The following is a 115,343-nucleotide window of genomic DNA, read 5'->3' as shown; positions in this document are numbered from 1 at the left end:
TTATGATAAACAATATCATTACCATCAATAAAAGCATTGATGATAGGATATTTCTTTAAAGATTCTACAACAGCTTTAATAAACAAAGAAATTAATCCTAATTTAACATTATATTTTTTTTCAAAACTTTCTTTATATTTATTTCTTAAATTAACAATTGCATTTAAATTGATTTCATTAAAAGTTGTTAACATAGCAAAATTATTTTTAACATAAAGTAATCTCTCAGAAATCTTAGACCGAATACTATTCATTGGAACTCTTATTTCTTCATTTTTGTTTAATAAAAATGAATTTATACCAATATCATTATTAGTGTAACCTTTTTTATCTTTCTTTAAAATCCTATCTATATCTCTATCAGAACAAACATCATTTTTTTTAGAAGAACTTTGATTATCTAAATGAAAAACATCATTTGAATACAAACCTTTAATTTTCATTAACCTCCTTCGGGAAGGAGACATAATATTTTTGTTCATTCTATTTAAACTCTTATTAATTATGACATCACAATCTTTATTAATATCTTCTGTTAATCCTTTTTTTGTATTATCCAAAGATAATTTATGATTAGTATCATTAATCTCAATATATGCCAATAAATCATTAGACAAAACCTTATCACCTATAGAAAAAAAAATTTCTTTCAATATTCCATTTACAGATGATGGAACTTCTAAAACAATTTTATCTGTTTCTAAATCAACAATATTTTCACTACAAACTACTTTATCACCTATTTTTTTATGAAAAGCTATTACTGTTGCTTCTAAAACTGATTCTGGCAATAAAGGAACTTTAACTTCAAATAACATTTTTAAAAACCTTTATATTCAAAAATATAATTTATTACTAATATACATAGTACATTATTTCTATGTATAAAATATTTATTGTTTAAAAAAAATCAAAAAAATAATACAAATTTTAAATATATTTTATATTAAAACTATAAATTAATAGCATCTTCAATAATTTTTTTTTGTTCAACAATATGACGTTGAAAATTTCCTACAGCAGTTGAAGCCAAACAATCCCTTCCAATATATACAAAATGTTTATCTCTGATTCTTAAATATTCTTCAAGGTTTATTTTAATATAACTCCAAGCTCCCTGATTTTTAGGCTCTTCTTGGCACCAAACTACTGTATTTACCGAAGAAAATTTATCTATTTCATCTAAAATCTCTTTTTTAGGAAAAGGATAAAGTTGTTCCAACCTAATTAAATGAATATTAATTATACTCCTTTCTTTTATCCTATTAAAAATCTCATAATAAATTTTACCACAACATAATATAATTTTATTAATTTTTTTTTCTTCAATTCTATTTATTTTAGAATAAATTGCGTAAAATTTCCCAAAAACAAAATCATCTATAGATGAAACTGATAATTTATTTCTCAGTAAACTTTTAGGCATCATAACTATTAAAGGTTTTTGTATAGGACCTATAACTTGTCTACGTAATATATGAAAAACTTGAGCAGGCTCCGTTGGTACACAAACTTGTATATTATCCTGTGCTGATAATTGTAAAAATCTCTCTATTCTAGCTGAAGAATGTTCAGGTCCTTGTCCCTCATAACCATGAGGCAAAAATAAAACTAATCCAGAAGAAATTCCCCATTTACTTTCCCCAGAAACAAGAAATTGATCAATAACAACCTGAGCAACATTTGCAAAATCTCCAAATTGTGCCTCCCAAATAACCAAACAACGAGTATTAAAAATAGAATAACCATATTCAAAAGCTAATACAGATTCCTCCGAAAGTGGAGAATTAATTATTGTAAAATTTCTTCCGTAATTACTTGCCATAACATGTAATGGTCCATAAGAATTATTAGTTTCCATATCATAATATATTGCATGCCTATGACAAAATGTTCCACGAATACTATCCTGTCCTGATATTCTAATATCATAACCATCATGCAATAAACTAGCATAAGTAAGCATTTCTGAATATCCCCAATTTATCGGAATATTTCCAATAGACATTTTTTGTCGTTCTATTAAAATTCTTTTAACAACAGGATGAAAAATAAAATTATCTGGAACAGAATTTATATCTTTAGAAATTTTTATAAAAATTTTTTTAGATATTCCTGTATTAATAGTATTAACATCATGTATATCATGAAATGATAATAAAGAATCTCTATTAAGATTACTCTTTTTAAAAATTTCATTTCGTAAATTATCTATTAAAATCTTATCTTTTTCTAATAAAGAAAAATACTTTTTAACAAAATAAATTACTTTCTCCTTATTTATAATTTTTTCTTTCATAAGTTTTTTAATATATAGATCTAAAACTGTAGGAATTCTTTCAATTTTTTTATACATATTTGGTTGAGTAATAAATGGATCGTCAATTTCATTATGTCCATGACGCCTATAACAAATTATATCAACAATAACATCCCTTTTAAAACGCTTTCTAAATTCAAAAGCAATCTTAATAACGAACAATACAGATTCAGGATTATTCCCATTAACATGAAAAACTGGTATCTCTAACATTTTTGCTATATCTGTACAATAAAAAGTAGATCTTAAATCACATATATTACTAGTTGTAAAACCAATTTGGTTATTTAATACAATATGTATTGTTCCACCAGTCGTATAATTATCAATACGTGATAAATTAAACGTTTCCATAACAACACCCTGCCCAGAAAATGCAGCATCTCCATGAATAATTATAGGAAGAACAGTATTTTTCTTTTTCAAATCATTATTTTTATTTAATAGAGCACGTGAAATTCCTTGAATCACAGGATTCACAATTTCTAAATGTGATGGATTAAAAGATAAATAAACATGAACAATATTTCCATTAAGACTAAACAAATTAGAAGAACATCCCAAATGATATTTAACATCCCCAGTATAATATCTACTAAATTGAATTCCTTTATCATATTCACCAAACAAATCACTAACTTTTTTCCCCATAATATTAGATAATATATTTAAACGACCTCTATGTGCCATACCGATAACAATATTTTTAACTTTATTTTCCCCTGACATATTAATTATTTCTCGAACAACCGGAATTAATACATCGCCTCCTTCTAAAGAAAATCTTTTTTGACCAACATACCTAACACTTAAAAACTTTTCAAATTCATTAGAAGCTATCAAACTTTTTAATATAAAATATTTTTTTTCTATAGAAAAATTTTGCTTATTTTTAACTGATTCCAAATATTGCTGAATCCAATCGACTATTAATTCATCCTGGATATGCAAATATTCAACACCAATATTTTTACAATAAACTTCTTTTAAATCACTTAAAGTCTTATTTAAATCCATCTGAAATGTATTAATACAATCATGAAAAGACTGATTTATATCAAAATTATTAAACTTATATGTATTTATATCTAATTTTTGTTTTATAAAATTATTTTTATTTATTTTTTCTGAAAAAAATAATGGATTCAATGAAGCTAAATAATGTCCAAAACTTCTATAAGAATTTATTAAATCTTTTATTTTACTATTTTTAATAAATTGTTTGATTCTTTCATCACTACTAAAATTTACAGTTTCAATATAATTTTCTTTCTTATTTATAACCGTTTTCTTCATTAATATTCTATTATCTAATTCTTTAATCTTATTAAAAACATCTTTCCAAATATCAAAATTTAATAATGAACTATTTACAAAATCTTCATATAAATTACAAATATAAAACATATTATCTATAGACAAATCAAAAATTAAATTGATCTTAGTTAAATTTTTATTAATATCTTTCATTTCTTCATTTACAAAATACTTTTATTTAAATTTTTATAAATCAAAAAAACATCTTTAATAATTTTAAACGAATTTTTGAAATAATCTCTGTTATATTAATATTTTTTGGACATACAGTGGTACAATTCATAATAGATCTACAACGAAACACACTAAATGGATCTCGTAATTTATAAAGTCTATCCAATTTTTCTGTATCACGACTATCAACTATAAATCTATATGCTTGAACAAGAGCAGCTGGACCAATAAACTTATCAGGATTCCACCAATAAGATGGGCAAGAACTAGAACAACAAGCACACAAAATACATTCATATGAACCATTCAATTTTTTTCTATCATCTTGAGATTGTCGATATTCAGAATGAAACATTTTTTTCTGCTTATTCAATAAATAAGGTCTAATACGTTCATATTGTTTATAAAAAATACTTAAATCCACTACTAAATCACGTATTACAGGAAACCCTGGCAACGGTCTTAATATTAACTTTTTACTTTTTATAGAAAATACTTTTGTAACACAACTTAATACATTTTTTCCATTAATATTTATAGCATCAGAACCACATACCCCTTCTCTGCATGAACGTCTAAAAGCGAGTGTAGAATCTTGTTCTAATTTTATCTTTTCTAAAACAGAAAGCAACATGATATCCTTATCGTAAGGGACATTAACTATATAATTTTTCATATGCGGTTTATTATCTTTATCAGGATAATAACGATAAATTGATAAATATATTTTTTTAAAATTACTCAAAATTTTTCCTTCTTATTCAGTTAAAATACTAACTAATAAATACGTTCCTTTGGATTAAAAGATTTAATAAATTTTGTATCAACATTAACAGAACGAAAAGAAACAGTTTCATTCTTTTTAAAAAACAAAGTATGTTTCATCCAATTAATATCATCTCGTTTAGGAAAATCTTCTCGAAAATGAGCACCTCTACTTTCTGTTCTAATTAATGCTGATTTTGCAGTAGCAAATGCGACTTCCATTAAATTATCTAATTCTAATACAAAAATTCTTTCAGTATTAAAAATTTTACTTTTATCAAATAAAATAGAATTATCTAAACGCTCTTTCAATAATTTTAATTTATTTATACCCAATTGCATCAATTTCCCAGTTCTAAAAACTCCAAAATTATCTTGCATAATTCTTTTCATTTCCTTATATATTAGATAAGGATTTTCTCCATTTTTATCTTTTTTATTTTCCCATTTTAAATATCGAGATAAAGAACAAATAATATCATCATTACTGATGAATTTATTAAGACTAGGAATCGTTTTCAATCTCCACATATTTTCTATATGTAATCCAACAGCTTTTCCAAAAACTATTAAATCTAATAAAGAATTACCTCCCAATCTGTTCGCACCATGAACAGAAACACATGCGCATTCTCCAACAGCATAAAGACCCTCTACGATATTATCCATGTTATCTTTTTGAGTTAAAACTTGTCCATAAATATTAGTAGGTATACCACCCATACTATAATGACATGTTGGTACTACTGGTATTGCATCATAAACTGGATCTATCGAAGCAAATTTCATAGACAATTCACGAATACCAGGTAATCTAGACTGAATCAAATCCAACCCTAAATGATCTATTTTTAATTTTACATAACCAATACCTTCACTATTACTATTATCTATAAAGCCTCTTCCACAATCTATTTCCTTTGCTATAGACCTAGATACAACATCTCTAGATGCCAAATCTTTAACCATTGGAGCATAATTTTCCATAAAACGCTCACCATATTTATTAATTAAATATCCACCTTCACCTCGACACCCTTCAGTAATTAAAACACCTGAACCTAAAATTCCAGTAGGATGAAACTGCCACATTTCCATATCTTGCAATGGAAAACCTGCCCGTAACACCATTCCTAATCCATCACCAGTATTAATATAAGCATTTGTAGTAAATTGATAAATATGACCAGCACCTCCAGTTGCAATGACACAAACACGAGATTGTATAAAATAAATCTCTCCTGTTTCAATACAAATAGCAGTTACTCCTACTATACAATCTGACATATCTTTTACTAAATCAATAACATACCATTCACTAAAAATACAAGTTTTTTCTTTTAAATTTTGTTGATACAAAACATGCAATAAAGCATGCCCAGTTCTATCCTCTGCAGCACAAGTACGTGTAGCCTGTTCATATCCAAAATTTTTAGTTTGCCCCCCAAATGGACGTTGATAAATCTTTCCATCTTTTGTTCTTGAAAATGGTAAACCCATATGTTCTAACTCATACACAGCATCAGGTGCGTTTCTACATAAATATTCGATACAATTTTGATCTCCAATATAATCTGAACCTTTAACAGTGTCATACATATGCCATTCCCAAGAATCATTATCTACATTTCCTAATGCAGCAGTAATTCCTCCTTGAGCTGAAACAGTATGAGAACGAGTGGGAAAAACCTTTGAAAATAAAGCAACTTTAATCTTAGATTTAGATAATTGCAACGCAGTTCGCATTCCAGCGCCACCAGCTCCAATAATTATAACATCAAATTTTTTATAAGCATTAACCAACATTTTTAAATTACCTAAAAATAACTATAACTCCATATATAAATTGAATCATTAAATAAATATATACTACTATATATAGTAATAAACGATAAAATATTTTTTTTACATAATCAGTTATTATTGTCCATAAACCAATCCAAACATGTAAATTTAAAAAAAATAATGTAAGTACACTTGATACTTTAAATACATTAGAATTAAATAATTTAACCCAATTATCATAAGTCAATCTATGACAAAAAAGCCAATATATCGAAAACCATAAAAAATAAAAGAGTAAATACATTGAAGTAACACGTTGTATAATCCAATCTTTTATTCCACTGCCAGTTAAACTACCCATATATCTTTGTTTTATCATATTAATGACACCCCAACAACACATAATAATAAACATTCAATAATAATCATAAAATAAATAGTTACTTTCCCAATTCCAATTGTATTAACGAAAACAAAATCCATCAACAAATGACGTATTCCAAATAATAAATGATGAATAAAAAACATACTAAAAATCCAAACTAATATTTTAAAATATGTATAAAAAAATAATATCTGTGTAACATAAAGAAAAAAGACTTTGTCTTTAGCCAATAAATGAAAATAATAAAATATAAATGGAAAAAATAAAAATAAAATAAATCCAGAAATTCTATGTAAAATAGAAACAATCATCATTAAATTAAAATCAGTAAAATTCAAATATAAATTTACAGGTCTATTTTTTTTAGTAATTTTAAAATTTCTCGAGTTATTGACCATATTTTATATATTCCTATAAATTTTAAAAATAACGATTCATATCCTACTTTGATATTAAATTTTATTTTTTTAAATATATTTTCCCAAGTATTCTAGGAATTATTAATTTAATATATCATCCATTATTAAAATAATAAATTTTTATATTTCAATTATAAAATTAAAAAAAATATATTTTATATGTTGTTATATAAAAACAATAAATTAAAAAACTAATTATATTATTTTTTTATTAACACAGCTTAAAATTAATTATTATTTTTTGAAATAAATTCTTTTATATATTTTACTAAACATAAAATTAAAGAATATTAAACTATACCCCATAAGGTACAGTTAGTTCCCCACATAAATTACTAACCATCATTTTTTTTATAACTTTAATTGATAAATTTTTATTTAACAAATAAAGTAATTTACAATAAGCTGCTTCTAATGTTAAATCCCATCCATTAATTAATCCTAATTTTTTTAACCAATATCCAGTTAAATACTGATTCATATTAACACATCCTTGAATACATTGACTACAATTAACAATTAGTATTCCATTTTTACAAGCTCTCTTTAAAATTTTCAAAAATTGAAAATTATTATTTTGAGCATTTCCAGAACCATATGTTTCTAATATTAATCCATGTAATGGATATTGCAATAATCTTCCTAAAATATCAATAGATATTCCAGGAAACAAACGAAAACTAATAATTAGCTTAGCATTTAATTTCTGTAATTTAAATCTTTTTTTTGGCTGAGGAAGTAATAATTCTTTATAAAATTTCACAGACATCCCAACAAATGCCAAACAAGAAAAATTAGGAGATCTAAAAGCATTAAGACAATAAGTGCTCATCTTTTTAGTTCTATTGCCTCTTAATAAATAACGATTAAAATAAATACAAACTTCATAAATAAATTGAATAGAACTAAAAAAAAGAGAAGTAATAATATTATTTATTGCATCACTTTTAAATTCTAATAAAGGAATTTGTGATCCAGTAATTATCACAGGTTTCCCTAAATTTTCTAACATAAAAGATAGGATTGAAGCAGTATATGACATAGTATCTGTTCCATGTAAAATAACAAATCCATCATAATATTGATACTCATTTTTAATATCAGTACCAATTTTATTCCAAGACTCAATAGAAATATTAGAAGAATCTAATAAAGGATCATATTCTTTAATTACATAATCAGGCATATTATTATTTTTTAAACAAGGAATTTTTTCCAAAGCTGATTTTACATAACCTGTTATTGGAGTATATCCATTACTTGTTTTAATGCTACTGATTGTACCTCCTGTATTTATAATAAGAGTGCGTTTTCTCATAAAATCTGAAAAATAATAATAAAATTTGTTATTATTTTTAATAATATTTCTTTAAAGCAGAAGTACTAACAATAAAATTTTTTATATTAAATCTTTTGCAAAAAATTAATAAACATTATTTTACAATGAAAATAGAAAAAATTTTTATTTTTTTTAAAAACCATTATTTATGGATAAAAAAACAAAAAATTTTTTAATTACAAATTACCAATATTTAAATAGTATAAAACTCTAGTAATAAATCATTAATTTATATCTTAACAACATAAACTTTAATATTGATTAAAAATCAAAATTTATATTAATAATAAATTTAAAACAATACCGATCATATTTATATGAAATTAATATAACAATGTTATATATCAATTATTTCAATAAAATAAATTATTTTAAATCTAAAACTATACTTTATAATATAATTTTTTATTTAAGTAATTTATATTTTTATAATTAATTATTTCAATTAAAAATTAATTATTTAATATCTTAAAAGATTATCTAACAATTATAGATATAAAAAGTAAACATATGAAAATTTATATAAAATTCTTAAAAAAAATTTTAAAATACGGAATAAAAAAAAATAACAGAACTAACATACCAACTATTTCTATATTTGGCTATCAAATGCATTTTGAATTAACAAATGGATTTCCATTAATTACTACAAAAAAAATTCATATACGTAGTTTTATTTATGAACTGTTATGGTTTTTACGAGGAGAAACCAATGTTAAATATCTAAAAAAAAATGGAGTAAATATATGGAATGCATGGGCCGATTCCAAAGGAAATCTAGGACCTATATATGGTCATCAATGGAGATCATGGAAGACAACAAAAGGAAATAGTATAGATCAAATAAAAAATATAATAAAAGAAATTAAAAAAAATCCAAATTCTAGAAGATTACTAGTTAATTCATGGAATGTTGAAGATATACATAAAATGTCTATAGCACCCTGTCATGTTTTATTCCAATTTTTTATTTATAACAACACTATTTCTTGCCAAATTTATCAACGTTCTGCTGATGCATTTTTAGGAGTACCATTCAATATAGCTTCATATTCACTTTTAACTCACATGATCGCTCAACAATGTAATCTTAATGTAAAAAAACTTGTTTGGACAGGTGGAGATTGTCATATCTATACTAACCATATAGATCAAGTAAATTTGCAAATATCACGAAAACCATTTCCTTTACCTATTTTAAAAATAAAAAGAAAACCTAAATCTATTTTTTCTTATAAATATTCTGATTTTGAATTCATGAATTACAAATCTCATTTAAAAATAACAGCACCTATAGCTATATAAAAAAATATTTTTTGGTATTTATATTTTGTAAATAATTAAAAATATGTCTTAAAACAAATCAAGACAAAAATAAGCTATTTTTTTTATTATTTATTTCAAATCCAATTAAAGGAATATCTAAATTTTTATTTAAAGCTAAAACTTTAAATAATTCTCCCATTTCATGAGGTTGTAATAAACTTTTAGCAATTTGTGTAATAAAGAAATTATTATTCATATTTTCTTTTAATAAATCTAAAAATCCACTAGAAATTAAAAAAGAAGATTGATTTGTATATCCTGATACCTTGAAACCTGTTAATTTTGCAGATTCAGCAACTTGTGTGAAATTAACATGAGAAGTTATATCTTGTCTACCTAAATGTATTAAAGGATTAGTATGAGATCTATGACGATAATGACACATTATGGTTCCCATATATCGATCAGGATGATAATACTCATGCAAAGGAAATCCATAATCAATAATTAATACTACTCCTCGATAGAGAATTTTATAACATTTTTTTATCCAAAAATCAATTAATAAATTAACTTCTGAATAATAATCATATAAATTTTTAGGAAAAAATTTTTTTAAATATTGAATTAAAGTATAATTTCTACAAGATTTAAATACTTCTTTTAATTGATGATCTGAATCATATTTAATATAACTTTCTAATATTTTATCTTTAGTTTTGAAAAATCTATGTACTGGAAAAGCATCTAAAAATTCATTGGCAATAATTAGTCCATTAATTTTCTTTCTTGGCCATTTTTTAAACCATTTAATACGATTAAATAAATGAGGAATTTTTTTTTTATTAAAAAAAATTGATGATTACGTAATGTTTCACTAATTTCTAATATATAATAAAATTTTGGTAATGAACCATACTTTTCTAAATAAAGTAAAATATCTATACACAACTTTCCACTACCAGCACCACATTCTATAATAATTGGATCAACCAACTGACATAATATTTGGTTGCTTTGAATTGCAATAACAGATCCATATAAAGAAGTTAATTCTGGAGAAGTAATAAAATCTTTTTTAATTCCAAATTTTTTAAAATTCGAATTATTATAATATCCTATCAATGGAGAATACAAAATTATTCTCATAAAATTTAAAAAAGAAATACTTTTATTTTTTTTAAAATAATTCTTATATAATATTGAATATATATTTTTACTTAACATAAACAAAAAATTTTAAAAATTAAAAACTAATTTAAAAAATATAATTATATTATAAATAAACATACTCTCTCTAATTTAATTTTTTTTAATTGAAACTTCAATTAAAAAAAATATTTTTATTATCAAGAATTTTTCATTAAATCTATAGGAATTTCAAATCCTGTAGTTAATTTATTCATTTTTTCCTTAGATATTTTTTCTATCTTTCTTTTAGCATCATTTATTGCTGCAGCTACTAAATCCTCTAACATACTAATGTTATCAATCAAAGTAGGATCAATCTTTACCCATCCATTTCTCACTTCATGATTACCATCCATTTTTATTATTACTAATCCCCCCCCTGATTTTCCTTCTACTATTACATTGGATAACTGTTGTTGAGTATCTTGCACTTTTTCCTGAATTTTTTTTGCTTCTTCTATTAATTTACTAAAGTTTTGATTAATATTCATCTAAAACTCCTAAATTTTTTAAAATTTAATTACTAAATAATTTTTAATATTTAACAATATTATTTCTAAATCAAATCATTTTCAATTAAAACTAAATAAATATTTTTTCTAGAAAATATATTAAATTACAAATATTTTTCTAAAAAACTGTACAAATTTAATTATTTTAAAAAAATTATTAAAAAATCAATTATTTTTAATAAACTTTTGTTGAATATTTAACATACGAAATATAATCATTTCAAATCCTATACTAGGAATAGGAGCAAAGTCTATATCTTTATAATGTTTTAAACAAATGCGATATAACAACTGAACATATTGCGATGGAATTTTATTGGCTATTAATTGTATTGATTTATTAAAAGATAAATGAAAATTTTGAATACATTTCCATTTCGGAAAAAACTGTAAAATTGTTATTTTATGTAAATAAATTAATATTTTTTCTAAAATATAAGAATAACAACTGTTATTTTTAACAGCATCTTCCATAATCAAAATTAAAGATTTAATTTCATTATTGGCTAAACATTCTAAAATTTTCAATGCATAGTTTTTTTTACCAATTTTAATAAAATATTTGATATTATCCAAACTTAAATAATTATTTTTACAAATATTAATACTTTTATCTAATAAATTCAAAGCATCTCTCATACTTCCTTTAGATAATTTAGCTAAAAAGCATAATGCTTTTTCTTCATAAAAAAATTTTTCATTTTCCATTACAAATTTTAAATGTTCTTTAATCAGTTCTATAGAAAAAGGCTGAAGCTCAAAATGTAAACATCTAGATAAAACTGTACATGGTATTTTTTGTAAATTTGTAGTAGCTAATAAAAATTTTACATGAGAAGGAGGTTCTTCTAATATTTTTAATAAAGCATTAAAGCTATGCTGGGATAACATATGTACTTCATCAATTAAATAGATTCTAAATCTTCCTTGACAAGGTAAGCAATAAACATTATCCAAAATATCTTTTATATCTTCAACTTTTGTTTTAGAAGCACCATCTATTTCAATAAGATCTATAAAACATCCATTATCAATATTTTTACAAATATCACATTTCTGACACGGATCAATTGTAATTCCTTTTACACAATTTAAAGATTTTGAAAAAATTCTAGCTATACTTGTTTTTCCAATTCCTCTTTCACCACTAAAAATATAAGAATGATGTATTCTATTATTTAATATAGAATTACATAAAATATGTACTGTAGATTCTTGACCTTTTAGTTCTGAAAAACTACGAGGTCTCCATTTTATAGCTAATGTAATATAATTCATGTATAAAAAATATTGTATTAAAATAATAATAATTAATAATTTTTTTACTTTCGGTAATTTTATAAAATATATTCTATTCGTACACCCGAATTAATTACTACCGATGCTTCCTTCCAGACCTGTCGGAATTTATAATATCACTCGCCGTAGATTTATTTATATTTATAAAATTACCGTTTTTCATTAATTGAAAAATGTAAAAAAAATATTAAATATCAATGTTTTTTACTTCCAAAGCGTTATCAATAATAAACTTTTTTCTTGGTTCTACTTGATCTCCCATTAATGTTGAAAATATTTTATCAGCTATAAATGCATCTTTTATTGTTACTTTTAACATTCTTCTTATATCAGGATTCATTGTAGTATCCCATAATTGTTCTGGATTCATTTCTCCTAAACCTTTATATCTTTGTATAACTTGACCACATTTTTCTTCAGTTATCAACCAATGCAATACTTGATCAAAAGATATTATTTTTAATACTTTATTATTTTTTATTATTTTAAATCCATTTTTTACATATTTTTTAATTTCTTCTCCTAAATTCATTATCTTAATATAATCTTTGGATAAAAAGAAGCTCTTGTTAATAATAAAAGATTTACTTAATCCATATTTAATCACAGTTATAGAAGGAAGATAAGAAAATATTTCTTCTTTGTATATTAAAGATACATCATAATAAATGTTTTTGTTAAAATACAAATTTTGTAGACTATCACATAATTTTTTACACCAAACATTAATTAATTTTTGAGAACTAAAATCTTTTTCTTTTAAAAAAGGTAAATAAAAAAGTCTATTTAAAACATCTAAATCATATTCATTAGAATAATTGGCAATAACTTTTTTTATAGATTGATATTTTAATAGCAAATTTTTGAAATCTAAAATAGAAATCTTTTCATGATCATTAGAAGAACAAATTTTAATATTCTGTAAAGAATTTTCAATAAAATATTTTAAAAGAGATTCTTCATCTTTTATATATTTTTCTTTTTTCCCTTTTTTAACTCTAAACAATGGTGGTTGTGCTATATATATAAAACCTTTTTTTATTAAATCAGGAATGTATCGATAAAAAAAAGTTAATAATAAAGTTCTTATATGTGCTCCATCTATATCAGCATCTGTCATAATAATAATTCTGTTATAGCGAATTTTATTTAAACAAAATTCATTTTTTCCTATATTACAACCAATGGCTGTTATTAAAGTTATTATTTCTTGTGAAGATATCATCTTGTCAAAATGAGCTTTTTCTATATTAAGAATTTTACCTTTTAAAGGTAATACAGCTTGAAATTTTCTATCTCTTGCTTGTTTAGCAGAACCACCAGCTGAATCTCCCTCTACTATATATAATTCACACTTTTCAGGATCCTTTTCTTGACAATCAGAAAGTTTTCCTGGAAGCCCAATAGTATCCATTAACATACTTTTTTTACGTGTAATTTCTCTTGCTTTTTTAGCTGCTTCTCTAGATTTAGCAGCTTCAATGATTTTATTAATAACTATTTTAGATGAAGAAGGATTTTCTAGTAAAAAATTATAAACTTCTTCAGAAACTACAGATTCTATTATAGATTTTACTTCAGAAGATATTAATTTATCTTTGGTTTGAGAGGAAAATTTCGGATCTGGTATTTTTATAGATAAAACTGCTGATAATCCTTCTCTTATATCATTACCAATTAATGGTATCTTTAATTTTTTAATATACCCTTCTTTTTCAATATAAGAATTTAGTGTTCTGGTTAATCCAGACTTAAATCCCATTAAATGAGTTCCGCCATCTTTTTGAGGAATGTTGTTAGTAAAACAAAGTATGTTTTCTTGAAAAGATTCATTCCATTGCATAGCTAATTCTACTTGAATATTGGATTTTTTTTTATAAATATATAAAATACTAGGTATAATAGGTTTTTTATTGAAATTTAGATATTTAACAAATTCAGATATACCTCCTTTATAAGAAAAATTATCACTTCTATGTGTTCTCTCATCGATTAGTTGAATACATACTTCTGAATTCAGAAAAGATAATTCTTTTAATCGTTTAAATAAAATCTCATAACGGAAGTTAATGTTTGAAAAGATATTTTTACTAGGTTTAAACCAAATCTTTGTTCCAGTTTTACAGGATGTTCCAATAATTTTTATAGAATTATTTGGAATTCCATTTCTATAGGACTGTTTATAAATATTTCCGTTACGGTAAATAAACAATTGCAATTTCTCAGAAAGTGCATTGACAACAGATACACCTACTCCATGTAAACCACCGGAAATTTTATACGAATTATCATCAAATTTTCCGCCAGCATGTAATGTTGTCATAATAATTTCTGCAGCTGACTTTCCTTCTTCTTCATGAATATCTACAGGTATTCCTCTTCCATCATCTTCTACAGTAACAGATTCGTTATTATGTATTGTTACATAAATTTTTTTAGAGAATCCTGCTAAAACTTCGTCTATGGAATTATCTACAATCTCAAATACCATATGATGAAGTCCTGATCCATCATCTGTATCACCTATATACATTCCTGGTCTTTTTTTTACAGCATCAAGTCCTTTTAATATTTTAATATTTTTAGAATCATAACTCATCATTTTAAGATTAAATTCGTTTTTTTTAAAAGATTCTTATTTTAAATTTTATATAATAAACTAATTAAATAAAAAATTCATTATTACATGATAACAGAATTTAATAAGAATATAGAAAATAATATTCCTATATTTTCATAGGCATTACTATGTATTTATAGTTATTATTATTATTTATTTGTATTAAAATACTACTATCTGAAGATTGCATTGATAATTTAACTAATCCTTTTGGTAATATGTTTAAAATTTCTAATAAATAATCTACATTTACACCTATTTTGATTTCTTTTCCTTTTGTATCCGCGTTTAATAATTCTATAGCATTTTCTTGTTCTTTATTAGTACTTGTTAAAATTAATACAGAGGGTTTTATATGCAATAAAATAGCTTTTGATTTTTCATTAGTTAGTATTGAAATTCTTTTTAATGCTCGTTTAAATTTATCTCGATCTATAAGAATAATCTTATCTTGATGTGTAGGAATGATTTTTTGATATGAAGGAAATTTTGCTTTTATTAGTTTTAATTCGATACTATATAATTTTGTGGAAAATTGCAAATAATTTTCATTCCCAGAGATAATAAGATCTGTATTTTCTGTATTAGACAATAGTTTAAGTATTTCTTGTACACCTTTTTTAGGCAATAAAAATTGGGAACTAAAATTAATTTTTTCATAAAAGAATTTCTTTATAGCCATTCTGTAACCATCAGTAGAAACTGATGTTATTTGTCCTTTTGTAAAATCTAATAATAATCCATTTAAGTATATTCTTGAATCACTTTTTGGTATGATAAAATAAGTAAATTGAAATAAATTAACAATATCATAAGATTTTATCATTATTTTAATAGTTGGATTTTTAAATTCACTAATTGGATAGTTTTTATAAGATAAAGTATTGAGTAAGAATTTACTATTATTGGTTTTAATTAATGCAGAATTTTTAATTGCAATAATTGATGGAATATCGTTTAAATCCAATAATTTTAATATATGGAACAATTTTTTTCCTGGAATAGTAATTGTTCCAGGAATTTTAATTTGATTTTCCATATTTTTGTTACATACAATATATGTTGTAATTTTAATTTCTAAATTTGTAGCAGATAAGACTATTTTATCTTTTTTAGAATCAATTAAAACATTATCTAATATTGTTAATGTATTATTTTTTTTATCTATGGCTCCTAAAACTATTGATAAAGCATTTAAAAAAGTTTTTTTAGATATTTTTATATAAAAAATTATATTTTTCTTTTTCATTAAATTGTTAATTATATTTTGAAAATATTATTTCAAGTATTTTTTTGTAATCTCTTAAAAGATTATTATTTAATTGTATTAATTTCCTCATTTTTTTGTAAGAATACAATGCTGTTGTATGATTTTTTTTATTAAAAATTGTACTAATATTATTGAAACTTAGATTTGTTAGTTTTCTAATTAATAGTATTGCCATTTGCCTAGATCTTACTAAATGAGCGTATCGTTTTTGAGATAAAAATTCTTTTGTTTGTATATTATAGTATTTCATTACTGCTTTTTTAATACTGTCAGTATCTACAGATTTCTTTCTTATGGTAATAAGATTTCTTAAACTATTTTTAGTTAATTTTATATCTATTTTTTTTTTAGTAAAAATAGAATTTTCAGCAATATTTTTCAGTGCTTCTTCTAATTCTAATACATTAGAATTAATGTGATTTGCTATAAAGTATATTACTTTTTTAGGTAAATTTATATTTAATTGTTTTGCTTTTTCAATCAATATTAAGATACGTGTATTAAAATTTGGTGGTTCAATTTTTACGGTTAAACCGTAATTTAATTTTGATTTTAATTGTTCTGTTAACCCAGTAATTATTTTGGGAGAAAGATTAGAAGTTAAAACTACTTGTTGTTGTTGTTCTAATAAAGTGTTAAAAGTGTGAAAGAATTCATTTTGAGAATATTTTTTGTTTGCAAAAAATTGAATATCTTCTAAGAATAATCCATTTAAAGATCTATAAAAGTTTTTAAATTCAATAATGCTTTTTTCTTTTATTGATTTAATCATATTAAATACAAAATTTTCTGAATGTAAATATAATATTTTATATTCAGGATTATTTTTTAGTATTTTGTTACCTATGGAATGAATTAAATGAGTTTTACCTAATCCTGTTTTTCCGTAGATTAACAATGGATTATATTTTTTGCCTGGTAACATAGATACTTTCATAGCTATCGATTTTGCTAGAAAATTGGAACTTCCTTCAATAAAGTTAGTAAAAGTAAATTTTTTATTAAAATTATTAAGATAACTAAAGGAATTAAATATTTTTTTTTTATATTTAAATAATTTTTTTTTTTTTATAGAATCGTTAATTTTTTTAGTTCCTATTTTTAAATAGATAACGTTAATTTTGTTATTGCTCAAGTATTTTATTGTTTTTTTTATTTCTGAGAAAAAATTTTCTTTGATTTCATTTTTTACAAATTGATTGGGTACCAATAAATTAATATGATTTTTTTTATCTTCTATTTGTATTGGTTTAATCCATGTGTTAAATTGTTTTGGGTAATTTTTTCTTAAAGAAAGTAGACATTTTTTCCATATTATTAATAGATTTTTTTGGTTTTTATTGTTCAACATTTTTTTAAAGCATATGAATAATTTTTTCAATATAAATTTTTTACTGTAAACATCTAATTTTTTAGGATTTTTGGTATTTATAAAATTTTATTTAATAAAAATTCTAAATTTTAATTTAATGGATTTTATATATTTTTTGTTTATTTTATATCTTAATAAGATTTTATTATTGAATAATATTAGTTAATTAAAATATTTTATTTCTAATAAAATTTTACAAAAAAATTTAAAATTTATTATTTTGCCAAATACTTTTAAAGTATAAATATATTTGTTTTTATTCTTTTTTCATATTTTTGTATGAATAAATATTTTTCTTATTTTTTAATAAAAATTAAGCAATTTTTTATGAAATTAGATGTTTAATTCTAAGTTTCTTTTATTTTATTACATATTTTTGGTTTTTTATTACTTTTATTTAGAGTCAATTATCTTAGTATTTTTAGAAATTGTCAATATTTTCTTTTTTGAAGCAATACATAAATAATAATATATATATATATGTTACATAAAAAAAAGAATATTAATTCTTTCATAGAATAAAGATCTTAATATATTTAAGTAAATTCTTTAATAAAAGATAGAATTATATTTCTTAATATTAGTATATAAAAAATTTTTTTTTACTTTTGTATAGTCTCTACGATTTTTTTAAAATTTTAAAAGTGATAATATTTTTTATATTATGTGTATAACTATGAACAAAAATATATTTTTATATATGTGTATTTATAAATACACATATATAATATTTTATATTTATTGTTGTGAATAATTTTTGATATTGTGAATAAGTTGTGCATAACTTGTATATATTTAATCTTTATTAAAAAAATTTATGTTAAATTTTGTTGACTAATTAATAAAAATTACATATATTGTTTAATACTTTGATTTTTATTTATTTTTGTATATTTTATTGGAAAATATTTATGAAAAGAACTTTTCAGCCTAGTAATTTAAAAAGAAAAAGGTGTCACGGTTTTAGATGTAGAATGTCTACAAAAAATGGTCGATTAGTATTAAGTAGGCGGAGAATGAAAGGGCGAAAAAGGTTGTCGGTTTAATAATAAATTTAATATAAGGTAGTTTATTCTTATAGAGGAATAATTATTATGTATTTTTTTGGTAAGAGTAGAAGAATATTTAAGACCAAAGATTTTGAATTGGTTTTTAGGAATTCAGAAAGAATGGTAGTTTTTTGTTTTATTTTATTGTTTTGGAAGAATTTATTAGGGGATACCAGTAGACTTGGAATAGTTTTATCTAAAAGAATAATAAAAAAGTCTTGTAATAGAAATAATATTAAAAGACTTATAAAAGAAACTTTTAGGTTAATTACTTTTATTAATAATTTAGATATAGTTATTTTAGTAAATGCAAAGATAGTTGGCTTAAGTAATCAGTGTGTCATTTATATATTAAATGATGTTTGGAAAAAAATTCAGAAAATTAATATTTGAAAAAAAAGTGGAAGAAAAGAATCTTTTTTATTGAAAAGAACTATTTCTTTATAGTATAGTAAATTTTTTAAAAAAATTGCATTAAGTAGTAGGAAAATCTAAATTATTAATTAGTTTATTTGTATTTATTAGTGAAATAGATAGGAAATCATTTTTATGGTCAATTTGCGAATCTTATTGTATATGGTTTTTTTTCTAGTTGTATATTTTTTGTGGATGGCATGGGAAAAAGATCGTTTATTTTTTACAAATTCATCATATAATAAAAGCACTTTTATTGGTACGGATCAAAAAAATGAAGATTTTTCTTCTTTTATTCAAGAAAAAAAAATATTTTTTCTAAAAAAATTGAGGTATTCAAGCAAATATAGTTCTGTTTATTTGAATTTTTTGAAAAAATATTCTTTAGTACATATTAAAACTAGTGTATTAAACTTATATATTAGTTTAAAGAATGGAAATATAATATTAGCGGAATTGGTAAAATATCCTGTAAGAATAAATAGTAGAGATTCAGTAAAGATTTTGGATTGTAAAAAAAATAATTTCTTTGCTGCAAATAATTTTTTATATTTATTACGTAATAAAAAGTTAGAAATGTTAAAATTAAATTTTAGTTCAAATAGAGTTGATTATAATTTAGAAAATAAAAAAAATAACATGTTTAATGTAGTTCTGTATTCAAAAATAGATCATTTTTTGGAAGTAAAAAAGATTTTTTCTTTTGTTAAGAACAGTTATTTGATTTCTGTAAGGTATTTGATTAAAAATATTGGTGAATATCCTTTAAAATTATATGTTAATTCCCAGTTGTTAAATATTTTACCTGAAAAAGAGTATTCAAATCTTTTTCATGTAGGATCTTATATTGGAGCTTCTTATTCTAATATTGGACATCATTTTTATAAAAAAATTAGTTTTAAAAGTATGGAAAAAAATAATTTGGTAGAAAAGTTTTTTAATGGATGGATTGCTATGCAACAACATTATTTTTTAAATGCTTGGATATTTCATAGTAAATCATTATCTAAAAATTTAACAAATAGGAGTAGTGATAGTTTTATTTATACTAAGGTAATTAATAGAAGTAATATTCATGTTATTGGAATTATTTCAAAAAATTTAATTGTTATTCCTAAAAGGAATAAGATAATTTCTTTTAAATTATATATAGGACCTAAAATAGCAAGTGTGTTAAAAAATATTTCTCCTGCATTGAATTTAACAATCGATTATGGTTGGTTCTGGTTTTTATCTTCTTTACTATTTAGTTTAATGAAATTAATAAATACTATTACAGGTAATTGGGGATGGTCTATTGTTTTAACAACAATTTTAATAAAATTATTGTTTTATCGTTTATCTATGACAAGTTATAAATCTATGTCTTCTATGAAGAAATTACAACCAAAACTTAAATCTTTACGTGATTTTTATGGTGATGATAAGAATAAAATAAATAAATTAACTATAGATTTGTATCGTCAAGAAAAAATAAATCCTTTTAGTAGTTGTTTACCCATTTTAATACAAGTTCCAGTGTTTATTGCTCTTTATTGGGTTTTATTAGAGAGTATAGAGTTTAGACAAGCTAATTTTATTTTTTGGATAAAGGATTTAAGTGTTGCAGATCCTTATCATATACTATCTATAATTATGGGTTTAACAATGTTATTTCAACAAAAATTGAATTCTTCTTCCCAAGAAGATTTTATGCAAAATATGATGATTATTTTTTTTCCAATTTTGTTTACTGTTTTATTTTGGAATTTTCCATCAGGTTTATTATTGTATTGGAGTGTTAATAACATGATTTCTATAGTTCAACAATGGATTTTTTTAAAAAGATATGGATAAGACTATTTTTATAGTTATTTTAAATTTTAAATTTTGGTAAATACAGTTTTTTTTTAAATGATTTTAGATACTATAGTTTCTGTAATTACTCCAATAGGGAGAGGCGCGGTAGGTATTGTTCGTTTGTCAGGTAGTTCTTCATATTCTATTGCGTTGAAAATTAGCAATGCTGAGTTCTTGATTCCAAGAAAATGCCATTTTTGTTTATTTACTGGTAGAGATAAGAAAATTTTAGATAAAGGATTAATTACTTATTTCAAGGCTCCAAAGTCTTTCACAGGGGAGGATGTGATTGAGTTTCATTTGCATGGTTCTCCAATTATATTAGATATTTTATTAGAGGAATGTATTTATTATGGTGCTAGATTGGCTTTTCCTGGGGAATTTTCTAAAAGAGCTTTTATTAATGGAAAAATTGATTTAACTCAAGCAGAAGCAATTTCTGATATTATTCAATCTACATCTAAAATAAGTTTAAATATGTCTATGCGTTTATTATGTGGTAATTTTGGTAAGATGATTAAATTTCTTAATAAGAAAATTGTTAATCTTCGTATTTCTATTGAGGCATTTATTGATTTTGCTGAAGAAGTGTTTAATTTAAATCAAAAGAAAATATTAAATAAAATAAACGATATTTTGTTTTTGTTTGAAAAAATTAAAAAAAATACTGTACAAGGAAAAAAATATGTTGAAGGTTTAAAAATTGTTATTTTAGGAAATACTAATGTTGGAAAATCCACTTTAATTAATACTTTGTCTAATAAACAAATTTCTATGGTAACTAGTATACCTGGTACTACTAGAGATCTTATTAGAACAGATATTTTTTTAGATAATTTTCTTTTGCATTTAGTAGATACTGCTGGTTTAAGAAAGAAATCAGGAATTATTGAAAAAGAAGGAATTAGATTGGCAAAAAGAGAAGCTTCTTATGCTGACTGTATTTTTTTTGTTATTGATTCTATAGAATCTTTACAAAAAATTAAATCGAATAAAATACTTAATAAATTTTCATTAAAAAATATACCTATTCTTATTATTTTTAATAAAATTGATATTTTAAATATTACACCGAAAAGGTGCTCGAATATTGTTTATATCTCTGCTAAAAAAAAAATGGGAATAGATCTTATTCAAGATTTTATAAGAGAATTATTTTTTAATAATATTCAGCAGTCAATAGATGAAAAAATTTTAATTAAAAAAAGACATAAAAATGCCTTAGATAAGGCATATAGTTTTTTGTTATTTAGTAAGAAGAAGATAATTTCTTGTCAGTTAGATGAATTATTAGCTGAAGATTTAAAATTAGCTCATCAATATTTAGGAGAAATTACTGGGGAATTTTCTTCGAATGATTTATTAGAAGAAATTTTTTCTAATTTTTGTATAGGAAAGTAAAATGTACATTTATTGAAAATAATTTATTATTTTATTTACTTCTTTATACATATTCTTTTATAACGAAATATTTTTTATATAATTTTATGTTATTAATTTTTTATTGTATATTTTGGTAAAATGATTATAAATTCTCCTTTTTTATTATATTGATTTAATAAAATCCAGGATTTTATTTTATCTCCAGTTTCAAATATGAAAGTTTCAAAAGATTTGGTTATTTCTTTGAAAATAGCATATTTATATTGTATTCCATATATTTCGTTTATATTATTTATTGATTCTATGATTTTGTATTTAGTTTCATATATGATAGTTGTTTCTTTTTTATATTTTATATATTCAATTTGTTTTTTTCTGTTATTAGAATTAGAAGATAAAAATCCAGTAAAGAAAAATGTATTACATGGTATTCCAGAAGAACATATTGCTGCAATTAAGGCACATGCTCCAGGAATTGGTATGACAGGAATTTTTTCTTTTCGTGCTTTTTTTACTAAAGGAAATCCTGGATCATTGATTAATGGCGTTCCAGCATTACTGATTAATGCAAATGATTTTCCATTTTTTAATTTATTTATAATATGATCACTAATTTTGTTTTCGTTAAAAATGTGAAATGAAATTAATGGTTTTATTATATTAAATGATTTAAGGAAATAATAAGAATATTTAGTGTTTTCTGATAAGATATAATTAACTTTTTTAAGAATTTTTATAGCTCGTAAACTGATATCATCACGGTTTCCTATTGGTGTTGCAACTATATAGAGCTTTCCGATTTCATTAGGCATTGATATTTAATGTTTTTAACTAATTTAAGTTTTAATATATTATACTATTAAATAATAGAACGTAATTATTTTTTATTTTTACTGAAGAATATTAAGTTTGATGAATAAAAATATTTATATTTTATTTAGTGTTTATATGAATAAATTATTATTTAAATTTAATTTAAAAAAGATAAATTTAGATTTAAAAAATGTTAATTATATGTTTTTATATAATTTTTATATTTTTAAATATTTTAATTTTATTTATAGATAAATATTTTAATTTTGATGAATTAGATTTAGTTTGTTATTATCATCACATATATTTATAAAAATAAAAATTAAAATTTTTATTTTTATAAAATTTAATTTTTTTTTAAATATTGATATATATATTAAATATGGATCGATCAAAAAATTATTATTTAATTTGGTGTGTTATTATATTTCAAATTATTAGTACAATAATATTTTCTATTATTTTTAAATATATTTTTACAGTAAATGAAATGATAACTGTTTTGTTGAGTGGATTAAGTACGATTTTCCCTTTTTTATTTTTTGTGTTTTATTGTTTAAATAATTTCAATAAGTTTACCTTAGAAAAATTTTATTTTGGAGAGGTGTTAAAGATTTTATTTAGTGTTGTTATATTTACTTTAATTTTTTGTTTAGTAAAAATTAATTTTTTAGTTTTTTTTTTATGTATATTGTTAATCTTATGGGTTATTGGATTGTTTTTATACTTTAATAGTATATATATATAAATATATATGTAACAATTTTATAAAGGTATTGGTAATAATGTGTTATTTTAATTCGAAAAGTAAATTTTAGATTAGGGGAATTAGATGGATTTAAATACAAAATATATCAAACATCATTTGAATCATTTGGTATTTAATTTAAATTGTGTAAATTTTGGTTGTAAAAAATTTTGGACTATTAATTTGGATACTATATTTTTTTCAATTTTTTTAGGATTAGTTATAGTAATATTTTTTTATTCTGTAACGCGCAAGTTAGATTTATTTGCCCCTGGAATTTTTCAAAGTTTATCTGAAATTGTTTTAGAGTTGGTTAACAGTCAGATTAGAGATTGTTTTGGTAAAGATAAAAAATATTCTTTTATTGGATCTTTGGCTTTGACAATATTTACATGGATTTTATTAATGAATTTAATGGATGTTGTTCCTTTGGATTTTTTTTCATTTTTTTTGCATTTTATAGGAATTAATTATATCAAAATAGTTCCAACAAATGATTTGAATATGACATTTTCTTTATCATTTTCAGTTTTTATGTTATTTATTTTTTTTAAGATCAAAAAGAAAAATTTTTTTGGTTTTTTAAAGGAAATGTGTTTACATCCTTTTCATAATATTTTTTTAATTCCGTTCAATGTAATATTAAGTTTTTTAGATTTAATTGGAAAACCCATTTCTTTATCTTTACGTTTATTTGGAAATTTATATGCTGGTGAACTTATTTTTATTTTATTTTCTACATTAACTGTAGGAAAAAGTTTAACTTTATTAAGTTCTAAATTAGTTATAGTATTTTTTCAATGTATATTAATGTTTTTATGGTCTATTTTTCATATATTTATAGCAATTTTGCAGGCATTTATTTTTATGGTTTTAACTATAGTATATTTATCTATTGCATATGAAAAATGATAAAATAATTTGTTAAATTTGTGTAATGAAGATATGATATTATATTTTAATAATATTATTAAATATGTTGGAGGATAATTATTTATGCAAACATTGCATTTTGTAGCCCAGATTCAAAGTATGACTATTATTGCTGTTTCTATTTTAATAGGATTTGGTGCTTTAGGTACTGCTATTGGTTTTGGAATATTGGGAGGTAAATTTCTTGAAGGATCTTCTAGGCAACCAGAAATGATTCCAGTTCTTCAGATAAAGATGTTTATTGTAGCTGGACTTATTGATGCTGTAGCTATGATAGGTGTTGGCTTAGCTCTTTATTTTATTTTTGCTAATCCATTTTTAAGTGTTTTGACTGGAATTTATTCCAATGGATAAAAAATAAATATAATGTGAGTATTAATAGTTTATTATTTATTTTTTATAAAATTAACGAAATAATTTTAATGTTTTATAAGAAAGTTCATTAATGTTATATATAGAACAAGAGGAATGAAATTGGATATTAATTTAACTTTTTTTATTCAGATTGTTGTTTTTGCTGTATTTATTTGGTTTATGACGAAGTTTATTTGGCCTCCATTAGAAAAGATTATTGAAGAAAGAAAAAATAAGATAATTAAAGATTTTTCTGAAGCTGAAAGTAATAAGAAAGAGTGGAGTTTAATGAAGGACCAAATTACCTTAGAATTAGAAAAAGCAAAAGAAATGTCTAATATTATTATAAGTAAGGCTAATGAAAGAGCTTTTTATTTAATTGAAAAGGCAAAAAAAGATGCTAGAAACGAAGCAGATCAATATATAAAAGGTATAAAGGAATATTTAGATAAAGAAGTTATAAATGTTAAAAATGAATTAAGAAAAAATTTTGGTTGTTTTGTTATTTTAGCTGTGGAAAAAATTATATCCAGAGAAGTTAATAAAAAAGATCATGAAGATCTGTTAAATTTTTTAATTAAGGAAATTTAAAATGATTACTTTTAATAAAAATTTGAAAAAAATTTATGTAGAAATAATTCTTGCTTATTCTATGAAGAATAGAACTATGGTTGATTGGTTAAATATTTTAAAATTTTTTACAAAAATTGTATTGAATACAGAAATAGTTAGTTTGATTAGAAGATATAATTTAACTGTTAGTCAGCAAAAAAATCTTTTAATGTTAGATATGTTTGATGATTTTAAAGATAGAAATATTTTAGAAAAATTTTTAGATGTTGTAATTAGTAATGGACATTTTTTATTTTTGTCTGAAATTTATCGAGAATTTAGTTTTTTGTATTATGAAATGAAAAACATAACTATGGTTTATGTAATTACTTTTTTGAAATTGTCAATTTCATATCAGAAAAAATTGATTAATATTCTTAATAAGAAATTAGATTCTGAGATTAAATTGGAGATATTAATAGATAAATCAATTTTAGGAGGTGTAATTTTAATTATTGGTGATTTTGTTATTGATAATTCAATAAAAAGAAAATTGGAAAAGTTAAAAGTAAATTTAACTGAATAATAAAAGGTAAAATTTATGTTAAAAAACATTAATTTGAGTGAAATAGAAATAAGTGATGTTTTAAGAAAAAGAATAGAAGAGTTAGATATTTCTTGTGAAATGAGAAATGAGGGTACTATCATTAGTTTAAAGGATGGTATAGTTGAAATTAGTGGTCTTTCTGATGTATTTTTAGGAGAGATGATTTATTTTTATCAAAATAATATTTTTGGTTTGGTTTTAGGTTTTAATGATATTTATGTTAATGCTATTGTTTTAGGTGAATATTTACATTTATCTGAAGGGCAAAAAGTTCGTTGTACAGGTAATTATTTGGAAATTCCAGTTGGTTATAATTTTCTTGGACGTGTCGTTAATCCATTAGGAAAACCTATTGATGGAAAAGGAAAAATTCATTTTGATAAAATGCTTCCTGTAGAAAGAGATGCTCCTCAATTAATTTCTAGAAAGTCTATTTCTCAACCTGTACATACTGGTTTGAAATCTATAGATATTATGACTCCAGTTGGAAAAGGACAAAGAGAATTGATAATTGGTGATAGACAAACAGGAAAAACAACTATTGCAATGGATATTATTATTAATCAAAAAAATACTGGAATAAAATGTATTTATGTAGCCATTGGTCAAAAACTTTCTTCAGTTATATCAAATATAAAAATTTTAGAAAAAAATGATTCCATGAAGCATACAATATTTGTTGTAGCTTCTGCTTCAGATTCAGCATCTTTACAATTTATTTCTCCATATTCTGCTTGTTCAATGGGTGAATTTTTTATGGAAAATGGTGAGGATGCCATAATTATATATGATGATTTAACAAGACAAGCATGGGCTTATAGACAAATTTCATTATTGTTAAGAAGACCTCCTGGTAGAGAAGCTTATCCTGGTGATATTTTTTATCTTCATTCTAGGTTATTAGAGCGTTCTGCAAGAATTAGAGAAGAAGAAGTAGAAAAATTGACAAAGGGAAAGATAAAGGGAAAAACTGGATCATTAACAGCTTTTCCTATAATTGAAACTCAGTCTGGTGATGTTTCTTCGTTTGTTCCAACAAATGTAATATCTATAACAGATGGTCAAATATTTCTTGATTCAGATTTATTTAATTCTGGAGTAAGACCAGCAGTAAATTCTGGTCTTTCTGTTTCTCGTGTTGGAAGTTCTGCTCAAACTGATATAATTAAAAAATTAAGCGGAAGAGTAAGATTATCTTTAGCTCAATATCATGAATTGGAAGCTTTTTCTCAATTTTCTTCTGATCTGGATAAAATAACTTTAATGCAATTAGATAGAGGAAAAAGAGTGATGGAATTATTAAAACAAAAGAAATATTCTCCTGTTTCTGTTTTTGAAATTGCTATATCTATTATTGCATTAGACAAAGGATATCTTGATGATATTCCTATAGATAAAATTAATATTTTTGAAAAAAGTTTGCATAGTTATTCGAAAATAAATTATGAACAGTTTATAGAAGAAGTAAATAAAGAAACTTTATATTCGGATAATGTATTATCAAAAATGATAGATATTATTTTAAAATTTAAAAAAGAATATTTAACAAATTTAAATTAAATATTTGTTTTTTTATAATGAGGATTTATAAATGTTTATTGTTAAAATAAAAATGGGTTATATGAAATTATTAACATGGTTAAGATAGAGTTTTATGGATAAAATAAAAGATATTAAAGATAAAATTTCTAGTATTAAGAGAATACAAAAAATAACAAAAACAATGGAAATGGTATCTATTAGTAAAATGAAAAAAACAAAAGAAAGAATGGTTAATTTTAAACAATATTTTAATACTATTAATAGTATTATTATAAATACTCTTAGTACATATTTAGATTATGATAGTTTGTTCTTAAAGAAAGAAGAAGAATATTTAGAAAATAGTGTAGGCTTTATTATATTGACAACAAGTAAGGGTTTATGTGGTGGTTTAAATAATAGTTTATTAAGAAGTGCTATTGATAGAATCAGACTATGGACTAATAGTAATAAAGATGTTTTTATTTTTATAGTTGGGAAAAAAGGTTATAGTTTTTTTAGTCAATTAGGTTATAAGGTGATAACTGCATTTGATTATTTAGATGAGTATTTAAAAATTGAGGATATGTTTGGTTTTATTAATATTGTAGTTAATACTTTTTGTGATAAGAAGGTTGATTCAATCTATATGTTATATAATAGATATGTTAATAATGTGTCATCTAAAGTTTGTTTAAAGAGAATTTTACCATTATTGAATTTAAATAAAAATAAGAAATTATATAACAATGAATTATGGACCTATTTATATGAACCTAATTCAAGAGTTGTATTAGATACTTTATTAGAAAACTATATATATTTTCAAATATATCAAGGTTTGATTGAGAATATTGCTTGCGAACAGGTTTTTAGAAGATTATCTATGAAAAGTGCTACAGATAATACTTTTAATATTCTTAAGGATATTCAATTAATATTTAATAAGATTAGGCAATCTTCAATTACACAGGAGTTAACAGAGATTATGTGTGGGGTAAATTAATTTTTTATAAAGAGGTAGATATGGTTTTTGGGAAAATAATTGCTGTAATTGGTTCAATAGTAGATATTAGATTTTCTAAGGATTGTGTTCCAAAAATATATGAAGCATTGAGTTTAGATGGTGGACATTTAATTTTTGAAGTTCAACAGCAATTGGGAAATGGTGTTGTTAGAACAATACCTATGGGTAAAACGGATGGATTAAAACGAGGAATGTCTGTTTATTCTCTTGGTAAATCAATTCATGTATCTGTTGGAAATAAAACATTAGGGAGAATTATAAATGTTTTAGGGGAACCGATAGATGGTTTAGGTGATATTGATGCGGAAATGAAATATCCAATTCATAAATCTCCACCAGGTTATGTTGATCAAATAGGAAATTATGAAATATTAGAAACAGGAATTAAGGCTATTGATTTATTATGTCCGTTTCCAAAAGGAGGAAAGATTGGTTTATTTGGTGGTGCAGGTGTTGGAAAAACTGTTACAATGATGGAATTTATTCGGAATATAGCTATTAAACATGATGGATATTCTGTTTTTACCGGAGTAGGAGAAAGAATAAGGGAGGGTAGTGATTTTTATGATGAAATGAAATTATCTGGTGTATTAGATAAGGTTTCTCTTGTGTATGGACAAATGAATGAGCCTCCTGGGAATAGGTTGCGAGTTGCATTGACTGGTCTGACCTTAGCAGAAAAATTTCGTAATGATGGAAATGATGTTTTATTGTTTATAGATAATATATATCGTTATACGTTAGCTGGTGTTGAGGTTTCTGCATTATTAGGTCGTATGCCTTCTGCAGTGGGGTATCAGCCTACTTTAGCAGAAGAAATGGGTTTGTTGCAAGAAAGAATTGTTTCAACTCATAAAGGTTCTATCACTTCTGTTCAGGCAATTTATATACCAGCAGATGATTTAACTGATCCTTCTCCTGCTACTACTTTTTCTCATTTAGATGCTACTGTTGTGTTATCTAGACAAATAGCTGAACTTGGTATATACCCCGCTATTGATCCATTGAGTTCAAATTCAAAACAGTTAGATTCATTAATCATTGGTGATATTCATTTTGATGTAGCTAGTCGGGTAAAAAATGTGTTACAACGTTATAAAGAATTAAGAGATATTATTGCTATTTTAGGAATAGATGAACTTTCAGAGGAGGATAAATGTTTAGTTTATAGAGCTAGAAAAATACAGAGATTTCTTTCTCAGCCATTTTATGTTTCTGAATTATTTACTGGTATATCGGGTAAATATGTTTCTTTGATGGAAACTATTAAAGGTTTTAATGATATACTTTCTGGAAAATATGATCATATTCATGAGAAAAATTTTTACATGATAGGTAGTATCGATGAAATAGTTAAAAAAGATAATAATCAGTAATTTTATTATAGTTTTTTTATGAAAAAAAATATCAGATTTAGTTTGATAAGTACTAAAAAAGAGATTTTTTCTGGAATAGTCAAAATGGTTGTTGTTAATAGTGTTCTTGGAGATATAGGAATAATGCCAGGACATCATCCTTTATTGGCTATTCTTAAAAGTAAAAGTACAGTTAAATTGTTTTTTTCAAATGGAAATATAAAAGAATATATATTAGATTCTATAAGAGGATTTATTCAAGTACATCCATATCGTGTTATTATTTTAGTTGATACTATTTTAGATCATTGTTTTGGGTATTTTACACAAGATTTATTAAATGATAGAAGATTTATTAAAAGTTTAGGTTTAAATATGGATATAGTTAATTTTTATAAAATTAATAAGAATGAATATGGAGGGAATGAAAATATGGTTAATTTATTAAATTATTGTTTTAACATTAAAAGACTGTCTGCTTTAAAAATAGGAATAAGTATAATGAATTTTAATAAATCAGATAAATTTATTAAAATTAAATAGCAGTTGATATAGAAAATGATTTATATTTTTCGGACACATAATTATTGTAAGAATTAATTATTTGTTATTCAAAATATAATATTACTCATTAGAGTATAATTTCATGATTTTTTTTATTTGTTGTAATTTTTATGAATTTTTGAAGATTTTTCTTTGATCTTAGCTGATTTCCCTTTTAGGGACCGAAAATAGTATAGTTTTGCTCGTTTTACTAACCCTTGTTTTTTTATTAAAATGTTTTTTATAATTGGACTATATGTTGGTAAAACTCTTTCGATTCCTATGTTATGAGAAATTTTTCTTATAGTAAAAGAAGAGTTTAATCCTCTGTTTTTTTTTGCAATAACTATTCCTTCGAAGTTTTGTAATCTTTTTCTATTATCGTTTTCATTAATTATTATTTGAACTATTATTGTATCTCCAGGATTAAATTTTGGGATTTTTTTGTTTTTTGTTAAATTGAAGTTTATTTGATTAAGAATATTATTCATGTTTTTGCATATTTCCTTTTATAATTTAATATAAATTGTTAATTTATATTATTTTGTTATATTTGATATTTTAAAAAAATTATGTTTTATTTTAGTTTATGTTCTAATAAGTCTGGACGTTTTAGAATGGTGTTTTTTAAGCTTTTTTCTTTTCTCCATTTTTTTATTTTTGAATGATTTCCACTTAATAGTATTGATGGAACATTAAGATTATCTATTTTTATAGGTCTTGTATAATGTGGATGATCTAATAATCCATTAGAAAAGGAATCTTGAGTTATAGAATCTTTATTATTTAAGGTCCCAGGAATAAGTCGCGTAATAGCATCTATAAAAACCATTGCCGCGAATTCACCTCCGCTTATGATAAAGTCTCCTATAGACCATTCTTCGTTAACATGTTTTATTATGATTCGTTCATCAATACCCTTATATCTTCCAGATATGAATATTAATGATTGATTATTGTTTATTACATTTTTTAATAAGTAAGATTGTGTTATTTTTCTTCCATGAGAAGTTAAATATATACTTTTATGTGGTGATGGCATATTTTTTTTTGCTTGTATGATTGCTTGATAAATTGGTTCATACATAATTACCATTCCTGGTCCTCCACCGTATGGTCTATCATCTATTCTACGTTTTGAGTTTTTTGTATAGTTTTTTGGATTCCAAAAATTAATTTTTATTAATTTTTTTTTAATAGATCGACCTATAATTCCATATTTTAAAGAGTCAAACATTTCCGGAATAACAGTAATAACACCTAAATGTAACATTTGAATAAATTATAATTATGTTTATATTAAAAAATATTTTTTATTATTACTATCATTACCGTTAATTATGGCAAATAATAGTATTTTGATATTTAAAAAAATATATATAGTTGTATACTTATGAAGTATTATTTACTCTATGTTTTTCTTTTAGTAGAGAATATACTCGTTTAGATAGTTTTGCTCCAATATTTTTCCAATAATTTAATCGATCAATATTTATATAGAGTCTTTTTTTATCATTATCATTAATTAATGAATTGAAATATCCTATTTTTTCTATATATTTTCCGTTTTGTTTGTTTTTATTTTCTATTACTATTATTTTATAAAGTGATTTCTTTTTAGTTCCAGTTTTTTTTAGACGTATAATAAGCATAATTATTTTTATTTAGAAATATAATTTCATTATAAGTTGTAATATTACTTTATATAAATAAGGTATGTAATATATTATAATCGATTGATTAGTTTAGTCAAAATATTCTTATAAATTTTATTTGTTAATTTTTTTATTTATCTGTTTGGTTGTTAAATTAAATTTTAATTAACAATATTATTTATTAATTATAATATTTTTTTAATATGATTGCGATATTTGATCCTCCAAAAGCAAAGTGATTAGATAATGCTATATGGATATTTTTTTTTCTCATTATGTTAGGTATATAATCTAGATCACATTTTGGATCGGGATTATTTAAATTTATTGTAGGAAGTAGAATATTGTTTTTTAAACTTAAGATGATTGCAATAATTTGCATAACTCCTGATGCACCAATTGTATGTCCAATCATTGATTTTTGTGCAGTGATCGGTATATCATAAGCTTTGTTTCCAAAAATGTTTTTTATTGTTTGTGTTTCGATAATATCATTTAATTTAGTTCCTGTTCCATGCGCATGAATGTATTGTATATCAGATATATTGATTTTTGCATTTTTTATTGCTTTAGATATTGCTTTTTCTTGACCTTTAGAATTTGGTATTGTTATATGGTAAGCGTCGCATGAGCTTCCTATTCCAATGATTTCGGCTATTATTTTTGCTCCTCTTGTTTTTGCATGATTTAGCTCTTCTAATATTAGTATCCCTGCTCCATCTGCTATAACCATACCGTCTCGATTAATATCAAATGGTTTACATGCTTTTTTAGGATTGGTATTTTGGGTAGACATAATTCGGAGTTTACACCATGATGCCATTATGGTTTCCCATAGTAATGATTCAGATCCTCCGCATATAGCAATGTTTAAATTTCCATAAAGTATTTGTTCATAAGCATTTTTTATAGCTTCTGCAGAAGAAATGCAGGCGTTAGATGTTGTAGAGTTGATTCCTTTGATATCAAATAAAATAGCTATATGATTTGCGGTAGAGTTAGGCATTCCTTTTAATATACTTAATGCTGGTATTTTTTTCCAGTTTATTTTATAAAATGTTTGATATGCAGATTCAAGTTCAGGAAGTCCTCCTAAGCTTGTTCCAATAAAAATTCCTGCTTGATTAAGTTCTTTTATAGTTAGATTAGATGTTTTAATAGCTTGTTGTGTACAATAAATAGCGTATTTAGTTACTTTTGGGTAATAATTTTTATTTTTGAATTTTGGAATATCTATTATAGGTAAATCTTGTATTTCTCCAGCAATTTGTGTTGGATATGGAGTTGGATTATAATTTTTAATGCGATTTATTCCACTTTTTCCTTTTATTGCGGATTTCCAAAATGATTCGATTCCAATTCCAATGGAGGAAATTATTTCCATTCCTGTTACAACTACTCTTTTTTTCATTATTATTATATTTTTGATTAGTTTTGAAGTGAAATATTTTATTTTATAAACATATCAGTGATTGATTGTTAATTAATATTTGATTTTATTTTACAATAGATTTTGGTTTTACGTTGTGAGAATAGTTAAGTATATATGATATTAATTTTAATTAAACATAATTAAATTTTATATATGAATGGTAAAATAAATATTTTATATATTTTTTCTACAAAGAATTTTATATTTACATTTATTACAAATAGATGGTGTATGAGGATTTGGTGGATAGTGTCCTTTATTAAAATTATTTAAAAGGTTGACAATTTGATTGTAATATTTTTTTTGATAATAGTGTAAATTATTTTTTATAATTAGATTATTGCAAGAATTTGGTAGATTTTTATTAAAACTAATTCCTTTGTATGAAAAAGAATTAGTTTTTAATTTTTGAAATAATATAATACTAATATTATTTTTTAACAAGGTAAATAATGATAATTGTAAGTTATTTATTATGTTGTTTGTATTTTCATGTAGAAAGTTTTTTGGTAAATTACTTTTATAATCAATAATCCATAATTTTTTGTTTTTATCTTCGTCAATTCTATCAGTTCTGATATAAAAATTAATGTTGTTTATGTGAATAAGATGTTTGTTTTCTAGATATTTTATTTTAAAAGGTTCTCTTTTTTTTTCCCATTTTAGAGATAATTTTATTATTTGTTTTAATCGTGTTATTTCATTTTTTTTTACTAATGGATTTAATAGAAATAAAAATTTTTTTTGTAATAGGTTGATACTATTTTTAATAGATAAATTTATTAGGTATTTTATTGTTTTTTTATTAAATTTTAATAAATTATGTTGGTTTTTTAAGTATTTCCACAGTATTTCCATTGTTTTATGAAGAAGAATTCCTTTTTCTTTATTAATTATTTCTTCTGAGAATTGATAAAATTGTTTTTTTATATTCAAATGATAAAAAGATAGTGCTTTAAATGGACATTGAATAAAATTGTTTAATACGTTAATTCCATCTGTTAATATATTATTTTTTTTAAATGATATTCGATAATTTTCAGAAAAATTTATTAACTTATTATTTTTTTGTTTATTTGTGTTTAAAAATATTGGATAGATATTTTTTAGGTTTTTAATGATTGAATTTACAATTTGTAATTGTCCTGCATTATTGTATTTGGAATAACTAATAATAATATTCGATTTATTTTTTCGTAAACGTATTATATTTTTTTTTATTATATTTAAGGATTTTTTATAATTGTAGAATATTATTTTTTTTTTTAAGTTATTTGGTATAAACGAAGAGAGATTAAAAATTTTGTAATGATATTGTGTATCCATATTTTTAATCCATATCTCTTTCATAAAGGTTCCTGATGTTTTAAGTGGATTTAATATTTTAATATTAGTATATTTGTTTAATAGCAAAGAGTTAAATTCTATTAAATCTTTTAATGCTGTAATTGCTTGATTTTTATTCATATTTGAAATAAGTAATTTATATTGTCTTAATTTATCCAATGTTGCTAGTAAATATTGATAGCATTGATAATTATTCTTGGTGAGAGGATATTCTCCTGGAAATCCTAAATTTTTAAGACGTTTTTTAAAAATTATTATCCATTGTTTTGGAGATGTTTTTTGTGGATATGTTGTAATTGTTTTTAATGCATAACTAAGTTTTGGTGATTTTTTAGAAATTTTTTTACAAAAAAAATTGTAATTATTTTTTTTTTCTTCAAGGAAAAAACTGTTTTGCATTAGTTCTATTCTAGGTAACATTTCACTTTTTGATCCTATTAAGTAGGGGGATTGTAATAATAAATAATATTCTTCGTTGGTCATTTTTTTTTTATCAATATTGATCCATGTTAGTGCATGAGAAATTATTGGATAATTTTCTAATAAGTTTTCTGAAAAAATTTCAAAATTTTTGATGAAATTTTGTTGTAAGTTTCGTTTAATATTTTTTGATTGTTTTTTTAATTCAGGAATGATTATGCCAATATTATTATTTTGTTGTGATTGTTTTTTTGCCCATTGAAGGATTTTTTTATTTTCTTCTTTCTCATTTAAATTTTTACATAAAAAAATGTGTGATTTTGATATTTTAGAAAACGAATCATGTTTAGTAACAACATCAAAATGTTTTATTATATATTGTTGTTTGATCATTGATTTTTGTATTTTTTTTTGTTGATATGTGTAATAGTCAAAGTATAACCATATTATAATTTTTGAATTTAATTTAAATTTCCAGTTTAATATATAGTTAGCTATTTCTGTTTCACTTATAGAATTTAATTTAAATAACTTTTTTTTTAATTGGGAAATCCAATGTTGGAATTCTTTTGTTTTTTTTGTTAATGAAAAATTAGGATGTTTATAATTTATATTCCATGCATTACATTGCTTCCATCCTTTTTCAATAGATAGAAGTATACTTTCGTTAATTTTTTTTTTAGATAAAATTTGTCTCCATAGGAAGCGTATTTGAAAATTTTCTAGTATATTAGGATGGTTATATTGAGGATGCTGATTTATGATATTTTTAAAAGTGTATCTTAAAAACTCAGAATATGAAAAACAATTGGGTTTTTTTATAGCTATTTTTTTTTTCGCTTTTTTATAAAAATATTCTAATAATAATTCTTTTTTGATTATGAAATTTGGAACTATTACTATAGCGGATTTTTTCATTAATTCAAAAAGTATTTTTTTTTTATATAAAAAATTCATTTTATTTATATATAATTTTGTTATAAGATTAATATATTATTATTTTTAATAGATGAGAGCTATGGTAGATTTATTAGATAACTTTATATCTTTATTTTATTTATAAAAAAAAGATTGGTATGGGAAAATTTATAATTTCATTTTATAGAGATTTATTTGTTTATAAAATGTTTATTGGAATTTTTTATTTTAAATAAAAAATTTTATTTTGTAAAGTATAAAGTAGAAATATATTTTTTTATATATTATAAAATAATATATATAGTAATTTATTAAATATTTATATATGAAAGATAAGTTAATTGAAATTAAAATAATCAAAAAAAAAGTATACATTGATGATATAATTCCTAGATATGCTACTTTAGGTTCTTCTGGATTAGATTTAAGAGTATGTATTGATAGTCCTGTTTGTATACATCCTAATAGTACTATTTTATTAGAAACTGGAATTGCTATATATATTAAATATAGAAATATTGCTGGGATCATTTTGCCTAGATCTGGTTTGGGCCATAATAATGGGATAGTATTAGGAAATTTAGTTGGATTAATTGATTCAGATTATCAAGGAGAGATAAAAATTTCTTGTTGGAACAGAGGTGGAAGTAATTATTTAATTAATCCTGGAGAGAGAATTGCTCAGTTAGTATTTATATCAATTAAAAAAGTAAAATTTAATATTGTAAGTTCTTTTAAAAAAAGTAAGAGATCTGATCATGGATTTGGAAGTACTGGTAGATAAGATATTTTTAAATAAATATTGCAAGAATTAGTAAAAAATGAAATGTAAGTTTATGTACGTAGTACATATATTATATTTATTTTTAGTAAGAGAGTTGTTTATTTTAAATTTTATTGTTTATAAAACAATGTATATATATTTTATATAGGAATTAATTTAATTGATGTTGTTGGTGGAGATTGTTTCCATAGACTAATTACATACCCACCAAGTCCTGATCCTGTAGGTTTTGCTGTAATAGCACCTAAATTTAGTAATAAGTTTATGTGTTTTTTAAGATGTATATTAATTAAACCCCATTCTTTAAAGCAGTTATGTGCCTGTTGTATAGATTGAGCTAAATAATAAATAGAATTTTTTGGGTCTTTTTTTTCTAAAGAAAAAATAGCTTTTGTTACGCTATTTTTCATTTCTATATCAATTCTTTTAGCTTTTTTTTTATTTTTTTTCCATAAATTATTAACTTTATTAATGCAAAAAGAGGTTTTACTTGTTTTTCCACAGGAAGATAAAAACCATTTTGGTTTCCAAGTTTGATTAATTATTTTATTTGTTCCATTTTTAAAATAAGTACCTATTTTTGATGAGACTCCAATGATATCAATTCCACTACTTTTTTTATGAAAACGCATCTCTATTTTTTTTGCAAAAGGATAAATTAATTCTGGTTGTAAATTATATACTCTAGTAAGTAATTTTGCTATTACAAATGAAATAGCAGCAGATGAGCCCATTCCCATTCCCATTGGAATATTGTTATATATATTTATATAGCCATTAAAGTTATTTGTTTTTTTTTCTATTAATTTTAGTCCATATTTAAGTGTTTTTCGAAAGATTTTAGATATATTTGTTTTTATATTGTTATTATTACAGGATATATGTAATGTGTTAGAATTGATATTTTTATATTTTAAATAAAGTATTTTACTTTTTATAGGATAAACTATAGCTCCATATCCTCTTAATACTGAATGTTCTCCAGTTAATATCCATTTTCCATGAGCAATAATTTTAATATCATTAAAGTATGTCATAATTTTGTTTTATACAGTAATTTTTAAAATTTAAAGCTAATTTTGTTTGGTCATTTCTATATAATAGGTGTATATTTGGACCTGCATCCATCGTTATGATAGGTCCGTCTTTTTTTACTTTCCATAATTCTTTTAACATTAAAAGTGCATTTTCTGTTTTTTGATTTATATAGGAAAAAGATGGTTTACTAGTTATAAATAATCTATGTAGATCAAAAAATTCTTCCCAACATATTTTATAAATATTTTTCCAATGTTTATATTTGATGGCTTTAAATAATTTTTTTAGGTTATTATTTGCTCTTTTGTGTCGTGTTTTAAAATAGGTACTAGTTTCTATTAAATTATGTGCTTGGGTTGATGATATGTATTTTTTTTTTTTATCAATGAGAATAATTTGATGTTTTAGATTATTATAATTTATTTTTGGTGATAAAACCAAATTATTTTTTTTCCATAGTGTCCATGGAGAAAAAAATGATCTGCAAGATGATCCTGATGCCATTCTGCTTATGTTAGCTTGTTTTGTAATTGATGGGATAGGACACTGCTTAATTGTACTGATTGCTAATATTGCACATTTAGTTAATGCTGCAAAACTTGATGCAGAACTTGATATGCCAGCACTTATCGGAAAATTATTGTTTGATTGAACAATAAATGATCCTTTATAGTTAAAATATGATTTTATCCTAGATAAATGTTTTAAAAAACGTTTTTGTTCTGATATAGATAGTAAAAAAATATTTTTTGTATGGTTAGTTTTTGTTATTGATAGCGGTTTCCATAAATCTTGTTTTATTTTTTTATTATATTCTAATAAAACTGTACTTTTAAAACGGTTTAAAGTATAAGATAATGATGAATTTATAGGTAAGTTATTGATTTTATTTTTTTTCCCCATATATTTAATCAGTGCAATATTAGATGGTGCTTGTGCGATCCATTTCATAATATGAATTTAATGTAAAAGTGTTTTTTATATATGTAATATACATTATGTAGATGATTAATAATATTTTATGTATTGTAAAATATTTTTTTATTATGGAAAATATTTTTATTTATTATTATATAGATAATGGTTTAAGGTCTTTTAGATTTTTTCCTATGTTAATTGTTATTTTTAATGGAATGTTTATGCTAGTAACAACATTTTCCATAATGAGCTTTATTTTGTGAGTTGCTTCAATTAAGTGAGAGTCACAAACTTCGAAAATTAATTCGTCGTGTATTTGCATAATTATCCATATAGGAAATTTTTGTGATTTACACCAGTTATAAGTTAAGATCATTGCTTTTTTCATAATATCTGATGCTGTTCCTTGTATAGGAGCATTAATTGCTGTTCGTTCTAAAGATGTGTTTTTAATAAGTTTTTTTTTGTTGTTTATCAAGTATATACGTCTTCCAAATAATGTTTTTACATATTTTTTTTTTATAGCTTTTTTTTGTGTACTTTTTAAGTATTTTTTTAATTTAGGATATGTTTTATAATAGGATTCAATATATTGTTGTGCTTTTTTTTGGTCTGTATTTAATTGTTTTGATAAGCCAAATGCTGATATTCCATAAAGTAAACTAAAATTAATTTTTTTTGCATATTGACGTTGATCATAGGTAATTTCTTTTATTTTTGTAGAGAATATTTCGCTGGCTGTTAATGTATGAATATCTATTCCTTTGTTGAAGTTTTGAATAAGTTTTTTTTCTTTAGATAAAAATGCAGCAATACGTAATTCTATTTGTGAATAATCTGCAGATATAAGAGTGAATTTTTTATGAGAGATAAATGCTTGTCTAATCATTTTGGCTTGTTCTTTTTTAATTGGAATATTTTGTAAATTAGGTTTGTTTGAAGATAATCTTCCGGTAATAGTTGTTGTTTGATTGTAATTAGTATGAATTTTCTTTTTGATTGGATGTATATGTTGTAGTAATGATTGTATATATGTTGTAATAGTATTATATAAGGTTCTATATTCTAGTATTAAATTTGATATTTTATATTTATGAGATATTTTTTTTAATACAGATTCTGATGTAGATGGTTTGCCTTTTGATGTCCTTTCTAGTACAGGGATTTTTAAGTTTTTAAATAAAATTTCTTGTAATTGTTTAGTAGAATTTAAATTGAATGGTTTATTTGTTAAAGAAAAAATTTTTTTTTTAACTATAGATATACGTTTTTCTAAGAGATCTTTATGATTTAATAGTATTTTTTTATTTATTAAGATTCCTTTGTTTTCTATTGATGAAAGTATTTTTATGATTGGAATTTCAGTGTCCAGTAATATTTTTTTTTCTTTAATATTTAACATTTTAAATAATTTTTTATGAATCATATTGATGATGATAGTTTGTTTTATTAAATCAAATTCGATGTTAAAAGTAGGTTTTGAAATGCATTTAATTTTATATTCATTTTTTGATAAATCATATTTTAAATATCTATTTGAAAGATCGTGTAAATTATTGGAATTAATGGAATTATTTATGATAAAAGATTCAATTGTTATATCAAAAAGATTTCCATTTAAATTGATATTGAATTGTTTTAGAATTTTATATTCATTTTTTATATTAAATCCAATTTTATTTATTTTTGGATTTTCTAATATTATTTTTAATATATCTAAAATTTTATATTGGTTTAATTTTGTTTCGTGGTTGTTTTTATTCATGTTTATTGGTATATAGTAAATATTATTTTTTATAATGATTAGAATTGTTATAGTTGTTTTGTTTGTGTTGTGTAAGTTTTGATGGTTTTTAATTTTAATTAAGCACTCTTTAGAGGAGTTTAAATGATTGATGAAATTTTTAAAAGTTTTGTAGTGATCTATAGGTATTATTAAGTATTCTTTATTGTTTTTTTGTTTGATTTTGTACATAAATTTTTTGTTGAATAAAAAATTAAATTTATATATTTATTTTAAATTCCATTTTTTTACTTAATTGATTTAATAATTGTTTATTTGGTTTTTTTATATTTAAATTTTTAATATTATGGGGTAAATTAATATTTTTTTGTATAGTAATTAGTTTTTTATATATAGGGAGATATTTTATAGATTTTTGTAGGTAATATCCGATTTTCCCTTTAATAGAATGAGAGTTTTTAATTATATTTTCTAATGTGTTATAAGTTTTAATCCATTTTACAGCTGTTTTTGGACCACATTGAAATATTCCAGGTATATTATCTGATTGATCTCCGATTAAAGATAAATAATCTATAAATTGAGTTGGTCTAATACTGAATTTTTTTAAAATTTTATTTTCATCAATAATTTCATTATTTTTTGTGTTAATGATCGTGGTTGTTTTATTAACTAGTTGTAGCATATCTTTGTCTGTTGTTGAAATAATTACTGGAATATTATTTTTTTCATATTGGTTTGCAATTGTTCCTATTATATCGTCTGCTTCTATTCCTTTAATAAATAAAGTATGAATGCCCATGGCATTTAATATTTTTATTAGAGGTATGAATTGACAGATTAATTGGCTTGGGGTTTTATTTCTATTTTTTTTATATTGAGGATAAAGTTTATGCCTGAAAGTTTTTTCTTTACAATCAAATATAATAGCCATTTTTTCTGGAGAGAAAACTTTTAATATTTGTTTGATCATTTTTATCACTCCATATATAGCATTAGTTGGGAAATTTGTAGAAGTTTTTAATATTGGTATAGCATGGAATGCACGAAAAAGATAAGAAGATCCATCTATTAGTATTAAAGGTTTCATTATTTCTATTTTTGAATTTAAATATTTTTAAAAATATTAAGTTTATTTTTTAATATTTTAGCGTTATAAAACATGTAATTTTATTACACATAATTTTAATAATTATTTAAATACTTTTCTAAAGTTTGTTAGTAATTTATGAAAAATATTTACTGTAAATAAAGTTTAATCGTAAGTTTGTATTTTTAAAATATAAATTATATAACATCTAAAATGTTATCTTAAATAGTTTTATGAATTTTTATTCTGATAAAATTTAAATTAAAAAATATTTTTTTAAAAATTGTAATACTTGAAAAATTTCATTATATGCTATTGTAATAGCTAATTTAATTAAATTAATATTTTTAATTGATTATTTATAGGTTTTATTTTAAATAAAAAATGATTATTATAATAAGTAAAATGTATGTTATTTTTATTTTTTTTAATAGAAAATTTTTTATGTGCAAAATATTTTTTTGATCAGCTTTTTTGGTATTATTTTTTATTTCTTTTTCTTTAATCAGTTGTAAAGTATCATATATTAAATCTGGAATATATGGAACTTTTTTGTTTAATGAGGTTATTTTTTTTTTTATTTTTTTTATGAATGATTTGATTCCTATTTGTTCTTTAATCCATTTTTCTAGTAATGGTTTTAGTGTATTTAAAAAGTTTAGTTCTGGATATAATTGTCTTATTAACCCTTCTATTGAAAATAGGGTTTTTTGTAGCAGAATCAGTTGAGGTAATATTTTTATTTTAAATGCATTAGCTATTTCTAAAATATGTAATAAAATTTCTGAAATTTTAATATCTTTTATGGTTTTTTTAAAAATTGGTTCAAATATGATTCTAATGGAATTTTCTAATTCTTCTTGAGAGGTTTCAATGGGAATCCATCCAGATTCTATGTGTAATCGAACAATTTTTTGATAATCTTTATTTATAAAGGCATGTAAATTTTCAATAAGATATGTTTTATCATGATCATTTATTGTTCCTATGATTCCAAAATCAATGAGAACATATTTTGGTTCATGATTTTTAGAATATAATGTAGAAATAAATATATTTCCAGGATGCATGTCTGCATGAAAAAAACAATCTCTAAAGATTTGAGTAAAGAAAATTTTTAATCCTATTTTAGCTATTTTTTTTAGATCTATTTTATTGTTTATCAATTTATCAATATTTGAAATTGGAATTCCATATATACGTTCCATTACTAAAATATTTTCTTTAGTATAATCCCAAAAAATTTTTGGAATATAAAGATAATTAGAGTTTTTAAAATTTTGTTTTAATTTACTAGCATTTGCTGCTTCATATTTTAAATTAAGTTCATATGAAAAATTTTTTTTAATTGAATCGATAATTTCTTTTAAATTTAACCATTTTATTTTTTTATAAAAAAAATTGAATATCTTTATGGTGTTAAAGATAATATTTATATCTTGTTCTATAATTTTTTTGATGTTTGGTCGTAAAATTTTTACAGCAACTTCTTTTCCATTTTTTAGTTTAGCAATGTGAACTTGTGCTATAGATGCTGATGCGATTGGGTTTATATTAAATTTAGAAAAAATTTTATGTACAGGTTGTTTAAATGAAGTTTCTATTATAGAAAGTGCATGTTCTCCTGGAAATGGAGGTACTTTATCTTGAAGTTTATATAGTTCTGTGATAATGTCTTGAGGAAAAATATCTGATCTCATGGAGAGAATTTGTCCTAATTTAATAAAGACAGGACCCAATGTTTCTAGAGCTTTTCTTATAGATTTTCCTCGATTGATTGGTTTTTTTTTGAACCATATCCATGGATTTAAATAAATAATAAATTTAAAAGAAGAAAAAAAGTTTAGTGATAAAATTATTTGATCTAAGTTGTTTTTTAAAATTATTTTGTATATATATATTATTCTAATAAGTTGCTTTATTTTATTCATATTTATATAATTATATTGTAAATTGTGTATGTTATAAATTTATATATAGAATTTACTGAAATAAATATTGGTAATATACATTCATTGTTAATAATAGTTAATTTTATTATATTTAAATTTTTTATTTATTTTTTAATTTTATTTTCTGATTTATTTTTTTGTAGTTTTTTTTATTTATAAGTATTTAATATTTATAAGCTGTATGTAGAGATACAATACCATAATGTAAATCATAATATGAACAATTTTGAAATCCTGATTTTTCAATCATAAATTTTAATTCTTTTTGCGAAGGATGCATTTGAATGGATTCTACTAAGTATTTATAGCTATTTTCGTCTTTGGCAAATATTTTTCCTAGTTTTGGTATTATATGAATTGAATACCAATTATATAATTTTTTAATTAATATAGGTTTTGGATGTGAAAATTCTAAAATTAATATTTTTCCTCCTGGTTTACAAATGTTAAACATCGATCTCAATGTTTTTTCTTGGTTAGTTATATTTCTTAGTCCGAAACTAATTATGATGCAATCGAAGCTGTTTTTATGAAATGGTAAAGATTGAGCATTTGCTTGGATAAAAAAAGTGTTTTTAATTATGCCTAAATCTAGTAGTTTGTTTCTTGATATTTTAAGCATTTCATAATTTAAATCTACGAGAAAGAACTTTCCTATTCCTTTTATTTTTTTTTTCAATAAAATTGTTATATCTCCTGTACCACTGGCTAAATCTAGTATTATTTGTCCAGGTTTTACTTGGCTATTTTTAACTGTAAATTTTTTCCATTTATAATGTAATCCTAAAGACATAATGTTGTTCATTAAATCATATTTTTTTGATATTCTTGTAAAGATATTCATTATTTTTTTTTCTTTTTCTTTTAGATTTATTAATCTATATCCAAAATGTGTTTTATTGTATATTTTTTTCATTAAAGTATTTTTATTTTATTTTGGGTTGTAGAGTTTTATATTTATTAGATTTTTATTGGAATATGTTTTATATAAAAAATTTTTTTATAAAAATTTAATATATCTTTCTCCATTTGCATCTTTAATAATTTTATTTTTAATTGGAATTATGTTATTTAATATTTTTAATCCTAATGATCGTAATTTAATAATAGATTTTTTTGGATGATATAAAGTGTATTTTAATATTTCTGTTGTACATATAGCTTTCCATACATGTTTTTTTCTTTTGCAATTATATAGTTGTAAAGCTTTTTTTGAGTTTAGATTATTATTAAATTTTTTTAAACAGTTAATCCAAACTAATATATCATATATTCCTATGTTAAATCCCATTCCAGTTATTGGATGAATTGTATGAGCTGCATCTCCTAATAATATCCATTTATTTCCAGAATATTGCTTTGTGTTATGTATTTTTATTGGAAATATGTGTCGTTTACTTTTTAATATTATTTTTCCAAGTTTATTATTTAATATTGTTTGTAGTTTAGAAGTAAATTCTTGTTCTTTAAAACACATCATTTTTTTTGATATATTACAAGGCAAAGACCATATTATAGATGATATTTTTTTGTTTTTTAATGGTAAAATAGCTAATGATTCGTTAATACTAGTTTTTTGATAGGCTATATAATGATGAGGTTTTTCTGTAAGGATAATAGCAGTGATAGCATTTTGTTTGTATGGCCAAGATATTGTAGGAATTTTTAATATTTTTTTTGCAATAGATTTTTTTCCATCTGTAATTAGTAATAATTTTCCAATCCATGTATTTTTTTGATTGCTTACATTGATTCCGGTATTAGTATCTATAATACTGTTTATAGTGTTTATTGAAAAAAAAAAGATATTTTGTAATTGATGGGCTTTTTTTAGTAAGGTAATTCTTATATTATAATCGGAAATTATATATCCTAGTTGAGGTAATTGTATTGTTTTAGAGTCAAATGTAATGGAAGATTTTCCTATGGAATCATATAGATATATTTTTTTAAATGGATTTTTCTTTAATGCGTTCCATATACCGATATGTTTTAAAAATTTTTTTGATGTGGAAGTAATAGTATAAATTTTTGGGGTTTTAATGATGGATTTTTTTGGAATAGCATTTTTTTCGATAATTGCAATAGAAAAATTGTTTTTTGCTAGGGCAATAGCTGATATTAATCCTATTAATCCTCCTCCTATAATAATGATATCGAATTTTTTTTTTATGTATCATTTAAAATGATTAAATACTTTAAGTTTTAATTGTATAAATTGGTATTGTAACCTAATGTATAATGTATTAAAATTTTTTTTAAAAATTTTATATTGTTTATTGCTAAAAAACCTAAACTTCTTAAAAAATTTGTTTTATGAGATTTATTTTTAAAAATTTTTGTTATGATTTTGGTGATATTAATGGTAATTTTATGATCTTTTTCACGATTGTTTTGATATGAAATAAGCATTTTTGGTGTTATTTTATGTTGAATTATGTATTTTATTAGTATATTTATATCACGCAATCCTAAATTAAATCCTTGTGCTCCAATGGGATGTAAAGTATTTGCAGCATTTCCAATAAATATTATTGGCCATAGAGTTACTTTTGGCATAGCAGATTGATATAGTTGATGTAATAAACGTTTTTTGCTTATACATATAAATTTTCCTAACTTGTATCCAAAATGTTTTTGTAAATATTTTAAAAAAAATTTTTTATTTGTATTCAAAAGCCATTGAGCTTTTTTAGTTGGTAATATCCAAATAATAGTTATTTGAGATGGATTAATTGGAAGTACAGCTAAAGATTCAGAATATTTAAAATATTTATATGCTGTGTATGAATAATTTTTTTTTATAGTTATATTTGCTGTAATAGCTTTTTGTTTATGAATTTTTTCTATTTTATTTTCTGATCCAATCATTTTTCTTACAGATGATGTGGTTCCGTCTGATGCAACAATTAATTGAAAGTTAATATATGTTTTTATTTTAGAATCTATATTGTAAATAGTTGCAGTTCTTTTAAGAGTATTTATGTCTTTAAGTATTGAAGAACATAATATAAAATTTTTATCTATTATTTTATATAAAATTTTATTTATTGTATTAGCCTCTATAATATATCCAACGGGTTTATTTGTTTTTCTTTCTATGCAAATTTTTCCGAAATGTTGATATGCTGAAATGTATATTTTATAAATTGGAGTTGATTTTTTTTGTAAAAAATTCCAAATTTTTAGTTTTTTTAGAATATAAATACTATTCAAAGACAAAAAGATGTTTTTTGAATAATAGTTTGTAGAAGATTTTTTATTGCTTATAGAATTTTTTTCTATCAATAATACTTTATAGCCATTGTTTTTTAATGTTAAAGCTAGTATCATCCCTATAATTCCACTTCCAATGATAAGAATATCAGTTTCTATTATCATTTTGATAAAATTGAATAATTATTTTTTAATATATATTTTATATAAGTTTTTTATATTTATTTATTAATTTAGTAAATATATTTTACTTATATTTTTTTATATATTATTTATTTATATTTGTAAATAATTACATTATTTGTTTTTTAAATTTATATAATTTTTGTATTTATTGTTATTTTTATTAAAGTAATATAATGATTGTTTTTATGGAAATATAGGTATTCAATTCAAATTGATTTCAATAAAATAATATTACTATGTATATAGTTTTTTAAATAAATTTTGTTTTTAATGTTAATTAAATTAAAATTATGTTGTATAAATATTTTATTTAAAAGATTTTTATATTTTTGTTTTAGTGTTAGATTTATTAATTCACAAGTTTGAAAAGTTTAAAAATAATGCTAATAGTTTATTGATTATTTAAAATTTAGTTTTAATATTTAGATTTGATCTATATTAGGTTTAGGTAGTGAAACTTTTTTAGTTTAGCAAAAAGAATAGTAGTTTTGATGTTTTGTGTTGTTTTAATGGAATAGAAAAATATTTATAGGATAGAATTTTTAAATTGATTTTTCAATTAGTTTTGTTACATTGTTATATATAAATAAATATTTTAGGTGTATGTTAAATATTATTTATTTTTTTAGTAGACATTAAATGGTTTTGTAATATATATTTTTTAGAGATTTATATATTGATTAAAATATATAACATTGAGAAATTAAGTGTTCATTATCAATATATAAATTGATTATAAATTTTAAGATGTTTGTGATTAAAAATCATATTTTTATATGTATAAAATTTAAATGTATTTTTTTTTATGAATAAAGTTATATGTTTTATAATAATTAAGTATTGAAAAATATATTTTTTTGAGTTTAAAATAAAGGGTTTTATTCCTGTAAAGGTTAATTTTAATTATTACTATATAATAGTATGATATAATATATAATGTAATGTTAAGTATAAAGTATTTGAAGTAAAATAATAATATATTAATAGGTTTATTAATTATAAATTTATAATTTATGGTATTTTTTCCCGGTAGCTCAGTTGGTAGAGCGGATGACTGTTAATCATTAGGTCGCAGGTTCGAAGCCTGCCCGGGGAGCATTAATTATTTTTTTTTAGAGGATTGATGAGAAGATATAGTGGTAGTATATTTATTGTGGAAGTTATTTTTTTATGTAATTTTTTGTTTTTAAAAACTGAATCAATATAGGGATTATACAAATTATTATGATTCCAATTATAAGAATTGATTTATAGTATATTCTTTTAGAAAGATAAATATTTTTAGGTGGTATAAAACTATATATTAATGTAATTAATTCTCCGATGCTCCCTAATAGGACTGTAATTGTTAATCCAGTAATACCTCCTGGAATTTGAAAATGTGAAGATTTTTTTGGTGAGGTATTTATTATACGTAATTTAACTACTGTAATGATCATGAATAAATACATTAGCATGTAAAGTTGTGTTGTTATGGTATTTAGTATCCAATAAGAATTATTTATGTTTGGTATAAATAGAAATAATGTTGATATTAGACTGACAATAATTCCTTGTATAATTAATATTATTACAGGTGATCCATTGGAGTTTATTTTTGTTAAGAAATTTGGAAGGTTTTTATCTTTAGCAGCGAATAGTAATCCTTTAGTAGGTACTATAATCCAATTGTTAACACTTCCAAGACATCCTATAGATAATAATATTCCTATGGTTTGAACAATGAATAGATGATCTAAATGATATTTTTTTAAAAAAATATTAAAAATTTGCATAATACCTTTTATTAAATCGATATTTTTTTTGGGCAAAATTATTGCAATAGACAAAGATCCTAGTATGAAAATAATAAGTAAAATTGATATGGAATAAGATAATACTCGTATAAAGTTATATTGAGGGTTATAAATATTATTTACATATGCTGTTGCTATTTCAATTCCACAAAATGACATTATAACAGATGTTAGTGATGACCACATATTTTGATCGAACCAATTAATATTAATATTTTTTATTTTTAATGAAATTTGTATAGGGTTTTTTAATATAATCCATAAAAATCCTACGGATATTATTAACAATATAGGTGTAAATAATCCTAATATAGTACATATATTGTTAAATAATGATGATACATAAATACCATTAAGGTTGATTATGGTTACTAACCAAAAGGAAATTAAGATTGTTGCCCATATAAAATATGGGTTATTAGCTTTTAAAGGAAATATCGAGTATATTATTGTTCCAGATATAAAAGATAATATTGTTGGATACCAAATGATATTTTCTATCCATTGTATCCAAATTATTAAAAATGCTATTTTTTTTCCTAATGCTTTTTTTATTTGATAATAAATATTATTTTCTTTTTTATTAATTTTCGAAGACAATTCTGCTGTTATTAATGCCATTGGAATTAAGAAAAATATAGTTCCTAATATAAAAAATATTATAATTTTATTGCCAAATAAAGCAGTGATTGATAAATTTCTAATGCTACCTATAGAATTTACAATAATCATTGTAAAACTAAAATTATTAAGTAAATATTGCTTATTTTTCATTGTTTTTAAAAAAAAAATGTTATCTACTTTGTAGATAAAATTTTATAAATAGTTTTTTTTTAAAATTGATTTTTATGAACGAATTTTTATCAAAAGTATAGTATTATTTTATGTTTTTAAAGTTTTTGATTCCATTTAAAATTGTTTGGATGGCCGAATCTTTATTTTTCCAGTTTCCTATTGTTACCCATTTATTTTCTTCCAAATCTTTGTAATGTTGAAAAAAATGTTTTAAAGATGATAATAAGTTTTCTGGAAGATCTTTGTAAGATTTAATGTTTTTATAATATTTAGTAATTTTTGTTATAGGTACTGTTAAGATTTTTATATCTATTCCTTTTTCATCATTCATTTCAAGTAATCCTATTGGCCTGCAGGTGATTACTGAACAACTAACTAATGGTATCGGAGTAATTACTAATGCATCAATTGGATCTCCATCTTCTGATAATGTGTTTGGTATATATCCATAGTTACTTGGATAGCACATAGAGGTAGATAGAAATCTATCTACAAATAAAGTTTCTGTTTTTTTATCTATTTCATATTTTATTGGTTTACTATACATAGGAATTTCAATAATGACATTGATTTCGTTAGGTATTTTATTTCCTATATTTATATTTGTTAAATTCATTTTATTTTTTATTTTATATAATTTTAGTATTCTTATTAATTTATTTTAGATTAGATATTTATTTATAACTTTATAAATAAAATTTTTTTTATATTTTACAATATATATTTATATAAATACTATTATTTTGATAAAAATTTTAATTTTATTTAAAATAAGAATTAATATATTTTAAAATATTTAAATATTTTATAATATTAAATATATTTTAAGAAATTTAATAGAAATTAAGAATTAATAGTTATAAGAGTTTTATCTTTTTATAGGAAAGTAATTGTGCAATTTAGATATTTAAGATATTTTGTTCGTGAATTAGATTTTTTATTAAGAATATTATTTCCATTATATGTTCCAAGATCTATTGTTAGAGATAATCCATCATATAATGTTAATGATTGTTTATTTCTTAATATAAAAGATATTAAATATATTATTGGTTTAATAAGAATAGATCATACTGGTGAAATATGTGCTCAAGCACTTTATAGGAGTCAATTATTTTTTATAAGAAATTTTGGAATAAGAAAGAAATATATAAAGATTGGAATAGAAGAAATAGATCATTTATTTTGGTGCAAACAACGTTTAACAGAGTTAGGAGGAAGTGTTAGTAAGTTGAATTTGTTTTTTTATATATGTTCGTTTATTATAGGTTTATTTATTAGTTTATTTGGTGAAAATATAAGTCTGGGTTTTATTTCTGAATCTGAAAGGCAAGTAGTGAATCATTTAAAAAGTCATTTAAATAAAATACCTATTCAAGATAAAAAAACTAGAATTATTTTGAAAAAAATGATAAAAGATGAATATAGTCATTATAATTTTGCTAAAAATTATGGTGGAATGATATTTCCTTTCTTTTTAAGAAAAGTAATGAAATATTTATCTAAGGTGATGATTTTTTCTAGTTATTATATTTAATTTATAAAACAAAATATGTTTAAAATATATTTATATATTTCAAAATTTATTTGATTTTTTTTATAGATTTTTGTTTATCATTTTGTGATAATTCATATTTTATTATAGAATTTTAAGAAATTATATTTTTTATAGGTAGTATATTTTAGTATATTTATTTTTAAATTTTAATGGAAACAATATACAAAAATATATAAAATTATCCAAATAATATCAACGAAATGCCAATATAATGATGATAGTTTTAAGCTTAAATTTGAATAATTATTTTTTTTAGAAAAAAATTTGTTTGTGTTTATGTTGTATATAAAAATAATAGTTAATATTATTATACCTATAAGTACGTGTATTCCATGAAATCCTGTCAATATATAAAATATTGATCCGTAGATTCCTGAATTTAAAGTTAAATAAATTTTTTTATATGCATGTTCATATTCTATATATTGAAGTATAATAAATATTATTCCAAATAATATAGTTATTAATATGTTTATATTAAAATAAAGTATTTTTTTGGCTTTTAAGTTTTTTTCTGATAGATAAATAGTTATTCCTGACATTGATAAAATGATAGTGTTTATTAGTGCGATACCATGAGGTTTTATATATTGTGTTGGACCATAAAATAAATAGTTATTTGGATTAATGATTAATGGCCATTGTGATTTAAATTTTGGCCATATAAGAATATGTGTTGTTGCTGGATGGATAATTCCTCCTAATATTGGTATAGACCAATTTTTAATAAAAAATAAAGAAAATAGTAATGTACAAAAAAAACAAGTTTCAGAAAAAATAATCCATTTTATACATATTGTATAAGATTTATTAACTTGTGATGTATAAAATTTGTTTTCTTTATTGATGTAAATGATCCATTGTGTTATAGAGATTAGCATAATGATACTTCCAGATAAGCAATAGTATTGCGAATATATTTTTTTATGAAAAAACAAGGCAAAAGATATTAGTATAGTTGTTATTCCGATTGCTATTGATATTGGAAGTAAAGTAGGTTTTGGAATGTAATAACTATTTTTTATAATGTTTTTCATTGTTCGTATTTTATAGGATAAAGTTTATATTTTATAAAAAGTGTAGCTTAGAATTATATTTTTAATATTTTTTGGTATGTTTATGTCAATGTAAAATATTAATGTCATTTCTGTGGTTTGATTTGGATTTAATGTTTGTTTTGTAAAGCAAAAGCATTTTATTTTTTTAAAAAATTGTTTTGAGTTGATTGGTATAATATTTGGTATAGCTCTAATATAAATTATTTTTTTGCTATTATTTTCTGCATAAAAAATTATTTTAGTTTTTTGACCAGAATATATTGTGATTTTTGGTATTTTAGGATAGAACCTCCATGGTAGACTGCTATCATAATTTGTAATAAATTCTATCGTTATTTTCTTTCTGAGAAAGATTTCATTATTTTTTTGATAGAAATTGTTTGATAATAGGTTTTTTTTGTTATTTTTTAAAGCTTTACAAAATTTGTTGTATATTGGGATTAATGTAAATCCGAATCCAAACATTAATATCTCTATAAGTATTAATATAATTAATATTTTTTTATTTTTTGTTCTCATGTTTATATTTGAAAAAAAATATTTTTTCTAATTAATTTTTGGTGGTGTTTTGAAGCTATGATAAGGTGGAGGGGATGATAAAGTCCATTCTAGTCCTTTTGCTCCATCCCATACTATATTATTGACTTTTTTAGATTTATTTTTGTAATTAAAAATAGTCTGTAATATATTTATTAAAAATATTATTTGGGATATTCCAAATATAAATGCTCCTATTGATGAGATCATATTAAAATTAGTGAATTGTATAGAGTAATCTGATACTCTTCTAGGCATCCCAGCTAATCCTAAAAAGTGCATTGGAAAAAAAAGAATGTTTACTGAAATTACTGATAACCAAAAATGCCATTTACCTAATTTTTCATTGTACTTATATCCACTCCATTTTGGAATCCAATAATATATTCCTGAGAATAATGCAAAGATAACTCCTGGTACTAATGTATAATGAAAATGAGCTACAATAAAGTAGGTATCTTGATATTGATAATCGGATGGAACTAAAGAAGACATTATTCCAGTGAATCCTCCAATCATGAATAGTAATATAAAGGATATTGCAAATAACATAGGAGTTTCAAATGTAATAGATCCTTTGTACATTGTACTAATCCAATTAAAAATTTTTATTCCAGTAGGTATGGCTATTAACATTGTTGTGTACATAAAAAATAGTTCGGCGTTTATAGAAATACCTGCTGTGAACATATGATGTGCCCATACAATGAATGATAAAAATGCAATAACAACTATTGCATAAACCATGGATTTGTATCCAAATAATGGTTTTCTACTAAATGTGGGAATAACCTCAGATATTACACCAAAAGCTGGTAATACTAGTACATAGACTTCTGGGTGACCAAAAAACCAAAAAATATGTTGAAAAAGTATTGGATCGCCACCACCTGATGCTTCGAAAAAACTTGTTCCTAAATGACGATCAGCTAACATCATAGTTATTGCAGCTGCTAATACTGGTATAATAGCTAGCAATAAAAAGGATGTAATGAACCAAGTCCAGACAAACATAGGCATTTTCATATATTTCATTCCTGGAGCTCTTAAATTTATAATTGTTGTTACAATATTGATTGCTCCTAATATAGATGATATACCTATAATATGAATAGAGAATATCATATAATCAGTACTTGGAGGTGCATATTTAGTAGATAATGGTGCATACATTGTCCATCCAAAGTTAGGGCCACCTCCTTTTTGAAATATAGTAGATATTAGCATAATAAAGGCAAATGGTAATAACCAAAAACTAAGGTTATTTAATCTTGGAAAAGCCATGTCTGGAGCTCCGATCATCATTGGGATTTGCCAGTTTGCTAAACCTGTGAATGCTGGCATAACGACTCCGAATACCATAATTAGTCCATGCATAGTAGTCATTTGATTAAAGAAGTTTGAATTTATGAATTGTTGCCCTGGTTGAAATAACTCTAATCTAATGATTAAAGCCATGAATCCACCTATAAAGAGATTTATTATGGAGAAGTATAAATATAAGCTTCCTATGTTTTTGTGGTTAGTTGTAGAAGACCATTTTTTTATAAAGTTAAAAATTTTTTTAATAGTTTTTGTTGAAAATAATTTATATTTTTTTATGTCATGATGTTTGTTCATATATATTTTTTAAAAAAAAGTATTATGTTTGATCTATAAGTTTATCAATATTGTGATATGTTTTCTTATAGTAATTTACTAATGTTTGGTATTGTTTTTTATATTTTCTATGTCTTGTTCTTGTATATCTTCATTTGTATTATTACCCCAAGCGTTTCTTTCATATGTAACTATAGCTGCAATATCAGAACTTGTTAATTGGTCTTTAAAGGATTGCATAGCTGTACCTGGTATTCCATATAATATGATATTAATATGTCTAGATATAGGACGTCCTGTTGTTATTGAGCTATTTTTTAATGCTGGATATATAGGTGGTAATCCTTCTCCATTTATTTGATGGCATGGAGAGCATGTTTGTTCATATTTTTCTTTACCTATTTTCATTAATGTTATATGTGTAAGCTTTATAAATTTTTTTAAGTTTTTTTTATGTTCATAGTTTTTATTTTTTTTATTTAGTTTTTTGTTTTTATTAATCCATTTTTGAAAATCTGATTGGTTTATTGCTTTAATTACTATTGGCATATAAGAGTGATTAATCCCGCATAGTTCAGCGCATTGCCCCCTATATACACCAATGTTTCTTATTATTGTCCAAGCTTCGTTTATATATCCTGGTATAGCATCTTGTTTAATTCCTAATTCTGGAATCCACCATGAGTGTATAACATCGTTAGAAGTTATTAAAAATCGTATTTTTTTGTTGATTGGAAGTATAAGTGGTTTATCTACTTCTAATAAGTACCAAATGTTTTTCTTTTTTTCATTGTGAATTTGATTATATGGAGTAGATAGTGAACTGAAAAAATTAATTCCTTTATTGAGATATTCATATTGCCATTTCCATTGATATCCTGTAATTTTAATTGTGATATATGGATTGTCATCGGTGTTTTCCATGTATTGTAATGTCTTTGTGGCAGGTATTGCTAGGCCTATTAAAATAATGAATGGAATAATAATCCATATTATTTCTAACAATGTATTTTTATGAAAATTACTTGCTTTGTGATTTTTATGTTTTCTGTGTTTTATAAGTGTATAAGTTACTATGGTAAATATAAATAATCCTATTATTGTACATATTATTAATGCAATCATATGTAGATTATATATAGCTTTGCTTACAGGAGTTACCCCTTGATGCATATTAATTTGCCAATTATTAGGTTGAATTATAATTTTGTTAATCATAAATATTTTGTAAAATTAATGATTTTAAAATTTTTATTTTTATTATACATATTTATATATAGGGATTATATAGATATATTATCATAAAGAATAATATTATTATTCATGATTTATTTTATAGGTAAATTGTGTTTTTTACAGATTTTTTCTTAGTCTTTAATAATTGTATAATACTTATATTACAAAATGTATTTTGTTGTATTATTAAATACAGTAAATACTGTATTTAATAATAAATTTTTTTTAAAAAGTTTTATTTTATATTTTATATGTTATTTTTAGTAGTTGTTTTCATTGCATATTTGATATGTTTTATTGTTTTTTATAAGAATTTTATATTTTTAGTTAGATTGTTTTATTTTTTATTAATTATATTTCTCCATTGGGAGATATTTAAAGAGTTATTTAATATGTAATTAACTGCATTGATAATATCTGTTTTAGAGCAATTTAAACAATTTCCTTTAATTGGCATGCTATTGTATCCATAAATAGTATGTTTATATAGTGTTTTAAAATTGGAATATTTAATTCGCATAAACCAATTTTCTGCATCAAAAATTGTTGGAGCACCCATTTCTCCGTTATAATGACACATTATACAACTGTTTTTATATATAATCTTTCCTATTGAAGAATTAGATTGTTTTTTATTTTTATGATTAATCCATGTTGGATTAATACTATTTATATTTTTTAAATATGTTGCAATAGATATTTTGTCTTTTTTTGTAAGATAAATAAGGCTGTTATGATTAACTTCTGCCATTGGACCTGTTATTGGGCTGTTTTGACCTAATAATTTATTTTTATTAAAAATATCTATAATATCGTTTATGTGAAAATATGATAGTCCATCTTTTGTAATATTAGGTGCCCAATGTCCATTAATGAATGCACCTGAAAGGAAAAAATTTTTCTTTGGTGCTCCAAATATATTTATTGGAGTATGACACATTCCACAATGTCCGAGACTGTTGACAATATATTCTCCTCTTTTCCAATAAAAATTTTGTTTTTTATTAGGAAAAAAGTTTTCTTCATTTTTTGATTTGTTGAAAAATAGAAAATTCCATCCATGTATTATATATCTAAAACCTGGTAAGTTAAATGGAAATGATAATGGTTTATTTTTTTGTTTTATTGGAGGTATATGCATAAAATATACATATAGTGCATGCAAATCATTATTTGTAATTTTGGAGAAATAAGTATATGGAAATACGGGAAAATAATTTTTTCCATTTGGGCTTTTTCCGTTTTTCATAGCGTTAATGAAATCTTTTTCACTCCAGTTTCCTATTCCAGTTTTTTTATCTGGTGTTATATTAGGAGTATAAAAATTTCCGAATGGAGTTGAAATTTTTAATCCTCCAGAAAAAGGATGATTTTTTGTATTTGTATGACATGAAATACAATCGGCTATTTTAGCTATGTATTCTCCTTTTTGTATAAGTAATTTATCTTTTATATTATATGTATGCAATATAGGATATTGAATTCTATCTTTATCATTGTAGTAGTTTTGGTTAATATGTAATATTTTTTTATTTTTTGTATAATTATTATGAGTGTTGATACTTATTTTTTTTTTTTTATATGAGGTGCATGTGTTCTTACTTTTCATGCAATAAATATTGTTATTATTGTTTGTTTTATTATTATTCGGAATAATTTGTGTTTTAGTAGATGTTGTTATGGTTAACAATATTAGTGATATTAATATCGTGTGCTTTATTATATATAACATTAATATTTAGAGTATATTAAAATAATTTTTTATAAATATTTTTTTAAAATTAAAGATTTTACTTTTTTATTAGACTGTTAATAATTAAATTATATTTATAATAATAGTTTTTTTTAAAGAAAACAATTAATTATCGTTTAGCGATAAAAAAAATTGTTTAATTCATTTGCAATAGTTTTTATTTTAAGTAATGTTGTTTGTTGTATTATTCAATGATAAAAATAAATTATGTAATTTATTTATTATGGTTTAGGTTGTTTTTGTTAGTTGGGTTATAGTTAAGTACTTTATTTATAACATAAATATATTATAAAAATAATTTTTTCAAATTTTTTATTTTAGATTATGGGAAAACTGAATGAAGATATATCTTGTGGGTGGAGCTGTAAGAGATAGATTGCTTGGATATCCAGTTAAAGAACGGGATTGGGTTGTTGTTGGAGCAACTAAAGAATTATTAAAGCAAAAAGGTTACAGATGTATTGGAAAGAGTTTTCCTGTGTTTTTACATCCAATAACTAGTGAAGAATATGCTTTAGCGAGAACAGAATATAAGTATGCTCCTGGTTATTATGGTTTTAAATGTGATTTTAATCCTAATATTACTTTAGAAGAAGATTTAAAACGTCGAGATCTTACTATTAATGCTATGGCTATAGATTCACACGGTGTATTGATTGATCCGTATAATGGAATAAGTGATTTAAGAAAAAAAATTTTAAGACATGTGTCTTCTGCATTTATAGAAGATCCGATACGTGTTTTGCGTATTGCTAGATTTAAAGCTCGTTATCATCATTTAGGATTTAAAATTGCTAATGAAACAGAAAGTTTGATGTATAAAATAGTGAAACTTGGTGAGTTGAAATATATAACTATTGAGCGTATTTGGCAAGAATGGAATAGAAGTTTATCTGAAAAAAATCCAGAAATTTTTATTGAAGTTTTAAGATCTTGTGGAGCATTAGAAATTATTTTTCCTGAAATTAATAGATTATTTGGAGTTCCTAATGTTAGCAAATTTCATCCAGAAATAGATAGTGGAGTTCATGCTTTGATGGCTTTACGCAATTCTGTAAATTTGACTTATGATCCTATAGTACGTTTTGCAGTATTTTTATGTCATTTAGAAAAATCTATAATCAATATGAAATATTGGCCTATTCATTTTTTTTATAATCAGGATAGGTCTAATGTTATTTATAATTTTTGTAATAGATTAAAAGTTCCTTTAATTTATCGAAAATTAGCTATTATGAGTGCTCGTTTTTTTCAAAGTATTTATATGGCATGGAATTTAAATCCAGAAACTTTGATTAAAATTTTAGAGATAAATAATGCTTTTCGTAATCCAGATTTATTTATTAAATGTTTGTTAGTATGTAAAATAGATTTTTGTAGTTGTAATACTTATATAGGTAATTATTATATACAGTATAGTTTTTGGAAGATTTTATTGGAAAAGTGTGCTAGTATTAATTCTAAGTTTTTTATAGAAATGGGATACAAAAAAAAAGATATTAGAGAAGAAATGCATAAAAAACGTGTGAAATATGCAAAGTATATTTGTGTTTATTGGAAAAAAAAAGTATTTTATGAAAAATAATAATAATTTAATTTGGATAGATTTAGAAATGACAGGACTTATACCTGATAGAGATAAAATAATTGAAATTGCTACAATTATTACAGATGTTAATTTAAATATTATATCGGAAGGTCCTGATTTAGTTATTTATCAGGAGAAATTTATTTTGGATAATATGGATATTTGGAATACCAATCAGCATAAGAGTTCTGGTTTGTTTTCTAGGGTTTTAGATTCTAAAATTTCTGAAAATGAGGCGGAGTTACAAACTATAAATTTTTTAAAAAATTATATAGATAAAGGAAAATCTCCTATGTGCGGGAATACGGTGTGTCAAGATAGAAGATTTTTATATAAATATATGCCAAATCTTTTTTCTTATTTTCATTATAGAAATCTTGATGTTAGTACATTAAGAGAATTAGTGAAACGTTGGAATCCAAAATTATTAAATGGATTTGTAAAAGAATCTAGACATTTAGCTTTAAATGATATTAGAGATTCGATTTTGGAACTTATTTATTATCGTGAAACTTTTATTAAAGTAGATTTGTTATCATAAATTAATTATACTATGTATAGTAAAATTATTGTAATTAGTTTGAATTAGATTTTTCATTTACTTATAATAAAAAATTGAAAATTTACTTTTTTAAAATTTTTTATTATGTATTTTAATAACAAATATGATGTTATTGTAATTGGTGGTGGACATGCTGGAATAGAAGCTGCTTCTGCTTCTGCTAGGATTGGATCATGTACATTGTTGATTACACAAAGTATTGATAGTTTAGGCCAATTATCTTGCAATCCAGCAATTGGTGGAATAGGGAAGAGTCAATTAGTAAAAGAAATTGATGCGTTAGGTGGTTTAATGGCTTTAGCATCTGATTATTCTGGTATTCATTTTCATATTCTTAATTCTTCAAAAGGTCCAGCTGTTCGTTCTACAAGAATACAAGTTGATAGAATTTTATATAAACAATCTATTTATAAGTTATTGCAAAAACAAGATAATTTGAGTTTTTTGCAGGAGGAAGTAATAGAATTAATAATAGATAAGGATTATGTTGTTGGAGTGATTACTAGTTTGGGATTAAGTATTTATGCTAGATCAATTGTTTTAACAGTTGGTACTTTTTTAAGAGGGAAAATTCATATAGGAATTAGTCAATATTTTTCTGGAAGATTTGGAGATCATTCATCAGTAATGTTGGCTGATTATTTACGAAAATTATCTTTTCCTGTTGGCAGGTTAAAAACTGGAACACCTCCAAGAATTGATGGACGGTCTATTGATTATAGTAAGATGAAAAAACAATTGGGACAAGATCCTGTTATTCCTTTTTCTTATTTGGGACATTTAGTAGATAGGCCAAGTCAAATTCCTTGTTATATTACTTATACAACTACACAAACACATGATATTATTAGAGAAAATTTACATTTGTCTTCAGTATATTCTGGAAATATTAAGGGAAAAGGGCCTCGTTATTGTCCGTCTATTGAGGATAAAATTGTAAGATTTTCTAGTAAGTCGTCTCATCAAATTTTTGTAGAGCCAGAAGGATTATATACAGATGAGATATATCCCAATGGTATATCAACGAGTTTGCCTTTTGTTACTCAATTAAAGTTTATTCGTACTATTGTAGGATTTGAAAAAGCTTTTATTACTAGACCTGGTTATGCTGTAGAGTATGATTACTTTGATCCTAGAGGATTAACTAATTTTTTACAGACAAAAATTATTAATAATTTATTTTTTGCTGGTCAGATTAATGGAACAACTGGATATGAAGAGGCTGCTGCTCAAGGATTAATTGCTGGTATGAATGCTTCTTTATTAGCTAAAGAAAAGGAATTATGGTGTCCGGGAAGAAACGAATCTTATATTGGTGTTTTAATTGATGACTTAATAAATTGTGGAGTGGATGAACCTTATCGTATGTTTACTTCTAGAGCGGAATATAGATTGATATTGAGAGAAGATAATGCTGATTTGAGATTAATGGATAAAGGTAGGAAATTAGGTTTGGTTGATGATATACGTTGGAGAAATTTTTGTAAGAAAAGAGATTCTATTAATGAAGTTAAGTTATTATTAAAATCAACATTAGTGAATGTTGACCGTTACAAATCTTTATTTAAAAAAGTAAATTTTTTAAAGAAAAAAAAATATTTTGCAATTGAGTTATTAAAATATTCTGGAGTTACGTATGGCTTTTTGCAGAGTGTGTTGCATGATTTAAATTTTCCTAAATTGTCAGATTCAGTAGAAGAGCAGATTAATATTGATGGAAAATATTTTGGATATATTGAACGCCAATTATTGGATATTGAACGACTTTATGTATATGAGAATATAAAATTACCTGTTGATTTAGATTATGCAAAAATATCTGGATTATCAACAGAGGCAATTCAGAGATTAAGTGAGATTAGACCAGTAACTTTAGGTCAGGCTAAAAGAATCTTTGGTGTTACTTCATCATCTTTATTTATATTATTAATTTATTTAAAAAAAATAGGTATTTATAAGTAGTTTTATAATTTTGTTATAAATAAAAGAAAAAATTAGTTTAATAGTTATTTTTGAATAAAAGTAATTAATATTTTAAGTATTAGGTTTTTTAGAAAAAGATTATATTATTTTGATTTTTTATGATTGTATTATTTTATGTTTAGTAGTTAATTTGATATAAGTTGGGAAATTTAGTTTTATTTTAAAAATAGATATAAATTAAGAATAAAAATATATAAATATTGTTTAAAAAAAAGTGTATAAAATACTTCGTATATAGTTATGTTATGATTAATCTTTAAAAATATTGAGTGAACAAAAGTAATAGTTAAATACTAAATATAGTATTATGGTAAATATTTAATTTTTAGATAAATTATGTAACATAAAGGATTAGTGTTTATTAAAAAGTATGAAGTTTATTAAAATTTTTTATAGAATATAAAAAATGTTAGTAAGTATTTTTTATTCTTTAATTACATAAAGGATATGTTTTATAGGTATTATTAAGAGTAGTATATATTTTTATGTATAAATAATTTATAGATAAAATTTAAGGTTAATTTAATGAATTAAATAGTTTTTAATATGAAATTTTATTGTATAACATAATTTTAAAAAGAGAAAACTTTTAAATATATATAGAGTATATATGTTTTATATTTAATAAAAGTAATTATTTGAAGTATTTTGTTTTGGTCCTTATTAAGATTAAAAAAAAAATGATAATTTTATTAAAAGAGGTTTTTTAGTAATTTTATATATGAATAGAAAAGATAGTGGTCGTCAAATTTTGGTTACAACTGCATTACCATATGCAAATGGCTTATTACACTTAGGGCATTTACTTGAACATATTAAATCTGATATTTGGGTTCGTGCAAATAAAATGATTGGTAATAAGTGTATTTTTATATGTGGAGATGATGCTCATGGTACTCCAATTATGTTATATGCAAAAAAATTAGGTATTCTTTCTGAAGAATTGATTATTGATATCAAGAAGTCTCATGAGGAGGATTTTAAAGATTTTTATATAAATTATGACTATTATCATACTACTCATTCTATTGAAAATGAAAAGTTAGTTAATTTTATATATTCTCGTTTGCTAAATAATGGAGATATTGTTAAGAAATTTATTTATCAGTTTTATGATCCTATTGAAAAAATGTTTTTACCAGATCGCTATATTATAGGGATTTGTCCTAAATGTAATTCTAAGAATCAACATGGAGATAGTTGTGTGATTTGCGGAAGTGTTCATAATATTAATGATATTATTAATCCTGTATCTTCTATTTCTGGTGTTTGTCCAATAAAAAAAGGGTCAGAACATTATTTTTTTTCTTTATCTAAATATAGTTTAATCTTGCAAAAATGGATTAAGAATAGGAAATTTTTGCAAAAAGAGATTTTAAATAAATTGAATGAGTGGTTTTTTTTAGGATTAAAAGATTGGAATATATCTCGTGATAGTCCTTATTTTGGGTTCAAAATTCCCAATGATAGTAGTGAAAAATATTTTTATGTTTGGTTTGATGCTTCTATAAGTTATATGTCTATTTTTAAAAAATATTGTATAAATAGTAATAATTTATTTTGGTTCAATAAATATTGGAATATTGATTCTGAAACAGAGTTATATCATTTTATAGGGAAGGATGTTATTTATTTTCATTATTTATTTTGGCCGGCTTTATTGATTGCAAGTGGTTATAGGTTACCAACATCTATTTTTGTTCATGGTTTTCTTACTATTAATGGAAAAAAAATGTCTAAATCTAGTGGTACTTTTATTAAAGCTTCAATTTATAAAAAATATTTAAATCCAGAATATTTACGTTATTATTTTGCTTCTAAATTAAATGATACTATTGAGGATATTGATTTAAATTTTGATGATTTTTTAGTAAAAGTGAATTCTGATTTAGTTGGAAAAGTAATTAATATAGCAAGTCGTTGTTCTAGTTTTATAAAAAAGTATTATAGCAATAAATTATCTAGTGTATTAGATAGTTTAAAGTTGTATGAAGATTTATTAGAAAATAAATCTATAATTATACAATCCTTTTTAGATCATAAATATTCAATAGCTATTTCATATATTATGAAGTGTGCTGATAAAAGTAATTGGTATATTAATGAGAAAAAACCTTGGATTATGATTAAGAATTCGTCTTTATTATTTGAGGTGCATAAAGTTTGTACAATGGGATTAAATTTATATCGTTTGTTAATTGGATATTTGAAGCCTGTACTTCCAAATTTGGCTGAAATGAGTGAGAAATTTTTAAATTGTGGTTCATTGAATTGGGATTCTATAGAAAATCCCATATTAGATATCAGAATAAATAATTTTTATCCCATGATATTTAGGGTAAGTAAAAAAGATATAGAAAAAGTTTTTTTAAATAATTGATATTTTGGTATATTGTTTTATGATTTCAGTAAAAGAAATTAATAATTTATTGCCTCAATCTCAGTGTGGAAAATGTAGTTATTCCGGATGTTTGTCTTATGCGAGAGCTTTGAAGAGAGGAACTACTAAAGATATTGGTCGTTGTTTTTTTGGAGGAATAGAATTAGTAAAAAAATTAGGAAAACTATTGAATATTGATGTTAATTTATATTTAAAAGATATTGATAAATATCATAAGAATGTATTTATAGCAAAAATTGATGTATTTGAATGTATAGGGTGTAGTAAATGTATTAAATATTGCCCCGTAGATGCAATTATTGGTTCACGTAAATTAATGCATGCGGTTATACCATATGAGTGTACTGGTTGTGGTTTATGTATAGAGATATGTCCTATGAATTGTATACAATTAGTTCCTTCTTTAAAGAAAATTTATGATAAAGAAAAATCTTATAAGAGATTTATTTTAAAGAAAAAAAGACTTTTAAAAAGTAGGATAAAAAATAAAGATCTATTTTGTAGTAAAGAAATATTAAATAATGGTTGTAATAAAAATTTGGATCAAGAAAAAAAACTTATGCAAGATTATATTAAAAATATATCATCAGGTTTAAAATAATAATATGAATAAAGATGAGTGTTATGAAGTTTTAACTCGTTTAAGTGAGAATATAATTCCTATTAGTATTTTGAATTTAAATAAAAAATTGTCTAATTTTGAGTTGTTAATTACAATTATTTTATCTGCAAGAACAACAGATTTAAAAGTAAATGAAGTGATACATAGATTATTTGCAGTGGCTAATACTCCAAAAAAAATGTTTTTTTTGGGAGAGAAGAGGTTACAAGAAATTATTAAACCTTTAGGATTTTATAGAAGTAAATCTAAAAATATTATTAAAACTTCTTATTTAATAATGAAAGATTATTGCAATAAAGTTCCTTTTGTTTTTGAAAATTTAAAAAATTTACCTGGTGTTGGGAGGAAAACTGCTAATCTTTTTTTAAATATAGCTTTTGGATATTTGACTATAGCTATAGATACACATGTTTTTCGTGTTTCTAATAGAATTGGAATTGGTAGAGGAAAAGATACTTTTGAAGTTGAGAGAAATTTATTGAGAAATGTTGATAAAAAGTTTATGAAAAATCTTCATAATTATTTACTTTTGCATGGTCGTTATATTTGCTTATCTAGAAAACCTTTATGTCATATATGTATAATAAGTGATTTATGTGAATTTAATTTTAAATTTACTTAGTAATAAGTAAATGTGAATGTTGTTTTGAATGAATATAAGATTATTTTTTTATTTACTTAACAAAAATTAATTTTTAGAATTTTTTATGGACTAATTATAATAATGAAAATTATATAATTTTTTAATGTGTTTGAGATAATATTTTATTTGTATATGCTATTGATAGAGCTGATATGAGTAATGTTATATGAATAATAACTTGCCACATAGTGTTATCGTAACTTAATTTACTTGGATCAATAAATGTTCTTAATAAGTGTATAGAGGATATTCCGATTAATGCTAATGCTAATTTAATTTTCATTGCACCTGCATCTATATGATCTAGCCATTCTGGTTGATCGGGGTGGTTATTTAGGTTGAGTTTAGAAACGAACGTTTCATATCCTCCCATTATTACCATTATTAGTAAATTAGCGATCATTACTACATCTATTAGATCTAATACTCCAAGCATTATCTGTGTATTGTCTTCTATATTAATGTGTTGTATTAAATTTAATAATTCTTTTATAAATCTGTACACATATGCTACTAATATTAATAGTAGTCCTATATATAATGGTGCTTGTAACCATCTTCCTGAAAAGATTAATTTATTAATGGTCTGAGTTATTTTTTTTTGCATAAATTTGATTATATTAAATTATATTTTTTTATTGATTAAGAATTTAATGTTTATTTTTTTAGTTAAAAATATTTATTTAAATTAGTATTATGAAATATTTTTCTTTTTTTATAAAGGTTTTTTTAATTTTTAAAATATTTCATTTTATTTGATTGTTTTTTTAAATAAATTTCTGTTTTTTTATAAAAAAGTTAATTGTTTTATTTTAGTAAAATAAGTTATTGAATATTTTATATTGAAATATTTTGTTTTTTTAGTGAAATATATAGTTTTTGTATATTTTTTAGGTTTAAAAAGTTTTTTTTAAAAAAAATATTTTGCGTGTTATTTAGTTTAATATAGTAAAATAATCTATTAATGTAATTTTACTATATTTTCATATATAATCCATAGAAGATATTATTTTGTTTTTTAAATTTTATTTTTTTCCACAAATTTGTACTAATTATAGCAGCAGAATTTGATTCAGTATACAATAATCCATTTCTATATAGGCATTGATGTAATATTGGTGTATTTATGAGTTTATTTATATATTTTTTTTTAAATGGTGGATCTAAAAAAATGATATTAAAATTATCTTTTTTTTTTTTAAGGAAACTTATAGCGTTTTCATTAATAATGGTAAATTTGTTATTTTTAAAAGATAAAGCATTTTTTTTTAAGTTAATAAATATTTTTTTTGAAATTTCTATGAAAGTAATTGTTTTAGCACCTCTTGAATATGCTTCAAATCCAAGTGATCCACTTCCGGAAAATGCATCAAGACATTTTGATCCTTTAATGTCATACATTAGCCAATTAAATAGTCTTTCTCTTGCAATGCTAAGAGTTGGTCTTAATTTTTTGATATTTGGAAAATTTATTATCTTTCCTTTATAGTTTCCACCAATGATTTTAATGTTTGGCATTTTTATATATTTATTTTTCTTAGAAAGATATATTTAGTGTTATTAAATTATTTTTTTTGTTTTTATTGAAACAAATATTTTAATGAGTAATTTTTTTAATGTCTTTCAAATCTTTTTTTGAAGATTATATTATAATATAATGTTTTATTGTAATTTTAATTAGTAGTTATTTATGTTTGTAAGATATGTTACAATTAGCTATTGATCATTATATATGTTTTTTAAATATTTTATTTATATTAAAGAATATTTATATAGAAAATATGTTTTATGGTTAATATTTTTATTTTTGGTAAAAAATTTTGGTGAGTTTCGTTATTATTTTTATGATAATTAATAGTTTATTAGTATATAAAATTATAGTATGAATTTGTTTGAGAAATTAAAATTTAATTTGGACAAAACAAAAAATTATTTTAAAAAAAATCTTTTGGGTTTATTTAAAAAAAATAATAATGGTTGTGTTTCTATTGAAGAATTAGAAGAACTATTAATAAAATCTGATGTTGGATTAAGTTTATCAAAAGTTATATTAAATGATATTAAGTTAAATTTACGTAAGGAAAAATACAATGATTATAATGAGGTAATATTTAGATTATCTAATTATATGGAGTCATTTTTAGAAAAAAATGAGGGGTTGTTTAATGATTTTGATATATCTAATGGTGGTCCATATACTATATTAGTAGTTGGGGTTAATGGAGTTGGTAAGACAACAATTATAGGAAAACTTAGCAGATATTATAAAACATTAGGTAAAAGTATTGCCTTATGTGCTGGAGATACTTTTAGATCCGGAGCTATTGAACAAATAAAGTATTTAGCTAACATTAATGATGTTAGGGTTATTTTTGGTAAATATAAATCTGATAGTGCGTCTGTTGTTTATAATGCTATGCAAATTTCTAAATCTGAAAAGGTTGATATGTTATTTATTGATACTTCTGGACGTTTGCATACTGAGTATAATTTGATGTCAGAATTAAAAAAAATTAAACGAGTGTTATTTAGAATAGATAATAGAGCTCCAAATGAAGTTTTATTAGTTTTAGATGCTACTTTAGGACAAAGTACATTAAATCAAGTACGTAAATTTAATGATTTTATTGGTGTAACTGGAATTGTTATGACAAAATTAGATAGTACCTCTAAAGGAGGTATATTATTTAATATTGCAAATGAATTTGATATTCCATTTCGTTATTTAAGTTTTGGTGAAAAAATGGATGATATTTCTCCGTTTAATGCTAAATTGTTTGTAAAAAGTTTTTTTGATATTAATAAGAATTTTTAAATAGATTTTTTTAGTTTATTATTAGATTAATATTAAAATATATATTTTATAATTAATTTTATCTTTTATTTTAAGAATTTATGATGAAACAAAAATTGGAGTTAACTTCATTGAAGTTCCATTGTGAGACTTATGAAAATTATATTCATTATATTAGTCAAATAAAAATATTGACTGCGGAAGAAGAATATAAATATGCAAAACAGTTTAAATTGACAGGTGATTTGCGTGCTGCTCGATATTTAGTTTTATCTCATTTGCGGTATGTAGTTCGTGTTGCTAAAGGTTATTTGGGCTATGGATTACCTCTTAATGATTTAATTCAAGAAGGAAACATAGGTTTGATGAAGGCTGTTAAGAGATTTAATCCGAAATTAGGGGTTAGATTAGTTTCTTTTGCTGTACATTGGATTAAAGCAGAAATCCATGAATTTGTTTTGAAAAATTGGCGTATAGTTAAGGTGGCTACTACTAAGGCTCAGCGTAAGTTATTTTTTAATTTGCGTCAAATAAAAAAATGTTTGGGAAATTGGTTTAGTAAAGAGGAAATTGAGATGGTAGCAAGTAATTTAGGGGTTCAAAAGGAAGATGTGTTGGTAATGGAGCAAAGGTTATTTAGAGGTAATATAGATGTTTCATATGATTCTACTATTCCTAGTATAGAGAATGAAGATAATATGAAATTTTTTTCGTTAAATTATTTATTTAATAATAGTAATAATGATCCAGCTTATTTAATTGAAAAAGAAGTTAGTAATTTAAAAGATAAAGAGAGATTATTTTTAGCAATAGAGCAACTTGATAATAGAAGTAAAGATATTTTGGTAAAGAGATGGTTAACAAATAATAAGAAATTTACTTTAAATGATTTAGCAAAAAAATATAATGTTTCTGCGGAACGTATTCGTCAACTTGAAAAAAATGCTATGAAAAAAATACGTTTGTATATTGAAAAAAATTATTTTAATTAATTTTTTTTTTAATGTTTTTTTGATAGTTATAGGTAATGTTAGTATTCTTATGTAAGTAGCATTAATATTTTAAAAAATATTATAGACAATATAGATGTAGCGGGCATTGTGATTATCCATGATAATATGATATTGGATACGATAAATAAATTTATTGATTTTTTTCCTTTTTCCATTCCTATTCCAAATATAGAACCTACTAATGTTTGTGTTACTGATATTGGTAATCCTGTGTTATTTGCAATTACTACAATAGTGGCAGTAGAGAATGTTGCAACAAAAGATTTAATAGAGTTTAAAGATGTTATAGAATTCCCTACTGTATCTATAACTTTTTTCCCATATGTTAAAAAACCAGAAATTACTCCTATACATCCTATAATTTTAATTAAATTTAAGTTGTGATGATTTATAATATAATTTTTATGATTATACAAATTCAATTTTGCTATTAATTTGTATATCACAGATAATGGTCCTATAGCCAATGATATATCATTGGATCCATGTGCGAATATCATAGCACATGCTGTTAATATCATTAGTATTGAAAAATATTTTTTTATTTGTGTATTATTTTTTTCTTTATTTAATTGGTTTAAGTAGATTTTTTTGTTTATAAAAATATAATATATAATTATTGTTATTAATATTCCAATTAGTAAATTTAATATGATAAGTTTATCAATCCTTAATTGTATATTAAAATGATTTAGGATTTTAAAAATTATTATGAAAGTTAAAAGTGAGATTACTAAAAATAAATATAAATTAAGTTTATATTTTATTGATTGAGTTAGTTTTTTTTGATGAAGAATATTTTTTTTTATATATAATAAAATGATATAACTTGTAATTCCTGATATAAAAGGAGATATTATCCATCCCGTTGTTATGTGGATTATTTCTTTCCAGTTTATAGAGTGTGGTCCCAATACTATTGTTCCAAATCCTATCATGGATCCAACTAAAGCGTTAGTTATGGATACTGGTAACCCAAAATAGCTAGATAGATTCATCCATATTGTGCAGGATATTAATGAACTTAACATACCTTTTATAATTATGATAGGATAGTTATGTAATTGATTAATATCAATTATATTGTCTCTAATTGTGTTTGTTACATTGTTTCCACCTATAAATGCACCAGTAAATTCAAATATTATAATTAGAAATGTTATTTGTTGTAAGTTAATAATTTTTGCTCCAATAGTTGTACTCATTATATTTCCTAAGTCATTTGCTCCGATTCCCCATGTCATAAGAAAAAAAAATATGGTAGATAAAATAATTAGTATGCTTATGTGATCTATACAGTGGCTATGAAATGAAAATATTTTTGTAATATTCATAAAAGAATAACCTTAATTGGATTTTTTAAAAAAATTTTTTATAGATTAATAATATTTTTTTATTTATATAGAAGATTTATTCTATATTATATATATCGTATATATAAAATTTTTAAAATTTATTAAAAATACGTATAATTCTCAATATTATACAATATTATAATTGTTTTTTATATAAAAAATAACTGTAAATAATATTTATTATGTAAATTATATTTTATTATTTTTGAGGTTAATATTTTTTAGTTAAGAGAATTTTATAAAAAAAATAATTTTTATATTTAACAAAGTTGTAATGTTATAATTTACTATATTTATTTTTTTTAATTTCATATAAAGTTTTACAGTCAATGCATAGTGTTGTTGTTGGTTGTATTTTTAGTCGTTTAATTCCGATTTCTATTCCACATATTTTGCAGTATCCGAAATAATTACTATTTAAACGTATAATTGCTTTTTTTATTTTTTTAATTAATTTTTTTTCTCTATTAAATGTTTTTAATTTTAGGTTTAATTCTTCTTCTTGACTGGCTCTATCAGATAAATCTGACAGATTTGGTGTTTCATTTTTGATATGTTGTACTGTACCATTTATCTTGTTTTTTAAATAATTTAAAGAATTAAACAATATTTTTTTAATATGATTTAATTGATTATTGTTTATGTATGCATTTTTTTGAGTTTTTTTGAAATTAATAGTATTTTTTTGAGCTTCAATATTATAACTGTAATTTTGGTTATGTTTTAAAATTTTTTTATATATTGGATCTGATGATGATTTTTTTTGCATATATTATTACCTTAGAATAAAGATTTGTTTGTTAAAAAAGTTTAATAGTATTTAATATAAAGAATATTTTACATTAATTAATTTTTATGGGTTTCATTCCTATTGTTATTCTGGGTTGATTATTTAAATCATTCCATGAGTTTATATTAATAAAATTGTGTTTTTTTAGAAATAGTTGGATTGGATATTTTTGATTAAATCCGTGTTCTATTAGAAGATATCCTCCTGGCTTTAGTCTATTTAAGCTTTTTTTAATAATTGTATAAATTTTTTGTAATCCGTTTTTTCCTCCAAATAAAGCAATATTTGGTTCAAAATATACTTCATGATTTAGATAGTGTAAGTCATATATAGAGACATAAGGTGGATTAGATACAATCATGTCAAAGTATTTTGGATGATCAATGGAATTAAACCAATTGGAAAGAATGTATTTTATATTGTTTAAATTTAATTTAATACCATTATATTTTGCAATTTTTAAAGCTTTTTTACTGCAATCACATGCTATTATATTCCATTTTGGATTTTCAGATGCTAATGCTATTGCTATTGCTCCACTTCCTGTACCTAGGTCTATAATTGATGCTTTTTTTTTTTAAAGTCTTAAGTGCTATTTCTACTAGAAGTTCTGTTTCTGGCCTTGGTATAAAAGTATACTTAGATATATACAGAGGTATAGACCAAAATTCTTGAATTCCAGTTAAATAAGATAATGGTATATTTTGCGAACGTTTTTTGATTAAAGAAAAAAATATTTGTATTTGCTGTGTTGATAAAATTTTATTTAGGTTAAGATAAATGTATTTTTTAGTTTTCATCAAAGTATATGACAATAGTATTGTTGCATCTAGTATTGAGTTATTTTTTTTTAATTTTTTTGTAGCTATTGTTAAGGCTTCTCTAATTTTCATATATATTTTATAAGAATTTTATATTGAGTTAAGATATTTTTGTTTTAATGCGTCAATTACTGGATGTAAATTTCCTTCTAAAATATCATTGAGTGTATATAATGTTAAGTTAATTCTGTGATCTGTTAGTCTTTTTTTTGGGAAGTTGTAGGTACGTATTCGTTCTGATCTATCTCCTGTTCCAATAAGGGATTTTCTAGTTTTTGCTTGTTGCTTTTGTGTTTTGTTTTTTTTTATATTCAGTAATTTTGCTTTGAGAAGTGCTATAGCTTTGGATTTGTTTTTATGTTGAGATCTTTCGTCTTGGCATTCTACAGATATGTTACTGGGAATATGAGTGATACGTATAGCTGAATCTGTTTTATTTACATGTTGCCCTCCAGCTCCTGATGCTTTGAAAGTATCTATGCGTAGATCATTATTATGAATTATTATTTCATCTATATCTACTGCTTCTGGTAAAACAGCAACTGTACATGCTGAAGTATGTATACGTCCTTGAGATTCTGTTTTTGGTATACGTTGTACTCTGTGTACTCCTGATTCGAATTTTAAATTTGAATAAACTTCTTTTCCTTGAATTTTGGCAATTATTTCTTTATATCCTCCACATTCATTATAACTAATGTTAATGATATCTAAATTCCATCCTCTAATTTCTGCATATCGATTATACATTCTAAATAAGTTTTTAGAAAATATTGAGGCTTCTTGCCCGCCAATTCCAGCTCTTATTTCTAAATATACATTTCTGTTAGTTTGTATATTTTTAATAGAAAAAAATGATTCTATTTTTTTTTCAATAGAAAGTATTGTTTTTTTAGTTTGTTCTATTTCTTCTTTTGCTAAAAAAACAAGTTCTTTATCATTATCTTTAGAGATTTCTATTAAGTTTTTTATGGTGTTTTTTTGATTTTTATATGTATTATATAATTCTATTATTGGTTTTAATTTTGTAAATTCTTTTAATAATTTTTTTGATTTTTTGTAATCAGTAACAATAGTTGTATTTAGAAATAATTTATTAATTTGATTAAAGCGTTTTTGTAGTTTTTCTAATTTTTTTTGAAGAAAGTTTTGCATAAATATTTATTATGATATTTTATATAGATAATTGAATAAAAAATTTCTAATTTAGATTATTTATCGACAAAGTATTTATGATACTACATTTGATTTTTATTTTCAAAATATAAAGTTTTATATTTTCGAAATAGTGATACTAAATTTTATTTATTGGTTTTTATTGATAATGATTAATGATAATGTTTTTTATTTTGTGACTGTTATTTTAAGTATATAGTTTATTTTTTTTGATGGTTTTTTATTATGTTTAAATTGTTAAGAAATATAAAATTAATGTTTTTATATTATTTTCCAAGATTAAGTGTAAGAAAGTTTGTTTCTATTCAAAATTCAATTAGGGAACAATTGTTTTGTAAATTAAATTTTTTTAAAATTAAACCTAAGAAGATTTTAAATTTGGGATATGATTCTATGAAATCATCTACATTAAGATTATTTAAATTATATCCAAGTTCAACGTTGATTAATGTTAATCTAAATTTAGATTTTTGTATAAGAAACAAATGTAAAATAAGAGAGAATATAGAATTAGATAAGAAATTTTTAAAAGTTTGTTGCAATCCATTATATCTTCCTTTTAAAGATAATTTTTTTGATCTTGTTTTTATTGAAAAAATAGGATTAAAGAAAAATTCTTTATATTTATTTATTGAGGAAATATATAGAGTGATGAATTATAGAGGATGTTTGCTATTTTCTATGTTGGGTTTTGATACTTTTAAGGAATTAAGAAGATTTTGGTTTGTTGATGATAAATATATGTATATAAAAAATTTTGAAACTATTTTTAGTATTGGTAATTTGTTGTTGTCTAAGTCTTTTTTAGATCCTGTTATTGATAGAGAGATATTAAAATTATGTATTCCTAATGTAGGATATTTATTAAAGTTTTTAAAGGAAAATGAATATGATATTTATGTATCATTTAATGATTGTTTAATAGATAATAAAAATTTTGATATATTTTTAAAATATTTATATAAGAAAACAATATTAAATTGTATAAGTTTTTTTACTTACGAGATTTTATACGGTAATGCATGGAAAAAATAGTATATGTTAAATTTAAAAATTTAGTTTTTCTTAGTGTTGTTTCTTGTTTTAAATACTTTTAAAAGTATTAAGTATGTTTATTGTTATTTTGACAAATAAAAAAATTTTTTTGTTTGATTTTAATCAAAATTTATTTTTCTTGTGAGCAAAATTAGTATTAATTATTTTACTGATATTTAATATTACTATTTTATAGATAGTATTTATCGTTTTATAATAAATTTGATTATAAATTGGTTAAAATATTATATATATTTTGGTTTGTTATATTGTTTTATTTTGATATTGAAAATATTTTTTTATATGTTTGTTTAAACGTTTTTTTATTCTAGAAGCTTTATTTTTATGTATTATTTTTTTGTTTGATGCTTTATCTATTGCAGATTGTGCTTTTTTATAAGATGGTTTAATATTTTTGTTATCTTTTTTTTCTATGTTTTGTAAAACACGTTTTATCAGTGTTTTATATTTAGATTTTATTTTGTTATTGTATTGACGTTTTTTTTTATTTTGATTAGCACGTTTTATTGATGATTTAATATTAGCCATTATTATATAGTTCCAATTTTATTGTATATTGCTTAATATCGCTAAATTATTTATTAATGTCAATAAATTTATTAATTTTATGTTAATGTGTATATGGTATGTACATATTTTATATCTCTAAAAAAGTTTTTTGAGTTTTTATTTGAAATTTGAAATGATTTCGTTAAAAAAGCATAATAATTCATTTTATTCTATTATATTGATAGCGATAAATACTTTATTTTCACGAATATTAGGGGTTTTTCGTGATATAGTATTGGCTAATTTATTTGGAGTACAATCTAATATTGATGTATTTTATGTAGTATTTAGGATACTTAATGTTATAAAATGTTTGTTTTCTGAGAATGCTTTTGTTCAAATATTGATACCAATATTATTTGAAAATCACAAAGATAATAGTTTTTTTTTAATTAAAGATTTAATTTCTAGAATTATTGGAAAGTTAGTATTAGTTTTTTTTATTGTTTCAGTAATTGGAATATTTGTATCTCCTTTGATAGTATTTGTTTTTGCTCCTGGTTTTATAAAAAATAGTGAACACTTTTATTTAGCATCAGAAATGTTAAAAATTATTCTTCCTTTATTGGTATTTATACCATTAACTGCAATGTCTAGTGTTATATTAAATATTTATGGTTTTTTTGGAGTGTCTGCCATTGCTCCTGTTATAGTTAATATTAGTTTAATTTTATTTGCGTTGTATTTATCTCCTTATTTCAAATATCCTGTATTGTCTTTGTCTTGGGGGGTATTAATATCTGGTATTATACAATTTCTGTTTCAATTATCTTTTTTATATAAAAAAAAATTGTTATTTACAATAAAAATTGTTTGGAATGATTTAGAGGTAAATAATATTTTAAAGTTGATGATTCCTGGATTGTTTGGAGTATCTATTTTACAAATTAATATTATAATTGATCTATTTTTTTCTTCATTTTTGTCTGGAGGTAGTATTGTTTGGTTATATTATACTGATAGATTAATAAATTTTCCTATTGGAGTTTTTGGTGTATCTGTTTCTACGGTGATATTTCCTAGATTATCTAAAGTTTTTTTTAAGGAGAATAAGGAATTATTTTTTTATATTTTAGATAAAGGTTTTCGTTTGATATTATTAATTGCAATACCTTCAACTATAGGGTTGATATATTATTCTAAGCCATTAATTGCAATTTGTTTTTTTTATGGAAATTTTTCTTTTTATGATTTATTGCAAACTCAGAAAAGTTTGATTATATTTAGTTTTGGTATTCCAGCTTTTATGTTAACTAAAGTGTTATCTGTCGCATTTTATGCTTCTAGAGATTCTAAAACTCCGTTAAAAATAACTGTTTTTTCTACAGTTTTTAATTGTATTTTTTGTTTATTTTTTATAAAAAATTTAACTTATATAATGCTTGCATTTATGTCTGTTATATCTGGATATATAAATTTTGGATTTTTGTTATTTTTTTTAGTACGTTTTAAGCTTTATTATCCTTTATATGGATGGAGAAAGTTTATTATTCAATTAATTATGGCTAATTTAGTGGTTGTAAGTTATTTATATACATCATTAGATGATGTTAATACTTTGGTTTATTTAACTCAAACGACCATTTATATGAAATTGATTACTTTGTTTCAACATATTGCTTTAATAATAATAATTTATTGGCTAGTATTATATATTGTTGGAATTCGTTTATCTGATTTGGATTTTAGGTTGAAAAAAAATAATTATTTAACAAATAAAATTTAATTTATTTTTAATGGTTATTTTGTTGCAATACAATGTTATATAAAAATTGTACTAGTAAAGCTACAGGTCTTCCTGTAGATATATTTTTGTTATTTTTGGTTTTCCATGCAGTTCCAGCAATATCTATATGAGCCCAACGATAGTTTTTGGTAAATTTAGATAAAAAACATGCAGCCGTTATCGCTCCAGCATTTCGATCGTTTGTTGGACAGTTTACCATATCTGCGAGAGAACTGTTTAATAATTTTTTATATTGTTCGTCATCTATTGGTAATCTCCAAATTTTATCATTTATTTCTTTAGAAGCATGTATTATCTGTTTTGCAAGTATTTCGTCGTTTGTCATTAGCCCAGAATATACATCACCAAGTGCAATTGTTATTGCTCCTGTTAAGGTTGCTATGTCAATAACTATTTCCGGATTAAAACGCTCTGCGTATGTTAAAGTATCGGCTAATATTAATCTACCTTCTGCATCAGTATTGATAATTTCAATTGTTTTTCCAGATAAGCTTTCAATGATATCTCCTGGTTTCATTGCAGATCCACTTGGCATGTTTTCTGCGCTTGCGATTAATCCTACTATATTTATAGGCAAATTAATATTTGCGCAGGCTTTTATTACTCCTAAAACACATGATGCTCCTGTCATATCGTATTTCATTTCATCCATAGAATTTGATGGTTTTAATGATATTCCGCCTGAATCAAATGTTATTCCTTTTCCAACTAGTATTATTGGTTTAATATTAATTTTTTTGGATCCAGTGTATTTTATTTCAATAAAACAAGGTTTTTCTATACTTCCTTTTGATACATGAGAAAGTAATTTCATTCCTATTTTTTCTATTTCTTTTTCTTTTATTATTTTTGTTGTTATTTTTTGATATGTTTTTTCTAAGTTTTTGGATTGATATCCTATATAATACGGAGTGCATTTGTTTGATGGTAAATCTGATAAAATGCGTGAAAATTTTATTCCATTTGCTATAGATGTGCTAATATTCACTATATTATCATTTTTTACGTTTTGGAAACATAATTTTATTGTTTTTAATGATTTTTTAGAATTGATTTTATTTTTTCTTTTAAAATTTATTGCTTCGTAAAAGTAGTTTTCTATCTTTAAAATAGTTTGTTGTATTTGCCAATTTTTATTCTTATTTTTTATATTTGGTAAATATACAGTTGATGAAGAAAAATTGTGATTAGATAAGTTAAGATTAATATTTAATAAACATTTATTAAATTGATTTTCATCAAATGCATTTTCTTTTCCACAATTTATTAACATTATGCTTGTATTTTGTATATTATGTTGCCATATATATTTTGTTGTTTCTTTGATTTTATTTTGTAATATTGTTAAAATATCTGAATTACTTTTATTTATTTTTTTTATAGACTCTGGAAATTCCAGATCAGATAGAAATCCTATAATTAAACATTCACTAGATTGTAATGATGGTTCATCAATGATTTCGTATTTCATATATATTTTTTTGAGTTAGAAAAATGGTGTTTTTCTTTATTTTATAGTAATACTAATGATTAGATCAAATTATAACTATTATATATCTATAATACAATTATTTAAGGAAAATATTTTGTAGTTATGTTGTTTTTTGTATTTGTTTTGTAAAATATTTTGTTTTTTTATTTAAGTTTTATATTTGATTTAAATTATATATTTTGAATTTTTTAAAACTGTTGTTTAAAAAAAATTAATTTTAGGATATCTTATTACAAAATATTTAATAAGTTATTAGTAATATTGATCGATATTGAATTTAAATACGTTTTATTTATATTTTTATACTGTATTAGAAATTTTGATAAATGTTTTTTTTCATAAATGACATAAATTTATTTTTTTGCAATGGTATTGAAGACATATTGTTCATAGCAATGTTATTTTTATATGTTATTACAAAATTTAAGATTTTTGGAGGTAAATAATGAAAAGGTATCCTATGACAACAAAAGGATTAGAAGAGTTAAAAAATCAATTGCATTATTTAAAAACTATTGAAAGACCTAGAATTATTGAATCTTTAATTGAGGCTCGTGCTCATGGAGATTTAAAAGAAAATGCAGAATATCATGCTGCTTGTGAGCAACAAAATTTTAATGAAAAGAAAATTAAGGATATTGAGATAAAATTAATGAATTCTCAGGTAATTGATACTAGTAAATTAATAGATAATGGAAAAGTAATTTTTGGATCTACTGTTTGTCTTCATAATATAACTATTAATATAACAATGAATTATCAGATTGTTGGAGAAGATGAGGCTGATATTAAATTAAATAAGATTTCTTATATCTCTCCAATTGGTAAATCTTTGTTGGGAAAATCTTTAGGAGATTTAGTTTCTGTAAAAATACCTGATGGTGTAGTTCAATATAAAATTTTAAAAATTTTTTATTAAAAAACTATCATTAAGTTAGTTTTATTGTATTTATTTATTTTATAAAAAGTTATATATTAGACATTAATGAAATGAAAGGTTAGTAATGCTTGTAAAAAATTTTATTTTTAGTAAGACTTGTTTAAGTTACTATTTTTTTTAGCGGGGTAGTTTTTTTTATAAAAAGATTGTAAGAGAATAATAATATTGATAATCATTTTATGAAGAATCTTTTTATAAAAAAGTGTTATTTTATCATTTATAGTTTAGAATAGATTCTTAATAAAGAATTTATAATGAAGTTTTATAAGAACTTGTTTTTTTGATAGTGATTTATATTTGTTGATTTATAAAAAATATTTTTAAAGATTAGGAATTTTATGTCTGATAATAATGAGGAAATTAGTTATTTTCTAAATAAAAAATATAAGCATGGTTTTGTAACTGCAATTGATGTGGATTCTTTTGAGCCCTCTTTAAATGAAGAAATTATATGTAGAATTTCTTCTATAAAAGAAGAGCCTGATTTTTTATTGTCATGGAGATTAGATGCTTTTAATTATTGGAAAACATTATCACATCCTGATTGGGGCAATGTGAATTTTCCAAAAATTGATTATCAAAATATATCTTATTATTCGTCCCCTAAAAAAAAATCATTTTCTAAATTAGAAGAGGTTGATCCTGAGTTGCTGCGTGTTTATAAAAAATTGGGAATTACTTTAAGTGAACAAAAAATACTTTCTGGGGTAGCTGTAGACGCCATATTTGATAGTGTATCGGTAATTACTACTTTTAAAGAGCAATTATCTCGTATTGGTGTTATTTTTTGTTCTTTTTCTGAGGCAGTTAAAAATTATCCAGATTTAATTAAGAAATATTTAGGTTCTGTTGTACCTTATAAGGATAATTTTTATGCTGCACTTAATTCTGCTGTGTTTAGTGATGGATCATTTGTTTATATTCCAAAAGGAGTTCGTTGTCCTATGGAACTTTCAACGTATTTTAGGATTAATTCTTTTAATATTGGTCAATTTGAAAGAACATTAATTATTGCAGATAAAGATAGTTATGTTTCTTATTTGGAAGGATGTACTGCTCCTATGAGGGATGATAATCAACTTCATGCTGCTGTTGTTGAATTAATTGCATTAGATGGTGCTAGAATTAAGTATTCTACAATACAAAATTGGTATCCAGGTAATAAAAATGGAAAAGGTGGGATTTATAATTTTGTAACTAAAAGAGGTATATGTTATGGAAATAATTCTAAAATATCTTGGACTCAGATTGAAACTGGTTCGTTAATAACGTGGAAATATCCAAGTGTTATTTTAAAAGGAGATAATTCTGTTGGAGAATTTTATTCAGTAGCATTATCCAATAATTATCAACAATTTGATACTGGTACGAAAATGATTCATTTAGGTAAATGTACTAGATCTACTATTATTTCTAAAAGCATTTGTGCTGGATATTCAAGGAATTCTTACCGTGGATTAGTTAGTATTGGTAAAGATTCTATTAGTTCACGTAACTATACACAATGTGATTCATTATTGATAGGAAATAAATGCTCTGCTTATACTTTTCCTTATATTAAGGTAAAAAATTCTAGTTCTATAACTGAACATGAAGCTATGACTACTAAAATTAATGAAGAACAATTGTTTTATTGTCAACAAAGAGGGCTTAGTTTGGAAGATTCTATATCTATTATAGTAAATGGTTATTGCAAAAAAGTTTTAAAAGAACTTCCTATGGAATTTGCTGTGGAAGCAACAAAATTGTTAGGTATTAATTTGGAAGGAGCAATAGGTTAAAAAATATGTTGAAAATTATGCAACTTAGTGTTTCTTTAGATAAAAAGAAAATTTTAAATAATATAAATCTTTATGTAAAACCTGGAAGTATTCATGTAATTATGGGTTCTAATGGTTCAGGTAAAACTACTTTAGTAAAAACATTGTCTGGGCATCCGAATTATCATGTGATTGGTGGTGTTATTACTTATTTTGATAGAGATTTATTACCTTTAACTCCATCAGAACGTGCTAGATCTGGTATTTTTATATCTTTTCAATATTCAATTGAAATTCCTGGAGTAACAAATATTAGTTTTTTAAAATCTTCCTTGAATGCTATAAGAAAAAGTAATGGGAAAAATCCATTAGATACTTTTAATTTTCTTGAAAAAGTCAAAAAAATATGTAAATTTCTTAATATTAAAGAGGATTTTCTTTATCGAAGCATAAATGAGGGTTTTTCTGGTGGAGAAAAGAAGAAAAATGAAATATTACAAATGATGTTACTTAAACCTAAGTTGTTAATATTAGATGAGATAGATTCTGGACTAGATATTGATTCATTATCTGTAATTTCTAAAGGAATAAATTTTATGCGATCGTATGATCGTTCTATTATTATAATAACTCATTATCAAAAGTTACTTGAGTATATTGAGCCAGATTTTGTTCATATTTTGTTAGATGGTTCTATTGTTAGAACTGGAGGAAAATTGCTTTCTTTGGAAATAGAGAAAAATGGATACAGCTTTTTCAAAAAATAATTTTTTTTTAGATGAAATAATTAATTTTTATAAAAGACAGATTGTTGAGAATTATTTTAGTATTCCTTGGTTATTACAATTGCAAAAAGATGGATTAAAAAAATTCATGAAATATAAATTTTTTGCTAATTTAAATAATAATTGGAAGTTTTCTTTAATTGAATCTTTTTTGAAATATAAGTTTTCAGGATTAGTTAGAAATGATTGTAACATGCAAAATATGTTTATTTCGGATTTTCCATTATTTAATTTAAAAGTAAATGTTGGAAATGGATATTTTTTGAATAATCAAAGTGATATAGATAATTATTTACCTGATAATGTTTTGTTTATGCCTTTGTTTGAAGCAATTAAAAAATATCCACAAAAAATTCAACCATACTTAAATAAAATATTTAAATGCGATAATAGTTTTCATGCTTTAAATATTGGATTATTGAATTCTGGTTTTTTATTGTATATACCATCATTTGTGCAATTGAAAGAGCCTATTTCAATATTTTATACTCAAGATAAAGATAATAAAATTGTTTGTAGTCGTAATATAATTGTATTAGAAGAAGGAAGTGAATTGTCCTTATTAGAATGTTATTATGGAGATAATAAATGTTGTTATACTACAAATAGTGTTACAGAAATATATATGAATGAAAGTTCAAGGTTTTTTTATTATAAATATCAGCAAGATAGCGAACGATCTTTTCATATTAATCATTTTTTTATTAAGCAAAAAAAGGAGAGTGTTTTTGAACATCATTCTTTAAATTTTGGAGGTAATTTAGTTCGAAACAGTATTAATGTATATTTAAATGAGGAAAAATCTAAATGTTTATTGAATGGAATTTATATAATTAAAAAAAAGCAGAATATAAATAATTTTACTATTGTGCATCATAATGATTCTCAATGTGAGAGCGAACAAAATTATAGGAGTGTTTTATTTGATAGTTCCAAAGCAGTTTTTGATGATAAAGTGGTTATGTCTAAATATTTAAGATTTAATGTTGCAAAACAATATAATAGAAATTTATTGTTGTCTGATAATGTAGAATTACATACAAGTCCTCAGTTAAATATCTTAACTAATGATATATTTTGTTCTCATGGCGCTACTATAGGAAAAATTGATGACGATTCTTTGTTTTATTTTCTAACTAGAGGAATAGATGATGTAATGGCTAGGAATTATTTAATACAAGCTTTTATTAAAGAAAATTTTAAATTTATATCGAATAAATATATTTTAGATTGGTTTTATAAGTTAATAGATATTTATAGATAAAATGTAAGAAAAATTGTTTTGTTAGAGAGGGTATAAGTGAATTTTGTAAATATGAAAATTGTTAGAAAAGATTTTCCTGCTATTAATCAGAGAGTTAACAATAATAATTTGATTTATTTGGATAATGCTGCAACTACGCATAAGCCAAAATCTGTTATTGATAATATGGTTTCTTTTTATTCATTTAGCAATTCTAATATACATAGATCTATACATACATTAGGATATGAAGCTACAAGACAGTTTGAAAATGTTAGAAAAAAAGTAAAAATGTTTATTAATGCTTATTCTGTAAAAGAATGTATTTTTGTTAAAGGTGCAACAGAGGCGATTAATTTAGTGGCAGAAAGTTTTTTGTTGTCTAGGATTTCTTCTTCTAAAGAAATTTTAATTTCATATATGGAACATCATTCTAATATTATTCCTTGGCAGATTGTATGTAAAAAGACTGGTGCTAAGTTAAGGGCAATTTCAGTTTCAAATTGTGGAGAGATTGTTTTGGAAGATTATGAAAAAAAACTTAATGAAAATACTATGTTTGTATCTTTAATACATGCTTCGAATGTTTTGGGTACAATAAATCCTATATGTAAAATGATTGAAATGGCTCATTCATATGGTGCATTTGTATTGATAGATGGAACTCAAGCAGTTCCACATATTCCAATTGATGTTAAACATTTGGATTGTGATTTTTATGTATTTTCTGGTCATAAATTGTATGGTCCTACTGGAGTAGGAATTTTATGGGGTAAAGAATGTTTATTAAATGATATGGATCCTTATCAGTATGGTGGTAGAATGATAAATTCTGTTACAATTCAGGATGTAGAATATGCTTCTTTGCCTTATAAGTTTGAATCAGGTACACCGAATATATCTGGTGTGATTGGATTGGGATCAGCTATTGATTACTTTACTTCTTTAGATATAAATTTGGTTACAAATTATGAAGCACATTTGTTAAGATATTTGATTGATGCTATGAACTCATTGAATAATGAATTTAGTATAGTTGGTACATCTTTTAATAAAGTTCCAATTGTTTCTTTTATACACAAAACAATACATTCTCATGATATTGATACTATGTTAGATAGTTATGGAATAGCTGTAAGAAGCGGCCATCATTGTGCTATGCCATTAATGAGTTTTTTAGGTTTATCTTCTACAACTCGTATTTCTTTGTCGTTTTATAATACTATAGAAGAAATAGATTTTTTAATAGAATCTTTATATAAACTGAAGAGTTTTTTTTAATGAAAAATTTATCTGAACTTTATCATGAAATAATAATGGATCATAATAAATATCCTCATAATTATTATGAGATGGTAAATTATGATATAAAAGTAAAAGGCTATAATCCTTTTTGTGGCGATTCTTTAATGATATATTTAAAATTTTTTGAAAGTAATCAAAAAATTATAGAAAAAATTAGTTTTTTAGGTATAGGTTGTGCTATATCTAAAGCTTCTGCATCGTTGATGACAGATCTTGTATTAGAAAAAAGTATTTTTCAAGCTCATAAATTATTTAATATTGTTTATAATATGTTAACTAATAGAATGATTGATAAGGAAATACCAGACAAACTTGCTATATTGTCAGGAATAAAATATCATCCTTCCAGAATAAAATGTGCTATATTAGCATGGAATACTTTAAATAAAATTCTTATAGATAGAATGAGTTTGTAAATTTAAACAGGTAATATGGTTTATGTCTTTAAAAAAGGATATAATTGATGTATTGAAAACAATAATAGATCCGGAAATTTCTATTAATATTTATGATTTGGGATTGATATATAATATTTTGATTGATAAAAGACAGAATATTTGTATTGAAATGACGTTAACAACTCCATCATGTCCTATGGCACATTTTTTTCCATCTATGGTTAAAGATAAGATAATTAGTGCAGTTGATGTGAATTCTTGTGAGGTTAAATTAGTTTGGGATCCTCCTTGGAATAGAAATAGAATGTCTAAAATTGCTAGATTAGAGTTAGGAATTTTTGATTAAAAATATTGTAAATTTTTATTTATATGTAATGAAAGATATTGATTGGAAACCATCATCTAATATAGGAGTTTTACGTAAAAGAGCAAATTTCTTAATGAAGATTAGAAAATTTTTTTATGACAAGGGATATTTAGAAGTGGAAACTCCGATTCTAAGTCACTTTGGAGTTACTGATGTATATATAGAAAATATTAGAGCTTATTCTTGTTCGAAATTTGTTTATTTACAAACGTCTCCTGAATACCATATGAAAAGATTATTAGCATTTGGTAGTGGATCTATTTTTCAAATAGCTCGTGTCTTTAGAGATAATGAAATTGGTAATTGGCATAATCCTGAATTTACATTACTTGAATGGTATTGTTTGAATGTAAATCACTACCAATTGTTAGATGAAGTTGAAATTTTTTTAAAGATATTTTTAGCATGTAACAGATTAGTTAAGAAGAGTTATAAACAAGTTTTTATAGATTATTGCAATATAGATCCGATATCTTCTTCTATAGAGGATTTAAAATGGGTTATACAAGAGAATAATTTAGAATCTGTTTTTTGCAACCAAGATATTGTTGATCGTGATCAGTATTTATTTTTATTAATGACACATGTTGTGGTTCCTAAATTTACTAAAGAGATAGATGAACCAGTAGCTATATATGATTTTCCTTTGTCACAGGCTTTGTTAGCTCAGGTTAGTAAAGAAGGTTTTGCTAAAAGATTTGAAATATATTTTAAAGGTATTGAATTAGCAAATGGATTTAATGAATTAATTGATTTTAATTCTCATGTTGAAAGATTTAATATCAATTTAATGAATAGAAAAAAAATGGGTTTGAATTCATTAGAAATTGATTATAGATTTTTAAAAGCATTGGAGTTTGGACTTCCAGTATGTAGTGGTGTTGCTATTGGTATTGATAGATTATTGGCTTTGAAATTGGGATATTCAAAAATTTCTGATGTCATGTCTTTTGATTTTGATAGGTGTTAGCTCTATGTTATAGTATTTGTATCTTTTAATAAGTTTATGAATCTAAAAATTGTTGAAATGATTTAAGTTATTGGAGAATAGAATATTTATGTTTTTAGAGGCAAAGAATAAGGTTCGAGTTTTAATTACAGGTGCTGCTGGAAGAGTTAGTTATGCTTTAATTTTTAGAATAGCTTCTGGAGAAATGTTCGGTCCTTTTACAGAAATAGAGTTGCATTTATGTGATGTAGATAGAGTTCTTTCTGTTTTAGAAAGTATAGTGAAAGAATTAGAAGATTGTGCTTTTCCATTATTGAAGTATGTTCATATTACATCTAATATTCGGATGGCTGTTAATGGTATTCATTGGGCATTTTTAGTAGGCGCGGTTCCTAGAAGTATAAATATGAATAGAATAGATTTATTAAAGGTAAATGGTGTAATATTTATGGAATATGCAAAAATAATAAATAGTTATGCAGATAGTAGTGTTCGTGTTGTTGTTGTTGGTAATCCTTCAAATACTAATTGTTTAATTTGTATGAATAATGCTTGTGATATTCCGAGTGATAGATTTTATGCTTTAATGTCTTTAGATGAGTTACGTGCAAAAGCTCAATTAGCCAAAAAAGCTGGAGTTAATGTTTCAGAGATAAGTAGAGTTATTATTTGGGGAAATCATTCTAATACTCAATATCCTGATTTTCATTACGTTAGAATATCTGGTAAGCCAATTATGGAAGTCATTAATGATAAACAATGGCTAAGAAAAAAATTTATTAAATTGGTTCAAAAACGTGGAATGGATATTATTAAATTATGTGGATTTTCTTCAGCGGCTTCTGCGGCAAATGCAATCATTTATAGTGTTTCTTTTTTAACAAATAGTAGTTTTTTGAGAAAAGATGATTTTTTTTCTATTGCTTTAAGATCTAATGGGGAGTACGATGTAGATGATGGTTTAATTTTTTCTTTCCCATGTTTTTATGATAAAAAAAAATTATGTATTGTAGATGGTTTAAAATTTAATAAATTTAGTAAAATTTATTTTAAAAATACTTTAAATGAATTACGAGAAGAAAAGAAAATGGCGAAGTATTTTCGATTTATTGTTTAATTAGGTTTTAAAAGATTGTTTGAATTTTATAAAGTTTATTAATGATTAATATTGAATTAAGATTAATTCATATAAGTTAGAATAAAAATATAGATCTTAGTTTAGTTTTTTTTTATATTTAAAAGTTTGTTTAAATAGTGGATGTTTATATTTCCATTTAAAAAATTTGGATCTTTAAGTATTTTTTTGTGTAGTTCGATATTTGTTTCTACTCCGTCAATAATAATTTCGTCAAGTGCATTTCGCATTTTTGCTATTGCTTCTTCTCTTGTATTTCCATAGCTAATAATTTTTCCAATTATAGAATCATAGTATGGAGGAATGATATATTTATTGTATAAATGAGAGTCAAATCTAATTCCTGGCCCTCCTGGTTGATGTAGAATGTTTATTTTTCCAGAAGATGGTATAAAGGTTTGTGGATTTTCTGCATTAATTCTACATTCAATAGAATGACCATTTATTTTAATACTTTTTTGTTGCAAATTTAAATTTGAATTGTTACAAATTTTAATTTGTTCTTTGATTAAATCAATTTTTGTAATCATTTCTGTTATTGGGTGTTCTACTTGGATACGTGTATTCATTTCTAAAAAATAGAATTTTTCTTTTTTATAAAGAAATTCAAAGGTCCCAGCATTTCTATATTTAATTTTTTTACCAATTTTTATGATTGATTTTTTTATTTTTTGTTTGATTTTATCAGGGATATTTAGTGCTGGAGCTTCTTCTAGAATTTTTTGATTATAACGTTGAATAGAGCAATCTCTGTCTCCTAAATAAATAATGTTTCCGTTTCCATCACCTAGTATTTGAAATTCAATATGACGTGGATTTGAAATATATTTTTCCATATAAAGATTTGTATTATTATGAGTTTGTTTTAATTGATTGTATGTTGATTCAATTGTTTTTATTAAATTATTTTCTTCATATATTATGTGAATACCTCTCCCCCCTCCTCCATTAATTGCTTTAATAACAATTGGATATCCAATTTTTCTTGCGGTTTCTATGTTTATTTTGTTATTATGATTTGAAATAAGATTAGTTCCTGGTATGCATGGAATTTTTAGTTGTTTCATAGTATTGATAGCTGATAGTTTATTTCCCATCAATCTTATTGTGTCTCCTTTTGGCCCTATAAAGTGAATACCACTTTTTTCAACAATATCTGCAAAGTCTGCATTTTCTGATAAAAATCCATATCCTGGATGTATGGCTGTAGAGTTGGTTATTTTAGCTGCTGATATAATTGCTGGTATATTTAGGTAACTTTTTTGCAGGTTATTCGGGCCTATACAGACTGTTTCATCAGCTAATCGTACATGTAATAAATTTTTATCAATATCAGAATGAATTGCAACTGTTTTTATTCCTAATTCTTTGCATGCTCGAAGAATTCGTAAAGCTATTTCTCCTCTATTTGCAATAAGAATTTTTTCAAACATTTTATGTTAACTCGATTATAAATAGTGGTTGTTTATATTCTACTGGTTCATTATTTTTGATTAGTATATTTTTAATAATTCCATTATGATCAGTTTCTATTTCATTAAACATTTTCATTGCTTCTATAATGCATAATGGATCTCCTTTTTTAATTAATTGTCCTATTTTTACAAATGGAGGTTTATTTGGGGATGGAGCTGTATATAGGGTTCCTACCATAGGAGAATATATTGTATATAGTTTATTTTTATTTTTACTATTAGATAGATTTTGTTTTTTATTCTTTATAGATGTTTGTGGCATTACATTATTTATTGTACGTTTATTTGGTATATTATTATTATCGTGATAGCAGTTGTTATTTTTAATTTTTATAAGATTCTCATTTTCTTTAATTTCAATTGAATAAATTTTATTTTTTTTTAGTAGGTTGATAAGTTTTTGTATTTTTTTAATATTCATTTTAGAATATCTCTTATGTTAATGTTCTGTCAAAGAATGGTTATATTTTATATAGTATTTAGTTTTAGATATAAACATATTTTACATGAAAGAACATTGTTTTAATTAATATTTTATCTTTGTTTTACAATTCAAAAATTGGTCAATATAATTAATTGTTAAAATTTTATAAAAATATTATATAAAAAAGTTTTATAAAAAAAAATGTAATTTTAATGTATTTATTTTTTTAAAATTTGTTATTTTATATTGAACTATAGCTAAATATATGATTTATATTTAAAATATAAATAATTTATACTATTAATATATAAAATATTTTTTGTTAATATATTATTAAAATTTTATTAGAGATAAATATTATATAGATTATTAAAAAATTTAATCAAAGAGAGAAATTTATTGTAGTGTATTTATTGTAATATAATTTTTTTTATTTTTAAGTTAGAATGTTTTTTCGGGGTATAGCGCAGTTTGGTAGCGCGTCTGCTTTGGGAGCAGAATGTCGTGGGTTCAAATCCCTCTACCCCGATAGAGTTTTGTTTTTTATATATTTTATGCGCCTGTAGCTCATTTAGGATAGAGTATCGGCCTTCTAAGCCGATGGTAACAGGTTCGAATCCTGTCAGGCGCGATTTTATATCATAATTAATATGGTTTTTAACTTATTTTTTAAATGGATTTTTGTTTATTAAATATTTTACTAATATAATTTTGTGGTGAATGTAGCTCAATTGGTAGAGCATCGGGTTGTGGTCCCGGTTGTTGTGGGTTCGATCCCCATCATTCACCCATATTTTAGAATTGAATATTTTTTAGTATATTTTTTGTAAAAAAATATATTTTTAGGTTAGATATATTATATTGTATACGCGAAAGTGGTGGAATTTGGTATACACGTTGGATTTAGATTCCAATGAGATATATTTCTCTTGAGAGTTCGAGTCTCTCCTTTCGCATTTAAAATATATAATTTTAAGAGAATTTTAATGCAGGTATCAATTGACGTTTTAGAAAAATTGAAGAGAAAACTTACGGTATCTATACCTTTAAAATTATTGAAAGATAATATGGATATTTATTTAAAAAATTTTTCTAAAAAAGTTGGAATTAATGGTTTTAGAACTGGGAAAGTTCCTTTATATATTTTACAAAAGAGATATGGTAATATAGTTACAAGAGATGTTGTATGGAAAATGATTGAATCTTCTCTGAAACAGGTGTTTAAAGATAAAAAAATATCACCAGTCAATACTCCTATTATAGAATGTGATACTTTTGATTTTAAGAAAGATTTAGTTTATACAGCTATTTTTGAGGTTTTTCCAGATATCCAATATTTAGATTTAAATGGAAGAAATATAAAATATTTTGTATCAAAAATAACTGATGAAGATGTAATGTATGTGTTAGAGAATTTAAGAATTCAAAATAAAAATTGGTATGAAGTAAATAGATCTGTTGTTCATGATGGTGATAAGGTTGTAGTTAGTTTTAAAGAGAATTTTAGTAATTATTTTCATTTTAAAAGGAGTGTTAAAAATTGTGAATGTATTATAGGTTCTAGAACTATGTTTCCTGGTTTTGAAGATGGATTAATTAACAAAAAAATTGGTGAGACTTTTATTCTTAAGATACCTATTTCTAAAATTTTGTCGGTAAATCCATTAGATAGAGAAAATTTTTTTATTTTTGAGATAACTGTTCATAAGATATTTGAAGGTAAATTGCCGAATTTAAATAATACTTTTTTAAGAAAATTTAATATTAATAATGGAGATATTGAGGATTTTAAAAAATATATTAAAAATATTATGAATAATGAAATGAATCAATATATTGATTTAATAAATAGGGAAGAAATTTTTGAAACATTTACATTACTTAATGAATTTGAATTACCGGAATCTTTAGTTAATCAAGAAATGAACTTTTTAAAAAATGAATTAAGTTTACATATATTCAAAGATAAGAATATAATAAATAAAAAGATTTTTGATAATATGTATGATTCAATATTTTATAATCAGGCAAGAAAACGTGTACATCGATATTTATTATTATCTGAATATATAAAAAAAAATAATTTAACATTAAATCAAAATATAATTAATAAAACGATTAATGAATTATCTAAGTTATGTAAAGATCCAAATGAGATTAAATTTTTATATAATAAGAAATATGATTATAATAAAAAAATAAGATCTTTAGCATTAGAGAAGATTTTAGCTAAAAAAATCAGTAAAAATGCAAATTTAATTACAGAATTTGTAAATTATAAGGATATAATTAATATTATGAAAAATAAAAAACAATATATGTTTACATATGACAGATTATTTAAGTAAAAAAATGCATTTTTTTTCCAATTTTGTTCCAATGGTAATTGAAAAAACATTTAAAGGAGAAAGATCTTTTGATATATATTCGAAATTATTAAAAGATCGTATTATTTTTCTTATGGGAGAAATAGAAGATTTTATGGCTAATTTAATTATTGCACAATTATTGTTTTTGGAATCGGAAAATTCTATGAAAGATATATTTTTATATATTAATTCTCCTGGTGGTATGGTTACTTCTGGTCTTGCAATTTATGATACCATGCAATATGTAAAACCAGATGTTAGTACAATATGTATTGGTCAGGCATCTAGTGCAGCTGCTTTATTACTTTGTGCTGGTGCAAAAGGAAAGAGATTTTGTTTGCCAAACGCGGTAATGATGATTCATCAACCTTTGGGTGGATATAAAGGACAAGCTTCTGATATAGAAATACATGCTAGAGAAATATTATTAATGAGAAATCGTCTAAATGATATTTTAGCAAAACATACAAATAATACATCTGAAAAAATTAAAGTAGATACAGAACGTGACAATTTTATGAATGCTGTAGAAGCTATTAAGTATGGTTTAATTGATAAGATTCTTTATAATCGTTAATTTTTTGTAAAAAAGATTATGTTTTGTTAGTTAAATTTTATTAAATTTGGTATTTATTGATCTTTAGGTTATAGATTAATAATATATAATTATTATATGGTTTTTGATAATTTTTATAATAATTTTGAAGAGTGTGATTTTGTTCAAATTTTTTATAAATTTTTGAAAGTTGTTAGATGAATTTTAATCATAAAAGGAGTTTATTTGGGTGAATAAATCTAATAATGGGGAAAATAAGATTTTATGTTGTTCGTTTTGTGGGAAAAATCAATTAGAAGTTAAAAAGTTAATTGCCGGTCCTTCTGTTTTTGTTTGTAATGAGTGTGTTTCATTGTGTAATGATATAATTAATGATGAACAATATAATGGTTCTTCTTATATAAACAAAAGTCAAAAGTTACCGAAACCTAAGGAGATAATGAATTTTTTAAATCAGTATGTAGTTGGTCAATTTCATACAAAAAAAATTTTGTCTGTCGGTGTTTATAATCATTATAAACGTTTATTCAAAAATATTACAGATGATGATGTTGAGATAAGTAAAAGTAATATTTTGTTAATAGGACCAACAGGGTGTGGAAAAACCTTGTTAGCTCAAACTTTAGCTAGATTTTTGGATGTGCCTTTTTCTATTTCTGATGCTACTACGCTTACTGAAGCAGGATATGTTGGGGAAGATGTAGAAAATGTTATTCAAAAATTATTGCAAAAATGTGACTATGATATTGGTAAAGCACAAAAAGGGATTGTATATATAGATGAAATCGATAAAATTTCTAAAAAATCTGATAATCCTTCTATAACTAGGGACGTTTCTGGGGAGGGAGTACAGCAAGCATTATTAAAAATAATGGAGGGGACTATTGCGTATATACCACCGAAGGGTGGTAGAAAACATCCTCATCAAGAATTTTTGCAAGTTGATACTTCTAATATTTTGTTTATTTGTGGTGGTGCATTTTCTGGATTAGATAATATTATTAAAGATCGTGAAAAAAAATTTTCTGGTATTGGTTTTATTTCTACATTAAGAAATACAAATAGTAATCAATTTACACAAAAAATTTTTAATAATTTAGAATCAGAAGATTTAATTAAGTATGGTTTAATTCCTGAGTTTGTTGGAAGGCTGCCTATTGTGACTGTTTTAAATGAATTAGATGAGGAAGATTTAATAAATGTTTTAACTAAACCTAAAAATGCATTGGTAAAACAGTTTTACAGTTTATTTAAAATTGATAATGTTGAATTAGAGTTTTGTGATAGATCTTTATCTTTAATTGCCAAAATGGCTCTAGAAAAAAAATTAGGTGCTAGAGGTTTAAGATCTATTTTAGAAAATATTTTATTAGATATAATGTATGAATTACCTTCTATTGACAATGTTTATAAAGTAATTATTAATGAAAATGTAATAAATAATGTAATAAAACCTATTATTCTTTATAATAATAAGAATGAACAAAGTTAAAATTTTATATATTAATTATATGGTTATTGTACTAATTGATTGGCGGGTTAGATTTTATTTATAAATTGGGTATATTATATTTTAATAATATATGAATTTTTTATAAATTTATAATTTTGCTGTGTTATATAATAAAGTTATTTAAGGATTTTAAATAAACAGTATGTCTGAAACTAAATTAACGATAAAAGATAATATACATGGAAAGTTGTTATTTCCTGTTTTACCTCTTAGAGATGTAGTAGTATATCCAAATATGGTTGTTCCTTTATTTGTTGGAAGAGAAAAGTCTATTAAAGCTTTAGAAGCTTCTATGATTGATAGTAAACAGATTTTTTTAGTGGCTCAGAAGGAATCATCTGATGATGATCCTAATTTAGAGGATATTTATTCTGTAGGAACAATTTCTAATATTTTACAATTATTAAAATTACCAGATGGAACTGTTAAGATATTGGTTGAAGGAGATAAACGTGCTAGGGTTATTTATTCGTGTAAAGATAAAGGTTATTTGGAAGTGGAATTAGATATTCTAGTAGAAGTTAATCAATTTTATATTGATGATAGTAAAGATATTTTAATTTTAAAACGTACTTTAATATCTCAGTTTGAACAATATATAAGTTTAAATAAAAAAATTCCTTTAGAGGTGATTAATGTTGTTTCAGCAATAGAAAATCCTGGAAAATTATCTGATACTATTGTTTCTAATTTAACTTTAAAAGTTTCAGATAAACAAAGTTTTTTAGAAATTATTGATGTGAGAAAAAGATTAGAAAATCTTATCGCTAAATTAGAGATAGAAATTGATTTGTTGTGCGCAGAAAAAAAAATTAGGGAACGTGTAAAAAAGCAGATGGAAAAAACTCAACGTGAATATTATTTAAATGAACAAATAAAAGCAATTCAAAAAGAACTTAGTAAAATTAGTGATGAGGGAGATGAAATTAAAAAATTAGAGAATAATATAAAAAATTCTGGTATGCATCATGAAGCTATGGATAAGTCATTATCGGAATTATATAAATTAAAAATGATGTCTTCTATATCAGCAGAAGCTACAGTGATTAGAAATTATCTTGATTGGATGTTATCTGTTCCTTGGAAAAAAAGAAATAAAATAGAGTTTGATTTACAAAAAGCAGAATTTTTGTTAAATGAAGAACATTATGGTCTAGATAAAATAAAAGATCGTATAATTGAATATTTAGCTGTTCAAAAAAGAGTTAAGAATTTAAAAGGTCCTATTTTATGTTTTGTTGGACCACCAGGTGTTGGTAAAACTTCATTAGGAAGATCAATTGCTAGAGCAATTGGTAGGACTTTTATTAGATTTTCATTGGGTGGATTACGTGATGAAGCTGAAATTAGGGGCCATAGAAAAACATATATTGGATCTATGCCTGGAAAGATTATTCAAAAATTATGTAAAGCAAAAGTAAAAAATCCTTTGATGATGTTGGATGAAGTAGATAAAATGGCTATGGATTTTCGTGGAGATCCATCATCTGCATTGTTGGAAGTGTTAGATGCAGAGCAAAATTATATGTTTAATGATCATTATTTGGAAGTTGATTATGATTTAAGTGAAGTAATGTTTATTGCTACTGCAAATTCTTTGGATATTCCAGTTCCGTTATTAGATAGGATGGAGATTATTCGTTTGCCTGGTTATACTGATCAAGAGAAATTGTTTATTGCTAAGAAGTATCTTGTTCCAAAGCAAATAAATTTGAATGGATTAAAAAAAAATGAATTAAATATTACAGAAAGTGCTATTTATGAAATAATTTATTATTATACACGTGAAGCTGGTGTTAGGAATTTAGAAAGAGAAATTTCTAGTATTTGTAGAAAGGTAGTTAAAAATTTATTGGTTAAAAATAAAAAAAATAGACTTGTTGTATCATCTTTTAATGTAAAAAAATATTTAGGAGTTAAAAAATATACTTATGAACATATTAAATGTAAATTTAATTATGTTGGTCGCGTAAATGGACTTGCATGGACATCTGTAGGTGGTGAAGTATTGATAATAGAAGCATTAATGGTTCCTGGTAAAGGAAAAATTATTCGTACAGGTCAGCTAGGTAAAGTTATGCAAGAATCTATTTATGCAGCTATGACTGTAGTTAGGAGTTATGCTAACTTTTTGAAGTTAGAAAGGGATTTTTATGATGAAAATGATTTTCATATTCATATACCAGAGGGTGCTATACCAAAAGATGGTCCAAGTGCTGGAATAGGTGTTTGTGTGGCTTTGATTTCTGTTGTAACGAAAATTCCTGTGCGTTATGATATAGCTATGACTGGTGAGATTACTTTATTGGGAAAGATACTTCCTATAGGAGGTTTGAAAGAAAAGTTATTAGCGGCTTGTCGTTTTAATATTAAAGATGTCCTTATTCCAGAAGAAAATTACAAGGATTTAGAAGATGTTCCTAGTAATGTTTTAAAAAAAATTAATATACATACTGTGAAAGATATAGAAGAAGTATTTCGTTTTTCTTTGATTAAAAAAATTTGAAAAAAAATAGTAGGTTTTTTATTTTATTAGATTTTTACGAGTAAATACTTGACTCTATGTAATAAATTTGGTTAAATCAAGATTTTTTAATATTAAAAAAAAAGAGATGAGATAAGATGAATAAAAGTGAATTAGTTAAAGTAATTTCAAAAAATTCTGGTATTACTAAAACTAGTGTAAATTGTATTATTGATTCTTTAATATCATCTATTGTCAATACTTTAAAACATGGAGATACTGTTGTATTACCTGGATTTGGTTCTTTTTATACGGTTTTACGTTCTGAACGTATGGGTAGAAATCCACAAAATGGTAAAATGATTCATATTAAAGCTTCAAAAATTATAAAGTTTAGAGCTGGAAAGAAATTGAAAAATTTTTTATAGGAATTTATTTTTTTGATTGTTATATTTTTAATTAAATTAAAAAGATTAATGTTTTGGTTTTTTATTGAATAAGTATTTTATGAATAAGATCATTATTGGGTACTTAGCTCAGTTTGGGAGAGCATCGTCCTTACAAGGCGAGGGTCGCAGGTTCAATTCCTGCAGTACCTAGGATTTTATTTCGTATTTTTATATTTTTTTTTAAGTATTTATTAATTAAAAAAATTGTGGAGTGGTAGTTCAGTTGGTAGAATACCGGCCTGTCACGCCGGGGGTCGCGGGTTCGAGTCCCGTTCACTCCGTTTTTTGATATAGTAGAATTTATTACAGATTTATTTTATAGTCGGTATTTTTATTATTAAAAATAATTCTTTTTATTTATTTGAATGTATACGATTTTATAATAAAAATTTTTTATTTATGTTTTTATAGTAATTACGAAAAAGAATATATTGTTATGTTGTGTGTTATTAAAGTCTTTTTATAAAAAATTTAATATCTTGTTATCCCCATTACATGATAACCGGCATCTACATGTACAATTTCTCCGGTAATTCCTGATGATAAATCTGAACATAAAAATACTGCAACTTGCCCTATTTCTTTTATAGATACATTGCGTTGTAGTGGTGTAGAATTTTTATAAATTGTTTTAATTTTATTGAAATCTTTTATTCTTGATGAAGATATAGTTTTTATTGGACCGGGAGAAATTGCATTAACACGTATGTTCATTTTTCCTAAATTAAATGACAAATAACGAACAGAAGATTCTAAACTAGATTTTGTAATTCCCATTGTATTATAATTAGGTATTACTTTTTCAGCACCATAGTAACTTAGAGTTACTATAGACCCGTTGGAGTTTTTCATTAACGGAAATGCATTTTTAGATATTTCTATAAGACTATAAGTACTTATTTCTTGGGATATTAAATAATCTTTTTTGTTTATATTTTTAATAAAATTTCCTCCTTTTATTTGATTTGTTGGAGTAAAGGCAATAGAATGTATTAATCCGTTTAATGTTCCCCATTTTTTTTTTATTTTGTCAAAAGTTAGATATATTTCTTTATCTTGTGTTACGTCACAAGGTAGAATGAATGAGGAATTAAAATCAGAAGATATTTTTTGTAAACGATTTTTTATTTTTTCATTTTGAAATGTAAAAGCTAATTCTGCTCCATATTCAAAACAGGATTGTGCTATTCCATATGCAATAGAATACTTATTTATCAAACCCATAATTAATATTTTTTTTCCTTTCAATAAGCTCATATTTAATTTTTTAATTTTATTTTGTTAATAAATATAATAACAATTATTGTATTGTTATTAAAGTAATTCTCGCATTTTTGCTTGTATCATGTCTATAGCAATTCTATTTTCTCCTCCTTTTGGTACGATGATATCTGCATATTTACTTGATGGTTCAATAAATTGAAGGTACATTGGTCTAACCATAGTTTCATATTGATTAATTACAGATTTAAACGATCTGCAACGTTCTATAACGTCTCGTTTTAATCTTCTTATTAAGCATATATCTAATGGTGTAGACATAAATATTCTTATATCCATAATTTTTCTTAAGTTTTGATCGCTTAATAATAGTATTCCTTCTAATACTACTATTGTATGATTTCCTATACGTCTGGTTTTTGATAGTCGTATGTGTTTAGAGTGAGAGTAAATAGGTATATTTATTGATTTACCTTTTCTTAAGTTTTTTAAATGTTTATATAGAAAGGCATGATCGAATGCATCTGGATGGTCATAATTAATTTTTTCTCTTTCTGAAAATGGTAAGTGTTTATTATCTTTATAATAAGAATCTTCTGATATAACTACTACTTGTTCTGAACCTAGTTCTGTTACTATTGTATTTGCAAGTAAACTTTTTCCTGATGCTGATGGCCCGGAAATTCCAATGATAATTGGTTTTTCTCTCATATGTTTTATTAAAAATGGTTATTTTTTTATATTTTAAGTAATTAATTACTATTTTAGTAAAAATTGTTTGTATAATAAATATTTTTTTGTATTTAGTATAAATATTGGTATTTATTTTATTTTAAGTAATTAAATAATTTAATAATATTTAATGTTTATTTTGATGATAAATATATATTATTCATTATATGAAAGTAGTTCATATTTATTGTTCTTTTAAAGAATTTTTTATTTTTAATTTGATAAAATTTGTTTATTTTTATTAGTTATGAGTTAGTTTTATTTTAATATTATTTGATAAATATTTAAAACCCATATCCATATATAAGTTATATTACTAATAGTTGTTGTAATAGCTGTCAATAAGATTATTATATTTATAGAACAGTTAAGAATTGTGTGAAATGCGAGATTAAATAAACAGAAGATTGTTAGTAATAATTGCAATGTTGTATTTATTTTACTGATAATTATAGATTTGAGTATTAATTTATTTGGTATAATATAAAACCATATTATTATTCCTAATAATATTGTCATATCTTTTAGTATAGTTAAAATAATGAGCCACCATGGTAAAACCTTTATTAATGCAAGTGCTATAAAACTGAATGTAATTAAAAATTTGTCTGCTAATGGATCCAGGGAGGCTCCGTAAGAACTTTGCCAGTTAAAATTTCTTGCTATCAATCCATCTAAAGTATCTGTTAATCCTGCTGTTAAAAATAGGTAAAATGTTAGAGAATATTGTTTTTTATATATACATATTAAAATAGGAATAATAAGTATTAATCTAGAAAAAGTTAATAAATTTGGAATATATTGCAATTTTATTTTCATGGTTACAATATCATGTAATTTTGTTATTTGATTTTTGGTTTTTTAATTATGTATAAATATATTTGTATTTTAATAAGAATGTAATAAATAGATATTAGTTTTTGTTTTTATAAATATGTTTTATATTAGTAAATATTTATTAGTTTCAAAATGTTAAGTGTTATGTTTTATTGATAAAAATAAAGTAAGTTGATTGTTATGAATAATATTGGGTAATATTTTATTTTAAATAAAAGTTTAGTGATACATTATTAAAATATTTTTTATTTTAAAAAGAATAATAAAATATATTTTTTTTTATAGAAAAATAAAAAAATAGTATATAATTACTAATTAATAATATTAATAACTATATATTATGCCTTGTTCTAAAAAGAAAAATCATTGGGTTCATAATTTTTATTTTCGTGATCCATTTTCGAAAAGAGCTAAATTTGAAGGTTATAGAAGCAGAGCAATTTATAAACTAAAAGAAATAGATGAAAAAGAAAATTTATTAAGATTTGGTATTAATATTATTAATTTAGGATCTTCTCCAGGAAGTTGGATACAATATATTTTAAGAAAATTGGGAAGAAATGTAAAAGTTTATGCTCTAGATAAGGTTTCTATGAAAGATATTTTTGGTGTTTCTTTTATTCATGGAGATTTTTGTGATAATTCTGTGTTAGATAAATTGTTTAGTTTATTAAGAGATAAAAAAATAGAATTAGTTTTATCGGATATGGCTTATAGTATGAGTGGTTTTCCTGAAATAGATATACCAAGATTATTGGAATTAGATGAGTTGGTATTAAGATTTAGTGTTAAGGTGTTGAAATTTAATGGAGTAATGTTAGTAAAGGTTTTTTATGGATATGGATTGAATGATTTTATTAATAAAGTACGTTTTTATTTTAGGGAGGTTAAAATTTATAAACCGTTGGCCTCTCGATCTTTTTCAAGAGAAGCTTATTTATTGGCTAAATATTTTGTTGGGTGTAATAAAATGTTTTAGAATTTAAAATAAATTTTTTGTTTTAAGTAATAAATTTTATTTGATGTTTTTTTGTAAAATAAAAGATTTGTATAATATAGGATATTATTTTATTTTACACGAATATAATTTTTCGGAGTAGTTATTTGAATGATATGATAAAAAATTTGTTTTTGTGGTTAGTAATAGTAATTATTTTAATTACCGTTTTTAGTAATTTTGGGTATCGTCACACATCTATATTGAGAATTTCTTATAGTCAATTTTTAAATAATGTTGATCATGGTATGGTTAACTCTGTTACGATTGAAGATAATAAATTAGTAAAGGGACAAATGAAAGATAATCATCAATTTATTACTTATATACCCATGCAAGATGATGCATTATTAGGTCAGTTATTAAAAAATAAAGTTGATGTTAGTGGCCAAGGAAAACAACAGGAAAGTTTTTTGTTACACTTATTTGTTAATTGGTTCCCTATGTTGTTATTGATAGGTGTATGGATTTTTTTTATGAAACAGATGCAGGGCGGAGGAAGAGGAGCTATGTCTTTTGGTCGATCTAGAGCTAAGCTATTAGGGGAAGATCAGGTGAAAATTACTTTTGCTGATGTTGTTGGTATAGATGAAGCTAAAGAGGAAGTGAAGGAGCTAGTTGATTTTCTTAAGGATCCGTCTAAATTTCAACGTTTGGGAGGTCGTATACCTAAGGGAATTTTATTAGTTGGATCTCCTGGTACTGGAAAAACTTTATTGGCTAAAGCGGTAGCAGGAGAAGCTAAGGTTCCATTTTTTACAATTTCTGGTTCAGATTTTGTAGAAATGTTTGTTGGTGTTGGTGCATCACGTGTTCGTGATATGTTTGATCAAGCGAAAAAACATTCTCCTTGTATTATTTTTATTGATGAAATTGATGCGGTTGGAAGGCATAGAGGATCTGGATTAGGAGGTGGACATGATGAGCGTGAGCAGACGTTGAACCAATTATTGGTTGAAATGGATGGATTTGATGGAAATGATGGAGTTATTGTGATTTCTGCTACTAATAGACCGGATGTTCTTGATCCTGCATTGTTGCGACCTGGAAGATTTGATAGGCAAGTTGTTGTTCCATTACCTGATATTCGTGGTCGTGAAGAAATTTTAAAAGTGCATTTAAAAAAGATATCCTTAGATGAAGAGATAGATATAGAATCTATTGCTCGTGGTACACCTGGATTTTCTGGAGCAGATTTAGCTAATTTAGTTAATGAAGCAGCATTATTTGCTGCTAGATTTAATAAATCTGTAGTGAGTTTATTTGAATTAGAAAAAGCTAAAGATAAGATTATTATGGGTTCTGAGAGAAAGTCTATGATTATGAGTGAAAAAGATAAAAGACTTACAGCATATCATGAGGCTGGTCATGCAATAGTGGGTTTATTAGTTCCTGAGCATGATCCAGTTTATAAAGTTACAATTATACCTAGAGGTATGGCATTAGGGGTTACTATGTTTTTACCTGAAAAGGATCATTTTAATTTTAGTAAAAGGCGTTTGGAAAGTCAATTATCTAGTTTATTTGGTGGTCGAATAGCGGAAGAATTAGTTTTTGGTTTAGAAAGCATTACTACTGGAGCGGCTAATGATATAGCTAGAGCTACTTCTATTGCTCGTAAGATGGTTACTATATGGGGGTTGTCTAATCTTGGACCTTTAACCTATGGGGAAGAGCATGGAGAGATATTTTTAGGAAAGACTGTTAATAATCAACGGAAAGAAATATCTGATAGTACAGCAAAAAAAATTGACGATGAAATAGATAAGATTGTTTCTTGTGCATATAATGTTGCTAAAGATATGCTTATATCTAATATGGATAAATTACATTTAATGGCTGATCAATTAATTAGATATGAGACAATTAATTTAGAGCAAATTAAGAAAATTATGTCTATTAATAGTATGGATTCTACTGTTAATTCTAAGAATGTTGATCTTAATTGTTAATATATAAATAAATTATTTAATTTGGTTATTAAATAAGGTTCTTATATAAGAGATATGTCTTTAGAACGATTTTTTATAGTTTTTTTTTATATATCTATTTTATTTAAAGTTATAAAATGATGTTATATGAATGCTGAAGAATTTGAAAATTGGCGTATTAGTTATGGGAAAAGAAATTATAATTCATTGGTATATCCCTTAATTATGGGAATATTGAATGTAACTTCAGATTCTTTCTTTGATGGTGGAAAATTTCTTGATATTCAAAGTGCTGTTGAACATGCATTCTATATGATTTCTAAAGGTGTGGATATAATTGATATAGGTGGTGAATCAACTAGACCTGGATATACACCTATAAGTGTTGATGAAGAGTTGAGTAGAGTAATACCAGTAATTAAAAAAATTAGATCTAAAAGTGATATATGTATTTCAATTGATACAACAAAATTAGTGGTTATGTACGAGGCATTGTTAGCTGGAGCTTCTTTTATTAATGATGTTAGTTCTTTATCTAATAAGGATTCTTTAAAATTTGTATCATCTATTAATATTCCAGTTTGTTTAATGCATGGTTTTTCAGGTTATCATAATGATATTGACTATCATAATAATGTGATTTTAGATGATTTTATTAATATAAATAGTGGTAAAAAAGATATTGTAGATGATATAGATTGTTTTTTCGAACAAAAAATTGCTGATTGCATCAATGTGGGTATACAAAGAAAAAATTTAATTATCGATCCTGGTTTTGGTTTCAATAAGTCCGTTAAAGATAATTTAAGAATTATAAATAGTCTTAATAAGTTTTCTAAATATAATTTACCAATTTTAATTGGTTTATCAAGAAAGTCTACATTAGGTATATTGTTGAATAAGTTAGTTAATGAACGTTTGATAGGTAGTATTGTAATGTCTATACTCTCGATTTTGCAAGGAGTAAGTATAATTAGAACGCATGATGTTGATGAAATGAATCAAGCTTTAATTATACTAAAAGCTGTAAAACAAGAAATAAGTTATTAAATATTTTAAAAAGTATTGTATTTTTATTTGAAAAATAATTTTATTTTTTAATAAATTAAAGAAATGAATAGTGAATTATGTAATTGTTTTATTTATGTTTATTCAACATGATTATTAAGATTTTTAGAATATAAAATATGTAAAAATGCCGTTGCACAGAGTTGAACTGTGGACCTATTAATTACGAATTAATTGCTCTACCAACTGAGCTACAACGGCTGTAATTTGATTGAAAATTTTGTTAAAATTTACAAATATTTAATTATTTTATGAAATAAAATATTTCAAAACGATTATTTGCTGTTTAGATAATTTTTAAGAACATATTTTAAAATTCCTCCGTTTAAATAAAAATTTAGTTCGTTTATAGTATCTATTCTACAAATAAGATTAATAATTTTTATTTTATTATTTGGATATTTTATTATTGTTTTTATTAGGTCATTTGGTTTTATATTAGATTCTATATATATAGATATTCTTTCTTTTCCATTTAGTTTTAATGTCAATCTGTTTGTTTTATTTATAAATTGTAATGGAAGAACTCCCATGCCTATTAAATTTGAACGATGAATTCTTTCAAAACTTTCTGCGATTACTGCTTTGATTCCTAATAGTGATGTTCCTTTTGCTGCCCAGTCTCTTGAAGATCCTGTTCCATAATTTTTTCCAGCAATTAAAATTAAATTTTGTTTATTTTTTTTGTATATTTTAGAAGCTTCATATATAGACATAATTTGATTAGATGGAATATGTTTTGTGAATCCACCTAATATATTAGGAATGATTTCGTTTTGTATTCTAGTATTTGAAAATGTTCCTCTAATCATTATGTTATGATTTCCTCTTCTTGACCCATAAGAGTTAAAATTTTCTTCTTTTATCCCTTTGGATGAAAGGTATTTTCCAGCTGGTGAGTTAAATGGTATGGATCCTGCTGGTGATATATGATCTGTAGTAATGGAATCTCCGAATATAGCTAAAATATATGCATTTTCTATGTTGGTATCGTGAGGTTTTTTGTAAGATAATGAGTAATTTTTTAAAAAAGGTGATTTTTGAATGTATGTAGATGATTTTGACCATTGATAATTATTATTAGTATTAATATTGTCATATTGTATAGAATTCCATTGATTATTGCCTTCATATATATTAATATATTCTTTATGAAATATATCATTATTAATATTTTTTATTTTTGATAAAATTTCATTTTTGCTTGGCCATATATCTTTTAAGTAGATTTTATTTCCATTTTTATTTAATCCTATTGGACTTGTTGATAAATCGATAAGCATTGATCCGCATAGAGCATATGCAATTACAAGAGGTGGAGAACATAACCAATTCATCTTAATTAATGGATGTATTCTTCCCTCAAAGTTTCTATTCCCTGATAATACTGAACAAGCAATAATGTTATTATTTTGAATAGTTTGTGTAATTTCTTTAGGTATTGGACCTGTATTTCCAATACAAGTTGTACATCCATATCCTACAATAGAGAAACCTAATTTATCTAAATAAGTTTGTAAGTTCATTTGTTGTAAGTATTTTGTTACTACTTTAGATCCTGGTGCAAAGGATGTTTTGACCCATGGTTGGCTACTTAATCCTTTATTTATTGCGTTTTTAGCTAATATTCCTGCGGTTATCATAGAAAAAGGATTAGATGTATTTGTGCAGCTAGTTATAGCTGCAATTATTATATGACCATGTTTTAAGAAATATGATTGATTTTTTACGGGATAAGATTTAATAATGTTATTATTATTTATTTTTTTTATATAGTTATATAATGTTGTTGAAGAGGATTTTAATGAGTTTAGATCTTCTGGTCTTTTTGGACCTGATATAGATGTGTTGATGGTAGAAAGATTTATAGTGATAGAATTAGTATATATTGGTTCTTCTATATTATTTTCATACCATAGTTTTTGTGATTTACAATAGTTTTTTACTAAATTTATTAGATCTTTATTATTTCTTGTTAAAGATAAATAGTTTAAGGTTTCTTGATCTATAGGAAAGATTGCACAAGTTGCTCCATATTCTGGAGCCATATTAGAAATAGTAGCTCGGTCTGGAACAGATAAATATGAAAGGCTTGGCCCATAAAATTCAATAAATTTTCCAACCACTTCTTTTTTTCTTAAAATGTTTGTAATTGTTAATGCTATATCTGTTGATGTAATTTTATCATTTAGTTTTCCAATTATTTTTATTCCAATGATTTCTGGTATAGTAATTGATATAGGATATCCTAGTATTGCTGTTTCTGCTTCAATGCCTCCAACCCCCCATCCAAGTATTCCTAGCGAATTAATCATAGTTGTATGTGAATCTGTTCCTATAACTGAGTCTGGAAAAGCAAATAATTTGTTGTTTATTTGCTTTGTCCATACAATTTTTGCTAAATATTCTAAGTTGATTTGATGACAAATTCCTGTTCCAGGTGGAATTATATGGAAGTTTGAAAATCTTTTTTTTGCCCATTTTAAAAATTTATATCTTTCTTTATTTTGTTTTGCTTCAATATATTCGTTAATATTTATTGAATTAAGTGATTTATATGAATTAACAGTTATTGAGTGATCTATTATGAGATCAGTTGGAATGGAAAATGATAGTATTTTTTTTGTATTTTTTTTTATATTTGATAATGTTTCTTGTATTGTAATTAAGTCAATTAATGTAGGTATACCTGTGAAATCTTGCATAAGAACTCTTGTGGGAAAAAAAGGAATTTCATGTTTAGATGTTTTATTTTTTGTCCAATTAAAAATTTCTTTAATATCTTGTGATATATTAGGGTTTTTATCTTGAAAACGTAATAAATTTTCTAAAATTATTTTTAGTGAAAAAGGTAATTTATTAATATCCATTTGATATAGATTTTCTATTTTTTTGATATCAAAGAAATGATAAGTTTTATTGTTATTGGATAATTGTGATATTCTTGAAAAGAAATTTTTTTTTTCTTTCATATATTATTCCTTTGTTCAAAGTTTTATATTTTTACGTAGTATAAATTGAATTTAGTATATAATATTTTTTAAAAATGTTTAAATATTTGTAATTTATAATTTATTGTAAAAATGTTTTTATGTAATGATTTTATTTTAAAAGAATTATATTTGTTTTTTTAAACATATAGTCAAGTTTTTATTAATTTTTATTTAATGATATTTTTATTGATATGATAAGGTTTTAGTGTATATAATTTTTTATATAGATTAGAAATAATTTCATTGTAATTTGATCTGGAAAATATAGTATTTCCAATAATAAATTGTTTAGCACCATGTTTTGCTAATGATAAAATATTATGAATATTTACTCCTCCATCCACACAAATGGTTAATTTAGGAAAGTTTTTTTTTATCCATTTAATTTTATTTTTTGTTTTTGGTATAAATTTTTGATTTGGAAATCCTGGGTTTACGGACATAATTATTACATAATCAATATTGTTAAAGTATTTTTTTATTTGTAAAGGAGAATGTGCAGGATTTAAAGCAATTCCTATTTTACAATGTTTTTTTATTGTATTTATGATATCTTCAATATGAATAGTAGAGTCTATATGTATAGTGATTCGATTAGCTTTTATTTTAAGCATAGAGGAAATTAAATTTTTTTTAGGTTGTGCCATTAAATGTATGTCTAACTTTATTGTTGGAAAATTTTTTCTGATTGCTTGACATGTAGAAAATCCAAAAGTAAGATTTTGAACATAATGATTGTCTGTAATATCAATATGAATCATTTGAGTTTTGGTTTTTATAATTTTTTTAATTTCTTTTTTTAGACAAATAGGGTTTGCTGAAAGTATTGATGGTATGATGAGATAGTTCTTTTTCATTATAAATTTCGTTTTGATTTATAAAATTATTTTATTTATTTTGGATAAATATATAATTTTTATAAAGTTTAAAATGTTTTTTATAAACACAATATATTATAAAGAATTGTGTTTTTTTATTTGTTTTTAAATATTATTTAACTAAGGTTAATGGTATGTTCCAATCTATTCCAAATGTTTTTGTGCTTATTTTAATTCCTGGAGGTGATTGCTTTCTTTTATATTCATTACGTTTTATTAGATATAAAATATAATTTATTTCTATTGGTGAAAATCCCATTTTTATTATTTCATTGATAGATTTATTTTTTTCTATGTATTGTTGAAGAATACAATCTAAAGTAGAATATTGTGGTAAGATATCTTGGTCATATTGATTGTACATAAGTTCCGCTGATGGTTTTTTATATATAATCCGATTTGGAATAACATACGATATGTTATTACGGTATTTAGCTAAAGAATAAATTTGAGTTTTTAATACGTCTTTTAACACTGAAAATCCACCTGACATATCTCCATATAGAGTAGAATACCCTACAGCAATTTCACTTTTGTTACTAGTATTTAATAGAAGTTTTCCTGTCTTATTTGATATTCCCATCATTAATATATTTCTGATTCTTGATTGTATATTTTCTTGTACGATATTTTTTTCTATTTTTTTAAAAATTCTGTGAAAAATGTTTAAAAATTTTTTAAATATTGATTTTATATATATTGTAGTATGTTTTATTCCTAATATTTTTGATTGTTTTCTAGCATCAATTAGACTAGTTTTTAATGTATATTGAGATGGCATAAGTATAGTTTTTATATATTTTGGTCCAATTGCGTCATAGGCAATAGATAGTGTTAACGCAGAATCTATTCCTCCAGATAATCCTATTAATGCTCCAGGAAAATTATTTTTTTTAATGTAATCATGTACCCCGTTTACTAAAGCTTGATAAATAATTGAATTGCTTTCTAGAGATGGGTATATTTTTCCTTTTATATTTTTTTTATTTATAATTATTGTTTGTAGACATTCTTTAAATGTTGGTAGTCTTGTACATATATTACCTTGATTGTTAAAAACTATTGATTGTCCATCAAATATAAATTCATCTTGTCCTCCTACTTGATTAATATATATTATTGATGTTTTAAAATATTTTGCATATTTTTTTAATAATTTTTCTCTATGATTGGATTTATTTATTTCAAAATATGAGGCATTTAAACAAATTAAAGTGTCAACTTTATTAATAATATTTTTTTGTTCTATTTTTTTATATTTTAAATCATCAAATGTACATATTCCAAATGAATTTTTTTTAATTGTTATAGTTAGTAATTTATTTTTTCCATTTACAAAATATTGTGTTTCATTAGATGAAATTTTGTTATTTAAATATTGTTTGTGATAAGTAGCAATACATGATTTTTTATAAAATATTGATATGGTGTTAAAACATTTTTTATTTCTTAATAAAGGATGTCCAATAATTATGTAACATTTTTTTGTTTTAGTACAAATATTATTTAAACTATCAAAGATATGTTTGTGAAATTCTTTTTTTGTAAGTAGTTCGTTTATTGTATATCCAGTTATAGCAAGTTCTGGAAAAATAATAATATCATAGTAATTTTGTTTGGCTTCAATGATATTAATAATTTTTTTGGTGTTATAATAAATAGATCCTATTATTGGATTTATTTGTGATATTAGTGCTTTGATTTGATTCATAGATTTTCAAGTTTATAAATTTTTAATAATTATATTTTATATTTTTATTTATTGAATACAAATAAAATTAATTTTTATTATCTTTTTAAGTTTTTACATAAAATTTTATATATTTATTTATAAGTAATATTGTTGTTAAATCAAAATATTGTTTTAACTTATCCTTTTTAAGGTTTTTTTATATACTATTAAGATGAGGTTTATTAGAATTTTAAAATTTTATAATTGTAATATTTTAGTTATATAAATTAACATTGTAATATTTAATAATCGTTAATTACTAAAATTTTAGTATATTTAAATGTGTATTTAAAATATATTAATTAATATAGGATAAAATGTTAAATATGATTATTGTATTATTTTTTTTTGATAGATGAATTAATAATAATTTATTAATTAAATGTTTTATATTTAAAAAAAATAATATTTCATTTAATAAGTTTTTGTTAAAGTTTAGTTTTTTAATTATTTTATTATTTTAAGATAATTAATATTGTTTAATGTAATTTTGGTTAAAACAATTTTATCAAATGTGATTAAACGTAATATTTTTTTTTAAAATTTTAGGATTTTTATTAGAAATGATAATAGACTTTAAAAAAGAGTTATTTAAAAACTGCAAGTCTTTGCCATATTCTTTTGAAGCTGAACAAGGTATTTTGGGTGGATTAATTTTAGATAATCAAATATGGAATGATATTCATTTAAAGTTATGTGAAACAGATTTTTATCGTAATGAGCATTGTATATTATATAGATCTATATCTGAATTAATAAAAAAAAATCATCCAGTTGATATAGTTACTTTAATTGACATGTTAAAATCAATAAATAAATTAGATTATATTGGTGGTGAATCTTATTTATTTGAATTGGTGAATGGAATACCTGGTGTAACAAATATTTTTGCTTATGTTAATATTGTTAGGGAAAAATCAGTTCAACGTCAATTAATAGAAGTTGCAAATGAGATTGCTAATTTTTCTTATAATCTTGGAGAAAAAAATATTAATGATCTTTTAGATTTTGCAGAAACAAAAATTTTTTCTATTGCTAATCAGACTTCAAGAAAAGGAGGTCCAGAAAATATAAAAATTGTTTTATCTAAAACAATGAAAAAGTTAAATAATTTATATGGTAGCAATAAGAAAATAACTGGATTATCTACTGGATTGAGTGATTTAGATGAAAAGACTTCTGGTTTACAGTCCTCTAATTTTATTATTGTAGCTGGTAGACCATCGATGGGGAAAACTGCTTTAGCTATGAATATTGCGGAACATGTAGTTATACAAAATAAAAAACCTGTTTTGGTATTTTCAATGGAAATGCCTTCTGATTCAATTATCATAAGAATGATATCTTCTTTAGCTAGGATTGATCAACATAAGTTAAGAACTGGAAAACTTGATAAGCAAGATTGGCCAAGAGTTATTTCTACAGTAAATTTGCTCTCAGAAGTTCCTTTATATATTGATGAAACTCCTGCTTTAAGTCCTGTAGAGATTCGTGCTCGTTCTAGAAGATTAATAAAGGATCAAGAATCTATTGGGTTGATTATTATAGATTACATACAACTTATGAAGATTCCTGGATTTAGAATGGATAGTCGTACTGCAGAAATTTCTGAGATTTCTAGAAGTCTAAAATCTTTAGCTAAGGAATTGAATGTTCCAATTATTGCTTTATCTCAGTTAAACAGAAGTTTAGAACAAAGGTATGACAAAAGGCCTATTATGTCTGATTTGCGTGAATCTGGTGCAATTGAACAAGATGCAGATATAATTTATTTTATTTATCGTGATGAGGTTTATAGAGAAAATAGTCCAGATAAAGGTATTGCTGAAATTATTATTGCTAAACAACGTAATGGGCCTATTGGAAAGGTAAAGGTTGCGTTTTTGGGACAGTATACAAGATTTGAAGATTTATTTTTTAATAATTAATATCTGTTTTTTTATACAATAAAAATTGTATATCTTTAATATTAATTGTTATAAATTGTTTTTTATATACGATTTATTTTTTAACGAATCATTTTTTTTGGGTTTACATATTGTTTAAATTTATTTTTTGTTAAAATATTTAATTTAGTTGATGCTTCTTTTAGAGAAAGATTATTTTCATAAGCTGTTCTTGCTATTTTTGCTGCATTATCGTAACCAATATGTTGATTTAAAGCTGTAACTAACATTAGAGAATTTTGTACGTGTTGATTTATTTTTTGGTGGTTTGGTTTGATTTTTTTAATACAGAGTTTTTTAAAAGATAAGCATGCATCGGATAAAAGATTAACAGATTGTATAAAATTATAAATTATAAGGGGCTTACATACGTTTAATTCAAAGTTTCCTTGGCTTGCTGCAAAAGAGATTGTATTGTCATTTCCTAAAACTTGAATACATACCATTATTAATGCTTCGCATTGTGTAGGGTTTATTTTCCCGGGCATTATCGATGATCCTGGTTCGTTTTCTGGAAGCATTAATTCTCCTATTCCACATCTTGGTCCTGATGATAGCCATCGTATATCATTAGCGATTTTTATTAATGCACATGCTAATGTTTTAAGTACACTATGTACGATCACTATTGGTTCATGTGAAGATAATGAAGAAAATTTATTTTTTGCTGGAATAAATGGGATTTTTGTTATTTTTGCAATATAATTTGAAGCTATTTTAGAAAATTTTTTTGGTGCATTGTATCCTGTACCTATTGCTGTTCCACCAATAGCTATTTGGTATAATTCTGGAAGAGTTTTATTTATTCTCTTTATACAAGAAAGTACTTGATGTACGTATCCAGAAAATTCTTGTCCTAGTGTCATTGGAATAGCATCTTGTAAATGAGTTCTTCCTATTTTGATAATGTTTTTAAATTTTTTTTGTTTTTTATGGAGTTCGTTATGAAGTTGTTTTAAAATTGGTATAAGTTTTGTTTGTAATATAATGACTGAGGCAATATGCATAGCTGTTGGAAATGTATCATTCGATGATTGTGACATATTTACGTCATCGTTTGGATGAATAATATTTTTATTACTTTTTATATTTCCAATAATTTCTTTTGCTCTATTAGAAATAACTTCATTAATATTCATATTGGAGTGTGTTCCACTTCCTGTTTGCCATACTTTCAATGGGAAGTGATCATTTAGTGATCCGGAAATAATTTCTTCAGATATTTTTACAATGAGTTCTGTTTTTTCTTTATTTAATTTTCCTAATTCATAATTGGCTAATGCTGATGCTTTTTTTAATATTCCAAATGCATGTATGACTTCGTGTGGCATAATTTCTGTGCCAATATTAAAATTTTCTATGGATCTTTGTGTTTGAGCGCCCCAATATTTTGATGAAGGCACTTGAATTGTTCCAATGCTATCATGTTCTTTTCGAGTTTTATTCATAGTTTTTTATATAAGTTTTAAGTATTTAATAGATAAATAAGTAAATAATGTATTTGATTATATCAGTTTTAGTATAAATTTATGTTGGTTTTTTATAAATTTTTAAAAAATGAATTTGTTTTTATGAATATTTATGGTATTAATGTTTTGATAAAATCTAATATTTAATAAAGTAATTAAATCTTGTTAAAATAGTTAAGGTTTAATTCTTTGTTGGCTTTTATTTCATCGATTCTCTGTATCAGTAATTTGTTTGGAGCATTCTTTAATTTTTGAGGATTATTAATTATTTCATTATATATTTTTTTCATGATTTTGATAAAATGATCTAGTTCTTTTTTAGATTCTGTTTCTGTTGGTTCTATTAATAAACATTCTGGTATAGATATTGGAAAGTAAATTGTTGGAGGGTGTATATCATAGTCTAATAAACGTTTTGCTAGATCTTTTGCAGATGTTTTATATTTTATTTTTTCATTTTTTAATGTGATTAAGAATTCATGTGATGTCATTTTGGATGGATAAACTGGAGAAAATCCTATTTTTTTTAGTTCAGATAGTAAATAGTTTGCATTTAAAGTAGCATAATCAGAAACTCGGGATAGACCAGATTTTCCTAATAATCTAATATAGAAGTATGCATGTATCAATATATTAATATTACCCATAAAGCATGATAGTCTACCAATACTATTTGGATTTTCTTTATAATCACTCCAATAATAGAAATTTTTATGTTTTTTTACCAATGGAATAGGTAAATATGGTGTTAATTTAGAATTTGCTGCTATTGGTCCTGATCCTGGACCTCCACTTCCATGTGGAGTTCCAAATGTTTTATGTAAATTGATATGCATCAAATCAAATCCCATATCCATTGGTTTAATTTTTCCTAAAATAGCATTAAGATTAGCTCCATCATAATATAAAAAAGCTTTAGATTCATGTATAATATCAGAAATATTTTTTATATTATTTATAAATAATCCTAACGTTGATGGATTAGTTAACATTAGCCCAGCTGTATTTTTGCCTATTTTATTTTTTAAATCTTTAATGTTAATATTTCCGTGTATATCGGATTGTATTTTAATTACCTTGAAACCACACATTGATGCAGATGCTGCGTTAGTTCCGTGAGCATCTTCTGGAATTAAGATTTCATTTTTATAAAATTCTTTTTTGGAATTAAAGTATGCTTTTATCATAGATACTGCTGCAAATTCTCCTTGAGAACCTGCCATAGGAGTTAGAGAAACTCCGGGCATTCCTGAAATATCAGATAAATAAGTTTGTAAATCATACAATATTTTTAATGTTCCTTGATTGGAGGAAATATTTGTTAATGGATGTTTATAGATAAATTCTGATTTAGATGATGCTTTTTTTATTTCTTTAGGATTATATTTCATTGTACAGGATCCTAATGGATAAAAATTTGTATCTATGGAATAGTTTTTTTGAGATAATTTTGTATAGTGTCTTATTACTTGTAGATTTGAGTTATTTGGTATGCATGGTAGAGTTGTTCTTATAAATTTTTTTGGAATAGTTAAAAATGTTTTATTTTTTTTTATCCTTTTTAGGATTTTATTTTTTATTTTTTTTTCTGTATTGGATAATTCAAATATTAGCATATATTATTTGTATATAATAAAATGTTTTGTTTTTTGATAGAATTTAGTAAGTGTAGGTGTAATTTTATTTTACAGATATATTAAGTTTTATTGGATATTATAGAATCTAATATATTAATATATTTAATTGTTAAAATAAAACAAAAATTAAATTTTTTTTTGTTTATTTAAAGAGTGTCATTCGTTAATGATGAATATATCAATTGATAATTGGTTATTTAGTAAAATTTCTTAAAATATAAAGAGGTCTAATTATTAAAACAATTTTATATGATTCACATATTGCAATAGGTGCTAAATTGGTCCAATTTCATAATTGGATTATGCCATTACATTATGGTTCTATTATTCAAGAATGTTTGTGTGTTAGAGAAAATTGTGGTGTTTTTGATATTTCTCATATGACAATTATTGATATAACGGGAAATCAGAGCACTTCTTTTCTTAGAAAGTTATTAACGAATGATATTACATTGTTATTTGATAATCAATCACTGTATAGTTGTATGTGTAATGACCATGGTGGAATAATAGATGATTTGATTGTTTATAAATGCAATAATAATTATTATAGATTAGTTTTTAATGCTTCTACACGTATTAAAGTTTTACAATGGATATTCAGTGTAAGTAAATATTTTTCAGTGAAAATAATAGAACGAAATGATTTTGGGATGTTATCAGTACAAGGTCCGGATTCAATTACTAAAATCGTAAATATATTAAATTTAAAAAAAGATGATGTGATAGAAAATCTTGATCGTTTTGGTTTTGTAATTGTTGATTATTTATTTATATCCAGAACTGGTTATACTGGGGAAGATGGATTAGAGATTATTTTATTAAAAAAATATATAGTTGATTTTTGGAATATATTGTTAGAAAACAATATAAAGCCTTGTGGTTTAGGATCTAGAGATGTTTTAAGATTAGAAGCAGGTATGCTTTTAAGTGGAGTAGATATAAATGAAAATGTAACTCCTTTGGAATCATCA

At 23.3% G+C, this 115,343-nt stretch carries 95 protein-coding genes, 8 tRNA genes and 3 pseudogenes (2 of these 106 only partly in view); 52 read left to right on the top strand and 54 right to left on the bottom strand.

What is annotated here, in order from left to right; genetic code table 11:
- From odhB to ansA, 7 genes are all read right to left on the bottom strand, one after another.
- Nucleotides 1-818, bottom strand: partial view of a dihydrolipoyllysine-residue succinyltransferase gene (gene odhB / locus RQL38_RS01715; protein ID WP_338521311.1) — the 5' portion only. The gene continues 424 nt to the left of window position 1, outside the view; the window shows 818 of its 1,242 coding nt (coding positions 1-818); the start codon lies at nt 816-818; its stop codon lies off the left edge, out of view.
- A gap of 134 nt (nt 819-952) precedes the next feature.
- A complete protein-coding gene (locus RQL38_RS01710) occupies nt 953-3,790 on the bottom strand; it encodes a 2-oxoglutarate dehydrogenase E1 component (RefSeq protein WP_338521310.1) in 2,838 nt (945 codons plus the stop codon).
- Between the two features lie 40 nt (nt 3,791-3,830).
- Nucleotides 3,831-4,556 carry a succinate dehydrogenase iron-sulfur subunit gene (locus RQL38_RS01705; RefSeq protein ID WP_338521309.1) on the bottom strand — a complete coding sequence of 242 codons (726 nt, stop codon included), beginning with the start codon at nt 4,554-4,556 and terminating at the stop codon, nt 3,831-3,833.
- Nucleotides 4,557-4,588: 32 nt separating this feature from the next.
- Entirely contained in the window at nt 4,589-6,382 is a 1,794-nt protein-coding gene (gene sdhA, locus RQL38_RS01700; protein WP_338521308.1) for a succinate dehydrogenase flavoprotein subunit, read from the bottom strand.
- Between the two features lie 7 nt (nt 6,383-6,389).
- Nucleotides 6,390-6,740, bottom strand: a complete 351-nt coding sequence (gene sdhD / locus RQL38_RS01695; protein ID WP_338521307.1) for a succinate dehydrogenase, hydrophobic membrane anchor protein — start codon at nt 6,738-6,740, stop codon at nt 6,390-6,392.
- Nucleotides 6,737-7,144: a succinate dehydrogenase, cytochrome b556 subunit gene (sdhC, locus tag RQL38_RS01690; protein ID WP_338521306.1), complete on the bottom strand. Its 408-nt coding sequence runs from the start codon at nt 7,142-7,144 to the stop codon at nt 6,737-6,739. Before sdhC ends, sdhD begins: the two co-directional genes overlap by 4 nt.
- 316 nt (nt 7,145-7,460) lie before the next feature.
- Nucleotides 7,461-8,483: an asparaginase gene (gene ansA / locus RQL38_RS01685; RefSeq protein ID WP_338521305.1), complete on the bottom strand. Its 1,023-nt coding sequence runs from the start codon at nt 8,481-8,483 to the stop codon at nt 7,461-7,463.
- Nucleotides 8,484-9,014: 531 nt separating this feature from the next.
- On the opposite strand from ansA, the gene thyA reads away from it, so the two are divergent.
- Nucleotides 9,015-9,809: a thymidylate synthase gene (gene thyA / locus RQL38_RS01680; RefSeq protein ID WP_338521304.1), complete on the top strand. Its 795-nt coding sequence runs from the start codon at nt 9,015-9,017 to the stop codon at nt 9,807-9,809.
- Nucleotides 9,810-9,867: 58 nt separating this feature from the next.
- Here the strand turns inward: thyA and RQL38_RS01675 are convergent.
- From RQL38_RS01675 to dnaA, 6 genes and pseudogenes are all read right to left on the bottom strand, one after another.
- Nucleotides 9,868-10,919: pseudogene (locus RQL38_RS01675) on the bottom strand (class I SAM-dependent methyltransferase).
- Nucleotides 10,920-11,119: 200 nt separating this feature from the next.
- Nucleotides 11,120-11,452 (bottom strand): YbaB/EbfC family nucleoid-associated protein, encoded by a 333-nt coding sequence (locus RQL38_RS01670; protein WP_338521303.1) that lies wholly within the window; start codon nt 11,450-11,452, stop codon nt 11,120-11,122.
- A 186-nt stretch (nt 11,453-11,638) separates the two neighbouring features.
- A complete protein-coding gene (gene dnaX / locus RQL38_RS01665) occupies nt 11,639-12,751 on the bottom strand; it encodes a DNA polymerase III subunit gamma/tau (RefSeq protein WP_338521302.1) in 1,113 nt (370 codons plus the stop codon).
- A 208-nt stretch (nt 12,752-12,959) separates the two neighbouring features.
- Nucleotides 12,960-15,374, bottom strand: a complete 2,415-nt coding sequence (gene gyrB, locus RQL38_RS01655; protein WP_338521301.1) for a DNA topoisomerase (ATP-hydrolyzing) subunit B — start codon at nt 15,372-15,374, stop codon at nt 12,960-12,962.
- A gap of 124 nt (nt 15,375-15,498) precedes the next feature.
- Nucleotides 15,499-16,641: a DNA polymerase III subunit beta gene (gene dnaN, locus RQL38_RS01650; RefSeq protein ID WP_338521300.1), complete on the bottom strand. Its 1,143-nt coding sequence runs from the start codon at nt 16,639-16,641 to the stop codon at nt 15,499-15,501.
- Nucleotides 16,642-16,648: 7 nt separating this feature from the next.
- Nucleotides 16,649-18,013, bottom strand: a complete 1,365-nt coding sequence (gene dnaA, locus RQL38_RS01645; protein WP_338521299.1) for a chromosomal replication initiator protein DnaA — start codon at nt 18,011-18,013, stop codon at nt 16,649-16,651.
- A 932-nt stretch (nt 18,014-18,945) separates the two neighbouring features.
- Between dnaA and rpmH the strand changes: the two genes are divergently transcribed.
- The 4 genes from rpmH (at nt 18,946) to mnmE (ending at nt 22,737) form a co-directional block, all read left to right on the top strand.
- Entirely contained in the window at nt 18,946-19,080 is a 135-nt protein-coding gene (gene rpmH, locus RQL38_RS01640) for a 50S ribosomal protein L34 (protein WP_338521298.1), read from the top strand.
- A gap of 48 nt (nt 19,081-19,128) precedes the next feature.
- A complete protein-coding gene (gene rnpA / locus RQL38_RS01635; protein ID WP_338521297.1) occupies nt 19,129-19,476 on the top strand; it encodes a ribonuclease P protein component in 348 nt (115 codons plus the stop codon).
- 156 nt (nt 19,477-19,632) lie between these two features.
- Nucleotides 19,633-21,333, top strand: a complete 1,701-nt coding sequence (yidC, locus tag RQL38_RS01630) for a membrane protein insertase YidC (RefSeq protein WP_338521296.1) — start codon at nt 19,633-19,635, stop codon at nt 21,331-21,333.
- A 57-nt stretch (nt 21,334-21,390) separates the two neighbouring features.
- Nucleotides 21,391-22,737: a tRNA uridine-5-carboxymethylaminomethyl(34) synthesis GTPase MnmE gene (mnmE, locus tag RQL38_RS01625; RefSeq protein ID WP_338521295.1), complete on the top strand. Its 1,347-nt coding sequence runs from the start codon at nt 21,391-21,393 to the stop codon at nt 22,735-22,737.
- Nucleotides 22,738-22,829: 92 nt separating this feature from the next.
- On the opposite strand, the gene rsmI is transcribed toward mnmE, so the two are convergent.
- A complete protein-coding gene (gene rsmI, locus RQL38_RS01620) occupies nt 22,830-23,531 on the bottom strand; it encodes a 16S rRNA (cytidine(1402)-2'-O)-methyltransferase (RefSeq protein WP_338521294.1) in 702 nt (233 codons plus the stop codon).
- A gap of 833 nt (nt 23,532-24,364) precedes the next feature.
- Here rsmI and atpB point away from each other — a divergent pair.
- The 8 genes from atpB (at nt 24,365) to RQL38_RS01580 (ending at nt 31,172) form a co-directional block, all read left to right on the top strand.
- Nucleotides 24,365-25,192 carry a F0F1 ATP synthase subunit A gene (atpB, locus tag RQL38_RS01615; RefSeq protein ID WP_338521293.1) on the top strand — a complete coding sequence of 276 codons (828 nt, stop codon included), beginning with the start codon at nt 24,365-24,367 and terminating at the stop codon, nt 25,190-25,192.
- Between the two features lie 84 nt (nt 25,193-25,276).
- On the top strand, nt 25,277-25,567 hold the full coding sequence (atpE, locus tag RQL38_RS01610) for a F0F1 ATP synthase subunit C (protein WP_338521292.1): 291 nt from the start codon (nt 25,277-25,279) through the stop codon (nt 25,565-25,567).
- 114 nt (nt 25,568-25,681) lie between these two features.
- Nucleotides 25,682-26,158 carry a F0F1 ATP synthase subunit B gene (locus RQL38_RS01605; protein WP_338521291.1) on the top strand — a complete coding sequence of 159 codons (477 nt, stop codon included), beginning with the start codon at nt 25,682-25,684 and terminating at the stop codon, nt 26,156-26,158.
- A gap of 1 nt (nt 26,159) precedes the next feature.
- Entirely contained in the window at nt 26,160-26,705 is a 546-nt protein-coding gene (gene atpH / locus RQL38_RS01600) for an ATP synthase F1 subunit delta (RefSeq protein WP_338521290.1), read from the top strand.
- A gap of 15 nt (nt 26,706-26,720) precedes the next feature.
- Nucleotides 26,721-28,286 (top strand): F0F1 ATP synthase subunit alpha, encoded by a 1,566-nt coding sequence (gene atpA, locus RQL38_RS01595; RefSeq protein ID WP_338521289.1) that lies wholly within the window; start codon nt 26,721-26,723, stop codon nt 28,284-28,286.
- A gap of 94 nt (nt 28,287-28,380) precedes the next feature.
- Nucleotides 28,381-29,253, top strand: coding sequence for an ATP synthase F1 subunit gamma (atpG, locus tag RQL38_RS01590; protein WP_338521288.1), 873 nt, complete (start codon nt 28,381-28,383; stop codon nt 29,251-29,253).
- A 20-nt stretch (nt 29,254-29,273) separates the two neighbouring features.
- On the top strand, nt 29,274-30,650 hold the full coding sequence (gene atpD / locus RQL38_RS01585; RefSeq protein ID WP_338522000.1) for a F0F1 ATP synthase subunit beta: 1,377 nt from the start codon (nt 29,274-29,276) through the stop codon (nt 30,648-30,650).
- Nucleotides 30,651-30,668: 18 nt separating this feature from the next.
- A complete protein-coding gene (locus RQL38_RS01580; RefSeq protein WP_338521287.1) occupies nt 30,669-31,172 on the top strand; it encodes a hypothetical protein in 504 nt (167 codons plus the stop codon).
- A 113-nt stretch (nt 31,173-31,285) separates the two neighbouring features.
- Here the strand turns inward: RQL38_RS01580 and rplS are convergent, their stop codons facing one another.
- From rplS to RQL38_RS01555, 5 genes are all read right to left on the bottom strand, one after another.
- Nucleotides 31,286-31,663, bottom strand: a complete 378-nt coding sequence (rplS, locus tag RQL38_RS01575; protein ID WP_338521286.1) for a 50S ribosomal protein L19 — start codon at nt 31,661-31,663, stop codon at nt 31,286-31,288.
- 86 nt (nt 31,664-31,749) lie between these two features.
- Complete coding sequence (trmD, locus tag RQL38_RS01570; RefSeq protein WP_338521285.1) at nt 31,750-32,445, bottom strand: tRNA (guanosine(37)-N1)-methyltransferase TrmD; 696 nt, start codon at nt 32,443-32,445, stop codon at nt 31,750-31,752.
- Between the two features lie 118 nt (nt 32,446-32,563).
- Nucleotides 32,564-32,824 carry a 30S ribosomal protein S16 gene (gene rpsP, locus RQL38_RS01565; RefSeq protein WP_338521284.1) on the bottom strand — a complete coding sequence of 87 codons (261 nt, stop codon included), beginning with the start codon at nt 32,822-32,824 and terminating at the stop codon, nt 32,564-32,566.
- Between the two features lie 184 nt (nt 32,825-33,008).
- Nucleotides 33,009-34,238: a beta-ketoacyl-[acyl-carrier-protein] synthase family protein gene (locus tag RQL38_RS01560; RefSeq protein ID WP_338521283.1), complete on the bottom strand. Its 1,230-nt coding sequence runs from the start codon at nt 34,236-34,238 to the stop codon at nt 33,009-33,011.
- Between the two features lie 195 nt (nt 34,239-34,433).
- Nucleotides 34,434-36,944, bottom strand: a complete 2,511-nt coding sequence (locus tag RQL38_RS01555; protein WP_338521282.1) for a PD-(D/E)XK nuclease family protein — start codon at nt 36,942-36,944, stop codon at nt 34,434-34,436.
- 325 nt (nt 36,945-37,269) lie between these two features.
- On the opposite strand from RQL38_RS01555, the gene dut reads away from it, so the two are divergent.
- Nucleotides 37,270-37,728, top strand: a complete 459-nt coding sequence (dut, locus tag RQL38_RS01550) for a dUTP diphosphatase (protein WP_338521281.1) — start codon at nt 37,270-37,272, stop codon at nt 37,726-37,728.
- A 140-nt stretch (nt 37,729-37,868) separates the two neighbouring features.
- On the opposite strand, the gene RQL38_RS01545 is transcribed toward dut, so the two are convergent.
- The 7 genes from RQL38_RS01545 to RQL38_RS01515 all read right to left on the bottom strand — a co-directional run bounded on the left by RQL38_RS01545 (nt 37,869) and on the right by RQL38_RS01515 (nt 46,583).
- Nucleotides 37,869-38,765 carry a mevalonate kinase gene (locus RQL38_RS01545; protein WP_338521280.1) on the bottom strand — a complete coding sequence of 299 codons (897 nt, stop codon included), beginning with the start codon at nt 38,763-38,765 and terminating at the stop codon, nt 37,869-37,871.
- Entirely contained in the window at nt 38,752-39,717 is a 966-nt protein-coding gene (locus RQL38_RS01540; RefSeq protein ID WP_338521279.1) for a diphosphomevalonate decarboxylase, read from the bottom strand. The genes RQL38_RS01545 and RQL38_RS01540 overlap by 14 nt, the downstream gene beginning before the upstream one ends.
- A gap of 118 nt (nt 39,718-39,835) precedes the next feature.
- Nucleotides 39,836-41,659 (bottom strand): DNA polymerase, encoded by a 1,824-nt coding sequence (locus tag RQL38_RS01535; RefSeq protein ID WP_338521278.1) that lies wholly within the window; start codon nt 41,657-41,659, stop codon nt 39,836-39,838.
- 28 nt (nt 41,660-41,687) lie between these two features.
- Nucleotides 41,688-42,518, bottom strand: a complete 831-nt coding sequence (locus RQL38_RS01530) for a 5'-3' exonuclease (protein WP_338521277.1) — start codon at nt 42,516-42,518, stop codon at nt 41,688-41,690.
- Nucleotides 42,519-42,886: 368 nt separating this feature from the next.
- The gene (gene ubiB, locus RQL38_RS01525; protein WP_338521276.1) at nt 42,887-44,449 is read right to left on the bottom strand and encodes a 2-polyprenylphenol 6-hydroxylase; all 1,563 of its coding nucleotides are present in this window, start codon (nt 44,447-44,449) and stop codon (nt 42,887-42,889) included.
- A gap of 184 nt (nt 44,450-44,633) precedes the next feature.
- The gene (gene ubiE / locus RQL38_RS01520; RefSeq protein WP_338521275.1) at nt 44,634-45,386 is read right to left on the bottom strand and encodes a bifunctional demethylmenaquinone methyltransferase/2-methoxy-6-polyprenyl-1,4-benzoquinol methylase UbiE; all 753 of its coding nucleotides are present in this window, start codon (nt 45,384-45,386) and stop codon (nt 44,634-44,636) included.
- Nucleotides 45,387-45,470: 84 nt separating this feature from the next.
- The gene (locus RQL38_RS01515; protein ID WP_338521998.1) at nt 45,471-46,583 is read right to left on the bottom strand and encodes an FAD-dependent monooxygenase; all 1,113 of its coding nucleotides are present in this window, start codon (nt 46,581-46,583) and stop codon (nt 45,471-45,473) included.
- Here RQL38_RS01515 and RQL38_RS01510 point away from each other — a divergent pair.
- The gene (locus RQL38_RS01510) at nt 46,513-46,659 is read left to right on the top strand and encodes a hypothetical protein (protein WP_338521274.1); all 147 of its coding nucleotides are present in this window, start codon (nt 46,513-46,515) and stop codon (nt 46,657-46,659) included. The two genes, RQL38_RS01515 and RQL38_RS01510, sit on opposite strands and share 71 nt — an antisense overlap.
- Before the next feature lie 16 nt (nt 46,660-46,675).
- On the opposite strand, the gene RQL38_RS01505 is transcribed toward RQL38_RS01510, so the two are convergent.
- Nucleotides 46,676-47,851: an FAD-dependent oxidoreductase gene (locus RQL38_RS01505; protein WP_338521273.1), complete on the bottom strand. Its 1,176-nt coding sequence runs from the start codon at nt 47,849-47,851 to the stop codon at nt 46,676-46,678.
- Nucleotides 47,852-48,895: 1,044 nt separating this feature from the next.
- Here RQL38_RS01505 and RQL38_RS01500 point away from each other — a divergent pair.
- Nucleotides 48,896-48,968: transfer RNA gene (locus RQL38_RS01500), tRNA-Asn, on the top strand.
- 64 nt (nt 48,969-49,032) lie between these two features.
- On the opposite strand, the gene RQL38_RS01495 is transcribed toward RQL38_RS01500, so the two are convergent.
- The gene (locus tag RQL38_RS01495; protein ID WP_338521272.1) at nt 49,033-50,442 is read right to left on the bottom strand and encodes an APC family permease; all 1,410 of its coding nucleotides are present in this window, start codon (nt 50,440-50,442) and stop codon (nt 49,033-49,035) included.
- Nucleotides 50,443-50,545: 103 nt separating this feature from the next.
- Nucleotides 50,546-51,079 carry an inorganic diphosphatase gene (gene ppa / locus RQL38_RS01490; RefSeq protein ID WP_338521271.1) on the bottom strand — a complete coding sequence of 178 codons (534 nt, stop codon included), beginning with the start codon at nt 51,077-51,079 and terminating at the stop codon, nt 50,546-50,548.
- 276 nt (nt 51,080-51,355) lie between these two features.
- Between ppa and coq7 the strand changes: the two genes are divergently transcribed.
- Entirely contained in the window at nt 51,356-52,000 is a 645-nt protein-coding gene (gene coq7, locus RQL38_RS01485) for a 2-polyprenyl-3-methyl-6-methoxy-1,4-benzoquinone monooxygenase (protein WP_338521270.1), read from the top strand.
- 167 nt (nt 52,001-52,167) lie between these two features.
- Here the strand turns inward: coq7 and RQL38_RS01480 are convergent, their stop codons facing one another.
- From RQL38_RS01480 to RQL38_RS01460, 5 genes are all read right to left on the bottom strand, one after another.
- Nucleotides 52,168-53,058 carry a cytochrome c oxidase subunit 3 gene (locus RQL38_RS01480; protein ID WP_338521269.1) on the bottom strand — a complete coding sequence of 297 codons (891 nt, stop codon included), beginning with the start codon at nt 53,056-53,058 and terminating at the stop codon, nt 52,168-52,170.
- A gap of 24 nt (nt 53,059-53,082) precedes the next feature.
- Entirely contained in the window at nt 53,083-53,598 is a 516-nt protein-coding gene (locus RQL38_RS01475; protein ID WP_338521268.1) for a cytochrome c oxidase assembly protein, read from the bottom strand.
- A gap of 27 nt (nt 53,599-53,625) precedes the next feature.
- Nucleotides 53,626-55,236, bottom strand: coding sequence for a cytochrome c oxidase subunit I (gene ctaD / locus RQL38_RS01470; RefSeq protein ID WP_338521267.1), 1,611 nt, complete (start codon nt 55,234-55,236; stop codon nt 53,626-53,628).
- Between the two features lie 78 nt (nt 55,237-55,314).
- Entirely contained in the window at nt 55,315-56,433 is a 1,119-nt protein-coding gene (coxB, locus tag RQL38_RS01465; protein ID WP_338521266.1) for a cytochrome c oxidase subunit II, read from the bottom strand.
- 355 nt (nt 56,434-56,788) lie between these two features.
- On the bottom strand, nt 56,789-58,183 hold the full coding sequence (locus RQL38_RS01460) for a c-type cytochrome (protein ID WP_338521265.1): 1,395 nt from the start codon (nt 58,181-58,183) through the stop codon (nt 56,789-56,791).
- 358 nt (nt 58,184-58,541) lie between these two features.
- Here RQL38_RS01460 and RQL38_RS01455 point away from each other — a divergent pair, with 358 nt between their 5' ends.
- The 6 genes from RQL38_RS01455 (at nt 58,542) to RQL38_RS01430 (ending at nt 65,982) form a co-directional block, all read left to right on the top strand.
- On the top strand, nt 58,542-59,789 hold the full coding sequence (locus RQL38_RS01455; RefSeq protein WP_338521264.1) for a multifunctional CCA addition/repair protein: 1,248 nt from the start codon (nt 58,542-58,544) through the stop codon (nt 59,787-59,789).
- Nucleotides 59,779-60,333, top strand: coding sequence for an oligoribonuclease (gene orn, locus RQL38_RS01450; RefSeq protein ID WP_338521263.1), 555 nt, complete (start codon nt 59,779-59,781; stop codon nt 60,331-60,333). The genes RQL38_RS01455 and orn overlap by 11 nt, the downstream gene beginning before the upstream one ends.
- Nucleotides 60,334-60,438: 105 nt before the next feature.
- Nucleotides 60,439-62,316 carry a tRNA uridine-5-carboxymethylaminomethyl(34) synthesis enzyme MnmG gene (gene mnmG, locus RQL38_RS01445; protein WP_338521262.1) on the top strand — a complete coding sequence of 626 codons (1,878 nt, stop codon included), beginning with the start codon at nt 60,439-60,441 and terminating at the stop codon, nt 62,314-62,316.
- A gap of 742 nt (nt 62,317-63,058) precedes the next feature.
- Nucleotides 63,059-64,717, top strand: coding sequence for a methionine--tRNA ligase (metG, locus tag RQL38_RS01440; protein WP_338521261.1), 1,659 nt, complete (start codon nt 63,059-63,061; stop codon nt 64,715-64,717).
- Between the two features lie 19 nt (nt 64,718-64,736).
- Nucleotides 64,737-65,339, top strand: a complete 603-nt coding sequence (locus RQL38_RS01435; RefSeq protein WP_338521260.1) for an RnfABCDGE type electron transport complex subunit B — start codon at nt 64,737-64,739, stop codon at nt 65,337-65,339.
- Nucleotides 65,340-65,343: 4 nt separating this feature from the next.
- Nucleotides 65,344-65,982 carry an endonuclease III gene (locus RQL38_RS01430; RefSeq protein ID WP_338521259.1) on the top strand — a complete coding sequence of 213 codons (639 nt, stop codon included), beginning with the start codon at nt 65,344-65,346 and terminating at the stop codon, nt 65,980-65,982.
- Nucleotides 65,983-66,103: 121 nt separating this feature from the next.
- On the opposite strand, the gene RQL38_RS01425 is transcribed toward RQL38_RS01430, so the two are convergent.
- Both RQL38_RS01425 and rsmD read right to left on the bottom strand, forming a co-directional pair.
- Entirely contained in the window at nt 66,104-66,610 is a 507-nt protein-coding gene (locus tag RQL38_RS01425) for a TIGR00645 family protein (protein ID WP_338521258.1), read from the bottom strand.
- 368 nt (nt 66,611-66,978) lie between these two features.
- Nucleotides 66,979-67,521, bottom strand: a complete 543-nt coding sequence (gene rsmD, locus RQL38_RS01420; protein WP_338521257.1) for a 16S rRNA (guanine(966)-N(2))-methyltransferase RsmD — start codon at nt 67,519-67,521, stop codon at nt 66,979-66,981.
- A gap of 364 nt (nt 67,522-67,885) precedes the next feature.
- Between rsmD and ftsY the strand changes: the two genes are divergently transcribed.
- Both ftsY and rpoH read left to right on the top strand, forming a co-directional pair.
- Entirely contained in the window at nt 67,886-68,818 is a 933-nt protein-coding gene (gene ftsY, locus RQL38_RS01415; RefSeq protein WP_338521256.1) for a signal recognition particle-docking protein FtsY, read from the top strand.
- 83 nt (nt 68,819-68,901) lie between these two features.
- Nucleotides 68,902-69,789: an RNA polymerase sigma factor RpoH gene (gene rpoH / locus RQL38_RS01410; RefSeq protein ID WP_338521255.1), complete on the top strand. Its 888-nt coding sequence runs from the start codon at nt 68,902-68,904 to the stop codon at nt 69,787-69,789.
- A 47-nt stretch (nt 69,790-69,836) separates the two neighbouring features.
- On the opposite strand, the gene RQL38_RS01405 is transcribed toward rpoH, so the two are convergent.
- The 5 genes from RQL38_RS01405 to prfA all read right to left on the bottom strand — a co-directional run bounded on the left by RQL38_RS01405 (nt 69,837) and on the right by prfA (nt 73,931).
- Nucleotides 69,837-71,054, bottom strand: a complete 1,218-nt coding sequence (locus RQL38_RS01405; RefSeq protein WP_338521254.1) for an inorganic phosphate transporter — start codon at nt 71,052-71,054, stop codon at nt 69,837-69,839.
- Between the two features lie 388 nt (nt 71,055-71,442).
- On the bottom strand, nt 71,443-71,934 hold the full coding sequence (gene dksA, locus RQL38_RS01400) for an RNA polymerase-binding protein DksA (RefSeq protein WP_338521253.1): 492 nt from the start codon (nt 71,932-71,934) through the stop codon (nt 71,443-71,445).
- Between the two features lie 73 nt (nt 71,935-72,007).
- Nucleotides 72,008-72,481, bottom strand: coding sequence for a HemK family protein methyltransferase (locus RQL38_RS01395; protein ID WP_338521996.1), 474 nt, complete (start codon nt 72,479-72,481; stop codon nt 72,008-72,010).
- A complete protein-coding gene (locus tag RQL38_RS01390) occupies nt 72,465-72,848 on the bottom strand; it encodes a hypothetical protein (protein ID WP_338521252.1) in 384 nt (127 codons plus the stop codon). Before RQL38_RS01390 ends, RQL38_RS01395 begins: the two co-directional genes overlap by 17 nt.
- Before the next feature lie 18 nt (nt 72,849-72,866).
- On the bottom strand, nt 72,867-73,931 hold the full coding sequence (prfA, locus tag RQL38_RS01385) for a peptide chain release factor 1 (RefSeq protein WP_338521251.1): 1,065 nt from the start codon (nt 73,929-73,931) through the stop codon (nt 72,867-72,869).
- Nucleotides 73,932-74,177: 246 nt separating this feature from the next.
- Here prfA and RQL38_RS01380 point away from each other — a divergent pair, with 246 nt between their 5' ends.
- Nucleotides 74,178-74,987, top strand: a complete 810-nt coding sequence (locus RQL38_RS01380) for a hypothetical protein (RefSeq protein WP_338521250.1) — start codon at nt 74,178-74,180, stop codon at nt 74,985-74,987.
- Between the two features lie 264 nt (nt 74,988-75,251).
- Here the strand turns inward: RQL38_RS01380 and rpsT are convergent, their stop codons facing one another.
- Nucleotides 75,252-75,536 (bottom strand): 30S ribosomal protein S20, encoded by a 285-nt coding sequence (rpsT, locus tag RQL38_RS01375; RefSeq protein ID WP_338521249.1) that lies wholly within the window; start codon nt 75,534-75,536, stop codon nt 75,252-75,254.
- A 154-nt stretch (nt 75,537-75,690) separates the two neighbouring features.
- On the opposite strand from rpsT, the gene murJ reads away from it, so the two are divergent.
- A complete protein-coding gene (murJ, locus tag RQL38_RS01370) occupies nt 75,691-77,283 on the top strand; it encodes a murein biosynthesis integral membrane protein MurJ (RefSeq protein WP_338521248.1) in 1,593 nt (530 codons plus the stop codon).
- Between the two features lie 7 nt (nt 77,284-77,290).
- On the opposite strand, the gene RQL38_RS01365 is transcribed toward murJ, so the two are convergent.
- On the bottom strand, nt 77,291-78,775 hold the full coding sequence (locus RQL38_RS01365) for a leucyl aminopeptidase (protein WP_338521247.1): 1,485 nt from the start codon (nt 78,773-78,775) through the stop codon (nt 77,291-77,293).
- Between the two features lie 466 nt (nt 78,776-79,241).
- Between RQL38_RS01365 and greA the strand changes: the two genes are divergently transcribed.
- The 9 genes from greA (at nt 79,242) to RQL38_RS01320 (ending at nt 87,660) form a co-directional block, all read left to right on the top strand.
- On the top strand, nt 79,242-79,715 hold the full coding sequence (gene greA / locus RQL38_RS01360) for a transcription elongation factor GreA (RefSeq protein ID WP_338521246.1): 474 nt from the start codon (nt 79,242-79,244) through the stop codon (nt 79,713-79,715).
- A gap of 359 nt (nt 79,716-80,074) precedes the next feature.
- Nucleotides 80,075-81,517 carry a Fe-S cluster assembly protein SufB gene (gene sufB / locus RQL38_RS01355; protein WP_338521973.1) on the top strand — a complete coding sequence of 481 codons (1,443 nt, stop codon included), beginning with the start codon at nt 80,075-80,077 and terminating at the stop codon, nt 81,515-81,517.
- 5 nt (nt 81,518-81,522) lie between these two features.
- On the top strand, nt 81,523-82,263 hold the full coding sequence (sufC, locus tag RQL38_RS01350; RefSeq protein WP_338521972.1) for a Fe-S cluster assembly ATPase SufC: 741 nt from the start codon (nt 81,523-81,525) through the stop codon (nt 82,261-82,263).
- Entirely contained in the window at nt 82,238-83,545 is a 1,308-nt protein-coding gene (sufD, locus tag RQL38_RS01345) for a Fe-S cluster assembly protein SufD (RefSeq protein ID WP_338521970.1), read from the top strand. Before sufC ends, sufD begins: the two co-directional genes overlap by 26 nt.
- Before the next feature lie 51 nt (nt 83,546-83,596).
- A complete protein-coding gene (locus tag RQL38_RS01340) occupies nt 83,597-84,805 on the top strand; it encodes a SufS family cysteine desulfurase (protein ID WP_338521969.1) in 1,209 nt (402 codons plus the stop codon).
- Nucleotides 84,805-85,245, top strand: a complete 441-nt coding sequence (sufU, locus tag RQL38_RS01335) for a Fe-S cluster assembly sulfur transfer protein SufU (RefSeq protein ID WP_338521968.1) — start codon at nt 84,805-84,807, stop codon at nt 85,243-85,245. The genes RQL38_RS01340 and sufU overlap by 1 nt, the downstream gene beginning before the upstream one ends.
- Before the next feature lie 22 nt (nt 85,246-85,267).
- Nucleotides 85,268-85,573 (top strand): iron-sulfur cluster assembly protein, encoded by a 306-nt coding sequence (locus tag RQL38_RS01330; RefSeq protein ID WP_338521967.1) that lies wholly within the window; start codon nt 85,268-85,270, stop codon nt 85,571-85,573.
- 28 nt (nt 85,574-85,601) lie between these two features.
- On the top strand, nt 85,602-86,564 hold the full coding sequence (gene epmA / locus RQL38_RS01325; protein ID WP_338521994.1) for an elongation factor P--(R)-beta-lysine ligase: 963 nt from the start codon (nt 85,602-85,604) through the stop codon (nt 86,562-86,564).
- Nucleotides 86,565-86,652: 88 nt separating this feature from the next.
- A complete protein-coding gene (locus RQL38_RS01320) occupies nt 86,653-87,660 on the top strand; it encodes a malate dehydrogenase (RefSeq protein ID WP_338521966.1) in 1,008 nt (335 codons plus the stop codon).
- 101 nt (nt 87,661-87,761) lie between these two features.
- Here the strand turns inward: RQL38_RS01320 and accC are convergent, their stop codons facing one another.
- Complete coding sequence (gene accC, locus RQL38_RS01315) at nt 87,762-89,111, bottom strand: acetyl-CoA carboxylase biotin carboxylase subunit (RefSeq protein ID WP_338521965.1); 1,350 nt, start codon at nt 89,109-89,111, stop codon at nt 87,762-87,764.
- Nucleotide 89,112: 1 nt separating this feature from the next.
- Complete coding sequence (gene accB, locus RQL38_RS01310; protein WP_338521964.1) at nt 89,113-89,574, bottom strand: acetyl-CoA carboxylase biotin carboxyl carrier protein; 462 nt, start codon at nt 89,572-89,574, stop codon at nt 89,113-89,115.
- Between the two features lie 458 nt (nt 89,575-90,032).
- Between accB and RQL38_RS01305 the strand changes: the two genes are divergently transcribed.
- The 11 genes and pseudogenes from RQL38_RS01305 (at nt 90,033) to RQL38_RS01255 (ending at nt 97,209) form a co-directional block, all read left to right on the top strand.
- A tRNA-Pro gene (locus RQL38_RS01305) sits at nt 90,033-90,106 on the top strand.
- Between the two features lie 27 nt (nt 90,107-90,133).
- A tRNA-Arg gene (locus RQL38_RS01300) sits at nt 90,134-90,208 on the top strand.
- 85 nt (nt 90,209-90,293) lie between these two features.
- A tRNA-His gene (locus RQL38_RS01295) sits at nt 90,294-90,366 on the top strand.
- An 80-nt stretch (nt 90,367-90,446) separates the two neighbouring features.
- Nucleotides 90,447-90,533 (top strand) — tRNA-Leu (locus RQL38_RS01290).
- A 30-nt stretch (nt 90,534-90,563) separates the two neighbouring features.
- Nucleotides 90,564-91,925, top strand: coding sequence for a trigger factor (gene tig / locus RQL38_RS01285; RefSeq protein WP_338521963.1), 1,362 nt, complete (start codon nt 90,564-90,566; stop codon nt 91,923-91,925).
- Nucleotides 91,906-92,523 (top strand): ATP-dependent Clp endopeptidase proteolytic subunit ClpP, encoded by a 618-nt coding sequence (gene clpP, locus RQL38_RS01280; protein ID WP_338521962.1) that lies wholly within the window; start codon nt 91,906-91,908, stop codon nt 92,521-92,523. The genes tig and clpP overlap by 20 nt, the downstream gene beginning before the upstream one ends.
- A 208-nt stretch (nt 92,524-92,731) precedes the next feature.
- Nucleotides 92,732-93,994 (top strand): ATP-dependent Clp protease ATP-binding subunit ClpX, encoded by a 1,263-nt coding sequence (gene clpX / locus RQL38_RS01275; RefSeq protein WP_338521961.1) that lies wholly within the window; start codon nt 92,732-92,734, stop codon nt 93,992-93,994.
- Nucleotides 93,995-94,157: 163 nt separating this feature from the next.
- Nucleotides 94,158-96,506: pseudogene (gene lon, locus RQL38_RS01270) on the top strand (endopeptidase La); the annotation flags it as partial.
- A 131-nt stretch (nt 96,507-96,637) separates the two neighbouring features.
- Nucleotides 96,638-96,907, top strand: coding sequence for an HU family DNA-binding protein (locus RQL38_RS01265; RefSeq protein ID WP_338521959.1), 270 nt, complete (start codon nt 96,638-96,640; stop codon nt 96,905-96,907).
- Between the two features lie 97 nt (nt 96,908-97,004).
- A tRNA-Val gene (locus RQL38_RS01260) sits at nt 97,005-97,078 on the top strand.
- A 58-nt stretch (nt 97,079-97,136) separates the two neighbouring features.
- Nucleotides 97,137-97,209, top strand: a tRNA-Asp gene (locus tag RQL38_RS01255).
- Nucleotides 97,210-97,399: 190 nt separating this feature from the next.
- Here the strand turns inward: RQL38_RS01255 and RQL38_RS01250 are convergent.
- The 3 genes from RQL38_RS01250 to RQL38_RS01240 form a co-directional block, all read right to left on the bottom strand.
- Nucleotides 97,400-98,185, bottom strand: a complete 786-nt coding sequence (locus tag RQL38_RS01250) for an enoyl-ACP reductase (protein WP_338521958.1) — start codon at nt 98,183-98,185, stop codon at nt 97,400-97,402.
- A 57-nt stretch (nt 98,186-98,242) separates the two neighbouring features.
- The gene (gene udk / locus RQL38_RS01245) at nt 98,243-98,860 is read right to left on the bottom strand and encodes a uridine kinase (protein WP_338521956.1); all 618 of its coding nucleotides are present in this window, start codon (nt 98,858-98,860) and stop codon (nt 98,243-98,245) included.
- Between the two features lie 279 nt (nt 98,861-99,139).
- The gene (locus RQL38_RS01240) at nt 99,140-99,700 is read right to left on the bottom strand and encodes a CDP-alcohol phosphatidyltransferase family protein (protein ID WP_338521954.1); all 561 of its coding nucleotides are present in this window, start codon (nt 99,698-99,700) and stop codon (nt 99,140-99,142) included.
- Nucleotides 99,701-100,058: 358 nt separating this feature from the next.
- Between RQL38_RS01240 and RQL38_RS01235 the strand changes: the two genes are divergently transcribed.
- The 3 genes and pseudogenes from RQL38_RS01235 to folP all read left to right on the top strand — a co-directional run bounded on the left by RQL38_RS01235 (nt 100,059) and on the right by folP (nt 103,696).
- Complete coding sequence (locus RQL38_RS01235) at nt 100,059-100,697, top strand: RlmE family RNA methyltransferase (protein ID WP_338521952.1); 639 nt, start codon at nt 100,059-100,061, stop codon at nt 100,695-100,697.
- Between the two features lie 134 nt (nt 100,698-100,831).
- Nucleotides 100,832-102,613: pseudogene (ftsH, locus tag RQL38_RS01230) on the top strand (ATP-dependent zinc metalloprotease FtsH); the annotation flags it as partial.
- Between the two features lie 180 nt (nt 102,614-102,793).
- On the top strand, nt 102,794-103,696 hold the full coding sequence (gene folP / locus RQL38_RS01225) for a dihydropteroate synthase (protein ID WP_338521951.1): 903 nt from the start codon (nt 102,794-102,796) through the stop codon (nt 103,694-103,696).
- Nucleotides 103,697-103,842: 146 nt separating this feature from the next.
- Here the strand turns inward: folP and RQL38_RS01220 are convergent.
- From RQL38_RS01220 to RQL38_RS01205, 4 genes are all read right to left on the bottom strand, one after another.
- A tRNA-Thr gene (locus RQL38_RS01220) sits at nt 103,843-103,915 on the bottom strand.
- Nucleotides 103,916-103,989: 74 nt separating this feature from the next.
- Nucleotides 103,990-106,686 carry an aconitate hydratase AcnA gene (acnA, locus tag RQL38_RS01215; protein ID WP_338521950.1) on the bottom strand — a complete coding sequence of 899 codons (2,697 nt, stop codon included), beginning with the start codon at nt 106,684-106,686 and terminating at the stop codon, nt 103,990-103,992.
- Nucleotides 106,687-106,874: 188 nt separating this feature from the next.
- Nucleotides 106,875-107,564, bottom strand: coding sequence for a ribulose-phosphate 3-epimerase (locus RQL38_RS01210; protein ID WP_338521949.1), 690 nt, complete (start codon nt 107,562-107,564; stop codon nt 106,875-106,877).
- Nucleotides 107,565-107,697: 133 nt separating this feature from the next.
- Nucleotides 107,698-109,296: an NAD+ synthase gene (locus RQL38_RS01205; protein WP_338521947.1), complete on the bottom strand. Its 1,599-nt coding sequence runs from the start codon at nt 109,294-109,296 to the stop codon at nt 107,698-107,700.
- Between the two features lie 584 nt (nt 109,297-109,880).
- Between RQL38_RS01205 and dnaB the strand changes: the two genes are divergently transcribed.
- On the top strand, nt 109,881-111,245 hold the full coding sequence (gene dnaB / locus RQL38_RS01200; protein WP_338521945.1) for a replicative DNA helicase: 1,365 nt from the start codon (nt 109,881-109,883) through the stop codon (nt 111,243-111,245).
- A gap of 80 nt (nt 111,246-111,325) precedes the next feature.
- Here the strand turns inward: dnaB and fumC are convergent, their stop codons facing one another.
- Both fumC and gcvPB read right to left on the bottom strand, forming a co-directional pair.
- On the bottom strand, nt 111,326-112,711 hold the full coding sequence (fumC, locus tag RQL38_RS01195) for a class II fumarate hydratase (RefSeq protein ID WP_338521944.1): 1,386 nt from the start codon (nt 112,709-112,711) through the stop codon (nt 111,326-111,328).
- Between the two features lie 176 nt (nt 112,712-112,887).
- On the bottom strand, nt 112,888-114,348 hold the full coding sequence (gcvPB, locus tag RQL38_RS01190; RefSeq protein ID WP_338521943.1) for an aminomethyl-transferring glycine dehydrogenase subunit GcvPB: 1,461 nt from the start codon (nt 114,346-114,348) through the stop codon (nt 112,888-112,890).
- A gap of 251 nt (nt 114,349-114,599) precedes the next feature.
- Between gcvPB and gcvT the strand changes: the two genes are divergently transcribed.
- Nucleotides 114,600-115,343, top strand: the 5' portion of a protein-coding gene (gene gcvT, locus RQL38_RS01185) for a glycine cleavage system aminomethyltransferase GcvT (protein WP_338521992.1). 321 nt of this gene lie beyond the right edge of the window; the window shows 744 of its 1,065 coding nt (coding positions 1-744); it begins with the start codon at nt 114,600-114,602; its stop codon lies beyond the right edge, outside the window.

It is taken from the genome of Candidatus Legionella polyplacis, from assembly GCF_037013735.1.
GTDB lineage: Bacteria > Pseudomonadota > Gammaproteobacteria > Legionellales > Legionellaceae > Legionella_E > Legionella_E polyplacis_A.
Note: the sequence above shows the minus strand (reverse complement) of the source record. Positions and strands in the feature narration are given on the sequence as shown.

Excerpts from the sequence above, each read along its gene's own strand:
- RQL38_RS01710 (WP_338521310.1), bottom strand. The coding sequence starts at position 3,790 with ATGAAAGATATTAATAAAAATTTAACTAAGATCAATTTAATTTTTGAT.
- sdhA (WP_338521308.1), bottom strand. The coding sequence starts at position 6,382 with ATGTTGGTTAATGCTTATAAAAAATTTGATGTTATAATTATTGGAGCT.
- sdhD (WP_338521307.1), bottom strand. The coding sequence starts at position 6,740 with ATGATAAAACAAAGATATATGGGTAGTTTAACTGGCAGTGGAATAAAA.
- sdhC (WP_338521306.1), bottom strand. The coding sequence starts at position 7,144 with ATGGTCAATAACTCGAGAAATTTTAAAATTACTAAAAAAAATAGACCT.
- ansA (WP_338521305.1), bottom strand. The coding sequence starts at position 8,483 with ATGAGAAAACGCACTCTTATTATAAATACAGGAGGTACAATCAGTAGC.
- thyA (WP_338521304.1), top strand. The coding sequence starts at position 9,015 with ATGAAAATTTATATAAAATTCTTAAAAAAAATTTTAAAATACGGAATA.
- RQL38_RS01670 (WP_338521303.1), bottom strand. The coding sequence starts at position 11,452 with ATGAATATTAATCAAAACTTTAGTAAATTAATAGAAGAAGCAAAAAAA.
- dnaX (WP_338521302.1), bottom strand. The coding sequence starts at position 12,751 with ATGAATTATATTACATTAGCTATAAAATGGAGACCTCGTAGTTTTTCA.
- gyrB (WP_338521301.1), bottom strand. The coding sequence starts at position 15,374 with ATGATGAGTTATGATTCTAAAAATATTAAAATATTAAAAGGACTTGAT.
- dnaN (WP_338521300.1), bottom strand. The coding sequence starts at position 16,641 with ATGAAAAAGAAAAATATAATTTTTTATATAAAAATATCTAAAAAAACT.
- dnaA (WP_338521299.1), bottom strand. The coding sequence starts at position 18,013 with ATGTTGAACAATAAAAACCAAAAAAATCTATTAATAATATGGAAAAAA.
- rpmH (WP_338521298.1), top strand. The coding sequence starts at position 18,946 with ATGAAAAGAACTTTTCAGCCTAGTAATTTAAAAAGAAAAAGGTGTCAC.
- rnpA (WP_338521297.1), top strand. The coding sequence starts at position 19,129 with ATGTATTTTTTTGGTAAGAGTAGAAGAATATTTAAGACCAAAGATTTT.
- yidC (WP_338521296.1), top strand. The coding sequence starts at position 19,633 with ATGGTCAATTTGCGAATCTTATTGTATATGGTTTTTTTTCTAGTTGTA.
- mnmE (WP_338521295.1), top strand. The coding sequence starts at position 21,391 with ATGATTTTAGATACTATAGTTTCTGTAATTACTCCAATAGGGAGAGGC.
- rsmI (WP_338521294.1), bottom strand. The coding sequence starts at position 23,531 with ATGCCTAATGAAATCGGAAAGCTCTATATAGTTGCAACACCAATAGGA.
- atpB (WP_338521293.1), top strand. The coding sequence starts at position 24,365 with ATGGATTTAAATACAAAATATATCAAACATCATTTGAATCATTTGGTA.
- atpE (WP_338521292.1), top strand. The coding sequence starts at position 25,277 with ATGCAAACATTGCATTTTGTAGCCCAGATTCAAAGTATGACTATTATT.
- RQL38_RS01605 (WP_338521291.1), top strand. The coding sequence starts at position 25,682 with ATGAAATTGGATATTAATTTAACTTTTTTTATTCAGATTGTTGTTTTT.
- atpH (WP_338521290.1), top strand. The coding sequence starts at position 26,160 with ATGATTACTTTTAATAAAAATTTGAAAAAAATTTATGTAGAAATAATT.
- atpA (WP_338521289.1), top strand. The coding sequence starts at position 26,721 with ATGTTAAAAAACATTAATTTGAGTGAAATAGAAATAAGTGATGTTTTA.
- atpG (WP_338521288.1), top strand. The coding sequence starts at position 28,381 with ATGGATAAAATAAAAGATATTAAAGATAAAATTTCTAGTATTAAGAGA.
- atpD (WP_338522000.1), top strand. The coding sequence starts at position 29,274 with ATGGTTTTTGGGAAAATAATTGCTGTAATTGGTTCAATAGTAGATATT.
- RQL38_RS01580 (WP_338521287.1), top strand. The coding sequence starts at position 30,669 with ATGAAAAAAAATATCAGATTTAGTTTGATAAGTACTAAAAAAGAGATT.
- rplS (WP_338521286.1), bottom strand. The coding sequence starts at position 31,663 with ATGAATAATATTCTTAATCAAATAAACTTCAATTTAACAAAAAACAAA.
- trmD (WP_338521285.1), bottom strand. The coding sequence starts at position 32,445 with ATGTTACATTTAGGTGTTATTACTGTTATTCCGGAAATGTTTGACTCT.
- rpsP (WP_338521284.1), bottom strand. The coding sequence starts at position 32,824 with ATGCTTATTATACGTCTAAAAAAAACTGGAACTAAAAAGAAATCACTT.
- RQL38_RS01560 (WP_338521283.1), bottom strand. The coding sequence starts at position 34,238 with ATGAAAAAAAGAGTAGTTGTAACAGGAATGGAAATAATTTCCTCCATT.
- RQL38_RS01555 (WP_338521282.1), bottom strand. The coding sequence starts at position 36,944 with ATGAAAAAATCCGCTATAGTAATAGTTCCAAATTTCATAATCAAAAAA.
- dut (WP_338521281.1), top strand. The coding sequence starts at position 37,270 with ATGAAAGATAAGTTAATTGAAATTAAAATAATCAAAAAAAAAGTATAC.
- RQL38_RS01545 (WP_338521280.1), bottom strand. The coding sequence starts at position 38,765 with ATGACATACTTTAATGATATTAAAATTATTGCTCATGGAAAATGGATA.
- RQL38_RS01540 (WP_338521279.1), bottom strand. The coding sequence starts at position 39,717 with ATGAAATGGATCGCACAAGCACCATCTAATATTGCACTGATTAAATAT.
- RQL38_RS01535 (WP_338521278.1), bottom strand. The coding sequence starts at position 41,659 with ATGTACAAAATCAAACAAAAAAACAATAAAGAATACTTAATAATACCT.
- RQL38_RS01530 (WP_338521277.1), bottom strand. The coding sequence starts at position 42,518 with ATGAAACCTTTAATACTAATAGATGGATCTTCTTATCTTTTTCGTGCA.
- ubiB (WP_338521276.1), bottom strand. The coding sequence starts at position 44,449 with ATGAATAAAATAAAGCAACTTATTAGAATAATATATATATACAAAATA.
- ubiE (WP_338521275.1), bottom strand. The coding sequence starts at position 45,386 with ATGAAAAAAATATACAATAAAACACATTTTGGATATAGATTAATAAAT.
- RQL38_RS01510 (WP_338521274.1), top strand. The coding sequence starts at position 46,513 with ATGATGGATTTTTTTGGAATAGCATTTTTTTCGATAATTGCAATAGAA.
- RQL38_RS01505 (WP_338521273.1), bottom strand. The coding sequence starts at position 47,851 with ATGATAATAGAAACTGATATTCTTATCATTGGAAGTGGAATTATAGGG.
- RQL38_RS01495 (WP_338521272.1), bottom strand. The coding sequence starts at position 50,442 with ATGAAAAATAAGCAATATTTACTTAATAATTTTAGTTTTACAATGATT.
- ppa (WP_338521271.1), bottom strand. The coding sequence starts at position 51,079 with ATGAATTTAACAAATATAAATATAGGAAATAAAATACCTAACGAAATC.
- RQL38_RS01480 (WP_338521269.1), bottom strand. The coding sequence starts at position 53,058 with ATGAAAAACATTATAAAAAATAGTTATTACATTCCAAAACCTACTTTA.
- RQL38_RS01475 (WP_338521268.1), bottom strand. The coding sequence starts at position 53,598 with ATGAGAACAAAAAATAAAAAAATATTAATTATATTAATACTTATAGAG.
- ctaD (WP_338521267.1), bottom strand. The coding sequence starts at position 55,236 with ATGAACAAACATCATGACATAAAAAAATATAAATTATTTTCAACAAAA.
- coxB (WP_338521266.1), bottom strand. The coding sequence starts at position 56,433 with ATGATTAACAAAATTATAATTCAACCTAATAATTGGCAAATTAATATG.
- RQL38_RS01460 (WP_338521265.1), bottom strand. The coding sequence starts at position 58,183 with ATGTTATATATAATAAAGCACACGATATTAATATCACTAATATTGTTA.
- RQL38_RS01455 (WP_338521264.1), top strand. The coding sequence starts at position 58,542 with ATGAAGATATATCTTGTGGGTGGAGCTGTAAGAGATAGATTGCTTGGA.
- orn (WP_338521263.1), top strand. The coding sequence starts at position 59,779 with ATGAAAAATAATAATAATTTAATTTGGATAGATTTAGAAATGACAGGA.
- mnmG (WP_338521262.1), top strand. The coding sequence starts at position 60,439 with ATGTATTTTAATAACAAATATGATGTTATTGTAATTGGTGGTGGACAT.
- metG (WP_338521261.1), top strand. The coding sequence starts at position 63,059 with ATGAATAGAAAAGATAGTGGTCGTCAAATTTTGGTTACAACTGCATTA.
- RQL38_RS01435 (WP_338521260.1), top strand. The coding sequence starts at position 64,737 with ATGATTTCAGTAAAAGAAATTAATAATTTATTGCCTCAATCTCAGTGT.
- RQL38_RS01430 (WP_338521259.1), top strand. The coding sequence starts at position 65,344 with ATGAATAAAGATGAGTGTTATGAAGTTTTAACTCGTTTAAGTGAGAAT.
- RQL38_RS01425 (WP_338521258.1), bottom strand. The coding sequence starts at position 66,610 with ATGCAAAAAAAAATAACTCAGACCATTAATAAATTAATCTTTTCAGGA.
- rsmD (WP_338521257.1), bottom strand. The coding sequence starts at position 67,521 with ATGCCAAACATTAAAATCATTGGTGGAAACTATAAAGGAAAGATAATA.
- ftsY (WP_338521256.1), top strand. The coding sequence starts at position 67,886 with ATGAATTTGTTTGAGAAATTAAAATTTAATTTGGACAAAACAAAAAAT.
- rpoH (WP_338521255.1), top strand. The coding sequence starts at position 68,902 with ATGAAACAAAAATTGGAGTTAACTTCATTGAAGTTCCATTGTGAGACT.
- RQL38_RS01405 (WP_338521254.1), bottom strand. The coding sequence starts at position 71,054 with ATGACATGGGGAATCGGAGCAAATGACTTAGGAAATATAATGAGTACA.
- dksA (WP_338521253.1), bottom strand. The coding sequence starts at position 71,934 with ATGCAAAAAAAATCATCATCAGATCCAATATATAAAAAAATTTTAAAA.
- RQL38_RS01390 (WP_338521252.1), bottom strand. The coding sequence starts at position 72,848 with ATGAAAATTAGAGAAGCCTTAACAATAGCTACAAAAAAATTAAAAAAA.
- prfA (WP_338521251.1), bottom strand. The coding sequence starts at position 73,931 with ATGCAAAACTTTCTTCAAAAAAAATTAGAAAAACTACAAAAACGCTTT.
- RQL38_RS01380 (WP_338521250.1), top strand. The coding sequence starts at position 74,178 with ATGTTTAAATTGTTAAGAAATATAAAATTAATGTTTTTATATTATTTT.
- rpsT (WP_338521249.1), bottom strand. The coding sequence starts at position 75,536 with ATGGCTAATATTAAATCATCAATAAAACGTGCTAATCAAAATAAAAAA.
- murJ (WP_338521248.1), top strand. The coding sequence starts at position 75,691 with ATGATTTCGTTAAAAAAGCATAATAATTCATTTTATTCTATTATATTG.
- RQL38_RS01365 (WP_338521247.1), bottom strand. The coding sequence starts at position 78,775 with ATGAAATACGAAATCATTGATGAACCATCATTACAATCTAGTGAATGT.
- greA (WP_338521246.1), top strand. The coding sequence starts at position 79,242 with ATGAAAAGGTATCCTATGACAACAAAAGGATTAGAAGAGTTAAAAAAT.
- sufB (WP_338521973.1), top strand. The coding sequence starts at position 80,075 with ATGTCTGATAATAATGAGGAAATTAGTTATTTTCTAAATAAAAAATAT.
- sufC (WP_338521972.1), top strand. The coding sequence starts at position 81,523 with ATGTTGAAAATTATGCAACTTAGTGTTTCTTTAGATAAAAAGAAAATT.
- sufD (WP_338521970.1), top strand. The coding sequence starts at position 82,238 with ATGGATACAGCTTTTTCAAAAAATAATTTTTTTTTAGATGAAATAATT.
- RQL38_RS01340 (WP_338521969.1), top strand. The coding sequence starts at position 83,597 with ATGAAAATTGTTAGAAAAGATTTTCCTGCTATTAATCAGAGAGTTAAC.
- sufU (WP_338521968.1), top strand. The coding sequence starts at position 84,805 with ATGAAAAATTTATCTGAACTTTATCATGAAATAATAATGGATCATAAT.
- RQL38_RS01330 (WP_338521967.1), top strand. The coding sequence starts at position 85,268 with ATGTCTTTAAAAAAGGATATAATTGATGTATTGAAAACAATAATAGAT.
- epmA (WP_338521994.1), top strand. The coding sequence starts at position 85,602 with ATGAAAGATATTGATTGGAAACCATCATCTAATATAGGAGTTTTACGT.
- RQL38_RS01320 (WP_338521966.1), top strand. The coding sequence starts at position 86,653 with ATGTTTTTAGAGGCAAAGAATAAGGTTCGAGTTTTAATTACAGGTGCT.
- accC (WP_338521965.1), bottom strand. The coding sequence starts at position 89,111 with ATGTTTGAAAAAATTCTTATTGCAAATAGAGGAGAAATAGCTTTACGA.
- accB (WP_338521964.1), bottom strand. The coding sequence starts at position 89,574 with ATGAATATTAAAAAAATACAAAAACTTATCAACCTACTAAAAAAAAAT.
- tig (WP_338521963.1), top strand. The coding sequence starts at position 90,564 with ATGCAGGTATCAATTGACGTTTTAGAAAAATTGAAGAGAAAACTTACG.
- clpP (WP_338521962.1), top strand. The coding sequence starts at position 91,906 with ATGACAGATTATTTAAGTAAAAAAATGCATTTTTTTTCCAATTTTGTT.
- RQL38_RS01265 (WP_338521959.1), top strand. The coding sequence starts at position 96,638 with ATGAATAAAAGTGAATTAGTTAAAGTAATTTCAAAAAATTCTGGTATT.
- RQL38_RS01250 (WP_338521958.1), bottom strand. The coding sequence starts at position 98,185 with ATGAGCTTATTGAAAGGAAAAAAAATATTAATTATGGGTTTGATAAAT.
- udk (WP_338521956.1), bottom strand. The coding sequence starts at position 98,860 with ATGAGAGAAAAACCAATTATCATTGGAATTTCCGGGCCATCAGCATCA.
- RQL38_RS01240 (WP_338521954.1), bottom strand. The coding sequence starts at position 99,700 with ATGAAAATAAAATTGCAATATATTCCAAATTTATTAACTTTTTCTAGA.
- RQL38_RS01235 (WP_338521952.1), top strand. The coding sequence starts at position 100,059 with ATGCCTTGTTCTAAAAAGAAAAATCATTGGGTTCATAATTTTTATTTT.
- folP (WP_338521951.1), top strand. The coding sequence starts at position 102,794 with ATGAATGCTGAAGAATTTGAAAATTGGCGTATTAGTTATGGGAAAAGA.
- acnA (WP_338521950.1), bottom strand. The coding sequence starts at position 106,686 with ATGAAAGAAAAAAAAAATTTCTTTTCAAGAATATCACAATTATCCAAT.
- RQL38_RS01210 (WP_338521949.1), bottom strand. The coding sequence starts at position 107,564 with ATGAAAAAGAACTATCTCATCATACCATCAATACTTTCAGCAAACCCT.
- RQL38_RS01205 (WP_338521947.1), bottom strand. The coding sequence starts at position 109,296 with ATGAATCAAATCAAAGCACTAATATCACAAATAAATCCAATAATAGGA.
- dnaB (WP_338521945.1), top strand. The coding sequence starts at position 109,881 with ATGATAATAGACTTTAAAAAAGAGTTATTTAAAAACTGCAAGTCTTTG.
- fumC (WP_338521944.1), bottom strand. The coding sequence starts at position 112,711 with ATGAATAAAACTCGAAAAGAACATGATAGCATTGGAACAATTCAAGTG.
- gcvPB (WP_338521943.1), bottom strand. The coding sequence starts at position 114,348 with ATGCTAATATTTGAATTATCCAATACAGAAAAAAAAATAAAAAATAAA.